Below are 115343 nucleotides of genomic sequence, written 5' to 3'. Positions count from 1 at the left end.
GACGTTCCTGTCGAACCTCCAGCGGGCCGACGACGCGGGGGCGGGTCTCAGCTACATCTCCGCGGTGGCCGTGGAGGAGAAGTCGGTCTGGGACTACAACCAGGGCAACCCGACCGGCGACCCCAAGACGCTGGGCAAGCACGGCAAGCCCAGGGTGCCGCTGGCGGCGATCTATCCCAAGGAGGGCACCCTCTACTCCGACAACCCTTACGCGGTGCTGACCGCGCCGTGGGTGGATGACGCCAAGCGCCAGGTGGCCGCCGACTTCCTGGCCCACCTGCGGACCACCGAGCAGCAGGAGCGGTTCGCCGAGTTCGCCTTCCGGTCCCACGAGGGGAAGCCGGGCAAGCTGATCACCGAGGCGAACGGGCTGCTGCCCGCCGAGCCGAAGATGACGCTGAACCCGCCCGCGCCGAACGTGCTCGACAAGGTGCTCACCAGCTGGGCCGACCTGCGCAAGCCCGCGAACGTGCTCATGGTGATCGACGTCTCCGGCTCGATGGGCGCCCCCGTGCCCGATACCGGCAAGAACAAACTGGAGCTGGCCAAGCAGGCGGCGATCAACGCGCTGCCCCAGTTCGGCCCGCACGACAAGGTCGGGCTGTGGATGTTCTCCACCAAGCGAGACGGCGACAAGGACTACCTCGAACTGACCCCCATGGCCACCGTGGACGCCGTCCAGCGCAAGAAACTGCAGGCCAGACTCAACGGCCTGACTCCCGACGGCGGCACCGGCCTGTACGACACCACGCTCGCCGCCTTCGAGCACGTGCGCGGCCTGCACAACGGCGACGCGATCAACGCGGTGGTCTTCCTGACCGACGGGAAGAACGAGGACACCGGCAGCATCTCGCTGGAGAACCTGCTGCCGAACCTGCGCACCGAGACCGGCCAGGAGTCGGTGCGGATGTTCACGATCGCCTATGGCCAGGACGCCGACCTCGACGTGCTCGGGAAGATCTCCGAGGCGACCAGCGCGGCCGCGTACGACTCCCGCAAACCTGGAAGTATCGACCAAGTGTTCACCGCGGTGGTATCCAACTTCTGATGTCCCGACTCGTGGAAGAACTCCGAGATCCCTGGGGTCTGCTGCTCGGCGCGACCGCCGGCGGTGCCGCGTGGGCCGTCAGCGTGCACCCGGCCGCCGCCGGGGCCGTCGGAGTCACCGTCTGGCTGGCCAAGGCGGCCATCGCCGCCCTGCAGGGACGAGGCGACAGCCGTACCGCGCCGGTCGTCACCCCGGGCAGCCAGGAGGCCTACTGGCTGGGACGGGCGGGTTCGGCCGCGCACGGCTTCGGCGAGCTGAGCGCCTCGATGGAACGCGGCCCGCTGGCCGAGCGGATCGCGCTGATGCGGCCTCAGGTGGATGACTCGACGGCCACGCTGGAGCGCCTGGCCGAGCAGGCCTCGCTCACCGGCACCGCCCTCGCCAGGTTCGACCTCGACCATCTCGCGCGGGAGCACACGCGGCTGACGCGGGCCCGCGCGGAGGCAAGGAAAGAGCTGGTCCACGACATCGATCGCGCGCTCGCCTCGCTGGCCTCCCAGCAGGCCGTGGTCGACCGTCTCTCCGAGACCCGGGATCAGGTGCTCGCCCGGCTGGAATCGAGCACGATCAGCATCGAGGCGCTCGTCGCCCGGGTGGTGGAGCTGTCGGCGATGTCGGCGACCGGATCCCTGGAGTCGACCCGGGCGCTCGACGAGCTCGCCGACAACCTCGAAGGGGTCCGCCAGGGCCTGCACGAAACCGAACAGATCACCCGCGACGCGCTGGATCGGTAAGACGCGCCGGATCGATAAGGAGCCCCCCATGTTCAAGGTCATCCGTCGGGCCTGGCGTTATATGGTCTTCGCCCTGTCCGGCCGGCTGAACGAGCTGTCCGACCCCCGCATCCAGATCGAGCAGGCCATCCAGGAGGCCAAGGAGCAGCACCAGCGGCTGACCCAGCAGGCGGCCGCGGTCATCGGCAACGAACGCGAGCTGGAGATGAAGCTCACCCGCTCGCTGGAGGAGACCGAGAAGCTCCAGGCCAACGCCCGCCAGGCGATCCTGCTGGCCGAGCAGGCGAGGGCCGCGGGCGACGAGCGCAAGGCCCTGTCCTACGAGGACTCCGCCCGCGCCTTCGCCTCCCGGCTGGTGGCGGCGGAAACCGCGATGCAGGACGCCCAGCTCATGCACGAGCGGGCCAAGCAGGCTTCCGCCCAGGCCCGCGCGGCGGTCGAGAACAACGCCATGGCCCTGCAGAAGAAGATCGCCGAGCGGATGCGCCTGCTCTCCCAGCTCGACCAGGCCAAGATGCAGGAGCAGCTCAACAAGGCCATGGGCGACCTGTCAGGCCTCACTCCCGCCGGGGACACCCCGACCATGGAGGAGGTCCGCGAGAAGATCGAGAAGCGTTACGCCCGTGCCCTCGGCGAGGCCGAGCTGACCTCCAACTCCGTCGAGGCGCGGATGATCGAGGTCGAGCGCGCCGCCATCGACGTCGAGGGCGCCGCCCGCCTGGAAGCCATCAAGGAGAGCCTCGGTCTGAACAAGAAGCCCGAGATCGAAGGCTGAGGCGGATCGGCGGGCGCGTCTCAGCGGACGGGCAGGTCGTAGGTGCGGCGGACGCTGCTCTGGGCGACGCTGAGATCCGCGCCGTAGATGTGCAGCGAGATCGCCGTGCTGTCGCCGATGTTGCGGACCCGGTGGATGTCTCCGGGCGGGGCGAAGCCGCTGACCTCACCCACCTGGTTGGCGGTCTTGCCGATCACGGTCAGGTGGTCGCCGTCGAGGCGGTAGAGCGTCTCGTATTCGACGCCCTGCAAAACCCCGAACGCGCACCACGCGATGTGGTCGTGGATCACGGTCTCCTGCCCCGGCCTCCAGACCACGGCCGTTATCGAGAAGGCGGCCTCGGTGTGAAGGGTGTGGCCGACATAGCTGTCCGGGCTCCCGAGGCGTTCCTCCTCGGTGAGGATCTCCGGGGAGGGCAGCTTCTCGCGCAGCAGGTCGGCCACGGCGAAAGCCGTCGCCCGCGGGGTGGCGAACCTGCCGGTCAGCTCTCGGATCCCCGTGACCAGCTCCGCCAGGCCGGGACGGGCAAGTGTCATGATTCCCATGTCTCAAGAGTGCGCCCGCCAATACATAACGTCTAATGCCTATCTTTCTGCTTATTAATAGATAACTTTGATACATGCTCGATGTCGTACGGCTCCGCGTGCTCGCCGCCGTGGCCAGGCACGGCTCGGTCACCGCCGCGGCCAGGGAACTGCACTACTCCCAGCCCTCGGTCAGCCACCATCTGGCCAAGCTCGAAGCCGAGACCGGGGCCAAGCTGATCCAGCGGGTCGGCCGGGGCATCCGGCTCACCGAGGCGGGCCGCCTGCTGGCGGAGCGGGCCATAGAGATCATCGGCCGCATCGACTCCGCGTCCGCCGAGCTGTCGGCGCACGTGGGCCTGCGCGCGGGCCGGGTCAGGCTGGCCGCCTTCCCCTCGGCCCTGGGCACGTTCGTTCCGGAGGCCGCCGCCCTGCTCGCCAGGGACCACCCCGGCCTGGAGCTGCGCCTGACCGAGACCGAGCCGCCCGAAGCCCTGCGCATGCTCCGCGCGGGTTACGTGGACGTGGCGGTCATCTTCCGCTACGACGACACCGCCCCGGAGGCCGACGGCATCCGGCTGGCCCATCTGCTGGACGACCCCAGCTACCTGATCACCCCCGGCCGGACCGGCGACCTGTTCTCCCATCGCGACAGCCGCTGGATCGGAGGCTGCGACCGGTGCCGGAGCCATCTGCTCGACCTGTGCGACAGGGCGGGCTTCGAGCCGGAGATCGCCTTCACCACCGACGACATCGTCGCCGTCCAGGCCCTGGTCGCCGCAGGGATGGGGGTGACGGTCCTGCCCGGCCTCGCCCTGCAGGCGCACCGGCATCCGAAGGTCAACGCGATAGAGCTGCCCGGCTCGACCCGGCATGTCTACGCCGCCACCTACGGTGAGCCGCCCCACTCCCCGGCCACCGCCGCACTCCTGGCGACGCTCAGGACCGCCATATGAAACACAGAGGCGATCATGGGTACAGCGGCCCTACGATCGACATATGCCAGATTTGACGACGCTTGCTCTTTTCGCCGCCGCGACCCTCGCCCTGCTGCTCGTGCCGGGCCCCGCGGTGCTCTACATCGTCACCCGAAGCGTCGCCCAAGGCCGCAGCGCCGGGCTGATCTCGGTGCTGGGCATTCACCTCGGCTCCGTGGTTCACGTGGCCGCCGCCGCCCTGGGCATCAGCGCCCTGCTGGCCGCCTCGGCGACCGCGTTCGCCCTGGTCAAATACCTGGGCGCGGCTTACCTGGTCTGGCTGGGCATCCGCAAGCTGATGTCCCGCACGGACGGCGCGGAGACCGCCGAAGCGCCGGTCGTGACCAGGACCCGGATGTTCTGGGAGGGCTTCGTGGTCAACGTGCTCAACCCGAAGACCGCGATCTTCTTCCTGGCCTTCCTCCCGCAGTTCACCGATCCCTCGCGAGGCCCGATCGCCCCGCAGATCATGCTGCTCGGCCTGATCTGGATCGCCCTCGGCATGACCAGCGACGGCGCCTTCGCCCTGCTCTCCTCGGCCATGGCCGGTCGCCTGCGCCGTTCCGCCCGCGCCCGCCGCCGCCTGGACGTCACGAGCGGCATGGTCTATCTCGGCCTGGGCGCCGTCGCCGCGTTCACCGGCGAGAGCGCGGCGGCCAAGGCCTAGTGGTGCTTTGTCAGGTCAGCGCGATGTGATCGTGGCCGTGGTGGGGTGAGACGTCACGCCAGTCGATGCCGGCCCTGCGGGCTCGGTTCAGCGCGTCCGCGGTGCTGCCCGGCCATGGCCGTCCATGGCCGGGCAGCACCGTTTGCGGGCGGTGGAGGCCATGGAGGAGGACACACACGACAGGCCGGGCACGCTTAGGAGCATCTGCCGGCCATCTGCAACGCCGGAGGACGGAGGGGATCTCTCCGGGGCTGGTCACTCAGGCGCTGTGGCGTCGGTTCTTCCTCGCGGCGCGGCCGGAGTTCTTCTGGTCTTTCGCCACCTCGGCGACCGCCGCCGCGATCGCTGCGGCGATCTTCTCCTTCGAACGACCCCGTATGGAATTCCGAGTGTCTCTCAGGAGGGATTTGACCTCTTCTTGATCTTTAAGCAGTTCATTGTCAGGCAAGACGGACGATCGCACGTATTCGATGGGTTCTACCACGTAGACGCCATCTGGAGGATCATTCCTCAAGGCCGCTCCCGCCTCTCTATGTAACTGCATCGTCATTGAAGACGGTCTCCTTCCGCAAGAGCCTTCGGTAGGCGCTTGACCGGACGATCAGCTGGATCATGACATAGACGAGGTTGGCGCCAGACAAATAGATGAGTACGGACCACCACCATCCCACTTCGATACCCATGACGACGGTCGAATCACGAACCTGATACGCGGCATCCGCGGAGACGATGAAAAGGGCAGAGGCCGCCAGAGAAGCCAAACCGCCCAATATGAGCGAGCAGCGGGCGGCGAGCGATGCCCGGAGCACCGCTTCGCTGTCGGAGGAGAAGCCGAACCACGAGGCCGCGACCGCCGGAAGCACCAGGAGAATCGCCGGGATGTCGCTGTCGCGGGTCAGCCCCGTCGTCTCGGCGACGCCGACCGCGGTGATCAGCAGGAACGAGGTCACCGCCGTGATGGCGGCACTGGCCAGCGTGCCCGGCGGCACCTCCCCGAAAGAGGCGGCGAGCTTGATGTTGCGCTCCTGCAGGCCGGCGAACCCGCGCATGTAGAGGTGGGCGTAGTGCTGCCCCCTCTTGCGCAGGAGCTGGAAGTAAGGCTCGCTGTCGCCCGACGGCCGGACATGGCTGCACCCTCCGCGGCTGTCGGCCTCGAACTCCGAGGTGCTGAGCTTCCGTCCGCACTCCGCACAGCGCAGGGTCTGTTCCATCAAATACTGGGAGTCCGGAGCCTTCACCTGCAGGTGGTAGGACCTCGAGTTGTGCGCCATGCCGGGAGACAGGTAAACGGTCACCGGCCGGAGTCCCAGCATCAGCCGCAGCCAGTGACGAAGCTGCCTGGATTTGTTCGGCGGTATGGTCGTCCGGCAGTACGAGATCTGCAGGCGCCGCGAGGCATGCATTTCCGGCACGACCACGACGATGGGAAAGGCGTTCGCGAGCGTTCTCACGAACTCGCGCAGCCAGGTGACGCTCTGGGGCTCCAGGTCACTTTTCCTTCCGATGCCAAGGTGAAGGAGCCCGGCCTGGATGGTCTTCTCCGTCGTCCTGGGCGAAGCGGTGGCGTTTCCGCATATCAGCATGAGAAAAAGGGCCTCGGCCGTGTCGATCCCCTCCCCGTCGGCCTTCGCGTCACAGTTGATCTGCCGCAGCACCGCGTGGATCAGGAAGTGCAGCGAGGAGGAGATGAGCTGGAGCGTCTCCTCGTAGCAGAGGATGTCGAGGGCCTTTCCCTCGCGATCCTGAACGTGGAAGTTGTCGATCATCTCCTTCTTCGGGCAGTTCAATATGGGCACGTAGATCTCCGAGCCGGTTCCGGCCCCGTCACCGCCGCACCGGTTTCCCGCTCCGCCTCCGGGGCTCTCCTCCTCCCACGAGGCGTCCAGGAGCGCGTCCGACAGCGACATCTCGACCCTGACGTCCTGAACGATCACACGGCCTTCGAGGGAGACGGTCTCCACTGTTCGCATCCGCGATTTCTCCGGCTGGAGGATCAGGGAGACGAACATCGGCAGGGCGGCCATCTTCCTGGACAGGGCCGCCTCGGCGCGGAGGTCGAACACCCGCTCCAGGTCCGGGATGCTCACATCCAGAACCGACGTGTCGTCGTCTTCGGCCGCCGAAGCCGAGGAGGGCATCGCCCGCCTCTTGTATCGGTAGTTGATCGTGACGACGATCAGAATCGTCAGCAGCATCCACCCGGCGGCCACCCACGGTCGCAGCTGGAAGAGCGGTCGCACTTGATCCGAAGAAGTATCCGAATGCCGCCACGGCAATGGCATGAAGGCCAGCCATCCCAATACCCCGATCATGAACGTTGCGGCGGCGGAATGAATTTTGGACCAGCTCATCACGTGCTTGCGCAGCCTCTCTGACCTCACACGAACGGTTTCGCCTCATACGACATGGAGGAAATCGCTTCGATTGAGCACCAGGTTTACATGGTGAGAGAAAGAGAGCGCTTTCTTAATCAAACCGAAACCAGCAAGACAATAAACCCTAAACACCATTCCATAAAAATCTACACAAACCCGACAAAATGATCTTTACCCATTCTTGTCAAGTCTAATCACCTGCGTCTTGACAAAGATGGATTCACTCCGTCAAGACGCGTCTCCAGGGCCCAATTCGCCAATGCTCCAGCCCCGACTCCGATCCCGACTCCGATCCTGACTCCGGTTCCGGCCGAACGCGCGATCAGCATGTGCGGTCAGCCGTCGATCGTCTGGTAGGCCGTGGTCCAGAAGTCCCGGTGGAGGCGGAGCGTGTCCGGGGAGTCCATCGCCGCCTGGGTCAGCAGGATTCCGGTGAGCCCTTCGACCGGGTCGGCGTACGCCGTCGTGCCCAGGCCGCCGTCCCAGCCGAACTGGCCCACGGACGCCAGGTCGCGGCGGTGGGTGCGGACCGCCATCCCGAAGCCGAAGCCGCCATGCCTGCCGAAGTGGTCGCCGAAGACGTCCTTCTCGGCCTTCTGCTCCGGCGTCAGGCGGTCCGTCGTCATCAGCTCGACCGAGGCCCGGGACAGAATGCGTTCCCCGCCGTGTGTCCCCTTGTTCAGCAGCATCCGGTAAAAGGCGTGGTAGTCGTCGGCGGTCGAGACCAGCCCGTCGCCGCCGGCCTCGAACACCGGCGGTCGGCTGTACTTTCCGCCAGAGGCCTCGTCCCACACGATCAGCCCGCCGGTCTCCGGGTCGTGGGCGTAGCTGGTCGGCAGCCGGTGGATCTTGTCCGCGGGCACGTGGAAGCCGGTGTCCTTCATCCCGAGCGGGCCGAAGAGCCGCTCCCGCAGGAACGTCCCGAACGGCTGGCCGGCGACCCTCGCGACGAGCACGCCGAGCACGTCGGAGCCGGTGTGGTACTGCCACAGCGCTCCCGGCTGGTGCATCAGCGGAAGCTCTCCCAGCCGGCGGATCCACTCTTCCGGCCCGAATTCCGGCGACGTGGTGTCGAGGCCCAGCTCCCGTATCGCGACCTGGATCGGGTAGGTGTCCGGCGGCGCCAGCACCACCCCGAACCCGAAGGTGAAGGTCAGCAGGTCCCGCACGGTGATCGGCCGCAGCGCCGGGACCGTCTCCTCCAGCGGGGCGTCGATCCGCTTCAGCACCTGCCGGTTCGCGAGTTCGGGCAGCCACGTCTCGACCGGGTCGTCCAGCCGCAGCCGGCACTCCTCGACGAGGAGCATCACCGCCGTGGCCGTGATCGGCTTGCTCAGCGACGCCATCCGGAAGATCGTGTCGCGGCGCATCAGCGCGTCACCGCCCACGTGCATCGTCCCTATCGCCTCGACGTGCGTCTCGTCCCCCCGGCCGATCAGGGCGACCAGGCCGGGAACCGCCCCGGACTCCACATGCCCGGCCAGCACGTCGCACATCCGGCGCAGCCCCGCCTCCGACAGAGCCCCGCTCCGTCCGTCCTTCTCCTCCCAGCGCCCCTTCGACTCCCAGTTACCGTTCATGTCCCAAGTGCCTTTCATGTTCCAGCTTGCGTTCTTCGGCATGACTTCTCCTTCGATGTGCGTACGGCGTTCTCGTTATGCGAACACTGTACTCATGAGGAACGGCGTGCGCAAATGAGAACTATGTACGCAAGCCAAGCATTCCTCTTCCGATCGCACATGAGCCGGGTTCAGCGCCGCAAACCTCACGCTGTACGCGTGATGCGCACGCTGTACGCTGACGTCCACCGGAAAGAAGAGGAGACCCACATGCCCGCCGACAAGCAGCCCATTCCCTCGGTGTGGGCCCGCCGGCGCCGATCGCGGGAGCAACCGGCGCTGAGCCAGGACCGGATCGTCTCCGAGGCCGTCCGGCTGCTGGACGAGGAGGGCATCGAGGCCCTGAGCATGCGCAGCCTCGGCACCCGGCTGGGCGCCGGGGCCACTTCGCTCTACCGGCACGTCGCCAACAAGGACGAGCTAATCGAACTGGTCGTGGATGAGGTCTACGGCGAGATACACGTGCCCGACGCCGACGACCCGGCCGCCTGGCGGGCGGCCGTCGCCCACTGCGCCCGCAGCCTGCGCTCGATGGTCCTGCGTCACCCCTGGGTCGCCTCAGTGCTCGGCCAGGTCGGGCTCATCCAGCTCGGGCCGAACGTGATGCGGCAGTCGGAGCGCATGCTCGCCCTGTTCCAGGCGGCGGGCTTCGCGCCCAGGGAGGCCGAACAAGCCATGAAGGCCCTCATCGCCTACGTCGTCGGGATGACCACCAGCGAGGCGGCATACCTGTCGCTGCTCGCCCGCAGCGGCCAGACCGAACAGGAATGGGCGGAGAGCCTGCGCACGACCGCCGAACAGGCCCTGCGGGACCACCCGCGGATGCAGGACGGGTACGCCGCACGGGGAGACGACGACCCGGGGAAGATCCGCGAGGAGGACTTCTCCTACGGCCTCGAGCGCGTCCTGGACGGCCTGGAGACCAGGAGCGGCTCCGCAGGGTGAGACGCGGGGCGCCGCCGGATCGTCACATGACGGTGCTGGAGTAGCTCAGCGCCTCGGCTTCCACGGAGGGGCGCTCACCGGCACCGGGGGCGGGCACCAGGAAGCGCGACACGCTGCGCAGCTTCTCGCAGGTCTCCTCCAGCTCGCGGTCGGGTGTGGAGTGTTCCACGATGCCCGCCCCCGCGCGCAGCCACGTACGGCCCGCCCGCCGGAACACGCTGCGCAGCACGAGGGCGGCGTCGACGGTGCCGTCGGCGTCGGCGGTCAGCACCGCCCCGCTGTAGAGCCCTCGCTCCTCCGGCTCACTCCGGTGGATCAGCTCACAGGCGGCGGCCTTCGGGATCCCGGAGGCCGTCACGGCCGGAAACAGCGCCGCCAGCGCGTCCCAGCCGCTGCGGCCGGGGGCCAGCCGTCCCGACACCTGTGAAGCCAGGTGCTGGACGCTCCCGCGCTCCTTGACGGACATGAAGTCGTCCACGCGGACGGTTCCGGGCTCGCACGTCCCGGCGAGTTCCTCACCGGCCAGCCGTACGGAGATCGCGTGCTCGAACACCTCCTTGGCGTCGCGGTAAAGCTCCTCCCGGCGCTTGCGGTCGGTGTCCGGGTCGCCGTCGAAGGCGCGCGTCCCGGCCAGCGGCTGGGTGAGCACCAGGCCGTCCGCGCTCACCCGAGTGATGATCTCGGGGCTGAATCCGGCGGCCTGCCAGCCGCCGAGCCGGAGCAGGAAGGAACGGGCCGGGGCGTTGGCACGGCGCCCGGCCAGGTAGGTGGCGGGCAGGTCGATCTCGAAGGGGACCGGCACCACCCGGGAGAGGATGACCTTGTCGAGACGGCCGGCGCCGATCTCGGTCACGGCGTCGGCCACGGCCCGGCGGTAGGAGTCTCGGCCATACGTCTCCACCTCGGCCGACACCTGCTCTCGCGCGGGCTCCCGGCCGGCCGCAGCGAGGCGGCGCTCAAGCGAGTCGAGGTCGCCGGGATCGAGAGCCCGCAGCAGCGCGGTGCCGCCGCTCAGCCGGATCTCCCTCCGCGGTATCACCAGGTGGGCCAGGGGGGTCGGAGGAAGAAGCCGGTCAAGTCCGTGAAGGGCGTAGCTCAGCTCGAACGTGGCCCAGCCGTAAGCGCGCCAGCCTCGCGGCCTGAGCCGGCCGAGCGCCCGCGCCACCGCGTCCAGCGGAGCGCCGTCGGCGGGAAAGTACTGATCGTTGCCAGGCTCGGTCAAGGTCACGCCGTCCGCCCGGACGCTCAGCGTGGCGTGCTCGCCTTCGGCCCAGGACACCTCGTCCCGGTTCTCGTACAGGACGTGGTCTTCCTCCGACGCCGCTGCCAGCGCGGCGGCCGTCGCGAGGGGATCAGTGCTCAGCACTACGCGGCGTTCGTGGTAGCCGATACCGGTCATGGCATTCCTCCTTGGTCAAGGATCATCCTAGATTAGGATTGCCTAACCTAAAATATTTTAGGTTAGGCAATCCTAATTAACTGGTCGAAGGGATCCGCTCATGACGAACGCCACGTGGAAGGCGGAGCAATACGTCACCGAGAACTCCGGGCAGTACCAGTCGGCGATGGAGGCGCTCGCACTCGCCGAAGCGCACCTGCACTCGGGAGGCCGGTTCGCCGACGTGGGATGCGGAGCCGGCGAGATCGCCGCGGCCATGGCCGAACGGCACTTCGAGGTCTGGGCCAGCGACGCCTCCGCCTCGATGGTCGAGGCCACGCGCAGGCGCTGCGCCGGTCTCACCGTGGAGGCGGAGATCCAGGACGCCCACGAACTGCGCCTTCCGGAAGCCTGGTTCGAGGTGGTGCACTCCTCCTGGATGCTCCACTGGCTCAGCGACGCGCGCCACGCCGTACGGACCATGGCCCGGGCGGCACGCCCAGGCGGGCAGGTCGTGCTGCAGTGGAGCTTCGGACAGCCGCAGGCCGCCGGGTTCCTCATGCGCACCATAATCCAGAAGGTGATGGACCGGCCCGCGTGGCGTGAGCGCCTGGCCGCCGTGCCGCTGGCGATGTTCCACCACCCGGTCGAGGTGGTCTGCGAGATCCTCAGGGAGGAGGGCCTGGAGATCGTCGTCGTGGAGAACGACGTGGACGTGCCCGGCCCCAAGGACCCCGAGTCGCTGCGGCGGGTGACGCGCACGACGGCGTTCTCCGCCCAGGCCGACGCGCTGGGCGACGACGCGGACGCGTTCATCGACGAAGCGCTGCTGGCCCTCTTCAAGACGGGCCAGACGAACGTCCACAACACGCGCGTCATCGCGCGCCGCCCGAACGAGGACGCCACCCCGGTCCGGGCCCGGGCGTTCCCGCTGTCGGTCGGCGTGCTGGAGGTCGTCTCCGCCGAACCGCTCTCCCCTCTCATGCGACGGCTCACCTTCCGCGGCGACGGACTCGACGCCCTGCCCGTCGAGGAGCCCGGCGAGATCATCACGCTGATCTGGCCGGTCCCGGGCACGACCGAGGTCGTCCTGCCCGAGGTGGGCCGGTGGCGTTTCCCCGAGCACGCGGGCCGGCAGCACACCCGCAACTTCACGGTGCGCTCCTACGACCGCGAGTCGGGCCTGCTCACCATCGACTTCTTCCTCCACGGTGATCACGGCCCGGCCGCACGCTGGGCGCGTACGGCCACGCCCGGCGACCGGGTGGGCTACGGCGGCACCCGGGTGCACTGGATCGGCGACCCGGCGGCCGACTGGACCCTGCTGGCCGGTGACGAGACCGCACTGCCCGCGATCGGCGCGATCGCCGAGTCCCTGCCGGACGGGCACCACGTCATCGCCGTCATCGAGGTGCGCGACGCCGAGGAGGAGGCCGCGCTGGCCGCTCCGGGCGTGCGGGTCCACTGGATCCACCGCGGGCAGGCCGAACCCGGGCGCGGCGAAGCCCTGGAGACGGCCGTGCGGGGCCTCACCTTCCCGCCCGGCCGGCCTCAGGTCTGGGCGGCCGGGGAGTCCCTGGTGATCCAGAGCCTGCGGCGGCACCTGCTGGAGGAGCGGAACCTGGGCCGCGACCAGGTCAGCGCGCTGGGGTACTGGAACCGTCCCCGCGATTCCCGTACCGCGCACTGACGCGTCTGGCCGGTCTCGCCCGGCGAGCGACACCGGGCGAGAGCGGTCAGGGCGCGGCACCGGACGTGACCGGATGTGGAGGGCCGGGGCGTGCCACCGGGAGAGACCGGTCAGGAGGCGCGTCCGCCCCGGCGCACCAGCGAGGCGAGATAGATCCCGCCGAGCGCGCCGGTGACCACGCCGACGGGAAGCTTCGCGCCGGGAAAGAGCTGCTGGGTCAGCGCGTCACCACCCAGCAGCAGAACCGCCCCGCAGAGCGCGGCCGGCCACAGCGCGGTGGGCGAGCCCCGGGTGATCCGGGCGGCGAGCTGCGGCGCCGCCAGCGCGATGAAGGGAATCGGCCCGGCCGCCGCGACCGCACCGGAGGCCAGGCCGACGCCGACCAGCAGGGCGGCCAGCCTGGCCCGCTCGACGTCGACACCGAGCGAACGGGCGCTGTCGTCGCCGAGCTCCAGCGCGCGCAGGCGGGGCATGAGCACGGCCAGCGCCGGCAGCGACAGGGCGACCATGACGGCCAGCGGAACGGCGTGCTCCCAGGTCCGGCCGTTCAGGGAGCCGGTGAGCCACTCGGCGGCGACGCGCACCTCGGTCCTGTCCGCCCGGGCCAGCAGGTAGTACGTGCAGGCCAGCAGCATCGCCGCCAGGCCGACCCCGACGACGACCAGCCGCTGGCCGTGCAGACCTGTCCGGTGGGCGAGCAGGTAGACGGCCAGCCCGGTCAGCAGGCCGCCCGCCACCGCCCCGGCGGCCACCGCCGCCGCCCCGGCGTCGAAGACGAGGATCTGCAGCACCGCTCCGGCCGACGCCCCGGCGGTGAAACCGATCATGTCCGGGCTGGCCAGCGGGTTGCGGCCGATGTTCTGGAACAGCATGCCGGACGCGCCGAGCGCCAGACCGGCCAGCACGGCCACCCCCACGCGCGGCAACCGTACCGACTGCACGACGTAGGTCGTGGCCATGTCGCCCTGGCCGGCCAGCGCCGCCGGCACGTCGGACAGGGCGACCCCCGGCCCGCCGACCAGGATCCCGGCCACCACCAGCAAGAACACCAGGGCCGCGAGCACGGTGACGGCGACGGCCGCCCGCGGCCTGGCCCGCACCGACCACCCCGCGACCTCCAGCCGCACCGCCCGGCCCAGCCCCGTCGGCGGGCGGGAGAGCCCTTCCCCGCCGGCGGTCACAGCGCGGCCGTCCTCGGACGGCGGGCGACGGCGATGAGGACCGGCGCGCCGACGAACGCGCACACCACGCCCACCTGGATCTCGGCGGGCCGATCGATCACCCGGCCCAGGACGTCGGAGCAGAGCAGCAGGATCGGGGCGAGGACCATCGAGTACGGCAGCACCCACCGCTGGTCCGGACCGACGATCGCCCTGGCCAGATGCGGTACGGCCAGCCCCACGAAACCGATCGGCCCGGCCGCCGCCGTCGCCGCCCCGCACAGCACCGTGATCGCCGTGATCGCGATCAGCCGCGTGCTCGCCAGGCTCACCCCCAGGGAGGTCCCGGCGCCTTCGCCGAGCACGATCGCGTTGAGCGGGCGGCCCAGCGGCAGCGCCAGCAGCAACCCGGCCAGTATCGGGACGGCGACGGCGGCGACGACACCGGACTCGCGCCCGGCCAGCGCCCCGACCGCCCAGAACCGGAACCGGTCCAGCGCGGCCGGGTCGAGCAGGATCACCCCCTGCACCGTCGCCAGCAGGCACGCCGACACCGCCGCCCCGGCCAGCACCGTCCGCACCGGCGCCGGTCCGCCGCGGCGGCGGCCGGAGCCGATGAGATGGACCGCGACGGCGGCCGTCGCCGCCCCGGCGAACGCGAACCACATCTGGCCCAGCACGGTGTCGGTGCCGAGCGCGACGAAGCCGACCACCATGGCCAGCGACGCCCCGGCGTTCACACCGAGCAGGCCGGGGTCGGCCAGCGGGTTGCGGGTGATCGCCTGCATCAGGGCGCCGGCGACCCCGAGCGCCGCCCCGGCCAGGATCCCCAGCACGGTGCGCGGCAGCCGCAGGTCGTGGATGACCGCGGCGGCGTCGGAGCCGTCGGGGCGCAGCAACAGCGTCCACACGTCGGTGAGGGCGATCGCCCGGGTGCCGACGCTGATGCTCAGCGACGCCACGAGCAGCAGGACCGCGCCCGCGACGATGATCAGGAAAACCCTCACGACACCGGTGACCGCGACCAGGCCTCGGCCCGCCGCGCCGTCAGGAAGTCGACGACGTGGGAGACGACCTCCTCCTCCTGATCCAGGAGATAGAAGTGCTCGCCGGGGAAGGTGCGGATCCCGGCGAACCTCCGCGCGACCTCCCGCCACCGATCGGCGTCGGCGACGGGAACGCCGGGATCCCGGTCGCCGAGCACCACCGACAGCGGCGTGTCGATCATCGGTTCGAGCTCGGGCAGGTAGCGGCCGACGAGGCGGAAGTCGGTGCGGAAGGCCGGCAGGACGAGCTCGCGGAAGTCGGGGTCCTCCAGCATCTCGGGCGGGGTGCCGCCCAGCTCGCGCAGGTGCTCGATGATGCGCCGGTCGTCGTAGTCCGCGGCGTCGCTGGGCCGCTCGCGCTGGAGAGCGGGACTCTGGCGCCCCGAAAGGACCAGCCCGACCGGCCGACCCGACCCGCCCGCCTCCAGGCGCCGGGTCACCTCGAAGGCGACCGAGGCGCCCATGCTGTGACCGAACAGGACCGTCGGGATCCGCAGCCGGGAAGCCAGGACGTCCGCGACGGCACCGGCCAGGGTCTCCATCTCCTCGATCGCGGGCTCCTCGAAGCGGCGCTCGCGGCCCGGGTAGGCCACGGACAGCACCTCGACGTCGGCGGAGACCCGGACGGCCCAGCCGCGGAACAGGTTGGCCGAGGCACCGGCGGGCCCGAAGCAGATGATCCGCGCGCCGGCGCCGGGGCTGGGCCGGTGGCGGCGGAGCCAGGGGGTGTCGAGGTCAGCCACGGCCGACCCCCGTCTCCCCGGCGAACCGGGCCTCCAGCTCCTCTTCCGTCATGAGCTCCACCTCCAGGAACACCTCGGCCACCAGCGTGAGGCGGTCGTCGGCCAGCCCCTCGGCCAGGCGGGCGACGGTCAGGGACTGCAGGACGTCGTGAACCGAGATCGCATCGGTGTCCAGGGCTTCGCGCAGCCGCCCGACGATCACCGTCGCCAGCACCGAGTCGCCGCCCAGCAGGAAGTAGTCGTCGTTCAGGCCGACCCGGTCGACCTCCAGCGCCTGGGCCCAGACGTGGGCGATCACCTTCTGCACCGGGGTGACCGGCTCGACATGCTCGGGGGCCTCGGCCCGCGCCGCGACCAGCGCGGTCAGCGCGCGACGGTCGACCTTGCCGTTCGCGGTGAGCGGCAGCTCGCCGACGACCACGATGCGGTCGGGCACCATGTGGGCGGGCAGGCGCTCGGCGGCGTGCGCCTTCAGCCCGTCCTCGCCGGCCTCCGGTCCGGCCACCGCGACCGCGCACAGGCGCGGCACGGTGCCCGCCGTGGCGACGAGCGCGGTCACGTGCCGCACCGCCGGGTGATCGGCCAGCGCGGCCTCGACCTCTCCCAGCTCGATCCGGAACCCGCGGATCTTGACCTGGTGGTCGGCCCGGCCCAGGAACTCGATCGTGCCGTCGGCCCGGTAGCGCGCCCGGTCTCCGGTCCGGTACCACCGCAGGCCGTCCGCCTCGACGAACCGGTCCGCCGTACGCTCGGGGTCGCCCCGGTAGCCGTCGGCCACCCCCGCACCGCCGATCCACAGCTCTCCGGCCACCCAGTCGGGGCAGTCACGGCCCTGGACGTCGACCACGCGGCAGCGGACGTTCCGCAGCGGCGTGCCGTACGGGATGCTCGTCCAGCCCGCCGGGACCCGGCCGTCCCGCACCTCGCACACCGTGGAGTGGATGGCGGTCTCGGTGGTCCCGCCCAGGCCGGCGAAGCGGCAGCCGGGCACCTGGGCGGCCAGGCGGACCGGCAGGTCCACGCCGACCCAGTCTCCGCCCAGCAGCACCACCCTCAGGGTCGAGCCCAAGCGGTCACGTTCGGCCGCGACGAGGAGCATGTCGAGCAGGCTTGGCACGCAGTTCAGGACGGTGACGGCGTGCTCGCGCACCTCGCCGACCCACGCGGCCGCGTCGCGGCGGCCGGCCTCGTCCACGGTCACCACCGCGCCACCGGACGACAGCGGCGCGAAGACGTCGAAGACCGACAGGTCGAAGTCGAGCGCGGACAGCGCCAGCGTGCGGTCGTCCGGGCCGAGCCCGAAGCGTTCGACGAGGTCGGCGACGGTGTTCGCCGCCGCGCGGTGGGAGACCTCCACGCCCTTGGGCTCGCCGGTGGAGCCGGAGGTGAACAGGACGTAGGCGACCGCGTCGGGGGCGGTGTCCTCGGGAACGGCGAGCGGCCGTTCCCAGGTCACCGCCTCCACGTAGGGAAGGTCGTCGCCGAGGACCACCCGCGTCCCGGCGCGCTCGCGAATGCGGGCGGCGCGCGCGGGCGGCTGCTCGACGCCGATCGGCACGTAGTGCCCCCCGGCCGCGAGCACGCCGAGCACCGCGACCACCTGCTCGGGGCCCTTGGGCAGCCGGATCCCGACGGGGTCGCCGGGGACGACGCCGCGTGCGCGCAGCGCGCCGGCGACGCTCAGCGCCCGCCGGGCCAGTTCCTCGTAGGTCAGCGGCGGCTGCCCCGCGCCCAGGACGGCGGGTGCCTGCGGGGTGCTCGCGGCCTGCGCGAAGAAGGACCGGTGCAGCGCCCGCTCGGGCAGCGGCCCGTCGGTGGCGTTGGCGCGCTCGCGGACGGCGAGCTGCCCGGCGGGCAACAGCGGCCCGACCTCGGCGTCCCAGGCGGCCCCGTCGGCGAGCCGGTCGATCAGCGAGCCGAACGCGGCGAACATGGCGTCGGCGACCCCGTCGGGGAAGGCGTCGGCGCGCACGTCCCAGTTGGTCAGCAACCCGTCGTGCAGCTCGGTCACCTGGGCGTCGAGGATCACCTGGGGTCCCTGGGAGACGATCCAGACGGGCTCGCCGAGGCAGTTCTCCACGTTCGCGCCGAACAGCTCGCCGAGGTCGAGGGCGCTGGTGAACACCACCGGCGCCAGCACCTGCGCGCCCTGGTCACGCGAGAGGTCGCGCAGCACCTCCAGCCCGGAGTAGGAGGAGTGGGCCGCGGCCTCGTGCATGCGCCGCTGAACCTCGGCCGCGCGCTCGGCGAACGTGAGCCGCTCGCTCAGGTCCACGTCCAGCATGATCGAACCGGTGAAGTCGCCGACGACGCCGTCGACGTCGGGGTGGAGCGGGCGGCGGTCGAACAGCGGCACGTTGAGCAGGAAGCGCGGCTGCCCGCTCCACGCGCCGATGACCTCCGCGAAGGCCGTGGCGACGGCGACGGCCGGGGTGACCGCGTGCGCGCGGGCCCGCGCCGTCAGCCGGGCTCGCCGTTCGGGCGAGAGCCAGCCGTGCAGGCGGGTGACGCGGTTGGGGTCGCCGCGCTCGGCCTCGGGCCGGACCGGGAGAGCGGGCGCGCCGGGCAGCTCGGCCAGGCGCTCGCGCCACCAGCGCACATCGGACTCCGCCGGCGGCTGAAGGCGGCGTTCGGCCAGGTAGCTCGCGTAGTCGTAGCCCAGGTCGGGCAGCGGCTCGGCCGGGCGCTCGTACAGGTGCACGAGGTCGGCCAGGAGGATCCGGTAGCTGCGGGCGTCGGCCGCGAGCATGTCCACGTCCACGTGCACCCGGGTCCGGCCTTCGGGCAGCAGGGTCACCCGCACGTCGAACATCTGCCCGGCCTCGACGTCGAGCAGCCGGTGGGAGAGCCGGTCCCGCAGCGCGGTGAGTCGTCCCTCGATCTCCTCTGCCGGGGTGTCCCGCAGGTCGAGGACCTCGAGGTCGGTGCCGCGCGTCCACGGTTCGATCACCTGGCGGCCGTCGTCGAGGATCCGTGCGCGGAGCATCGGGTGGCGCTCGGCCAGCGCGGCGACCGCGACGCCCAGCCGCCCGGGGTCGACGCCGTGTCCGTCGAACTCGGTGTAGAGGTGCGCGGCGACCGCGCCGAGGGTCTGTCCTCCACCCCGTCCGACCCAGTAGGCATGCTGCATCAGGGCGAGGGGGAAGGGCTCGCCCTGTGCAGGTACGGCGGCCGCGGTGCCGGAGCGGTCCGTCCCGACCGGCGCGGAGGCGGCTTGTTCGGACACGGCATGCTCGGAGGTCCCGGCGAGACCGGCGATCAGCTCGGCCCACTGGGCCAGCGTGGGCCGGCGCGCCAGGTCGGCGAAGCCGACGTCCAGGCCCGCCCGGCGGCAGCGGTCGGCGATCCGCATGAACCGGATGGAGTCCAGCCCCAGAGTGATCAGGTCGTCGTGGTCACCCGGCGGCGTCGCCCCGGGCCCGAGCAGGTCGGTGGCCACACGCCGGAGGTCGTCGATCGTGATCATGGAATGCGTTGTCCTTCGCTTCGGAGGTCGTCGGCTTGGGCTGTGTCCCTGGCTGTGTCCCCTGGATCTCCTGCCTGCCGCGGTCGCTCGGGGCCTGTCGTGCCCCGGGCGCCGGTCAGGGCGGCCAGGGCCGCCGGGGTCGTGTGCGCGAACAGGTCGCGGACGCCGAACTCGATGCCCGCCTCGCGGGCGCCGCGCATCAGCCGCACCGCGGCCAGGCTGTCACCGCCCAGCTCGAAGAAGTCGTCCTCGGCGCCGATGCCGGTGATCCCGAGCACCTCGCCGAAGACCGCGCACAGACGCTTCTCGGCGTCGGTTCGGGGCGGGCGCCCGCCCGGCCCGGCGGTGTGGACCGGGGCCGGCAGGGCACGGCGGTCCAGCTTGCCGTTGGGCATCAGGGGCAGCGCGCCGATCACGACCACCGCGCCGGGCACCATGTGGTCGGGAAGCTCCTCGGCGACCCGGCGGCGGAGCCCGGCCGGATCGACCTCGTCCGGCGCCGCCACCACGTAGCCGACCAGCCGCCGGTCCCCCGGGCGGTCCTCGCGCACGGTGACCGCGACCTGGCGGTCACCGGCCGCGCGGCGCAGCGCCGCCTCGACCTCTCCGGGTTCGATCCGGAACCCGCGGATCTTGACCTGGTCGTCGGCCCGGCCCAGGAACTCCAGCGCCCCGTCGGCCCGCCAGCGCACCAGGTCTCCGGTCCGGTAGGTGCGCGAGCCGGGCGGGCCGAAGGGGTCGGGCACGAATCGTTCGGCGGTCAGCCCCGGGCGCCCGAGATAGCCTCGGGCCAGGCCCTCCCCCGCGACGTAGAGCTCGCCGGGAACCCCGGGAGGGACCGGCCGGAGCGCCGCGTCGAGCACTGCGACCCGGGCCCCGGCGACCGGATGCCCCACCGCGGGCCCCTCCCCCGGCCGCACCCGGGCGACGAGGGAGTCGACCGTCGCCTCGGTCGGGCCGTACAGGTTGAAGGCGGCCACCCCCGCAAGGCCGGCCAGCCGCTCCCACAGCGCCGGCGAGACCGCCTCGCCGCCGAAGCCCAGCACCGCGGGCAGCGGCCCGCCGTCGGCCTCCAGCCAGCGCAGCGTCTCCTCCAGGAGGGAGGGGGTGAGTTCGATGAAGTCCAGCCCCCGCTCGCGGATCGCCGCCGCCAGGGTGCGGGGATCGGCATAGGTCTCGTACGGCAGGACGTGCAGGGCGTGCCCGTCCAGCAGCCACAGCTGCGGCTGCCAGGACGCGTCGAAGGAGAACGACCAGGCATGGCCCACCCGCAGCCGCTCGCGCCCGGTGCGTTCGCGCGCGAGGCGGTGAAGCTCCTCCCGGTGGCTGTGGAAGAGGTTCACCAGCCCCGTGTGCGGCACCACGACGCCCTTGGGCCGCCCGGTGGAGCCGGAGGTGTAGATGACGAACGCCGGGTGGTGCGGGCTCAGCGGCGCGGTCCGCTCGGCGTCGGTGAGATCGTGACCGGGCAGGCCGTTCAGGCGCGCCCGCACCGCGGGGTCGTCGAGTTCGATCCCGGACCTCGGCAGCTCGACCCCGGCGCGGGTCAGCAGCACCGCGGGCCGGGCGTCGTCCAGGACGTGCGCGAGATGTTCCAGCGGATAGTCGGGGTCGAGCGGGACGTAGGCGCCACCGGCCTTGAGCACCGCGAGAATCGCCACCATGACGTCGAGCGAGCGGGGCAGCGCGATGCCGACCGGCGTCTCGGGCCCGACGCCCTCGGCCACCAGCAGCCGGGCCAGCCGATTGGCGCGGGCGTTCAGCTCGGCGAAGGTGAGCTCCTCCCCCTCGAAGACCAGGGCCGGGCTGTCCCCCGACCGCGCCGCCTGCTCCTCGAAGAGCGCCGTGACCGTGGACGGCGCGACCGGGCGGCTCCGGTCGGCCCACGCGCCGAGCACCAGCGGGCGTTCCTCGTCCAGCAGGATGTCCAGCTCGGGCAACCGCGCCTCGGGGTTGTCCACCACCTGGGCGAAGAGGTGCTCCAGCCGCCGCATGAGCCGTACCACCGTCTCCTCGCGGAACAGGGAGGTGCGGTAGGTGGCCTCGATGCTGAGCCCGGACTCCAGCAGGAACGCCTCGAAGGACAGGTCCAGCTGGGCGGTGCCGTTGTGGAAGGTCTCCCATGTCACCTCCAGCCCTGGCAGGTCGGGTCCGTCCATGCCCTGGGTGAGGAAGACGATCGTGACGTCGAACAGCGGGCTGCGGTCCAGCCTGCGCTCCACCCCCAGCTCGTCCAGCAGCAGGTCGAACGGGACGTCCTGGTTGGCGTAGGCCTCGCCGCAGACCGCCCGGACCCGGCCCAGGAGCTCGCGGAAGGAGGGCCGGCGGCTCAGGTCGACCCGGAGCGCGAGGGTGTTGCCGAGGTTGCCGATCAGCCGTGTGAGGTCGGCGTGGTCGCGGTTGAGCGTCGGCGTGCCGATCGCGACCTCCTGCGACTGGGTGTAGCGGCCGAGCAGCGCGGCCAGGCCCGCGACCAGCGCCATGAACGGCGTCGCGTGCTCCCGGGCGGCGAGGGCGGTGAGCCGCCGGGTGAGCTCGGGATCCACGTGGTGGGTGTGCCGGCCCCCTTCGCCGCTCGCGACGGCGGTCCGCTCGAAGTCGGTCGGCAGGTCGATGCGGGCCGGCGGCGGGGTCAGCCGCGTCCGCCAGTGTTCCAGCTGGGTCCGGTCGGGGGTGTTCTCCCAGCGGGCGCGGTGCCAGGCGGCGAAGTCGGCGTACTGCACGGCCAGGGCGGGCAGCGAGTCGTCCCGCCCGGCCAGGACGTCGCGGTAGGCGGCGTCGAGTTCCCTGGACAGGACGCCGAAGGTCATCCCGTCCCAGGCGATGTGCTGGACGACCATGACCAGGACGTGCCGGTCCGCCGCGAGCCGTACGAGCACCAGGCGCAGGGGGCTGTCGGCGGTCAGGTCGAAGGGGTCGCGCCCCGCCTGCCGGGCCAGCCGCGCGAGGGCCGCCTCCCGCTCCTCCTCGGCCAGGCCGCTCAGGTCGGCCTCCGACCACGACGGCGGCAGGTGCTCCAGCACGTTCTGGTACGGCGCGCCGGTGCCGTCGACCAGGTAGACCGTGCGCAGCGCCTCCTGCCGCCCGGCCACCCGTTCGAAGGCGCGCCGCAGCACGGCGGGGTCGAGCGCGCCGGTCAGCCGCAGCATGATGCAGACGTTGAACGCCGCACCCTTGGGGTCCACCTGGTGGATGAACCACATGCGCTGCTGGGCGTAGGACAACGGCACGGCCGTCCCGCCGGGCCGGGCCGGGATGCCCTCGCGGCCTCCCTGCCGCGCGGCGATGCCGCGCTCGTCGAGCAGGCGGCGCAGCAGCGCGCGCCGCCGTTCGTCCCGGCTCGCCGTACCGCCCGGGGTCATGCCAGGGCCTTGTCGAGCTTGGGGAGGAACTGGTCGACGGCCCAGGAGACGTTGAGCACGCCGGGCGCGATGAGCGCGAAGGCCAGGGAGGTGTCCACGGTGACGTAGCGCCCCTCCCTGACCGCCGGGATCTTGGAGAAGACGGCGTTGGACTCGAAGGTCTTCTGCGCCTCGGGCGAGGGGAAGAACATCACGACCAGGTCGGCGTCGATCAGGTCCAGGCGTTCGGCGCTGACCTCGCGCTTGGCGCCGAGCGCCTGGACCTTCGGCGACAGCTTCAGGCCGAAGGAGGAGAACATCCGCGCCGAAGACTCGTTGGGGTCGGTGACGGTCGGGATCTGCGCCAGGGTGGCGCCCTGGGTGAAGGTGAAGGTCCTGCCCTGCCACGCCGGGTGGTCGGCGCGGATCTTCGCGAACCGGTCCTCGACCTCCTTGATCGCGGCCGCGGCCCTGTCCTCGGCGCCCAGCGCCTTGCCGATCAGCGTGGTCTGCTGCTGCCAGGTGTCCTGGAAGGGGGCGGCGCCCTCGTAGGTGACGACCGGTGCGACCTTGGAGAGCTTCTCGAAGTCGTCGCCGATGGCGCGGTGCATGCCGGCGAGGATCAGGTCGGGTTTGAGGGCGAGGATCTGCTCGACGTCCACGACGTTGGGCTCGATCAGCGTGGGGGTGCGGCCCTGGAGTTTCGCGGCGACCCAGGGCTCGACCCCGCCCGGCCGGCCCGGCGACTTGGGCATGCCGACCGGTACCACGCCGCAGGCCAGGGCGGCGTCGGCGGTTCCGGTCGGGAAACCGACGGTGACCACGCGCTCGGGACGCCTGGGGATGGTGATCGCGCCCAGCTTGGTGGTGACGGTCCTGGGGAAGCCGGAGGAGGCCGCGCCCGCGCCCGCCGCCGTGACCGGGGCCCCTGCGGCGCTTCCGCCGCATCCGGCGAGGACGAAACCCGCTCCGAGGGCCGCCCCTCCCAGCAGGAATCTCCGCCGGTCGAGTGGGGGAACGGAGAGCGGGGACCTGGGCATGTGAAACCTCCGGCGAAACGGGGGACACGGAAAGTTTGGCAAGGCTTGCCTAATTAAATGTTGGTTAGGCTAACCTAATCAATATCATTTCGGTGCGCCACTCCGGGCATCACCATCTCTCGCCTTCCGCCCCCTCCTCTCGCCTTCCGCCCCCACGACTGGAGTCGCGATGACGTCAGCCGCCCCTGAACCGCTGCCCTCGGGGCTCACCCCATGGCCCGCCGAGACCGCCGCCCGCTACCGGGCGAAGGGCCATTGGGACGGCCGGACGCTCGGCGCCCTGCTCCGCGGGTGGGCCGCCGAGCACGGCGACCGCCTCGCGCTCGTCTCCGGCGCCGAGAGGCTGTCCTACCGCGAACTCGACCGCGCGGCCGACCGGATGGCCGCCGGCCTGCGCGATCTGGGAATCGGCGCGGGTGACCGCGTCCTGGTGCAGCTGCCGAACGTCGGCGCGTTCGTCGTCCTGCTCTTCGCCCTGGCCCGCGCCGGGGCGGTCCCCGTGCTCACCCTGCCGGCGCACCGGATCACCGAGATCGGACACCTGGCCCGCCTGTCGGAGGCCGTCGCCTACGTCATCCCCGACGAGCACGCCGGCTTCGACTACCGGGACCTGGCCACCACGCTGCTGGACCAGGCGCCTTCCCTCCGCCACGTCCTGGTGGCCGGAGAGCCGGGGCCGTTCACCCGCCTCGCCGACATCGACGCCGAGCCGCGCCCGCTGCCCGAGCCGGACGCCGCCGACGTCGCGCTCCTGCTGGTGTCGGGCGGCACCACCGGGGTGCCCAAGCTGATCCCCCGCACCCATCAGGACTACGGCTACAACGCCCGCGCCAGCGCCGAGGTGTGCGATCTGTCGGCCGGCTCGGTGTATCTCGCCTGCCTCCCGGTCGCGCACAACTTCACCCTGGCCTGCCCGGGGGTGCTGGGCACCCTCGGCGCCGGCGGCACCGTGGTGCTGTCGCCCTCCCCCGCCTCCAGCGACGCCTTCCCGCTCATCGAGGCCGAGCGCGTCACGGTCACCGCGCTCGTGCCGCCGCTCGTCCCGCTGTGGATCGAGGCGGCGGAGTGGGATCCGGCCGACCTGTCCAGCCTCCGGCTGCTCCAGGCCGGCGGCTCCAAGCTCTCCGCCGACCTCGCCCGCGCCGTCCCCGGCGCTCTGGGCTGCGCGGTCCAGCAGGTGTTCGGCATGGCCGAGGGCCTGCTGAACTACACCCGGTCCGACGACGACCCCGAGACCGTCGCCGTCACGCAGGGACGCCCGCTGTCGGAGGACGACGAACTGCGGATCGTGGACGGCGACGGCCGCGACGTCGCCCCGGGCGAAGTCGGCGAACTGCTGGTGCGCGGCCCCTACACCCTGCGCGGCTACTACCGCGCCGCCGAGCACAACGCCACCGCGTTCACCCCCGACGGCTACTACTGCTCGGGCGACCTGGTCCGCGCGCTCCCGTCGGGACATCTGATCGTGGAGGGCCGCGTCAAGGACACCATCGACCGGGGCGGGGAGAGCATCTCGGCCGAGGAGGTCGAGTCCCACCTGCTCGCCCACCCCGCCGTCCGGCGCGGCGCGGCCGTCGGCCTGCCCGACACCGGCCACGGCGAGCAGCTGTGCGCGGTCGTCGTTCCCGGCGGGACGCCGCCCACGCTCCAGGAGCTGCGGGCCTTCATGATGGCCCGCGGCCTGGCCGCCTTCAAGCTGCCCGACCGCGTCGAGACGGTCGAGGACCTCCCCGTCACCGCCGTCGGAAAGATCGACAAACGCGCGCTCGTGCGACTGGTCATCGACCGCTCCCCGGCATGACCGGGCAGCGGCACTCAATCGTCATCGAGGAAGGGAACGGTGTGGCAGCCCCGGACAGCGAGATCCTGGATCTGATCGGAGTCGGTTTCGGCCCCTCCAACCTCGCGTTGGCGATCGCCCTGGACGATCACAACAGGAGTGCGGCACGCGGGACCGCACTCGACGCGCGGTTCGCCGAGAGCCAGGCGCGCTTCGGCTGGCACCGCGGCATGCTCATCGAAGGCGCCACCATGCAGGTCTCCTTCCTGAAGGACCTGGCGACGATGCGCAATCCGGCCAGCGAGTACGGCTTCCTGTCCTACCTGCACGCCCGGGACCGGCTGGCCGACTTCATCAACCACAAGACGATGTTCCCGACCAGGATCGAGTTCCACGACTACCTGGAGTGGGCCGCGGACCAGTTCGCCCACCAGGTCTCCTACGGCACGCACGTGCGCACCCTGCGGCCGGTCAGGCGGCCCGGGCGCGACGGCGACATCGTCGCGGTGGACGTGGTCGCCTCCGACGGGCGTCTCGCCGGGCGCGCCCGCAACGTGGTGCTGGGCCTGGGTCTGCAACCGCATCTGCCCGAAGGGGTGCACGTCTCCGAGCGTGTCTGGCACAACCGGGACCTGCTGACCCGCCTGCCGACCCTGCCCGAGCTGAAACACCGCAGGTTCGTGGTGGTCGGCGCGGGCCAGAGCGCGGCCGAGGTCGCCGAGCACCTGCACAGCAGATACCCGCGGGCCGAGGTCTGCGCGGTCTTCGGCCGGTACGGCTACAGCCCCGCCGACGACAGCTCCTTCGCCAACCGGATCTTCGACCCCTCGGCCGTCGACGACTTCTACGACTCCCCGGAGCCGGTGAAGGAGGCACTGCTCACCTACCACGGCAACACCAACTACGCGGTGGTCGACACCGACCTGATCGACGAGCTCTACCGGCGCTCCTACCAGGAGAAGGTCCGCGGCGAGGAGCGGCTGCGGATCCTGAACACCTCCCGGGTGACCGCGCTCGACCGGATCCGCGACGGCGTGCGGGTCCGGGTCGAACACCTGACCTCGGGCCGGGAGACCTCGATGGAGTGCGACGCGCTGATCTTCGCGACCGGTTACCGCCCCGCCGACCCGCGGCCGATGCTCGGCGAGCTGGCCGACCTGTGTCTCACCGACGAGCGGGGAAGGGCGGTGGTGGGCCGCGACTACCGGCTGGTCACCGCGCCCGCCGTACGCTGCGGGATCTACCTGCAGGGCGGGACCGAGCACACCCACGGGCTGTCGTCCTCGCTGCTGTCCAACGCGGCCGTCCGCGCGGGCGAGATCGTACGGTCCGTACTGGGTCACCGCCCCTCCGCGACCCACCTCAACGGCCGACAGGAGGCCGCCACCTCGTCACGCTGACAGCGCGGGAACGGCCCGCCGTACGGCCCGCGCCCGCTCCGGCGTGGGGTCGTGCGGCCGCATCTGGCCCTGCGAGCGACTCTGAGGGACATTAGGCACATTCCCGCGCAAGGAGTTGAGAATGATGGCCACCCCTGCGCAAGTCGGAATCGTAAGCACGGGGGCTGCCTGATCGGGGTCAGCGAAGTGCCTGAGCGACGCGCTGCCGCAGGGCTTGATCGTTGATGCTGTCGGCGTCGCGCCAGGCGGCGTCAGTGACCTCTTCGGTCTGGAGTTGGCCGACATCGGTGGCGGCGCGGAAGAGGAACCGGAAGTCGAAGTGCTGGTGGTCCGGCTCGCCTTTGGCGTCGTTAGCAGGAATGAGGTGGACGTCGATGTGGATGGGATGGTCGCCGACTGGGGTCCCGACACTCAGGCCATCTTGGACACCGCGCTGGCCCGCGCAGACGCCGCAGTACATCTGCGGTTCGAGACGAACCTGTCGGAGTCCGGACGCCCCGCGACCGGTCCGGGCCGACGGGTGACGGTCGTCGGCCCCCGTGCCTGGGAGTATGAGTCGTGGACCGACGACCTGGACCGGGTCGTCGTGGCGCTGTCGCGCCAGAACTTCGTCTTCGCCGGCACCCTGCTGAACCAGTGGCTGGCCCGCTTCAAGCCGCTGGAGTTGGACGACAAGGGCCTGTATCTGTTCGCCCGCTCCACCGCCCTGCTCGGCGACCTTCAACGCGACCAAGGCTCCGTAATCGGGCCGTTGTCCGCCCAGCATTCCTATGCCAGTGCCCGCTCAGTATTCACCCAGCTCGACATCCCCCGCCGCATCGCCCAGCTAGACCTGTCCCTCGCGGTGGTGGCCGAGATGTCCGGCAAGCTGGAGATCGCCGCGCGCCAATATGAGGCTCTGGCCATCGATGACCGGCTTTCTTGCCGCGACCGCGCCAGAGCCCGCCTGTGGGTGGGAACCGCGCTGAGCAAGGACGGCAACCACGACTATGCCGCCCGCGTCATGCTCCTTGCGACCCGTGACTTCGAGGAACTGGCCGAACCTGACGACTGGTCGGTCGCCCAGCAAAAACTCGCCCTCGCCCACCGTGGCGCCGGTGACCTGAGCAAGGCCCTGCACTTCATCGATATCGCCCGCAGCACTGCGGTGACCGACTCGCCGATGCAGCGCGTGCGTCTGGACACCGCCCATGGCCACATCCTGCTGTCCGACCGAGCCACCGTGGATGATGGGCTGAGTGTCCTCGACCACGCCGCGAAGATGGCCGCCAAATATGGCCTGAGTCACCAACTGCGCAGCATCGAGAGCATCAAAGCCATGAGCGAGGGGGCACCCGGCCCTCGGCGACGGTGACCAGGGAGACAAGCACGTGATGAACAACCAGCAGGTCATCACCGAAGATCAACGGCAGCAAGCTGAGCTGATCTGGGACTACCACCAGATGCACCATGATGTGCGACCGGTCGACGTCGCGATCGGACTCGGCAGTCACGATCTCGGGGTCGCCGCTTTTTCCGCCGAGTTGTATCGCGCCGGACTTTTTCCCGTCTTGGTGTTCACCGGGGGCAACAGTCCCACCACCGCTGCCCGCTTCCCGCGCGGCGAAGCCGTGCACTTTCGCGAGCATGCTCTCGAACTCGGCGTCCCGGACTCGGCGATCCTGCTGGAGCCCAACGCGGGCAACACCGGCCAGAACATCACCTTCTCCCGCGAGGTCCTGGCCTCGGCCGGGATCGCTCCCACCACGGTGATGCTGATCTCCAAACCGTATATGGAGCGACGCTCGTTTGCCACCGCCCGCAAACTGTGGCCCGAGGTCGAGGTGATTTGCGCGTCAGAACCGCTGGGGTTCGACGACTACCTCAAGAGCATCGGCGACGACAGGCTCGTTCTCGACATGCTCGTCGGAGACCTGCAGCGGGTGATCGATTATCCCAAGCTTGGATTCGCCGTCGCTCAGGATGTCCCGAAGGACGTGCATGCCGCCTATGAATCTCTCCTCGCCGCCGGATTCACCAGCCGTCTGCTCAAGCCCTGATCTGCCCCGCCTCGTCACGCTGACAGGACGGAAATGATCGCGCCGTACGGCCTGCGCCCGTGAGCCGGTTCGCGCGGGCCGTACGCGATCGCACGACAAGACTGTTTCCTCTTTGTTCCGGCGCAGGCCTTCGGGCGCCGCCGCCCCGAACCGGGTCAGCCCCCGGCGGCCTCGGCGGTCTCCCTGGCCCAGCGGTAGTCGGCCTTGCCCGCCGGGGAGCGGACCATCTCCTCGACGAAGGCGAACGTCCGGGGCACCTTGTAGCCGGAGAGCTTCTCCCGGCAGTGGGCGTCGAGCTCCTCCACCGACGGCGTCATCCCCGGGCGGGGTTCGATCACCGCGGCGACCCGGCTGCCCCACCGTTCGTCGGGGATGCCGGTGACGACCGCGTCGAAGACCCCGGGGTGGCCCTTGAGGACCGCCTCGACCTCCTCGGGGAAGACCTTCTCGCCGCCGGTGTTGATGCAGACCGAGCCACGCCCGAAGATCGTGATGGTGCCGTCCGCCTCGACCTTGGCCATGTCGCCGGTGAGCAGCCAGCGCGTGCCCGCCTTGTCGGTCACGAAGGTGCGGCTGGTCTTGTCCTCGTCCTTGTAGTAGCCGAAGGCGATCCGGCCGCTCTTGGCGACCGTGCCGATCTCGTCCGAGCCGGGCTTGACCGGCTCCAGGGCCTCGTCGAGCACGGTCAGGTTGGAGGCGGCGTTGGCCTGGTACCGCTGGCCCGACTCGGGCGAGGAGCCGGGGACGGCCGAGGCGGTGTAACCGGACTCGGAGGAGCCGAAGTTGTCCAGGATCATCCTGCCGGGCAGCAGCTCCTGGAGACGGTCCCGGACGGAACCGGTCAGGATGGCACCGGTGGAGCTGAGCACCAGCAGCGACGACAGGTCGTAGGCGCCCGTGGCGATCTCGTCGGCCAGCGGGCGGGCCATGGCGTCGCCGGTGACGTTGATGGTCAGGACCTTCTCCCGTTCGATCGCCCGCAGCACCTCGGCCGCGTCGAACTTGCGGACGTAGACCATGGTCCCGCCCATCCACCAGGTGATGAAGGTGGCCATCTGCGCCGCGCCGTGCATCAGCGGCGCCGCCGCCATCATGGTCATCGGCCCGGCGGCCACGGCCGCCTCGATCACCTCCTCCGGCGTGGCGCGCGGCTCCCCGTAGGGGTTGCCGCCCCCGAAGCCGAAGAACAGGTCCTCGCACCGCCACATCACGCCCTTGGGCATGCCGGTCGTGCCGCCCGTGTAGATGACGTAGACGTCGTCGCCCGACCGTTCGGGGAACCCCCTCGTCTCCGGCCGGCCCTCCAGCGCCCGCTCGTACGGCACCGCCCCCTCGACCTTGGACGGGCCGCCCACCGCGATCAGGTGTCTCAGCTCGGGAGCCTGCGGGGCCACGGCCGCCACCCGATCGTCGAACTCCACGTCGAACAGCAGGGCCACGATGTCGGAGTCCTGATAGAGGTAGAGCAGTTCGGCCTCGACGTAGCGGTAGTTCACGTTCACCGGAACGGCCCGGAGCTTGAGCGCGGCCAGCATGCCCGCGACGTATTCGATGCCGTTGTAGAGATGGATGCCGACGTGCTGCCCGGCCCGCACGCCCTTGTCCGCCAGATAGTGCGCGAGCCGGTTGGCGTGCGCGTCCAGCTCGGCGTACGTCAGACGGCTGTCGCCGCAGATGACGGCGGCGCGGTCCCCGATCGCGTCCGCGAGCCCTTCGAACAGATCTGCGTGGTTGAACTCCATCGGGCCCCTCCTGGGGGGAGATCAGGGTTTGTCGCTGCCGACCATCCACATCGCGAAGAACTGGGCGCCGCCCCCGTAGGCGTGGCCCAGCGCCCGTCTGGCGCCGTCGACCTGGTGCTCCCCCGCCATCCCTCTGACCTGGAGCGCCGCCTCGGCGAACCGGATCAGCCCGGACGCGCCGATCGGATTGCTCGACAGGACCCCGCCCGAGGCGTTCCACGGGATGTCGCCGTCCAGGGCGGTGGCGCCGGACTCGGTGAGCTTCCAGCCCTCCCCCTCGGCGGCGAAGCCGAGGTTCTCCAACCACATCGGCTCGTACCAGGAGAAGGGCACGTACACCTCGGCCACGTCGATCTCCCGGCGCGGGTCGGTGATCCCGGCCTGCCGGTACACATCGGCCGCGCAGTCCTTGCCGCCCTGCGGGTTCACGGTGTCCCGCCCGGCCCGGAAGATCGGTTCCGAGCGCATCGCCGTACCCAGGACCCAGGCGGGGTTGCGGCCGGTGACCTTGTCCTCGGCGGCCAGGACCATCGCGCACGCGCCGTCCGACGACGGGCAGGTCTCCAGGTAGCGGATCGGCTCCCAGAGCATCGGGGTCGACTCGACCATCTTCTGGTCGATCCCGGGGATCCTCAGGTGGGCGTACGGGTTCTTCAGGGCGTTGAGCCGGTCTTTGACCGCCACCAGCGTGCCGATGTGGTCGGGAGCGCCGGAGCGGCGCATGTATTCGCGGATGTGCGGGGCGAAGTAACCGCCCGCGCCGACCACCAGCGAGGCGCTGAACGGCAGGTGCGTCGACAGGGCCCAGGTCGCGTTGGACTCCGACTGCTTCTCGAAGGCCACCACCAGCACCCGGTCGTGCACCCCGCCCTGGATCAGCGAGGCGCCCACCAGCGCGGTGGACCCGCCGACCGACCCGGCCGTGTGCACGCGCATCATCGGTTTGCCCGCGGCGCCGAGCGCGTCGGCCAGGTAGGCCTCCGGCATCATCACGCCCTCGAACAGGTCGGGCGCCTTGCCGATGACGACGGCGTCGATGTCCTTCCAGGTCAGGCCCGCGTCCTCCAGCGCGCGCAGGGCCGCCTCGCGGACCAGCCCGGCGATGGAGACGTCCCCTCGCTTGGTGGTGTAGCGGGTCTGCCCGACCCCGATGACCGCGCAGGGGTTACCCACGACTAGGCCTCCATCACGGTGACGAGGTTGTGCTGCAGGCAGGGGCCGCTGGAGGCGTGTCCGACGGTGCGGCTCGCCGCGCCGTCCAGGATGCGCTGGGCGGCCTCGCCGATCCTGATGAGCCCGGTGGCCATGACCGGGTTCGCCGCGAGCGGCCCGCCGCTCGGGTTGACGATCGTGGCCTCGGGCAGCTCCAGTGCCTGGCGGAGGATGAGCTCCTCGTGGCTGAACTGGGCGTGGAGCTCGGCCACGTCGACGTGACCCTTGCCGACCCCCGCCGCTCGTGCGGCTTCGGCGGCGGAGGCCGACCGGGCGAAGTCTCTCATGCCCAGGTAATGCGGTTCTATGCGGTGGGCGATGCCCGTGATCCACGCCGGGTTCGCGCACAGCTCCCTGGCCAGGTCCCCGGCCGCGAGCACCACCGCGGCGGCGCCGTCGGTGATCGGGGCGATGTCGTACGGCCGCAGCGGCTCGACCTCGGCGTCGCCCCCGGAGGGGTCCGGCAGGTCGAGGGCACAGGGGTTGGCTCGCCCGTCGGCGCGGCTGCGCCGTACGATCTCGTCCAGTTCGGCGCGGTCCGCCCCGGCGGCCGAAGCCTGGAGCGCGGCGAAGGAGACCTGGTCGAGGCCGAGCGGAGCCAGGTAGTAAGGGTCGAGCTGAAGCGTCATGATCTCCCGCAGGTCCCCCTGGGAGGACTTGCCGAAGCCGTAGACCAGCGCCGAGTCGACGTCGCCGTGCTGGAGCCTGACCCAGGCCTCGTACAGCGCCCACGCGGCGTCCATCTCCACGTGGCTCTCGGAGATCGGCGGCCAGGCGCCGAGCGCGTCGAGCGCGGAGACGAAGGAGAACGGCGCGCCCGCCAGGTAGTCGCACGACCCCGAGCAGGTGAAGCCGAACTTCCGCAGACCCGTCTTCCGCCTGACCTCCTCCAGCAGGGGAAGGATCAGCTCCGGCTCGCTGAGCCCCTCGTCGACCGCGCTGTGCCGGGTCTGCGCGAACGCGACGACCGCTACCTCACGCATCACAGCTCCGCGTCCGGCTCGCCCGTGGGGGCGAACCACTTGATGTTGGCCATGGACGTCGTCCACTCCTCTTCGGGCACCCACGCGGCCCGCACCCGCATGCCCTGCCGTACCTCGTGGGCCGCGACCCCGCCGACCAGGGCGATCATGGGGATGTCCGAGCCGTCGAGCAGGATGTAGGCCGAGACGAACGGCACCTCGGGGGCACGGGGGTCGGGCAGGTTGTTGATCGCGAAGGTGGTGATGGTGCCGGTGTCCGGCAGCTCGACCTCCTCGGTGATCACGACGCCGCACTCCGGGCAGGACATCCGGTAGGGCACGTAGACCTTGTGGCAGGAGCCGCACCGGCAGCCGATGAAGGTTCCCCGCGCGATGCCCTCCAGGAAGCGGGCGAGCGCCAGCCCCGGCTTCACGACGTACTCGGCGCGAACCGGGGACACGATCCTGGTGACCTCGGGGACGAAGCTCTCGATGTCGGTGATGTGCCCGGTGCGCTCGGCCCGCCAGCGTGGGCGGACCCGCAGGCCGGGGCGCATGGCCTTGGCGTCGCCCGCGTCGACCGCGTGGACCAGCGCGGTGTCGGCTCCGTCCAGCCGGATCAGGGCCCAGGCGAACGGCCGGTCCAGCGGGTGGCCCTTGCGCGGGGTCCGCACCCACGACCAGCTCTCGACCGTTCCCGCCGGGCCGACCTCGACGAACTCTCCGGTGACGGCGTCGCCGGTGTCCGGGTCGTACTCCAGCGGTGGCACCAGCGTCCTTCCCGCGGCCGTGCGGACCCCGACGACGCGCCCGTCTCGCAGCTCGGTGAGGAACCGCCCGATCACCGGCCCCGTCGTGCGCGTGTAGCCTCCGGGGAACTCCAGCACGTGCCGCGCTTCCAAACTCATCCGCTCTTCCCCTCCTCCGCCGGGCACCGGTGTTTCGCGGATGCGGGACCCTCGTGATCGGCGCGCTTGTCGGAGCCTGGTCGCGAGCCCTCTTGCGGGCTCTCAGATCGCACGGTCCCGCCCTTCCCAGTACGGGTCGCGCAGCTTGCGTTTGAGGAGCTTGCCGTTGGGCTCGCGCGGCATCTCCTCGATGAAGTCGATGGACTTGGGCCACTTCATCTTCGCCAGGCGGCCCCTGAGCGATTCGAGGAGCTCGGCGGCGAGTTCGGGCGAGGGTGCGACGCCGGGCGTGGGCTCGACCACGGCCTTGATCTGCTCGCCCCACTCCTCGTCGGGGATGCCGAACACGGCCACGTCGGCGACCTTCGGGTGGACCATCAGCTCGTTCTCGATCTCGGCCGGGTAGATGTTGGCCCCACCCGAGATGATCAGGTCGGCCTTGCGGTCGCAGAGGAACAGGAAGCCTTCCTCGTCGAGATAGCCGATGTCGCCGACGGTGAAGTACTCCTTGAGGCGGTTCGCCTCGGTCTTCTCCTTGTCGCCCTTGTATTCGAAGCCGGAGCCCATCATCTTCATGTAGATCGTGCCCGGGGTGCCGGTCGGGACCGGCTCCAGGTTCTCGTCCACGATGAGCAGCTCGCTGATCGGCCAGGCGGTGCCGACGGTGCCGGGGTGCTTCTTCCAGCCCTCGGGGGTGGCGATCGTGCCGCCGCCCTCGGTCGCGGCGTAGTACTCGTAGATGCAGTCGCCCCACCACTCGAACATCGCCCACTTGACCGGGACCGGACAGGGCGCGGCGGCGTGGATCATCCATTTGAGCGAGGAGAGGTCGTACCTGTTCCTGACCTCGTCGGGGAGCGCGAGCAGGCGCTTGAAATGGGTGGGAACCATGTGCGAGTTGGTGACGCGGTATCTCTCGCAGAGCCGGAGCGTCTCCTCGGCCTCCCACTTGTCCATGTAGACGAGCGTGTGCCCCATGTGCAAGGCCGTACCGCCGAACTGGGTGACCGCGGTGTGGTAGTTCGGCGAGGTGATCAGGTGGGCGTTCTCCTTGCCCGGGGTCATGCCGAACAGACCGAGCAGGAACGTCATCATCTCGGCCGCGTCGTCCGGGTCCAGCCCGCTGAGCGCGCGCCGCACGCCCTTGGGCTTGCCGGTGGTGCCGGAGGTGTAGTGCATGGTGGCACCGGCCGTACGGTCCGCCGGAGCGGTGACGGGCCGGCCCTCGGTCAGGTCCGAAGCGGGCCGCACCCCTTCGACCTGCCCGAACGCGAAGACGCGATCCTGGGCGAGGCCCGACTCCGCGACGCCCCGCAGCCCCTCCTCCGCGTGGCGCTCGTCGATGAAGAAGGCCTGGGCCTCGCTGTCGGCGACGATGTAGCCGATCTCCGGGCCGGTGAGGTGCCAGTTGATCGGCGTGTAGTACCACCCGGCCTGCAGGGCGGCCAGGTAGAGCACCAGTCCGTCGGCGCCGTTCGGAACCAGGCCGCAGAGTCCGTCACCCGGCTTCAGACCCAGCTCCCGCAGGCCGTGCACGAACTGGTTGGCGCGGGCGAGCAGGTCACCGGCTCGATGTTCGGTGCCGTCCGGGTCCACGGCGGCGATCCAGTCGGGATCCGCCTGCGCCAGCCGCCAGAAGCCGAGCGTTCCCATCGGGAATCCTCTCTGATCGAAAGGCCTCCCGGATCGCCGAAGTGAATCATGTTCTCGAAATCACAAAGAACCCTGGCAGCACGGGAGGGATGGAACAAGAATCTGTTCTCGTACGCAGGGGCAGACTAACCCGCTTGAGACACACCGAGCAAGCGCTTGATTTAGACCGCGAACACGGATGCGGCCCGGCCCTCCCTGTCTCACCACCCTGAATCAGCGAGAGCCATCAGACAAGGACGACTTCCCTTCCCCCCTTCCCCCGATTCCCTTTTCCCCGGCTCCCCCGGCTTCCCTTCCCCCGGCGCCTCCTTCCCTGACGCCCCCTCTCCTCCAGCGCTCCTCCTCATCCCGACCCCCTCTCACCCCCCGGCGGCGCCGATCACCCGGCCTCCCAGCACCACCAGCCAGCGGCCGCACTCGCACCGCGAATAACGCACGGTCCCCTCGAAGCTGTCATGGGCGGACGCCGTGCCGGCCGCCAGGCGCCCGCACTCCGGACAGGAAGGAAGCTGCTTCACCGGGATGTTCGCAATCATGCGCCCAGGATGATGTAAGGGTTTAATACGTTTCAACCCTTACAGAGGAATGGCGGCCGAGCTCACCACGGCCCGGGCGGCGCCAGTCTGGCGGCGCGAGCCGTACGGGATCTAGGATTCCCTAGCAAGCGCTTGCTAACACGATGGAGGCCGTCCGTGGAACTTCTGCCGATCAGCACCCCCCACTGCCTCGTCGAGCGCGACGACCACATCGTCGTGGTGACCATGAACAGGCCCGAGGCGAAGAACGCCCTCTCCTCCGACATGCTGGTCGGCCTGGCCGACGCGTGGGCCTACGTCTCCGACGAGCCCGAGGTCCGGGTCGCCGTGCTGACCGGCGCGGGCGGAACCTTCTGCGCGGGCGCCGACCTGAAGGCCATGGGCACCCCGTCGAGCGACCCCCGGGTGCAGAAGCGGGCCGCGGAGATCCCCGACTTCCATTGGAAGGGCCTGCTCCGCGACTCCGGCGCGCTGCCCACCAAGCCGATCGTCTGCGCGGTCGAGGGCTACGCCGTGGCTGGGGGCACCGAGTTGCTCGTCGGCACCGACCTGCGCGTGGTCGCCGAGTCGGCCACCCTCGGCCTGTTCGAGGCCCGCCGCGCGCTGTTCCCCATGGGCGGCTCGGCGGTACGGCTTCCCCGCCAGATTCCCTACGCCTTCGCCATGGACATCCTGCTGACCGGGCGGGCCATCACCGCCCAGGAGGCCCTGAACATGGGCCTGGTCAACCAGGTGGTCCCGGACGGCCAGGCGCTCACGGCCGCCCTGGAGATCGCCGGGCAGATCGCCGAGTGCGGGCCGCTCGCCGTGCAGGCCATCCTGCGCACCTATCGCGAGACCCTGGGCATGCCCGAGGCCGAGGCCCTGAAGATCTCCGACGCCATCGGCTGGCCGGTGATCGGCTCCGAGGACGCCAAGGAGGGCTCCCGGGCCTTCAAGGAGAAGCGCCCGGCGGTCTACCGCGGCAAGTGACCCGCCGGTTTCGCGAACCGGACCGCCGGGCCGGTCACGGCACGAGAACCACGTGCCGCCCGGCCCGGCGGATACGAGATGTGACACGGGAGCCGTCCGTTCGCGGAACGGCACCCGGGCAGAGCACTACTCCTGGGTCAGGCGGCCCAGGCGTTCGGTGGCCTCGATGTATTTCTCCACCATTCCGAAGACCACGTCCTTGGCCGACCTCACCTGGTTCATGGTCCCGATGATCTGGCCGGCCGGGAAGGTCGCCAGCTCGGCGGCGTCGGAGCGGCCGATCCTCCGCAGGGCGTCGGAGACCAGCATGAACTGCAACGGCATCGGGAGAGTTCCCGGAGACTCCTCGGACTCCCAGGCGTCGGTCCAGTCGTTCTTCAGCAGACGCGCGGGCTTGCCCGTCCACGAGCGCGAGCGCACGGTGTCGCGGGAGGTCGCCTCCAGGATGCGCCGCTTGGCCATCTCGGGGGTGTCGGCCTCCTCGACGGTCAGCCAGATGGATCCGGTCCACACGCCCTCGGCGCCGAGTGCCAGGCCCGCCGCCATCTGGCGCCCGTCGCCGATGCCACCGGCGGCCAGCACGGGCACGTCCACCGCGTCCACGACCTGCGGGATGAGCACCATCGTGGAGATCTCACCGGTGTGCCCTCCCGCCTCGGTGCCCTGGGCGACGACGATGTCCACGCCGACCTCGACCTGCTTGACCGCGTGCCGGGGGGTCGAGGCCAGCGCCGCCACCTTCACGCCCTTGGCGTGGGCCAGCTCGACCACGTCGGCGGGCGGCGGGCCGAGGGCGTTGGCGAGCAGCGCGATGGGGTGCTTCAGCGCCACCTCGACCTGCGGCCGGGCGGTGGCGTCGGTCCAGCCGAGCAGGACCTTCCCCGCGTCGGAGCCGGACAGCTCCGGGACGTTGTGCGCGGCCAGCAGGTCGTCGACGAACTTGCGGTGCCCGTCGGGGATCATCCCCTGGAGCCGTCCCACCAGGTCCTCGGGAGAGTCGACGCCCAGGTCGGCTCCCGCGTAGGAGGCGGGCATGACCACGTCGACGCCGTACGGCCTGCCGTCGACATGGTCGTCGATCCACTTGAGCTCCATCTCGAGCTCTTCCGGAGTGAAGTAGAGGGCGCCGAGCACGCCCATCCCGCCGGCGCGGCTGACCGCGGCGACGACATCCCGGCAGTGGCTGAACGCGAAGATCGGAAGCTCGATGCCGAGCATGTCCGTGACACGTGTCCGCATGCGCCCACGGTACGATCCAAACCCAGCAAACTGCAACGCGTTCTAATATAGAATCTTTCGTCGATACTGACGATTAATCATAAAACGGGCACCTCTAAAGAGAACACGTTTCAGCGAGGCATCCTGCGCCAGATCGCGCGGGGCAGCACGCGCATCACCGCGAAGACCGCGCGCAGCCTGCCGGGAACCCACACGACCTCGGCGTTGGAACGCAGCCCCGCGATCACCGCGTCGGCGACCTCTCCCGGCGTGGACGACATCGGCGCGGGAGACATGCCCTCGGTCATCCTGCCGATGACGAACCCCGGCCGCACGACCATCACCCGGGCGCCCGAGCCGTACAGCGCGTCGCCCAGCCCCTGCGCGAAGCCGTCCAGCCCGGCCTTGGCCGAGCCGTACACGAAGTTGGCCCGCCGCACCCGCACCCCCGCCACCGAGGACAGGACCACCAGCGTGCCGTGACCCTGCCGGCGCAGCCGCCGGGCGGCGAACAGCCCGGCGGACACGTGGCCTCCGTAGTTGACCGCGACCGCCTCGGCGGCGGCCACCGGGTCGGCGTCGTAGGCGGCCTGGCTGCCCAGGACGCCGAAGGCGGGGATCACCACGTCGAGGTCGCCGACCAGCTTCGCGGCGCTCTCGATCACCTCACCGTGCGTCTCCGGCCGGGAGGCGTCGAACTCCAGCAGGTGCACCTCGGCGCTCCCGATCACCGGGGGCGTGTCACCGGGGTTCCTGGCGGCGAGCACGACCCGGCGGGCGCCGTCGCGGACCAGCCGCTCGACGATCGCCAGCCCGATCTCGCTGCGCCCGCCCAGCAGCAGCACGGTGTCCACCGAGCCCAGGGCGTTCTTCACGGGCAGTCCTCCTCGAGAAACCTCACAGGTCCAGTCTCCTCGCCAGGTCGGAGCGGAACACCCCTTCGGGGTCCGCCTCGTCGCGGACCTTACGCCACTCGCCCAGCCGCGGATACATCGCGGCCATCGTCCCGGCCGACATCCGCGAGTCCTTGGCCAGGTAGACCCGCCCGCCCGCCTCCGCCACCCAGCCGTCGAACTCCCGCAGCAGCCCGGCCAGGCCTCGCCTGCCCGCGGGGATGTCCAGGGCGAGCGTCCAGCCCGGGATCGGGAACGACAGCATCCCGGGAGTGCCGGGGCCGAACCGTTTGAGCACGGCGAGGAAGGAGACCACGCCCTCGGCCGACAACCGGGAGACGATCCGCCGCAGCGTCGCCTCCTCGCCGAACGGGACCACGAACTGGTACTGGACGAAGCCGTGCGAGCCGTACGCCCGGTTCCAGCCGTCCACGAAGTCCAGCGGGTGGAAGAACGGCGCGAGGTCCTGGACGAGACCGGTCCGGGGACGCGCCCTGCGATACCAGGCCTCGTTGAAGGCCCGCACGGTCACCGGGTTGAGCAGGCCGTTCGGCACCCAGGGCGGGGCCTTCAGCACCGAACCGGGGGCGAACGCCAGCGGGTCGGCGCCGCGCGGCAGCTCGTCGCGGCCCGCGTGGTCGCCCCGGGTGAGCACGCTGCGGCCCATCCGGCCGCCGCGGGCGAGCAGGTCGATCCAGGCGACGGTGTAGCGGTAGCGGCCGTCGGTGGCGGTCATCGTCTCAAGGGTGTGCTCCAGGTCGCGGGTGCGCTCGACGTCCACCCGCATGCGCGAGGTCTCGATCGGGACGCACCGGAACACCGCCTCGGTGATCACACCCGTGAGCCCCATCCCGCCGACCGTGGCCCAGAACAGGTCGCTTTCCGGCGTGAGCGTACGGCTGACGCCGTCGGCCGTGACCAGGGTGAGAGAGCGCAGATGGGCGCCGAGGGAGGAGTCGGCGTGGTGGTTCTTGCCGTGCACGTCGGCCGCCACGGCCCCGCCGACGGTCACGTGCCGGGTGCCCGGGGTGACCGGGACGAACCAGCCCCGGGGCACGAGGGCGGCCATCAGGTCGTGCAGGCTCAGTCCCCCGGCGGCGGTGACCAGGCCGGTGGCCTCGTCCAGGGACCAGGAGGTCAGCGCGGTGCAGTCGAGCACCAGCCCTCCGGCGTTCTGCGCGGCGTCTCCGTAGGAGCGGCCGAGCCCCCGTGCGGCGATGCCGCGGCCGGGCGCCCGCCGTACCAGCTCCGCGACCTCCTCGGCCGAACGGGGCCGGGCCAGGCGCGCCGGGGTCGGCGCGGTACGGCCCCAGCCGGTCAGGAAGGTCATCGAAACTCCTCAAGCGTGGAGACCGCGGGCTTCCGCCGGGGAAGGAGGTCAGGTCAGGTATATCGCGACGGCGAGCGAGACGAGCAGGAGCGCGATGAACACCTGGAGATGCCGATCGCGCAGGGCGAGCTCCTCGGGCTCCTCTCCCACGCCCCGGTCCACCAGCAGATTATGCCGCAGGACGATGAGCACGAAGGGGATGATACTGATCGCGTGGAACGGCCCGGGGTGGTCGTTCAGCGCCCACAGGCAGTAGGTCACGATCATGGCGCCGGAGGACATCGCCCGCACCCCCGCGAGGTAGGTGGGCGTGTAGGCGGACAGGATGGCCCGCGTGGCGTTGCCGTCGGAGGCGCGCAGCTCCGCCTCGCGCTTGCCCGCCACGAGCTGGAGCGAGCCGAGCGAGACCACCACGAGGAACCAGTTCGTCACCGGCACGTCCACGGCCACCGCTCCCGCGAAGGCGCGGATGACGTGGCAGCCCGCGACCGCGACCAGGTCCACCACCTCCTGGTGCTTGAGCCAGTAGGTGTAGGAGAAGGTCAGCGCCAGATATCCGGCGACGACGGCCGGCAGCCGCCAGCCGCCGGACAGCGCGGCGAGCGCCGGGGCCAGCGCGACGAGCAGGCCCCCGGCGACCCACGCGAGCCGCACCGGGACCAGGCCCGCCGCGATCGGGCGATGGCGCTTGCGCGGGTGACGGCGATCGGCCTCGACGTCGGCGGCGTCGTTGAGCAGGTAGGCGCCGCTCGCCGCCGCGCAGAACGCCACGAAGGCGATCAGCGCGTCCAGCAGTCCCTGGACGGTCACCAGCACGCCCGCCGCCGCCGGCGCCGCGAAGACCAGGGCGTTCTTCAGCCACTGGCGCGGGCGGCAGGCCCGGACGAGGGCGGCGGGTGAGAATCCCCGGGCAGCGCGCGCGGCCGCCGGCGGATCCGCCGGCGGCCGTGCGACAGTCTTTTCCTCGCTCACCGAATCCTGTTCGTCAGGCCTTCTTGCCGCCGCGGATCGCGATGACGCCGACGACCAGCAGGACGAGGCCCACCAGGAGAAGGACCATCGGGATCGTCACTTTGAGCAGGGTGATCTGGCTCTTGCTGCTGGTGGCGTCCTCCACCAGTTCGCTGACCGTCTGGGGGGTCATCTTGGCCGTCGCGACGAGGGCGATGACGCTGTGGATGCCGTCCTGGGTCTTGAGGACCTCGTGGCGCTGCTGCTCCTGCTTGACCGGCGAGCCGGTCGTGGGCTCGATCCAGAACGTGTTCTTGCCGTCGTAGAACCGGTCGACCTGGACGTCGCCCGTCGTGTCCGTCACGCCCATGATCGAGGCGGGAACACTACGGGTCTCGGTCTTCGTGGTCGGGACGTCCTGCTCGAACCGGTAGACCGGCAGCCCGTTGACGTTCTCCTCGGCGACGAACTTGGCGTCGAACGCCATGCCGGTGGTGGAGTTGAACACCTTGTAGGTCTTCTTCTCCACGTCGAACGGGAACTTGTAGATCTGGCCCTCAAGCTTGCTGGGCTTCTTGTCGATGTTCACCGAACAGCAGTTGATGCCCTCGCCGGTGAACTTGTTGAAGGCACTGCGCCGCTCGACGAACGTGATCATCCGGTTGTTGTTGGTCACGTCGTTCGCCACGGTGGCCTCGTCCCAGACGACCCGGTCGCCCTCGGCCTGGGACACGTCTCCGCGGGTGGTCACGATGATGTCGAGCTTGCCGGTCATCACCTTGAGGTCCTTGGCGCTGAAGTACTGCGCCCCCTCGGCTTCCAGCCTGGAGATCCCGTACTGCGCGGCCGGAGCCGCGATCAGACTGCCTCCGATCACGATCCGCACAAGCGGCGCCAGCACGATAAGGAACGCCCCGATAGCTAAAAGGACTACTCCGACAACCCGGCGCATCTACCCTCCTGGGGGATTCCAACTCTGGGGGGTTTAAGGGGGGATAGGTGGATTAACGATGCTACTCGCCGGTATGTTAGTTGCCGAGAGTGACCGACGTCACGAGGGATGCGGAAAAGTGACCGAAACAGGTTCTAGATCGGAATCCCTCTCCCGGCCGGGCTCTCCCGGCCCACGGCCGGATCTCGCCAGACCCCCGCAGGATCTCTCCAGGGCCGGCGGTCACCTGGACACCCTCGACGGCGTGCGCGCCATCGCCTCGTTCGCGGTGCTCGTCTTCCACGTGGCGACCGAGACCGGGGCCGCGCTGGAGGAGGGCTTCACCGGCGCGCTGCTCGCCCGCGGCGACGTCGCCGTGCCGATCTTCTTCGCGCTCTCCGGACTGCTGCTCTACCGTCCCTTCGCGGCGTCGCTGCTGCACGGGCACCCCGCCGTCCGCACCCGGTCCTACCTGTGGAAGCGGGCCGTGCGCATCCTCCCCGCCTACTGGCTGGTCGTCGTCACGGCCATGCTCCTGTGGTCCCGTGATCACCTGTCCGACGGCTGGACCTGGTTCAAGCTCCTCACCCTCAGCCAGAACTACGACACCACCCCCTGGTGGTTCGGCCTGGGCCCCAAGGGCCTCGCCCAGATGTGGAGCCTGTCGGTGGAGGCGGCCTTCTACATCGTGCTTCCCCTGCTCGCGGTGGGGCTGACGGCCTTCGCGCGGCGTGGCGGCGAAAGCGTGCCGGCCCGGGCCAGGCGGCTGCTGATCGGCCTGGGCGCGCTGGGGGCGCTGTCCTTCGCCTGGACGCTGGCGACCTACTACCCGGAATACCGGCCCTACCTGAACTCCTGGCCACCCCGGTCGGCGATCTTCTTCGCCGCGGGGATGGCCCTGGCCGTGGTCCTGGCCTGGGCGCGGGCCGACCTGGACGAGAACTCCCCGGCACGGCGCTTCGAGCACGCGGTGGCGGCCTCCCCCGGCTCGTGGTGGCTGGTCGCGGCCCTGACGTACGCGCTCGCCGCCTCCCCGGTGACCGGGACCCGGTTCCTCGGCATCGACGGCGTCTGGTCCGGCCTGTTCGAGCTGACCCTCTACACGGTCGTCGCCGTGTGCCTGCTCATCCCCGCCGTGTTCCCGCCGGAGGGGGACTCTCTCGTCAGCCGCCTGCTCGGCAACCGGGTGATGGCCTATCTCGGCCGGATCTCCTACGGCGTGTTCCTCTGGCAGTTCGTGGCGATCTACCTCTGGTACGGCTTCACCGCGCAGCGGCCCTTCACCGGCGGCTTCCTGGCCAACCTGGCGCCCATCACCGCCCTGACGCTGGCGATGGCCGCCCTGACCTACCGGTTCGTGGAACGGCCGCTCCGCCGCCTCAACCGCGTCGTCTCCTGACCGTCCGTCCCGGCCCGGACCGTGCCGCCGGGCCTGCGCTTGGCCATATTCCTGGCCGTACGCTAGGAGGGCTGCTCGCCCTCGGCGTACGGCGCGCCCAGGGCCACACCGGTCACGCAGACCGGCGCCGTCGGGTCGTCCATGACGACCCGGATCCCCCTGCCCACACCCTTCACCGGGAAATGGATCAGCCCTCCGGAGGTCTCCTTGAGGCTGAGCACGATCCGCTCCTCGCCGACCTCGACCGTCACCGAGACCGGCCGGCCCGCCGTGTAGGCCAGCGCGCCCGCGGTGGCCAGGCCGCCGAAGGAGACAGCGTCGGGGAAGAAGGCGGCGCCGTTCACCACGGGGATGCAGCGCTCGTTCTTCCCGCGGGCGGCGAAGAAGCCGAAGACGCTCATTCGCGCCAGCCTGCCGTTCCGGTCGAAGACCCGCGCCTCGTGGGAGGGCTCGGGGTGAGCCATCCTGGCCTGGAGGGCCGGGCGGGCCAGCGGGGCGAGCAGGCGGGTGCTGAGCCGCCGTTCACCGTTCACCGGCAGCACGATGTCCGCGGGGACCGGCGACGGATAGATCACCGCGTTGTCCGGCGCGGCGGCGAGCTGCGCGGCGGCGGTCTCCAGGTAGGCCCGGACACGATCGCCGTGGAGGGTCTCCCGGTAGGTCTCGATCGAGATCACCGACAGCACCAGGTAGGCCCCCGCGGTCAGCCCCGCCGCGAGGACGAGCGGGGACGGGGCCGGAAGCGGGCGGCGGTAGGCGTCCGTCTCTCCCGTGACCGGCAGCAGCGCGAGCCCCAGGCAGAGCGCGAGGACCACGACGGCGTCGGCGACGTAGCGGGTCTCCGCGCCCACCAGCGCCACGAAGCCGCCCCGGGCGATCACCGTCGGGACGGCGTCCGCGAAGACCAGGTAGCCGCCCAGGATGATCCACGCCCGCAGCGCCCGGCGCCGGTGGAAGACGGTGATCGCCACCAGGGCCGCCAGCACCGCCCAGGAAACGGCGACGACGAAGTCGGAAGGACCGGCCAGGCCACCCGTCGGGGTCGGGGGCGCCCACGTGAGCGGGCCGCCGATCGCCCCGCTCGGGAACGTACGGCCCAGCATGATCGACACCAGCTCCAGGGCCACATCCGGCTTGGGCACCGACGCGCCCTCCCCCGGGGCGGTGCCCATCCTGGCGAGATAGGCGATCGTGTAGACGGCGAGCGCCATCACGTGCGTCGACCAGAGCCGCCAGTGCCGCCGTGCCTCGCGGAACATCGACCGGACCCATCCGGCCCGCCGATCCCCGAGGAAGGCCGTGGTCAGGGCGAACAGCAGGAATGTGACGAAGACGCCCTTGGTGTTGAAGGCCATACCGGCCACGCACCACGCCAGCGCGCGCCAGCCGTACCGGGCGCCCTCGCCACGGGCGAAGCGGACCTGTTCGGTCACCGCGAGCACCAGGACGAGCTGGAGCGGGACCGCGTTGATGGCGGCCGACCACCAGCCGAACGCCGGGATCGTCAGCGGGGAGAAAAGGATCGGCATCAGCGGCAGCAGGATCGCCGGGCGGGTGCCGAACAGGATTCTGAGCAGCCGGAGCGCGAGCACGCCGAGCAGCACCTGCACGGCGAACGTGACGGCGGCCACCAGCAGCCAGTTGTAGGGGGCGATGCGGGAGAGCACCCAGGTCAGCGCGATCGCGCCGGGCATGAAATGCCCCTTGTGCTCCCGGGTCACGTAGTCGAGGGTGAGGTCGTTCTCGTAGGCGTTGCCCACGAACAGCAGGTCGTCCTCGACGAAGTATGAGTCGCGCAGGACCATCACGCGCAGCGCGAGCGACACCGCGATGAGGAGCGCCGCACCGAGCAGCACGGGGTTGCGCAGGCCGGCCAGCCAGCCGGGCAGTGCGATCCGCGTGGTCGGTGAATCCGGTTGCGCGGTCTCCGTGACCTCCACCAGCTGTCCCCTTCTGATCCCCGTGTCCCGGCTTCTGATCCCCGTATCCCGGCGGAACACCCTACGAGCCAGTAAAGACGAAGAGCAATGCGGTGTTATGCTCCGGCAAACCTGATTTGTTCCACCGCCGTGAGGAGCAGCGTTGGAGACTCCACAGGCGCCGTTCCGTGCCACCCTGGGCCGGTCGATCGAGCTGCTCAGCGCCTTCCGCAAGGAACAGAGCGACCCGGACTTCTTCTACGGCCTGCTGGCCCGCGACACGGTCGCCCAACTCGCCTCCTACACCGAGCTGAACGGCGCGCTCGTCGCCGACATCGGCGGCGGCCCCGGATACTTCACCGACGTGCTCCGGGCCGTGGGCGCCCGTCCGGTCTGCGTGGACTGCGACGCCGGGGAGATGATGGCCCGCCAGGGCGCCGCCCCCGAAGGGGCGGTGCTGGGCAGCGCGCTCGACCTGCCGCTGGCCACCGGCTCGGTGGACGTCTGCTTCTCCTCCAACGTGCTGGAGCACGTGCCCGACCCGTGGCGGATGGCCGGGGAGATGGTCCGGGTGACCAGGCCGGGCGGCGTGGTCTACCTGTCCTTCACCAACTGGCTGTCCCCCTGGGGCGGCCACGAGACCTCTCCCTGGCACTACCTCGGCGGCCACCGCGCCGCCGCCCGTTACACCCGCAAGCACGGCAAGTCCCCCAAGAACGTCTACGGCACGAGCCTCTACCCCGTCTCGGTCGGCGCCGCGCTGCGCTGGGCCAGGCGGCGGGCCGACGTCACGGTCCTGGACGCCCTTCCCCGTTACCATCCCCGCTGGGCGACCCCGGTGATCCACATTCCGGGACTGCGCGAGATCGTGAGCTGGAACCTGCTGCTCATCCTGCGTCGCCACTGACCGTCCTTTCCGGTACGGCCACGCCTGCCTCCTCCCCTCCCGTTCCGTCCGGTCCGGGAGTCCGAGGCACCCTGCGGAAAAGAGTGGCCAGGAGGATCAGCACGAGTCCGAGGGCGAGGAGAACGCCGGGCAGCAGATCCCGGACGACGAAAACCCAGCGGGTGAAGGCCCGCGCGTCGGCGACCCTGGCCCGGACGTCCTCGGGGGACATCGCGAGGTCCGCCCGGAGGCTCACCCTGCGCTCGATGCCGTCGGGGGTCCGCAGGCCCTGACGGTGACGCTCCCGCATCTTGACCATCAGGCCGCTCTCCGGCTCCACCCAGATCGTGCGGGTCACCTGGGCGTAGCGGGAGACGCCGATGGCACGCCACTCGGGCAGCCCCAGCACCCGGCCGGGGAACTGCCCGGGAATGTCCTCGATCTTGATCGGACCCGCCGTGTAGGTGTAGCGGTAGGTCCGCACGCCCTCGACCTGCTCCTGCTGCTCGTAGCGGAGCGGGACCGCGACCCGCAGCACCGTGTCGTACATCGGGTACGAGCGCGGCTCTGCGCGGAAGGGCAGGCGGAAGGCGAGGCCCGTCTGCCGGGCCTTGGAATCCTCGTCGACGTACTCCCCGCAGCAGCTGACCGTCATGCCCGTCCTGCGGTCGAAGGCGGTCCTGCGCTCGTGGTAGTCGATCCGTTCGCCGGAGGCGGTGGTGAGCGAGGTGAACTCCACCCACACCGCCGTACCGGCGCTTCCTGCGCCGGCGTCACCGAGCACCGCCGTGGTGGACACCAGCGGAACACGGGTGTGGGACATGAGAGTGGCCGTGTCGAAGTAGTCGGCGTCCAGCGCGACCATCCGGTAGGCCCTGTTCTGCTCCAGCGGCAGCACCAGGGCGCTGTCGTAGACGTAGAAGCGCAGCAGCGCCGCGAGCGTGACGAGGAAGGCACCCGTGCCCGCGAGCGCCACCCGGGGAATCCTGGAACGGATCACGATCTCACCACCACCGGTTCGGGCCGCCGGGCCACGACGTCGCGCGACGGCACCGGCGCCGCGGGGGTCTGCTCGGGGATCGACGCCATCAGCCACGCGAGCGCCAGCAGGCAGAGCACCTGCGGCACGACGCCGCTCAGCGGCTCGGCGAGCGCCGCGGTCGCGTCGGCCCTGCCGTACACGGTGCCGGCGGCGAGCGCGAGACCGGCCAGGCCCGGCGGCACCGCGAGCACCCAGGGCGTGACCGCCACACCCGCGAGGCCGGGGAGCGAGGTGAGGCGGGCGTGCCTGGCCTGGGCCACGGTTCTCAGCCAGAGGGACAGCGCCAGCGCCCCCGTGACGATCACGGCCCCCGCGAAGCCTCCGGTCCACAGGCCGGAGAGCGGGGCGAGCGTCCAGATCCAGGCCATGCGGATCTCGGCGGGCGCCACACCAGGTGATCGGGCACCCCTGGTGGCGGGGATGAGCACGAGCGCCACCACCACGAGTACCAGGACTCCGCCGCCGAGCAGCGCCGCGCGGTAGGTGGAGTCGGGCTCGTAGCGCATGGTCACGACGCCCTGCCCGGCGGGCAGCTCCCATGCCTGCCGCCAGCCGTCCAGCCGGACCGGCACCAGCCGCCTGCCGCCGAGGTAGGCCTGCCACCCGGCGTTGTGGTTCTCGTTGACCACCAGGTAGGAAGGGACCGAGGTCGAGACCCGCACCCGGCGTTCTTCCTGGCCCCATGCCTCCGCGACGACGGACTTGGCCCTGACCGCGCGTCCGGCGGCGGCGCCGGACGCGCGCACGACCACCGACTCGATCCTGAACGCGTCACTGGAGGCGGCCGCGATCCGGGCCGTGCCCGTGCCGAGCTCGACCGGCTCGCAGGCGCGGTAGCCGAGCGGGCGGCCGTTGACCACGTCGTCCAGAGTGCCGTCCACGATCTCGGTGGGCAACGGGTTGCCGTTCACGGTGAGCGTGGGACCGTAGCCGCAGGGCAGCCTCAGCGGGAACGGCGCCAGCGAGCCGAGCGGCTTCACGCCCGGGATCGTCACCTCCGCCACCTCGATCGCCCGGGACGCCGGAGCGGTGAAAACGATCTCCAGGCGATCCGTGCGGATCGGCGAGAAGGCCACCCTTCCGTCGGCCCTGACCCAGCCCTGCATCGTACGGCCCCCGCCGCGCACGCTCACCTTGACCGGCGGCTGCCCCAGGAACGAGTCGGGGAAGAGGACCATGATCTGCGAGATCGTGATCTTCTTTCGCAGCCTGACGGTCAGGGTCGGGTGGCGGTCGAAGGGCTTGGCGTACCAGAGCGTGTTCAGGTCGCCGTCCATGGCCGAGCGGCCGAGCACGGCCGGGTGGTCGGTCACCGTGGAAGAGGCGTTGACCTGGGGAAAGACGCCGGGAATCGTGGTGAGCAGCTGGGCGGAGACGGGATCGGTGAGCACGGCCCTGCCGGTCACGGTGCGCTCGCCGCCGTTGCGGACGGCGAAGGTGCGGTCGAAGCCGAAGCCGTCCTCTCCCACGACCTCCAGGGACGGCGAGCAGGCCCATGTCGAGGACCCGTGCATGCAGGCGGGCGCGGCACCCTGGCGGGTCAGCAGCACCGTGCCGGGATCCTGCCCGCCGTCCGGGGGGACGGCGATGCTGCGCCGGGCCCTGACGCCCGGGATCGCGACCTCGGTGATGCCGACGCGGGTGCCGACCCGGATCCTGGGCTCGGAGACGAGCCTGGTCACCCTGATCCGCAGCCAGGAGGTCGGGCCGACCGGCGGGCGCAGGAGCTGGGGGTCGGTCGACTGCTGGACCGGTACCAGGCGCCTGCCGGCCTCGGTCTCCAGGGCGACCTCCGCCACGGGAGGCCCCAGTGCCGTCTCGAACGCGACGGTGATCTGCGGCATGTCGACGCTCCCGACGAAGCGCACCTCCAGCCACTCCCCGACCGCCCCGTTCCAGCCGTCGGAGCGCCACCCGGTGCGCGGGTCACCGTCGATCGCCGCGTACGGCTGGCGCCCCGGGTCGCGCCGGTCACCGGCCCCGACGCCCGACTCGGCGGAGGAGGCACCCACGTCGTCGATGCCGGAGTAGCGGGCCGTCGCGGTGGCGGCGGCCCAGGCCGGGTCGGTGAGGTCCGTTTCCCTGCCGCGCTTCAGCGGCTGGTCCTCGGTGAGCGTGGAGGTGCCGATCCGGCGCAGGTCGCCGAAGACGATCTCACGGCGGCGCAGCGTGTCGGTCATCACCCGGTGGCTCGGGGACGAGGTGGCCGCCCCCGGCTCGTCGCCCACCGTCATGGCCCGGTCGTCGTCGAGCAGCCCCTCCTCGGCCAGGGCCAACGCCGCCTCGGGCGCCCCGGTGACCCGGAGCGTCCCGTCGCGGGGCACGGTGGCGGCGAGCGGCGCGGGGCCGGGAACCGCGTAGACCTCCAACGCCGGGTAGGGCTGGTCGAACCAGCCCGAGGCCGTCGAACTGGACCTGGTCCCGACCTCCGGCCCGAAGGCGGCGACGCGTTGCAGGCCCGTGGATTCCGCGAGGGTCTCGTGGACCCGCGCGGGCCAGGCCGTACCGAGGCTCTCTCTTGCGAGATCGTTGCGGACGAGCAGGTAGGTGACCCCCATGCGGCGGAGCGCGGAGGTGAGGCCCGGCGATCCGCGGCCCGTGGCGAAGCGCTCGTCCACCGCCTGCACCAGCCGGGCCAGCCCCGGCGATCCCCAGGGGACGTTGGTGTGCGTGGCCCAGCGCACGGTCAGCAACGACTGCATGGGCTCGTCCATGGGGCGGCCCCACACGTATTCGCCCCGGCGCGACCCCGGCGCGGCGAGGACCATGCCGTCCCCCGTGTGCCGGTTCAGCCAGTTCGCGGCGTCCCTCCAGTAGGAGGGCATCTCGGCGAACGCGCCCGCGGGGGTCACCCCGGCGGAGGCGACGGGCAGCGCGGTGAGGGCGACGAGGACGGCGGACACGGCGATGACGGGTTTGCGCAGCCGTACGGCGACGGCCAGGGGCAGGGCGGCGAGGCCCAGGGCGATCGGGAGCCGGATGAGCGCGTCGAACTTGTGCAGGTTGCGGAAGGGGGCGAGGGGGCCGTCCAGCAGCGCCTTCACCTGCCCGGTCCACGGGTGGGCGAGCGCGTCGGCGTGACCCGCGGAGACGATCACGACTCCGACCAGCAGGCTGAGCGCGAGGAAGGCCCGCTCGGGGGTGGCGCGGGCGGCGAGCCCGGCGAGGCCGAACCCGGCGGCCAGCGCGGTCAGGACCATGAGCACGGGCATGGTCGCCTGCTCGAAGGCGGCGGGCAGCCACGCCTGCCCGCCCACCGGCAGGAACGCGATCCAGCTCGACGTGCCGCGCAGCGTGTTGATGAGAGAGGTGACCTGGGTGGTGGCGTCGGCGGTCTCGATGAACGGCAGGAAGGAGAAGATGTAGCGGCCCATCACGAGCAGGGGCAACAGCCACCACATCGACACCGCGCTCACGCAGCCCAGCCACCAGGCCAGCAGGCGTCGGCTGCGGGGCCCGCGGCCCCGGGTGAGCAGATACAGCAGCGGCACGACGAGCACGGCCAGCTCGGCGACGGCGTTGACCCCGCCGGCGAACAGGAACGCCAGCGCCGACAGGGCGGCGGCCCTGCGCGGGCTCGTCTGCGCTCGCGCGCCGTGTACGAGCGGCAGCAGGACCCACGGCAGGACGGCACTCGGCTGGAACTCCGAGGAGTTGAACCCGATCAGCGCGACGGCGTGCGGAGCCAGGGCGTAGGCGAGGCCGGCCAGGACGCGGGTGCCGGGGGTGCCGATGCCCATCGCGCGGGCCACCCGTTCGACGCCGACGAACGCGGCGCACAGGACCAGGGTCATCCACAGGCGCTGGATGTTCCACGCGGGCATGTCCAGCGCGTGGAAGAGCGCGTAGAACGGCCCCATCGGGAACAGGTATCCGTGGGCCTGGTTCTGCAGGTGACCGAAGAACGCGCCGTCCCACAGGTGGATCGCCCGGGACAGGAAGCCGACGGGGTTGAGCGCCATGTCGAGCTTGGTCTCGGAGATCACCTGACCGGGTGAGGTGTTGAACGCGATGGCTCCGAGCAGGAGGCAGCCCGCCAGGAGGTGCAGCCGGTGCCGCAGCCGCGCGGGCGCGGTCTCCGTACTGTCAGGAGTCAATGCTGCGCTCAAGTGGGGTCGGTCTCACCTACGGCAAGACGGAGGTCGGGGGTCCGGGTCAACGAACCCGCGAGGCGCGCGGGCCTGCGTCGGGGGCCGACTGCGGAGAGTTCTGTAGCGACAAGTCTGGTTATAGTAGCGCCGGTCCTTCCCCAGGTGAACTCGCCCGCCCAGGACCGGCAGGCCTGCTGGATCTCCGCGCGCCGTACCGGGTCGGCCAGCTCCTTGATCGCCCGGTCCACCACGTCGGCGAGCGTCTCGCCGTCGCGGACCAGCCAGCCGGTCACGCCGTCCCTGACCGAGTCGCGCAGCCCGGCGACGTCGTAGGCGACCGTGGGCACGCCGAAGGCGGCCGCCTCGATCACCGTGAGGCCCCAGCCCTCGAACTCCGAAGCGGTCACGTTCAGCAGGGCCGAGCCGAGCACGGCGTTCTTCGCGGGCTCGGAGAGGAATCCGTGCAGGTGCACGCGGTCGGCGACGCCCAGCCCGTCCGCCCTGGCCGCGAGGGCCTCGGTCTCCGGGCCGCGGCCCACGACGTGGACGTGCAGGCCGGGATGGCTCTCACCCAGCTCGGCCGCCAGGTCGACGACACGCTCGATCCGTTTGTGCCCGACCAACCTGCCCAGGTAGACCACGGCGGGATCACCGGGCAGGGCCTGCCGCGCGATCGAACGGACCGCGGGACTGCCGTTGGGGACGATCTCGATCGGGGCCAGCCAGCGAAGCCGAGTGCGCAGATCCTCCATGGACGACTCCGAGACCGTGATCGTCATACGGCGGCGGTACAGCAGCCGCGCCACCGGTCCCTCGATGAAGCAGCCGATCCTGGCGAGCCATGAGGGGAAGAACGCATGGAACTGCCGGTCGTGCACGTGGTGCACCAGGCAGATCACCGAGGTACGGCGCCGCACCACGAGCGGGGAGAAGAACGGGATGCCGTTCATCGAGTCGACGACCACGTCGAACCGGCGGCGGCGCAGCAGCAACCAGAGCGGCACGAGCAGGTAGACCAGGTAGCGGTTGCCCATCCTGCGCAGTTCGATGCCGTCACATCGCTCGGATCGGGCCTGGCCGGGCTCGCGGCTGGTCAGGAAGTGAACCGAGGCTCCCTGAGCGACCAGGTAGCGGCTGACCTGCCAGGCGTATTCCTCGGCGCCACCCGCCACCGACTGCTGCGGCTCGCGGAAGTTCAGCACCGCCACCCGGGCTCCGCGCAGCGACACCTCGGGCGCTTCCGTGGCCTCCACGCTCAGGCCGGGCCTCGGCGGGGTCAGTGGGGGCAGCGGACGCGGTCCGGCGCTGGTGCGCCCACCGGAAAGGGCCACGGTGTCTCCTCGGTCTCCTACGGCGGCGCGCGCCCGAATCAGGGCATGGCGAAGCAAGACCCCGTTCTGATGACTGATGTCAGCCCCGGTGGGCTGGGAAAACGGCGTCCGAGGGGCCGTTACCGGCCCCCCGGATTACCTGTCGCCGTAGTTGTACAGCGGCCGGTTGGGCGGTTCCGGCGTGGGCGCGGCCACGTTGACCACTGCCACGGAGGCACCGACAGCCAGAACCGCCCCAACGGCCAGGGCCGCGAGCACTCGTATCACTGAGCTCTCCCTGCAAAAGTCGGACAGTGTGCCGAGAGTAGAACGTGATCCAGGTCATAAGCCATAGGCTTAGTGAAACCGTGATAAAACAAGTTACCCTCTGGTACTCCCAGGAGCTGCGGATATGCGCAGCTCAAGAAGGCTGATCAAGGCGCAGGAGGCGGAGCTCCCGACCTTCGAAAACGATCACCCCATCATGGAACGTGTTATCGCCCACCTGGCTGAGAACGTAACGGACCCCGAGCCCGGCCAGCGCCGCCGCCCGCTCGCCCGGTACGGCGCGCAGCGCCGCCTCCGCCGCCGTGACCGCCGGATCCTCCGCGGCGACCCGCAGCCGTCCTCCTCCGGGCAGGCCCACCAGCAGCGCGTCGTTCCACAGCACCCGGCGCCGGAACATCTTGATCGCCGGGTCGAGCACCACCCGGTGGCCGTTCCACGCGAACGCCCGATGCGCGCCCCACGGCAACGACAACAGCGCCCCGGGCGACGGATCGGCGTTCACGATCGCCTGCACCCGGCGCCACTCGTCCGGATAGTCGACCGCGGCCAGCCTGCCGAACGCGCCCAGCGCGAAGGTCGGCAGCACCAGCACGGGAACGGCCACCGCGACCGACGCGACGACGCGCGAGTCCCAGCGCGCGACCACGGCGGCCAGGCCCACCGCCTGGAGCAGGACGAGCGGCGCCAGGTAGAGCTGCCCGTCCCGGAACGGCCCGAACCCGGGCCACCAGGAGATCAGATTCTTCAGCAGACCAGGGGCGAAGGCACCCGTCAAGGCGATCGCCAGCCCGGTCCCCGCCGCGACCGCCACCCCGGTCAGGTACGGCGGAGCCCCCCGGCCCCGTAACCGCGCGAACCCTCCTGGCCTCGACGGACGTGATCCGGCACCGGACTCCCGGCCCCATAACCACGCGAACCCCCAGACGGCGACCGCCGCGAGCGCCAGCCGTACGCCCGCCGACCACCAGGACCCCTGCCCCGGCACGACGGCGTTGGCGTTCCAGATCCCCCCGAGCGACAGCAGGCTCCCGACCGTTCCCAGCGGCCCGTCGGCCCGGGCCGCGAACGCCTCGACCCCGGCGGGGTCGGTCACAGCCCGGCTGAGCAGGGCGGGCACCAGCCACGGCAGGCTCAGGCCGCCCAGGATCAGCGCGGCCTCAGCCGTCCGCCGGGCCCTGCCACCCCAGTCCGAGGCTGACACGGCCTCGGCCGTCCGCCGGGCCCTGCCGGGGGTCGATCGATCAGGAGCCGTGTCCCCCGGCCCCCGGCCGGAACCCGCCCGGCCCGGAGCCGTGCCCTCTGGCCCCTGACCGGAACCCGCACGGCCCGGAGCCGCTCCCGCGTCCGGTGCTCCGGGCGCGCGACCAAGGGGAATCGGTGCGGTCGCCGCCGTGGGAAGCACCACCAACGCCGAGACCAGCATCGCCTGGAAGCCGCCCACCGCCGCCGGAAGCAGCGCGGTCATCAGCCGCAGTCGTCCGCCGAGCGCCACGGCACGCACCGCCCAGGGCAGCCCGGCGACCCCGAGCAGCAGCGCCCACTGGCCGAGCAGGAGCCGCTGGGCGAGATAGGCGTTCCAGGCGTAGAAGGCGGCCGCCGCCAGGCGTGGCCCAAGGCTGCCCGAGGACGCGGCCGCCGCCTGGCGTGACCCGAGGCGACCCGAGGACGTGGCCACCGCCTGACGTGGCCCGAGGCTGCCCGAGGACGCCGAGTCGAGGCCGCCCGAGGAGACCAGGGCCGCCGCGCCCGACGCGGCCAGCACGAAGATCCCGAGCAGGAGGGCCTTCTGGACGGCCTGCGCGGGCACGACCTGGGAGAGCAGCGCGACCACCAGGTCGCTGGGCACGGCCCGGGGGAACCCCTCCCCCGGCAGGATCAGCGGCGGGTCGGGCACGAACACCATGTCGTATCTGAGCGCGAACCCCGGTCCCAGCGCGGGCCCGAGGGCGAGCAGCCCGAACAGCAGCCCGAGCAGAGCGGGCGCGAAACGCGACCCGAGCAGAGCAGGCGCGAAACGCGACCCGAGCAGGGCGGGCGCGAACCGCGGCGCGAAACGCCTCGCCGCCTCAGCTCGCCCGCCGCTCATAAAGTACGACTTTAAGGGGTGGCTGCGGATATATCCGCAGCCACCGCCTCACCCCGCTACCTGCCCGGCTCGGGATCGCGAGGCAGGCCGAGCATGCGCTCACCGATGATGTTGAGCTGCACCTCGGTGGTGCCCCCGTAGATCGTCATGGCGCGGGTGGCGAGCACGGCGCGGTTCCAGTACCCGGCGTCGCCGAGCTTCATGTCGGCGGCGATCACGGCGGAGGCACCGAGCAGCCCGACCGCGCACTCCGAGACGTGCTGGGCGTGCGAGGTGGACAGGAGCTTGCGGACCGAGGCGTCGGCGCTCGGCTCGGCACCGGTCAGCTGCCTCAGCGTCACCCGCAGGCCGAGAGCGTTGATCGAGTGGCCCTCGCAGACCACCCGGGCGAGTTCCTGGCGCTCGGCGGGAGTCAGCTCCCGCCCTATCCGGCCGGCCAGCCCGAGCAGGTCGGGGACCGAGGAGCCGGTTCCGCCGGTGCCCGAGGAGAGCGAGACCCGTTCGTTGGACAGGGTGTTGCGGGCGACCTTCCAGCCCTGGCCGACCTCGCCGACGACCAGGTCGTCCGGGACGAACACGTCGTCGAGGAAGACCTCGTTGAACAGGTTCTCGCCGGTCATCTCGGTCAGCGGCCGGACCGTGACGCCCTGGCTCTTCATGTCCACCAGGAAGTAGGTGATGCCCTCGTGCTTGGAACCCTCGGAGGAGTTGCGCGCGATGCATATGCCCCACTCGGCGACATGGGCCACCGAGGTCCAGATCTTCTGGCCGTTGAGCTTCCAGCCGCCCTCGACCTTCTCCGCCTTCATCTGCAACGAGGCGAGGTCCGAGCCGGCGCCCGGCTCGGAGAAGAGCTGGCACCACATCATCTCGCCGCTCAGCGTGGCGGGCAGGAAGCGTTCCTGCTGCTCGGGCGTGCCGTACGTGGCGATCGACGGCACCACCCAGGCGCCGATGATCATCTGAGGCGGCTTGACTCGGGCGGCCTTGAGCTCCTGGAAGATGAGCACCTGCTCCAGCGGCCTGGCGTCGCGGCCCCACGGCCGGGCCAGGTGCGGCATGACGTAGCCGGCCTTGGCCAGCGCCCGCTTCTGCTCCCTGCCCTCCAGCTTCGCGATCTCCGCGATCTCCGCCCGGATCTCCTCCCGCAGCGCGGCGGCGTCGTCCGGCAGCTCTATCTCCATCTCCCGGCTGACACCGTTCAGCGCCATCGAGGCGACGGTCTCGGCCCAGTCGGCGGAGGCGCCGAGCAGCGCGCGCAGGGTCAGCGCGCGACGGTAGTAAAGGTGGGCGTCGTGCTCGTAGGTGTAGCCGATGCCACCGAAGATCTGTATGGCGTCCTTGGCGCACTGCACGGCGGCGTCGGGGGCGACCACGCCCGCGATGGCGGCGGCATAGGCCGCCTCGTCGCCCGCGCCCTCACCTGCGGCACGGGCGGCGTCCCACACCGTGGCGCGGGCCTGCTCCAGCGCGACGAGCATGCGGGCGGCCTTGTGCTTGACGCCCTGGAACTGGCCGATCGGGCGGCCGAATTGCACGCGCACCTTGGCGTACTCCGACGCGGCGGTCACGCACCAGGACGCGACGCCCGCGGCCTCGGCCCCGAACAGGATGGCGGCCAGATTGAGCACCTCCGGGCCTTCCAGCCCGTCCAGCACCCGCCCGGCCGGAACGGCCACCGCGTCCACCTCGATCCTGGCCACACCACGGGTGATGTCCAGCGAATCGACCGGGGTCACGGCCACCGCGGAGGCGTCCACCGCGACCCACTCCTCGCCCCGGTCGGTGGTCACCGGAAGCACCAGGACGTCGGCCGGCACACCGCCCAGGACCGGCTCGGCGGCGCCGCTGATCGTCAGCGTGCCGTCCTCGCTCCGGGTGCCGGTGATCGAGGAGGCCAGTGCGACCGCGCCGGTCAGCGTGCCGTCGGCGAGGCCGGGAAGGAGTTCGGCGTGAGCCTTGCCGTCGGAGGCCAGGATCGCGGCGCCGGCGAACACCGTCGGGACGTAGGGACCGGGGGCGACCCGCTCACCGAGGGCCTCGATGGCGACGGCGGTCTCCAGCAGGCCGTACCCGCTGCCGCCGTGCTCCTCCGGAAGATGCAGGCCGAGCAGCCCCTGGGCGGCCAGACCGGGCCAGAAGGCAGGGCGATCCCCGTTGCCGGCCGCGACGGCGGCGCGTACGACGTCGGATGGAATGTTCCGCTCCGCCCAACCGGTCACCGAATCGCGAAGCGCCTTGTGCTCCTCGCTCAACCCGATCGCCATGACAGCCTCCAGACATGGTTCCGTGGCAGAACCATATTCTAGAAGGTACTTCCGTCACAACGCCCGGGCGCTCTCCACCAGAGGCGCGATGTCAGCCCAGAGTTCCTTGCGCGTGTCCGGAACGGTCATGAAGAGCATGGCGGGCTTGCGGCGGCCGACGTCCAGCAGCGCGAGCGCCGCCTGAGAACTGCGGCGCTCCCCTCTCACCTGGTAGGTCACCTGGTAGCCGAGCGCCCACCCCTTGCCCGCGACCGGCTTCTGCGAAGCGGTCCAGGCGACCTTGCTCCCCACCGGATAGTGGTTGATGATCGTCCACTTCACCGCGCCCAGCGCCGCCTTACGGAAGTCGGCGTCGGTCTTCAGGGTGGAAACCGGGGTGGCTCCGGGAAGCAGGCCGGAGGCGACCATCGTGCGCGGCAGCCGCACCGTGCCCACCCGCTGGCCGACGGAGAACGGTGGAATCGCCCCGGTCATCCATGGTTTGCCCAGCTTGGAGTAGGTGATCGCGGCCTTGGCGTCGGTCACGGAGCCCAGCACCGGACTCGGCGTGCCGGGCAGCGTCTTGAAGACCTTCAACCTGGGCCGGCCGGGCAACGTGATCGTGGGTGCGGCCCGCGGGCCGATCGCGCCGAGGGTGACGTCCGCCTGGCGAACCCGCGCCGGATCGTCAGGCTCGTCGCTGGAGAAGAACACGAAGATCAGGACGACCGCGACGGCGGTGATCAGGGCGGCGGCGACGCTGTAAGCCGCACGGACCGACCGTCTCTCGATCAGCGGAACGGACCGCCCGGTCTCGCCGCCGCCGACGTCACCGGCCTTGCCCGGCGCAGAGGCCACGCGGACACCCGGGAGCGGTCCAGCGGAGCCGGGCCTGGGGACCAGCACCGTCTCCTCGCCGTCCCCGACGGGGAACCGGCGGGGCACACGGGTGCCGATCATCGTGCCGTCTTCGGCAGGAACGGCAGGCATGGGCGCGGTGGGCGCGTCATAAGACGGGATGTATCTCTCGTGAGAATCCCCAGAGGAATTGCCGCCAACGTCCGCCATGGGCGTCAGGCTACGTCACCTCCAATGATCGATGAACCCCGCTCCAATTAAACTTTGGCCACGAGGTGCCCACCCACCCAGTCAGCGGCGTATCCTTGCCCCCCTCACCTTTCCGCCCCTCCACGAACAGAATCTCATTCTGGGAAATCGCGCCCGAGAAAGGGCCGCCCACCGGCCCGTCCGGCGCCCCTTGGCCAAACGTATCTTCCCTATTGAACTGGGAAGATATCCCCGCATGGGGGGATCGACTTCACGTATCGCACTATTTGCCGCCGTCGTCATATCGCTCGCCGGCTGCAGCCAGGCCGCGAGATCACAGCCGACGGATGCGACCACCGGCTCACCCGACGCCACAGCCACGGCCACGGCCGGCCCGAGAGCGCTGGAGTCCGAATTCGAGCAGGTCATCAGAACGGTACTGCCGTCCATCGTCCAGATCACCACAGAGAACGGCCTCGGCTCGGGCATCGTCTACGACAACGCCGGTCACATCGTCACCAATGCTCACCTGGTCGGCCAGGCCAAGCAGTTCCAGGTGACCCTCGCCACCGGCGGCGCCGCCCGGACGGCCAAGCTCGTCGGCTCCTTCTCCATCGGCGACCTGGCCGTGATCAAGGTGGATGATCCGGCCGGGCTCAACCCCGCCACGTTCGGCGACTCCAGCAAGCTACGGGTCGGCCAGATCGTGATGGCCATGGGCAACCCCCTGGGGCTGTCCGGCAGCGTCACCGAGGGCATCGTCTCCGCGCTGGGCCGTACGGTCGAGGAGCCCTCGGCGGACGAGTCGGCCTCCGCGACGATCACCGGCGCCATCCAGACCTCGGCCGCCATCAACCCGGGAAACAGCGGCGGCGCCCTGGTCAACCTCTCGGGCGAGGTCATCGGCATCCCGACCCTGACCGCCGTCAACCCCGAACTGGGCGGGGGTGCGGCGCCGGGCATCGGGTTCGCGATCCCCTCCAACACCGCCACCGACATCGCCGCGCAGATCATCAAGTACGGCAAAGTCGTCAACACCCGCCGGGCCGCCCTCGGCGTCACCGTGCAGACGGTGATCAGCACCGACGGCCGGCCCGTGGGCGCCGGCGTCGCACGGGTGACGCCGGGCGGCGGCGCCGACCAGGCGGGCGTCAAGGCCGGTGACGTGATCCTCTCGGTCAACGGCACCCCGACCCCGACGACGCAGGATCTGTCGGAGGTTCTGGGCACCCTCAAACCCGGAGACCAGGCCAAGGTCGAAGTCCTGCACCCCGGCGGCTCCACCGAGACCCTCGCCGTGCGGCTGGGGGAGCTTCCCACCGGCTGACCGGCGCGATCAACCAGGGTCTGTTCGGTGAAGATCCACAAACCAGACCCTAGTCGCGACCGAGGATCGACCGGCGCTCGGACGCGAAGGGCACCCTCGTGGCCAGGGCCCGCCAGCCGATGACGATCACCTCACCGATCAGGCTGATCCCGATGGACAGCTGGATGGGCTGACCCTCCCGGTGCGCTCCGAGGAAACCGGCGAGGAGGCCGATCCCGGCGTTCGCCGCGACCGAGACGATCCAGACGAGGAAGGTCCATCCGGTGTAGCGCTGCCAGAGCACACCCTCTCGGACGAACAGCCGCACGGTCGTTCCCCGGAGCGCGCCGAAGGCCAGCCCCACGGCACCCCCGACAACAGTCCAGAGAATTTCGACGTGCTCGGCCTTGGTCAGGCCGTAGATCCCGATCCCCAGCAGCACGACGGGCGGCACGAACAGATCACGCGCGTTCAGCGGCTCTCCGATCAGCCGCTTGATGATCACACCGACGACCAGCACGGCGACGATCACGATCAGCATCCAGGAGCTCATGACACCTCGTTTTGTAGCACGATCATGCCAAATCAATTTAGCACGAGCATGCTACAAATGAGCCATGCCGAAGATTGTGGATCCGGAAACCCGACGGCAGGAGGTGGCCGAGGCGGTGTTCCGCGTCATCAGCCGGGAGGGGGTCGAGCAGGCGTCACTGGCGAACGTCGCCGCCGAGGCAGGCCTGGCCATCGGCTCGATCCGGCACTACTTCGCCAGCCACGGCGACCTGATGACCTTCGCCATGCGGGCCATGGCGGATCGGCTGTTCCAGCGGATCCTCGGCCACGTCGACAGGCTGGCCGCCGAGACGGACCGGCGCGCGGTGGCGGAGGACCTCCTGGCCGAGTTCCTCCCCCTCGACGAGGCTCGCCGCCAGGAAAGCACGGTCTGGCTCGCCTTCACCACCTCCGCCCGCACCCGCCCGGAGCTGCGCCCCTACGCGCGCGAGCTGTATGACGGCATGCGGAAGATCGTCCTACGCGTCCTGACCAGGGCCCGGGACATGGGGCGTCTCGCCGAAGGGCTCGACCTCGACCTGGAGACCGAACGGCTGTGCGCGCTGATCGACGGCCTGACCGTGAACGCCATACTGACGCCCGAGCGGACGGATCCCGCCACCATGCTCCGGGTGCTCCGGTGCCATCTCGACGGCATCAGCCTCGCGGCAGGGCGTTGACCTGGTGGACACGGCCGCGTCATCCGCTGCTTCAGACGTGGCCGACGGATCACCTGGCGGTGAAGACGATCTCGACGCGCCGGTTCCTGGCCCGGTTCTCCTCGACCGGCCTGCCGTCGATGACGTTGGGCACCCTCGGCCGCCTCTCACCGAGGCCGGTGGCCTGGAAGGTCACGTTCCGCCCGGCCAGCGCCCTCTCCAGCGCCTTCTGTACGGCCTGCGCCCGCCGCAGGGAGAGCCTGTCGTTGTAGGCGTCGGCCCCCTGGTCGTCGGTGTGTCCCACGATCTTGACCAGGCCCCCGGCCGACTCGGCCATGACCTTGCCGGCGACCTTCCGCAGCCGCGTCGTCGCCCTGGCGGCGAGCGTGGCGCTGTCGAGGGCGAACAGCACGTCGCTGGTGAGCGCCACGGTGACCGTCTCCCCCTGCTTCGACTCGCTCTCGCTGCCGTCCAGGGACTCGACCTCGGCCAGGATGTCCTCGACCGGGAGGATCAGGTCCTCCACCGCGCCGATGGCGTCGCCCGGAGGATCCGGCTCCGCCCAGGCCACCGGCCCGGCCCCCGCGACAAGGCCGGTGACCAGCGCCACGGCGACCAGGCCGCGGCGCGTCCGTTCAGGAGATCGGAACATCGGTGAACACCCCGAGAACCGGCATCTCGACGTTGATCCTCCGCACGTCCGGCGGCGGTGCCGCGTAGGTCGCGTACAGCGGGAGGACCTCTCCGGGCTCGGTTCTGACGTCGTACTCCGAGCACACGCACCTGACCCTGGAGAGGCCCTCGCCGGTGCGGGCGACCCGGTAGCGCTTGGCGTTCACGGGGTCGACGAGGCTCACCCCGCCCACCGTCAGGCCGATGCCGGCGGGCGTGTCGCCCATGTTGCTGCTCATGTCCCAGGCGGTGTCGCCCTTGTTGGTGACGGTCCAGCTGAGCGTGATCAGCCGTCCCTGCCGCCGCAGACCGGTGATGTCCACGGTCAGGTCGGCCCCACCGGCCTTGACGTCGCGGGTCGCGATCACCTTTCCCTGCTGCGGCGGCGCGCTCGCGTCCGGCCCCGTCCCCGGTCCCGGCTCCGGCCCGGCCTCTGTTTCCGGTCCCGGCTCCGTCTCCGTTTTGTTCGAAGATTTGTCCGAGGACGGGGCGGAGTCAGCCTGCCGCGCCACCTGCTGGGACTGGCGTTCCTGCCCGCCGCCGCCCTGCAACTGGCCGGGCAGCACACCGCATCCCGTCAGCACGACCGCCAGTCCGGGCGCGGCCACGGCCAGTGCGATCTTCCTTCGCATCCTGTGTCACCTCTGCATGTCGGGGGTCCAGAGCCAGGCATGAATCTAGAGAGGCGACCTTCACAATCCCTATAGTCCGCTATAACCGCAGGCCACGGCGGCGACGAGCCTCTTGGGCGAGCTGCTCCGCCTCGGCCAGGCCACGCCGGTCGCCGAGAGCGTCGAACTCTGCCAGAACATCATCGACAGCGACAATCGCCTCATCGATCTCATCGAGGTCGAGGCTCGCACCGGCCATGACCGTCAACGCGCGGGCGACCCCGCGGCGGTCGCCATACTCCTCGCAGATCGACAGTGCCTGCGCCCCCGCCGCCCGCGCGGCCTCCGGCACGCCCTCGGCCCGCGCCACCGCGGCCAGGAGCAGCAGGCTTGAGGCCTCGGGCAGCCGGTCACCCAGCCGCCGGTCGATGCGGAGCCCGCGTTCGGCGCAGTCACGGGCCTCGGCCGGGCGCCTCCGGGCCAGGTGAATCCGAGCCAGCTCGCGCAGGGCCGCCGCCTCCCCCCGGGGATCACCCAGCTCCCGGTAGACGTCGAAGCTGGTCACCAGTAGGTTCTCGGCCTGCCGTACCGAGCCCAGCGCGCGCAGCACGTCCGCCCGGCCCCGCGCGTCACCGGCCGACTCGAACGCGGCCAGGCATTCGGACAGGCACCGCTCCGCCTCGGCGAAGCGCTCCTGGTCGAGAAGGACCAGCCCGAGCCGATGGCGCGCACGCGCCTCCTCGGGCCCGTCGCCCAGATCCCGGAAGTGCGACAGGGCCGCCTGGAGCACGCGTGCGGCGTCGTCCAGGCGGCCTTCGATCCGGTGCAGGTCGGCCAGCGCCCGCAGCAGCAGCGCCTCGCCGTGGCGATGGCCGGCCAGCCGTGCGGCCTCCAGCCCGATCCGGTTCGTCGCGTGCCAGTCCTCGTGGTGCGCGCGCAGCTCGAAGAACGGCGTCAGGTAGAACGCCAGCCGCCAGGCAGCCTCGGCCAGCCCGGCGCGGTGGAAGTCCGTGACGGCGGCGACCAGGAACCCTCTTTCCGCGGCGAGCCATCGGGCCGACTCGCGCAGGTGGGTCGTCTCCATGGCCAGGCTCCGCTCCGCCGTGCGGGCGAGGGTGCGACCCGTCCCGGGCTCGGCCGGCAGCAGCAGGGCGCGGGCTCGCCGGACCCGTTCCAGGACCTCGCGCGCGACGACGGCGAGCACCCGCGCCGCCGTGCCCTCCTCTTCGACGAGGCGCTCGGCGGCGTACAGCCGGGTCAGATCGTGCCAGCCGTAGCGCTCCTGACCCGCGTCGTCCAGCCCGCGCGCCTGCAGCAGACCTGCCCCGGTCAGCTCCTCCAGGGATCGCTCCACCCGCAGGCCCCCGAACACCGCGGCCGCGGCCCACGGCGCGACGTCCGGCGCGGAGAACGCACCGAGACGGCGCAGCATCCGCTGCTCCTCCTCGGCCAGGCCGCGATAGCCGAGGCCGAGGCTGCCTCGCACGGCCAGGTCCCCCGCGGCCAGTTCGTCTAGCCGCCCGCGTTCGTCGCCCAGCCGTCCGGCCAGGTGTTCCAGCGTCCAGCCGGGCCTGCGCGCCAGGCGGGACCCCACGATCCGCAGTGCCAGCGGGAGGCCGCCGCACAGCGCGGCGATCCGCAGCGCGGCCTGCGGCTCGGCGCGCACGCGCCGCTCCCCCGCCACCTTCGCCAGCATCTCCACCGACTCGGCGGTGTCGAGCACGCCGAGCTCGAAGGCGCGGGCGGCCTCCAGCCCGTACAGCGGGGACCTGCTGGTCACCAACGTCAAGGATCCCGGGCCCGTCGGCAGCAGCGGCCGTACCTGGGATTCGTCGACGGCGTCGTCCAGCACCACCAGCAGCCGCCGGGTGGCCGCCATGCTGCGGTAGAGCCGCACCCTGTCCTCGAAACCGGCGGGCACGGCCCCTTCGGGACAGCCGAGCGAGCGCAGCAGATCCTCCAGCACCGCGCCCGCGCCGACCGGGCGGTCTCCCGCGCGCAGTGCGGCGTAGAGGCGGCCGTCGGGAAACCCCGGGCCCAGCCGCGTGGCGGAGTGCACGGCCACGGCGGTCTTCCCCGAGCCGGCCGGGCCGTGCAGCACCAGATGCACGGGGGCGCCGTCCGCGGCGGGCGCCTCCCGCGCGATCCGCTCCAGCAGTCGCGTGCGGCCGGTGAAGTCGGCGATGTCGGGCGGCGTCTCGTGCGGGACCGCGCCGCTTTCACGCCACTGCCCGTTCAGCACCTTGTCATGGGCCTGCCGCAGTTCGGGACCGGGCTCCAGGCCCAGCTCGTCCACCAGCGTGCGGCGGGCGTCCTGGTAGGCCGCCAGCGCCTCGGACCGCCTGCCCGCCCGGTGCAGGGCGAGCATCAATCGCCCCCAGGCGCGTTCCCTGAGAGGGTAGGCGGCGACGAGCGCGCGAAGCTCTCCGATGACCTCGCCGTGTCGTCCGAGTTCCAGGTCGAGGTCGATCCGCTCCTCGGTCACGCTCAGCCGCATCTCCTCCAGGCGTACGGCCTGCGTCCGCCGCAGTTCCCCGGATTCGACGTCGGCCAGCGCCGGTCCGCGCCACAGCCCCAGCGCGCCGCGCAGGTCGTCCGCGGCCTCGGCCGTCCTCCCCGCGTCACGGGCCCGGCGGGCACGTTCCACCATGCGCTCGAACCGGTGCGCGTCCACCTGGCCGGGTTCGATCGCGATCAGGTAGCCGCCGGGAGCCGTGCGAATGGTCTCGGCTCCGACCACGCGGCGCAGCGCGCTCACATAGACCCTCAGCACCGGCTCGGCGGAGGGCGGCGGATCCTCACCCCACACCACCGCGATCAACCGGTCGAGCGTCACGACGTGGCCCGCGTGCATCAGCAGGGCGGCCAGGAGAGCACGGTGTTTGGCCGGGCCCGGCACCAGAAGCCGTTCGCCGTCACGGATCTGGAGCGTCCCCAGCACCCCGAACCACACGGGGCCTACCCTTCCACCGGGCGCACGTCGAACGAGCCGAACCGGACCTGGACCGCCACGCCGGTATCCGGCGCCGCGTGCACACCGGTCTGCCCGGGGTCGTAGGGGTCGCCATCGGTGGCCTCACCGGCGAAGCTCTCGTTGACCCACATCCGCAGAGCGACCCCCCGCCCGTCGGGGCGGCATTCGGCGACGATCCTGTTATTCGCAGATTTTTTGATATTTGCGTTTTTAGTGGGTCCGTACAGCGCGGCGGCCTTCTGCCCGGACCGCCGTTTGGTGATGGAGACCGTCCCTACGCCACTGACCACGAACTCGTAGCGGTCACCGCTGCCCGAGTCGCCCCGGCACCACACGCCGAACTCCCCCGATCCGGCGGTCAGGCGCGCCGAACTGCTGATGACCACCCCGTTCTCCGGCTCTCCCGGGGCGGGCGCCGACTTCCACAGGCGCCAGCCCGGGTTCACGGTCAGGCGGTAGGACCCACCGGAGACCTCCGCGCTTCCGGCCTCGGTGGAGTCCACCGACCAATGGTGATCCGGACCGCTGAAGTCGGCGTGGAAGGGCCACCCCCCGGTGGGTCGTGCCGCGGCCCACCACGTCACCGCCCCTGCCGCCACCACCGTGACGGTCAGCCCGGCGAGCAGCGCCGTACGCCACCCGCGCCGTACGCCCTGTCCGCCCAGTCCGCGCCGTCCGCCCCTGGCGCCTGGGCTCCGGACGGGCACGGCCGCGTCCGGGCCGCTCTGGGCTTGTTCGCCCGGAGACCCACCGCTCCGGGCCCGCTCGCCCGTGTCCGCGGATCCACCGACCTGGGAGGCCTCCGGGAGCCGGTCGGTCCAGGTCTTCTCGACCACCTGGGTGGCCGTCGCCGGTGTCATGTCCTGGCCGCCGAAAAGCTCACCGAGCAGTTCCGGGGCGCTCGGGCGCCTGGCCGGGTCCTTGGCCATGGCCCGCTCGATGAGGCCGCGCATGCGCTCGTCCAGGCCGTGAAGGTTCGGCCCCTCATTGACGATCCGGTAGAGGACCTCCGCGGGCGCCCCGCCGCCGAACGGCAGCCGCCCGGTCCCCGCGAACGCGATCACTCCACCCCAGGCGTAGATGTCGGCCGCCGGTGTCAGGGGCTCTCCGCGGATCTGCTCGGGCGCCATGAACGCGGGCGTTCCCAGGATCGCCTGGCTCACCAGGCTGTCCCCGTCGACCGGCTGCGCGATCCCGAAGTCGATCACGCGCGGACCGAGCGACGAGAGCAGGACGTTCGACGGCTTGAGATCCCGGTGGATCACTCCGGCTCCGTGGATCGCGTTCAGCGCGACCGCGATCCCGACCGCCAGGGCCTCCAGGTTGGACCCGGTCATCGGCCCCTGTTCCCGTACGGCATGCGCCAGGTCGGGCCCCTTGACGAACTCGGTGACGAGGTAGGGCACGTCCCCGTCGATGCCGGCGTCCAGCACGGGGGCCGTACAGAATCCGGCCACTCGGCGGGCCGCGGCGACCTCCCGATCGAATCGCCGCCGAAAGGCCGGGTCGCGCGCCAGCTCGGGATTGATCACCTTCACCGCGGCCAGGCCACCGGCCGGAGTGGTGGCGAGATGCACGGTCCCCATGCCACCCCGCCCGAGCACGCGCCGGAGCAGATAGCCGCCGATCATCTGCGACTCGCCTGCCACGACCCCTTCTGAAGGATTCATCGGGGTTAGCGTAGCTTCGCGGCGTAAGTGACGCAGTGAGGGTTTCTCGCCCACGACAAGGGCCGGTCCCTCCGTGAGCCGGTCACCTGGGTTCCCTCTGGAAGCGGATCGGGCGGGGCGGCCGGTCACCGGCCCGGGCAGATGTCGCGGTACGGCGTACCCGGCAGGTATGCGTTCCAGTCCTTCTCCGGCAGGGTCTCGCCGACGCGGGCGCAGACGGCGGCGACCGCCTGGCCGGGGTCGATCACATGCTCGGCGAGCGCGCCGGTCTCGTCGACGGTGAACAGCCGCGAACCGTCGGCGTCGAAGGCCAGCGACGCGATGCGAGCGGGATGGGCGACGATCGGCTGCCCCAGGCGCAGCCCCGAGCGCGCGTCCCAGAGCATCACCTTCTGGTTGTCCATGACGGCGGCGACCACATCGCCGCGCGGCGAGTAGGCCACCTTGAAGACCCCGGTCGTGCCCGCGCGGAGCTGCGCCCCCTGCCTGCGCCGCGTGGCCGTGTTCCAGATCGAGAGCCGTCCCGCGTAGATGTCGCTGCCGGGGCCGATGGCGGCGCCGACGGCGATGCGGGAGCCGTCCTTGCTGAACGCCAGGCCGGCCACCCGGACGTTCAGCGTCGGCGCGCCGTAGGGATCGCCGACGGCCTTGCCCGTGGCGACGTCCACCAGCCTGTTCGCACCGCCGGCGACCGCGAGGAACTTCCCGTCGGGGCTGAAGGCGAGGTCGCTCACGCCGCCCTGGCCGAGCTCCCAGCGCTTCCTGCCGCCCGGCAGTTCCCACAACTGGATGGCGCCGTCCGGGTTCCCGCCGACAGGGTCGTTCAGGGCGACGGCGAGCGTCCCGCCGCCCGGGCCGAACGCCATCGCCTGCATCTCGCGCTGTCCCTTGTGCGAGACGGCGGCGACCCGCTTGAGGGACGAGGTGTCCCAGATCCCGATCTTGACGCCGTTCGGGGTGTTGGTCTCGGTGCTGACGGCGAGCCTCCGGCCGTCGGGGGTGAAGGCCAGGTGGACGAAGGCGACGTCCCTGCCGATGTCCAGGGCGCCGGCCGGCCGGCGGCGCCGTACGTCCCAGAGCGTGACCTGGCGGGCCTCCTCGGGGCGGCTGGCGAGCAGGCGGCCGTCGGGGCTGAGCGCCACCTCGCCGCCCACCCCCTTCAGCCGGGCGGGCTCGAGCAGGGCGCCGAGATCGAGGGTGACGACCGTGCCCTCGTCGAGATAGCGGACCACGCGCCCGTCCGGGTCGAACGCGAGCGACGGCGTCACCGTGTCGATCTTGTGGACCAGGACGGGGACAAGGTCGCAGTCCGACCAGATCTTGATGGTGCCGCGGCTGTAGGACGCCAGGTGCCGCCCGTCAGGGCTGAAGAGCAGGCTGCCCTGACTGCCGTCGGTGAGCTCGTCACAGACGTCCTCACCGGTACGGGCATCCTTGATCATGATGCTCGCGCCCCGGGCGACCGCGACGAGCTTGCCGTCGGGGCTGTAGGCGAGGTCGTTGAAGGAAGTGAACAGGCCCTTGCCGAAGGAGGCCTCCTTCCGGCCGGCGAGGTCCCAGGACTGGATGTCCTGGGCCGGGCTGTAGCCGACCACGCGCCGCCCGTCCGGTGAGGTGTCGAACGCGGCGACGGGCGACCGCTTCTTCTCACCGGTCGTGAGGTTCCAGATCACCCGCTTCTCGCCGTCGTCCGTGAGACCCATGCCGCCCAGGACGAGCACGTCCTCGGCCTGCCCGAACGCCACGGCGGGAGTCACCCGCCCGTATTCCGGGGAGCGCAGGTTCAGGCTCGCCCCCTTCTTGCCGGTCTTCACATCCCAGATCCCCACCTCCCAGCCGCTGATCACGGCCAGGGTCCGCCCGCTGGGGCTGAGCGCGGCGCCGCGCACGTCCTTGCCGATCCCGGTGAAGCCGCCGATCCTCCTGCCGGTCCGCACGTTCCAGACCCGCACGGCGTTCTCCCCGATGCTGACCAGCGTGCGGCTGTCGCGGCTGAGCACCCTGACCGTCTGCTCGGCCGTCGCCGGATCATGGAAGACCGCTGCCTCCCGCTGGGCCACCGAGCCGCTCAGCGCCGCCTTGGCCTCCGGAACCTCCGCGATCCGCCAGGACGCCACGCTGAGCAGCATCGCCTTCACCGGATCGGTGACCCGCAGGGAGTCGGCGAGTGCCGCGACACGCTGGGCCTCCGCCCTGTTGCTCTGGTCCTTGATCGTCGCGCTGCGCTCGTCGGCGATCCAGCTCTGCCGTACGGCGAGCGCCCCCGCGGCCAGGGCGACCACCAGCAGCCCGGCCAGCGCGACGACCAGCGTGCGGCTCCGCCGGGCCCGGCGGCGGGTGAGGGCCGCCCCCTCGTCGAGGAAGTCGCGTTCGGCCGGGCTGAGCGTGATGTTGCGCCGCTCCGTGGCGGCCCAGCGCAGGGCGGCCTCCAGGGTGCTTCCGTGGAACAGGTCCGCGTCCCTGCGCCCTCGGGTCTCCCAGCGCCGCGCGGCGGTCCAGATCTCCCGGTGCGCGGCCAGGCCCTCCCGGTTGGCCCCCACCCAGGAGCGCAGCCGGGGCCAGGCGTGCGGCAGCGCGGCCCTGGTCAGCCAGACTTCCCGGTCGTCTCCCGAGACCAGATAGGAGAAAACCTCCAGCACCCGCCGAGCCGCCTGCGGGAGCTCCGCCCGCTGTGCCCGCCGTACCCGCAGCTCCCCGTCCTCGTCGACGGTGACCAGCCGCAGGAAAACCTCCGGGACCAGCTCCCGTTCGGCCGGGTCGAGCATCGCGTAGGCCTCCTCGGCGAGCGTGCCCAGCGCCGGATCGTCGGAGCTCACCTGGATCCGGCCGGCCTCCCGGCTGCCCTCGGCGAGCAGCTTGACCGTGTCCAGCCGGCCGTCACCGCTGACCAGGGCGAGCAGCAGCTGTCTCGCGGTCGGCCTGTCCTGCGGCTCCTTGGCCAGCGCGGCGGCCACCAGAGCATGCATCGAGGCGGGCAGCCGGGTCAGGTCGGGCTCCGCCGACAGCACCCGGTGCATCACCCCGCCCAGGCTCTCCGCCTTGAAGGGGTCCTCCCCCGTCGCGGCGAACAGCATGATGCCGCCCCAGGCGAACACATCCGCCGGCGTTCCGGCCCGCTGCCCGGTGAACACCTCCGGCGCCATGTATGTCGGTGTTCCCGTCACCAGCCCGGTCGCGGTCAGCGACATGTCCAACGTGCGGGCCACCCCGAAGTCGATCACCCGGGGACCGTCCGGGCCGATCAGCACGTTGTCCGGTTTCATGTCCCGGTGGATCACCCCGGCGTCGTGGATCGCGGTCAGCGCCGTGGCGATCGCCGTACCCAGCCGGTGCAGGTCGTTGCCGGTGAACCTGCGGCCGTCCATGACGGCCTTGCGCAGGCTCACCCCCTCGACGTATTCGCTGACGATGTACGGCCGGTCCCCCTCCAGCTCGGCGGTGATCACGCTCGCGGTGCAGAACGACGCCACCCGCTGCGCCGCCGTCGCCTCCCGGCCGAACCGCTCCCGCAGCTCCGGGTCGCTCGCCGTGTCGCCGTGCAGCACCTTGATCGCCACCCGGCGGCCGTCTTCCCCGTAGGCCTCGTAGACGACCCCTTGGCCGCCCGCGCCCAGCCTGCCCGCCAGCCAGTAGCTCCCCAGCCGTTGCGGATCCCCGTCGATCAGCCCTGTCGCCATCCCGCCGCCCCGTCTTGCGTGATCTTCTCCCTACGTTGGATGCGCGATCCGGCGGCAAAGTTGTGACTTACAAAGACATCCAGGCCATACGGCACGCCGCCCAGGACCGGCATGCCCGGCCTCGATCGCCTGCGTCGCCATGGCGAACCGGCTACCGCTTTACACCTGCGATCCTGCGGACTTCAAAGGCCTGGATCATCTCCTCACCGTGGTCCCGGTGACCCGCCCCAGGATCGGGCCTTCCTCGTGAACCACCTGCCCGCACCGGCGCTCACGGCCTGAACCTCCGACGGAGGCGCGGGAAAAGCCCACAATGCCGTCACCTGCTCGACACCTGGCGATAAAGGTATGGTTCCCATCCATTGATTTCCTTCCTGGGTTCCCTCTGGAAGGAAAGACCCCATGTCCCAAGGACACTCCCGCCGCCGGTTCCTCACGGTCGGCGCCGGCGTACTGGCGGGCTCGTTGCTGCCGCCCTCCGTACACCGCGCGCTGGCGATGCCGGCGCCCTCCGGCGGCCTGTCCGCGATCAAGCACGTCGTGTTCCTGATGCAGGAAAACCGCTCGTTCGACCACTACTTCGGGACACTGCGCGGCGTACGGGGGTACGGCGACCGCAACGCGATCAAGCTTCCGGACGGCAAACCGGTCTTCGAACAGCCCTCGGCCTCCGGGCGGGTGCTCCCCTTCTCCGTGCGTGAGGCCGCGGGGCTGGTCGGCAAGGATCTGCAGTGGATCTCGGCGCTGGCACACGGCTGGAACGACGGCCAGGCCGCGGCGGCCAAGGGCTGGCACAACGGGTGGATTCCAGCCAAGTCGCCGGCCACGATGACGTACTACGAGCGCCAGGACATCCCGCTCCAGTACGAGCTGGCCGACACCTTCACGCTCTGCGACCACTACTTCTGCTCGGTGCTCTCCTCCACCAGCCCCAACCGCAACTACCACGTCAGCGGGCACACCGGCTTCGAACCGGGGACGACCAAGCGGGCCATCGACAACTCCGCCTACAGCGAGAACACCCACGCGGGCTACACCTGGTCCAACGCCGGAGAGATCCTGGAGGCCGCCGGGCACTCGTGGCAGGTCTACCACGAGTGGGACAACTACCAGGACAACAACCTGGAGTTCTTCGCCCGGTTCCGGCAGATCGCCCGCAAGGCGCTGCTCGGCGACTACAAGAGCATGGATTCCTTCTACAGCGCGGTCACGTCGGCGGACCCGGCTCAGCGCGAGCGGCTGCTGGCGCGCCTGGAGGAGGGCGTCGCGCGATTGACCCCGCAGGAGCGCTCGCTGTTCGACCGTGCGCTGCGCCGGGTACCGTCCACGACCCTGGCCCAGGCCTTCAGGGCCGACGTCGAGGCCGGGAAGCTGCCCAAGGTGAGCTACATCGTGCCGTCGTCGGTCGACTCCGAACACCCCTCGGACTCATCCCCGATCCAGAGCGCGCGGATCACCTACGACATCCTCGACGCCATCGCGTCCACTCCGGAGGTGTGGCAGTCGACCGCGCTGTTCATCACCTACGACGAGAACGACGGCTTCTTCGACCACATGCCGCCGCCGCGGCCTCCCGCCGAGATGACCGAGGAGTTCTACAACGGCAACCCGATCGGCCTGGGCGTCCGGGTCCCGATGACGATCGTCTCGCCGTGGACCGCCGGCGGCTACAGCTGCTCCCAGATCTTCGACCACTCCTCGACCGTACGGTTCCTGGAGACGTGGCTGGGCGTGCGCTTCCCCGACGTCTCCCGTTGGAGGCGCACGGTCTCCGGCGACCTGACCTCGGCCTTCGGCTTCACCTCCGACGGCCCCCGCCCGGCTCCCACCCAGCCCGCCCAGGTCCCGTCCTTCACCGGCCGCTGGCATCCGGCGCCGCCGGCCGAACAGCGCATGCCCGCGCAGGAGCCCGGGAGCCGTCCCGCGCGGCCGCTGCCGTACCAGCCGAACGCCTGGGCCCGGCTCCTTGAGAACGCTCTGGAACTGACCCTTGCCAACACCGGCCGCGACAGCGCGCACCTGACGCTCTACCCCTACGCGGGAGAGTTCGAGCACCCGCTCCATCTCGACGTGCTCGGTGTCACCACCCGGACGATCACCCTGAAGGATCGCTACGACCTGATCCTGACCGGCCCGAACGGTTTCCGTCGCGAGTTCTCCGGCGACCTGGGAGGCCAGGCCGCGCGAGTGCAGGTCCAGCAAGTGATCGACGTCGATCCGCGCAAGGTCCGCATCGAGATCACCAACCTCGGCGACCACCGCCTGAGGCTCAAGGTCCGGGCGAACGCCTACGGCACCAAGGAGCAGGAGGTGCCGCTCCGGCCGGGTCAGTACCGCCAGGTCGTCTGGCCCGTCGAGGAGTCCCAGGGCTGGTATGACGTGCAGATCACCTGCGAGGAGGACCCCTCCTACACGCGTCGCCTGATGGGTCATATCGAGAACGGCCGTCCCAGCGTCACCGGCTGACCCTGAGGGAGTCGGGAGGCAAAAGAAAGAGCCCCGCCCGCCGGGGCTCTTTCGAGGATGGAGGTGCCGGGAATCGACGGCGGCAGCGCGCGCGTGGCCGCCTAGCGAGCGACCTCTTGCTGGGGGCGCTCCGCGGGTGAGGTGACTTCGGCCGTGGCCCGCCGTACCGTCAAGGTCCGCGTGAGACGGGTCACCACCTCGGCGGCGAGCAGTCCCACCACCGCCCAGGCCGGGATGACCGGGAAGAGCGCGAGCGTGCCCACCGCGACCACCAGGCCGAGAGCGGTCCAGCCGGCCACCGGGCCAGCGGGCTGCCCGAGCAGCAGAGCGAGCACGAGGAAGGTCAGCCGGTAGAGCGCCAGGCCACCGCAGAGCGCCAGCGCCGCGCCGTACGGGAGGTGGCCGGGCTCGGCCACCGCCGTGCCCAGCCCCGCGGCCATCGAGGTGAGCGCGGCGACGACGGGGAAGTGCCCGATGCCCATGACGTCCCGCACCCGGGAGTTCTTGGCCGGAAGCAGCTCGCGCGCCGCGACCGCCGAGGTGAAGTCGAAGTAGCTCCACCACAGCGCCGCGAAGAGCACGAAACCGAGGCCGAGCACCACCCATCCGGCAGCCGACCAGTGCTGGTCCAGCGCGCCCAGGGCCGCGGCGACCGACTCGCCCAGCACGATGATGACGAACAGCCCGACCCGCTCGACGATGTGCGGCACCTGGTAGGACGGCTCGTGCTTGCGCGGCTGGATGACGATCAGCGTGACGACCTCGCAGGCGACGCCTGCGAGCCAGAGCAACGCCCGGTACGGCGGAGGCACGAAGATCGAGATCGCCCAGAGGGCGGAGCTGAACCCGTTGAAGGCGAGGACGACCTTCAGCGGCGCGACCGCCCACCACATCGCGAACGACACCACGCGCGAGGCGATGAAGCCCAGCGCGTAGACGGTGGCCCGCTCGCCAGTCGCCTCCGGAATCGCGACGGCCATCACGCCCATCGCCGCCATCGACGCGAGCAGCGCCAGCCGCGAGCGGGTGCTGTCGGAGCCGGTGACGTTCACGAAGACGGTGACGGTCAGCCATACCCACCAGGGGGCCACGAAGAGCAGGACGAACGTGCCGAACTGCGCCGGCCCCGGATCACCTTCGAGCAGATGGGCAAGCCTGGCGACGGCGACGACGAACACGAGGTCGAAGAAGAGCTCGGCCCACCCTGCCCGCTGCTCTTCCCCTTGACTGAGGGTCATGGCGGACAATTGTGACAGGAAGGTACAGGGGAGGCGTATTTCGTCCGTCAGCCACAGGCGAACGTGCCGCACCGCCCTCCGAAGCGCCCCAGAAGATCTTTGCGTCCTCGTAGTCGCCGTAGGCGCCGTCCCGACCTCTGCCTACGCTCGGCCGCACGCGCTGGGCGGTGATCCCGCCGCTGCGTTCCCAAACACGAAACCGCCCCTGACCTTGAGCCGTTTCGGCAGGTCAGAGGCGGTCTAATCTGGTGGAGGTGGCGGGAATCGAACCCGCGTCCTTCAACTCCAAGACAGGGCTTCTCCGGGTGCAGCCTGTTTCGCTTTTCTCAGCCCCGGCGTTCACACAGGCAAGACGCCGACGGGCTCAGCCACTGTTAGGTTTCCCGATCTCCCCCGTGGCCGGGTCGATCGGTTGAGCCTCCTAGCGATGCCGGATCCGGGCCGGAGGCGCTCCCGGGCCAGCAGAAGTCACTCGCTGCTTAGGCGGCGAGGGCCAGGCGAGCCTGGCTGACTTCGGAGTGCGTCTTATTGGCACTTGTTGTTTGCGGTCACAGTGTTAACGAGGTTATGTCCGCAGTCCTCGACCCGCTTCACCTGACTTGCAAAGCCAAAGTCGAAACCAGTCACCCCCTGTTGAGTTGTCAACTCGTCCCCGTGAGGCCGAGCGATCCGAAGATACCCCTTACAACACCGGTAACGCCAACTAAATTCCCGTGGAGGGGCTTCGCGGGGCCGGAAAACGCCGAAACCCCGGGAACACGGCGCTGTCGCACACGTTCCCGGGGTCGACCGGCAGGGTCGAGCCGGTCCAGATGGCAGGGCTCCCCCCGAGACGAAGCCCTATCTCATCGCGGCGACCGAGTCCGCAACCCCCCAAGCGGTGCTCAGTCACTTTGAAGGACGCAAACGAGATATCCGATGGTTGCTCAGAGTGATGAGAATATTTCTCGCAGTAATCGCCCGGCGTGCGGGCGCCGGGTCAGATCTCGGCCCGGCGCCCAGGCCCTGAGTCACGCTGGCCCGGCGCCCAGGCCCCGGGTCACGCTGGCCCGGCGCCCAGGCCCCGGGGCACAATCCGGTTCGATGCTCGACCTCTGGGTCACAGCCCGGCATGCAGCGTCTGGAAGAACCGCCCGGCGACGGCCGCTCCCGCGGTGGGGTCGGAGCTCTCCGTCAGCACCGCCACCGCCAGGTCCCCCTGCCAGCCGACGAACCAGGCCATCGGCTTGCGCCCCTGCGTCGCGGCGGCGGTGATGCCGTGAACCGGATCGCCCGCAGACGCGGCCGATTGGGCCGAGCCCGCGGTCACGCCCATGCGCATGAGCGACTGGAGGGTGCTGATCGTCTTCTTGTCGATCTCGATCGGGGCGGGTGCCTTCGGCGGCTCGGCCTCGGCTGACGGGTCCGGCGACTTCGGATCGGTGACCAGGACGGGTGGGTGCCAGGTGCCCGAGGAGATCGCTCCGGCGACCAGGGCCATGGAGAGCGGGCTGACCAGGACGTTCTGGCCGGCGATGGCCTTGGCGATGGCCGCGTCGCTGGCCAGCGGCCTCATCCTGCCGCTGAAGGTCTTCAACGGCAGGGTCCACTTCGCGTCGATGCCGAACCTCGCGGCGCTGTTCGTCAGCTCGGCACCGTCGACCTTGCGGGCCAGGGAGGCCAGCGCGGTCACACAGCCGGTGGCGAAGTTGGCCTGGATGCTCGGGGCGCTTCCGGCGGGCGATGTGGCCTGATGGAACGGGACTCCGGCCACGCTCCGGTCGGCGGGGCAGGCGAGCTTCTGCTTGAGGTTCGTCCGGGTCTTGAGCAGCGCCTCGACGGACATGATCGAGAAGATGGTCCCGGGGTGGAACCTCCCGGCGAGCGCGTGCCTCTCCTGGTGGTATTCCTTGGTGCTGCCGATGGCCCGAACCTCACCGGTCGACGCCTGGACCGCGACCAGCATGCCGGGCGTGCCGGCGAGCAGTGCGGCGTTGGCCGCCTTCTGGGTGGGAAGGTCGAGCGTGGTGTGCACCGACGAGGTGGACCGGGCGGGCCGCCATTTGCGGAGCTCCGCGACCTCCCGCTTCGTCTTGACGTCCAGGGTGATCACCCTGGTCTGTGTCGCACCGGTCAGGTATTCCTGATAGACCTTCTGCAACCCGCTCCGGCCGACCGTGTCTCCGGCCCGTTGCGGCCCGCCGAGCTGCAGCTCGGTCTCCGGCGTGACCGCGGTGACGGTGCCGACGATCTGGGCTGGCGCGTTCAGGTCGGGCGCGAGCCGCTGCCGCTCCTCGGAGATCTCGATGCCCTCGATGGCCTTGAGCTGGTCGAGGAGCTTCTCGTATGTCCTGCGGCCGAAGGTGACCAGCGGCACCGGGTTGTTGGGCGGGGCGGAGCGGATCCGGCTCAGCAGGCGGTCCTGCGGGAAGCCGGTGACTTTGGAAAGCTGCTCGCAGACCGCGACCGGGTCTTTCAGCGTGGCCGGCCTGACCGTCGCCACGAACAGGGTGGCCTCCTGCTGGAGCGCGCCACCGGTGCGGTCCAGGATCTGCTGGCGCTGCTCGGGGACCACGTCCACGGCGAACCGCTGGCCCTCGTGCAACTGGGGGTGGAGCACACTCGGGGACCAGCGCACCTTCCAGGTGCCGTCCACCAGGTGGAGCGGAAGCTTGCCGGTGTATTCCCACAGGGGGTTGTTCTCCCCCAGGTCGACCTCGGCCTCGAAGTCGGCCTCGACCTCGTCCGCCGCGCGACGGAGCCCCTTGACCTTGAAGCGGAACGAGGCCGCGTCAAGCTGGATCTTGACGTTCTCCAGGGCCGTGCGGACCGTCTTCTCGTCGCCGTCGGTGCGCCGAGCCGCCGTGGCGTAGTCGCCCGTCTGCCAGCCCACCAGAAAGTCACGCACCGCCTCGTGGGCCGACGGCTCCTCGAAACACGCGGACAGCATGGGGACCGTCGCCGCCAGCGCGAGCACCGCGGCGACGGTCCGCCGAGCCTTCCCCGTCACGATTACCTGTTCCTGTGCCGAATCTCGCGGGCCATCTCACGCTTGGCCTGCTTCTCGGCCAGCGTCTGCCGCTTGTCCCAGTCTTTCTTTCCCTTTGCGAGGCCGATCTCGACCTTGGCCTTGCCGTCCTTGAAGTAGATCGAAAGCGGCACCAGGGTCAGGCCGCCCTCCTTGGTCCTGGAGAGCAGCTTGTCGATCTCCTTACGGTGAAGCAGCAGCTTGCGAGTCCGGCGCGCCGCGTGATTCGTCCACGTCCCCATCGTGTACTCGGGGATGTGAGCGTTGATCAACCAGGCCTCGCCGTCCTTGACGACGGCGTATCCGTCGATGAGGGAGGCGCGGCCAAGGCGCAACGACTTGACCTCTGTGCCCTGCAGCACGAGACCAGCCTCATAGGTGGCCTCAATGTGATAGTCGTGCCAGGCACGCTTGTTCTGGGCGATGACCTTCCGCCCGGTCTCACGTGGCATGCCTTCGAGCCTACCGGGGACCGGGGGAACGAGCCGCGCCCGCGGACGCGTCACACACGCAGATAACGGCGGAGCGTGATGAACGAGGCGAACACACAGATGAGCACACCGAAGATCATAGTGAGGGTGATCACCGTGGCCACGGTCTCCCACGTGAGCTGGGTGTTGGCGAGATAGACCTGCACCTTGTCGAAGAGGAACACCTTGCTGACGATCAGCATCACCGCGGCCAGCACACCGCCGATCAGGCCGGCGATGACGCCCTCCATGACGAACGGGAGCTGGATGTAGATGTTGGACGCGCCGACCAGCCGCATGATGCCGGTCTCACGCCTGCGGTTGTAGGCCGACAGCCGGACCGTGTTGCCGATCAGCAGCGTAGCCGCGAAGACCAGGATGATGGCGATCACGAGAGCCGCCCAGCGAAGGCTCTCCAGCAGCCCGAAGAACTTCTCCAGGAGTTGCTGCTGGTTGACCACGTTGGAGACCCCGGGGGCACCCTTGAGGGTGTCGACCACCGCCTGGTAGTTGTTGGGGTCCTTGAGCTTCACCCGGAACGACTCCGGCATGTCCTCGGGGCGTACGGCCGCGAGCGTCACGGAGTCGGACCTGAACTGGTTCTTGAAGTTCTCGTAGGCCTTGGCCGAGTCCTCGAACTCGACCCTCTCGACGTCGGGCAGCCCCTGGATCTTCGCCTGGAGCTCGTTCTTCTGCTGTTCGTTGACGCCGCGGCTGCCCTTGCAGCTCGGGAACGGGCTGTTCTTGCTACACAGATAGACCGAGATCTCGACCCTGTCCGCCCAGTAGTCCTTCATGCCGGAGATCTGGGAGTTGATCATCAGGCCGACGCCCAGCAGCGCCATACCGACGGCCACGGTCACGACCACCGCGATGGTCATCGTGAGGTTACGGCGGAGGCCGATCCAGACTTCCGAGAAGATGAAGTTTGCCCGCATGCTCTTCCTGTCGCTTCGCTTCTGCCGGTCCTGGTCTCAGTACGCCTGGCCGTACACGCCACGCGACTGGTCTCGGACGATCTTTCCGTCCTCCAGTTCCACTACGCGCTTGCGCATGGAGTCGACGATGGCCGCATCATGCGTGGCCATGACAACAGTAGTGCCGGTCCGGTTGATCCGGTCGAGCACCTTCATGATGCCGATGCTCGTCGCGGGGTCGATGTTTCCGGTCGGCTCGTCGGCCAGCAGGATCATCGGCCGGTTGACGAACGCGCGGGCCATGGCGACCCGCTGCTGCTCGCCACCCGACAGCTCGTCGGGCATCCGGTGGGCCTTGCCCTCCAGGCCGACCAGCTCGACGACCTCGGGCACGACCTTACGGATGAACCGCCGGGGCTTGCCGATGACCTCCAGGGCGAACGCGACGTTCTCGTACACGTTCTTGTTCGGCAGGAGCCGGAAGTCCTGGAACACGCAGCCGATCCGGCGGCGCAGGTGGGGGACCTTGAAGTTGGACAGTCGAGCGAGGTCCTTGCCCGCTACGTGAACCGCACCCGAGTCGGGGCGCTCCTCTTTCAAGATCAGGCGAAGGAAGGTCGACTTCCCGGACCCCGAGGGGCCGACGAGAAACACGAACTCGCCCTTGTCGACATCGACGCTGACGTGGTCCAACGCGGGCCGGTTCTGGTTCGCGTAGACCTTGGTGACATTATCAAAATGGATCACGGGCGCATCACGGCATGCCAGTCTAGGGGGTAGGACGGTCGCGGTAGTGGCAGAGGTCCAACTTCCGCCTCTCGCCGGTCGGGGGGCGCCGGTCTTTGCTCTCGATCGACGTTCCGGTTGGCCGGAGCCCAGTCTAGGGGGAAGACTGGCATGGAAAGTCCATAACGGAAACAAAACGATTCGGCGCCCGGTAACGACCGCATAAAGTGGTTCTGAGTTCACAGAGGGAAGGCATCATGAGCTGGAGAGGGAGGGCATCATGAGCTGTGAAGACCTCGTCTGCGCACGCTGTGCGCACCCTGTCGCGGAAGGCAGGTGCCCCCAGTGCCGTGCCAGCCGCGAGCGGATGCACCATCACGGTCTGGACGGAATGGCCCCTGCGCTGGTCCTGCTGGCGCTGATGGCGTTGCTCTTCCTCACCCTCGCCCTGAAGCACCTCACGGGCGCTTGAGCGCCTCCTGAGCGCTTCAGGAAACCGGGCAAAGGGCACTTCAGGGCATCTTCTCAGATCCCGGTCGTGCCCTGGGGGCCGGATGCCTAGGCTTCGACGCCCGACTCCTGACGGCGGGTCCACCGGATCTCCGCCTCGATGAAACCGTCGAGGTCGCCGTCGAGCACCGCGCTCGGGTTGCCCGCCTCCATGCCCGTCCGCAGGTCCTTGACGATCTGGTACGGGTGCAGCACGTAGTTACGGATCTGGGTGCCCCATGAGGTCGTGGACTCGCCCCGGATCTCGTTCAGCGCCGCGGCCTCCTCCTGCCGCTTGCGCTCCAGCAGCTTCGACTGCAGAACCGCCATCGCCGTCGCCTTGTTCTGCAGCTGGGAACGCTCGTTCTGGCAGGAGACCACGATGCCGGTGGGCAGGTGGGTCAGGCGAACCGCGGAGTCGGTGGTGTTGACGCCCTGGCCGCCGGGACCGGAGGAACGGTAGACGTCGACTCGCAGGTCGTCCTCGTTGATGTCGATGTGGTCGGTCGTCTCGACGACCGGCACCACGTCCACGCCCGCGAAGGAGGTCTGGCGGCGTCCCTGGTTGTCGAAGGGGCTGATCCGGACCAGACGGTGCGTGCCGTGCTCTCCGCGAAGGGTGCCGTAGGCGTAGGGCGCCTTGACGGTGAAGGTCGCCGACTTGATCCCGGCCTCCTCGGCGTAGGAGGTCTCGTAGACCTCCGTCGGGTAGCCCTTGCGCTCGGCCCACCGTATGTACATGCGCATGAGCATCTGCGCCCAGTCGGCGGCGTCCACACCACCGGCCTGGGAGTTGATCGTGACGACCGCCTCGCGCGCGTCGTATTCGCCCGAGAGCAGGGTGCGGACCTCCAGAGCGCCGATCTCGCTCCGCAGGCCCTCCAGCTCGCGGCCGGCCTCCTCACGGGTGTCCTCGTCGTCCTCGGCATCGGCGAGCTCGTAAAGGACCGTCAGGTCGTCCAGCCGCTGCCCCAGGGTCTCGATCCTGTTGACCTCGCCCTGCAGGTAGGAGAGCTTGCTGGTGACCTTTTGAGCCCGCTCCTGGTCGTTCCACAGGTCGGGCGCGGCGGCCTGCTCCTCCAGCTCCTCGATCTGCTTGCGTATCGCGTCGAGGTCGAGCACGTCCTTGATGCTGTTCAGCGTGCCGCTAAGCTCGTTGATCTCTTCTGCCGGATCCATGAGTGCCACGTCTGTAAAGGGTACGCGACTACCGAACCCCGTTGTGTACGGCTCGCATCCCACGATGGCTAGCATGGGCCCGCGAGGGGCACCACAAGGAGGCGGACGTGCGGGAACAGCGGCGACGTGGCCTGCTCGCGCTCGCCATCGCACTTGTCATGGGGGTCACAGGGGTCGCGGCATGCTCGGCCTCCGACGACACCACCCCGAAACTGAGCGCCTCGGCCCCCGGCTCCGCCACTCCTTCCGCCCTGGCCGCCCCTCCGGTGACGCTGGCTGAGGCCGAGAAGGCGCTGACGGGCATCCTCGCCGTCCAGGAGGTCCTGGCCCAGGCGACGCCGCGCCTGGACGCCGACTACAAGAACATCCGGAAACAGACCCGCGACGCGCAGGAGGCCCTCATCACGGCCGCCTTCAAAGCCTCCGAGAACGTGTCTCCGCACTATGTCTGGGGTAAGCCGCAGCTGCTGGTTCCCCGGACGCAGCAGAGCCCTCCTTACTGGTTCGCCGCGATCGTGAACCGCGAGGACACGGCGGGCACGGTGCGCACCGCCGTACTGACGCTGACGAAGCGCGACGAGAAATGGTTCATCAGCTCCGTCGCGCTGCTGGAGCCGGGCGTGCGGGCGCCGGAGATCGCCAAGGACGCGGAGGGTTACGCGACCGCCTTGGACGAGGAGGATCCGACCGTCGAGATCAGCCCGCGGCTCATGGCGCCGCTCCACGCGACCTCGGCCGAGGAGGGCACCGCGGGACTCGCCACCAAGCTGATCGAGCAGGGTCCGCACACCACCGACTACGCCACGGAGATCGCGACCAACCGGCTCACCTACAAGGCGGAGAAGTGCCTGGGCTATGACTCGATCTTCGGCGCGGGCGACCAGCCGGTGCGCGCCCTGCGCACCGCCGACGGCGGGGCCATGGTCACATACTCGCTGACCAGGACCACCACCCTGACGTCCAAGGTCGAGCCCTGCTCGCTGGGCGAGGGGTATCTCGAGGGGTATCTTCACGCGCTGCCGAACGCCGAGAAGCTGGCCTCGGATCCCCGCGCGGCGAAAGAGGTGCGTACCCAGGAGACGCAGCTGTACGTGAGCACCGTCCCGGCCAAGGGCAGCGGCAAGCTGGCCAAGGTCATCGGCTATCTGGGCGGCACCACCAGGGTGTTCGCCAACTGACCGCCCGGGCCGGCCGAGGCGACCGAGACGATCCGGCCGGAGGGTGATCGGGTGATCCGGGCTCCGCGATCGGGAGCCCGGATCGCGTGGGTCACCCTTCGCTGTGCGGGAGGTTGGTGGTGGCCACCAGCGTGCGGATCGCGCGCAGCGCCACCGACAGCGTCGCGAGGTCGAAGGTGTCGCTCTCCCAGATCTCCGACAGGGTCTGCCGGGCCCGGGCCACCGCCGCCGAGTTCGCCTCGGTCCAGCTCGCCAGGCGCTCCTCGGGCGTCAGCCCCGGCTTGCTGTGCACCAGGACGTCACGGGTGAGCGAGGCGTGCGCGGCGTAGAGGTCGTCTCGCAGCGCGGCCCGTGCCATGGAGTTCCACCGGCTGTCCCTGGGCAGCGCGATGACGCGCTCGCGCAGTCTGGACAGCTGGAGCCGGTCGGCCAGGTCGAAGTAGACCTCGGCCACCTCGTTCACCGGGCGGTCGGTGTACGAGGCCACTTCCACCAGGTCGAACGTGGAGTAGGCCGGGACCATCGCGGCGACCCGCTCGGCCAGCTCGGCGGGCACGCCCCGGGCGACGAACCCGTCGCGGCGCTCTTCGAACGCCGCCAGGTCGGACCCGGTCAGCAGCTTGGGCAGGTGCGGCAGCAGGCCGTTCATGCCCTTGGTGAAGAAGGTCACCGTGGAGGCGAGGTCCAGCGGCGCCCGGCGGTTGCCGAGCATCCAGCGGGTGCCGCGCTCGGCGAGCTTGCGCGCCTCCAGCTCCATGGCGATCTGGGTGGAGGTGTCCACCTTGTTGTCCAGCTCCTCCAGCTGCCGCCAGAAGCTCTGCAGGTCGAAGACCTCGCGCGTGACCAGGTAGGCGCGGGCGATGTCGGAGGAAGACGCGCCGCTCTCCTCGCCGAGGCGGAACAGGAAGGTGGTGCCGCTGGAGTTGATCATGTCGTTCACCACACCGGTGGTGATGATCTCCCGGCGGAGCGGGTGGGAGTCCATGTAGGAGCGCTGGCGCTCACGCAGCGCCGACGGGAAGTAGGACACCAGCCAGGACGCCAGGTAGGGGTCGTCGGGCAGGTCGGAGGCGAGGATCTCGGCGTCCGCCACCAGCTTGGTGTAGGCCAGCAGCACCGAGAACTCCGGCGCGGTCAGTCCGAGCCCGGCCTGGCGCCGCTCGGCGAGCGTCTTGTCCGACGGCAGGAACTCCAGCTCCCGGTTGACCAGCCCGTCCCGCTCCATCCTGCGCAGCTGGCGCGCGTGGATGTGCAGCATCTCGGCCGCCTGCTCGCGGGCGGCGGCCAGCACCACGTTCTGGTCGTAGTTGTCCCGCAGGACCAGCTCGGCCACCTCGTCGGTCATGTCGAGGAAGAGCTGGTTGCGCTGCTTGTCGGTGAGCTCGCCGTCGCGGACCGCCCGGTCCAGCAGGATCTTGATGTTCACCTCGTGGTCGGAGGTGTCCACCCCGGCGGAGTTGTCGATGAAGTCGGTGTTGACGAGGCCGCCGTTGAGGGCGAACTCGATCCGGGCGAGCTGGGTGAAGCCCAGGTTGCCGCCCTCGCCGATCACCTTGCAGCGCAGCTCGGAGGCGTTGACCCGCAGGCCGTCGTTGGCCTTGTCGCCGACGTCTGCGTGCGACTCGCTGGAGGCCTTGGCGTAGGTGCCGATGCCGCCGTTCCACAGCAGGTCCACCGGGGCCCGGAGGATGGCGCTGATCAGGTCGTTGGGCGGCAGGGAGGTCACCTCGTCGGCGATGCCGAGCGCGGTGCGCATCTGCGGGGAGAGCGGGATCGACTTGGCCGTGCGCGGCCAGACGCCGCCGCCCTGCGAGATGAGCGAGGGGTCGTAGTCCTCCCACGAGCTGCGCGGCAGCGCGAACAGCCGGGCCCGCTCGGCGTAGCTGCGCGCGGAGTCCGGGTCGGGGTCGACGAAGACGTGCCGGTGGTCGAAGGCGGCGATCAGCCGGATGTGCTGGGAGAGCAGCATGCCGTTGCCGAACACGTCACCGGACATGTCGCCGACACCGGCCACGGTGAAGTCGGTGGTCTGGGTGTCCACGCCCATCGCGCGGAAGTGGTATTTGACCGACTCCCAGGCACCGCGGGCGGTGATGCCCATGGCCTTGTGGTCGTAGCCGATCGAACCGCCGGAGGCGAAGGCGTCGCCCAGCCAGAAGCCGTACTCCTTGGCCACCTCGTTGGCGATGTCGGAGAACGTCGCGGTGCCCTTGTCGGCGGCGACCACCAGGTAGGTGTCGTCCTCGTCGTTCCTGACCACGTCGGGCGCCGGGACGACCTGGCCGTCGATGAGGTTGTCGGTGACATCCAGCAGGCCGGAGATGAACATCCGGTAGCAGGCGATGCCCTCGGCCAGCACGTCTTCCCGAGCCCCCGACTTCGGCGGATTTTTCACCACAAAGCCGCCCTTGGAGCCGGTGGGGACGATGACGGTGTTCTTCACCATCTGCGCCTTCACCAGCCCGAGAACCTCCGTGCGGAAGTCCTCCATCCGGTCCGACCAGCGCAACCCGCCTCGCGCGACCTTGCCGAAGCGCAGGTGAACGCCCTCGACCCGGGGCGAGTAGACGAAGATCTCGAACTTCGGCCGGGGCAGCGGCAGCACGCTGATCGACGGTGAGTCGAACTTCAGGCTGATGTACGGCTTGCGCTCGCCGTTCACCGTCTGGAAGTAGTTCGTCCGCAACGTGGCCTTGATCATCTCCAGGTAGGCCCGCAGAATGCGGTCCTCGTCCAGGGAGGCCACGTCGTCCAGGGCGCCGAGGATCTCCTCCTGCAGCGCCTCGGCCAGCTCCGTGCGGACCTCCTCCGCACGCCGGGGGTCGAGCCTGGCCTCGAACAGCCGCACCAGCAGGCGCGCCAGCCGTACGTTGCCCAGCAGCACCCGTTCGATGTAGTCCTGGCTGAACGTGGTCCCGGCCTGGCGCAGGTATTTGGCGTAGACCCGCAGGATCTCGGCCTGCTCCCAGGTCAGCCCGGCGGCCAGGACGAGCCCGTTGAACCCGTCGCTCTCCACCCGGCCCCGCCACAGCGCGCCGAAGGCGTCCTGGAACAGCCGCTTGAACTCGTCCCTGTCCACCTCCGAGGAGGGGGTGTAGCGCAGGCCGAAGTCGTAGATCCAGGCGTCCGTGGTCTCCGGGGTGTTGTCGCGGTCGATCTCGTACGGCCGCTCGTCGACCACCTCGACGCCCATCCGCTGGAGCAGCGGCAGCACGTGCGACAGGGAGATGGGCGCGCCGATCCGGTAGAGCTTGAACCGGCGCTCGCCCTCCGCGGCGTCGTACGGCTCGTAGAGGTTCATCCCGATCTCGTCGGGCGACGTGGCGAGCGCCTCCAGGCGGCGCAGGTCGGCGACCGCCATCCGGGCCGGGAAGTCGGCCTTGTAGCCCTCGGGGAACGCCGAGGCGTAGCGGCGGATGAGCCTGGGCGCCTCCTCCTCCGAGCTCAGCTCGGAGATGGCGGTGGTCAGGTCGTCCTCCCAGGAGCGGGTGGCGGCGGCCAGCTTGCTCTCGAGCTCCTCCACGTCGACCGCGTCGACGCTCAGCGGCTTGCCTCTCTCGCCGCGCACGACCACGTGCAACCGGGCGAGAACCGACTCACCGATCATCGCGCTGTAGTCGAAGGAGGTCCCGCCGGCCGCCTTGAGCAGGATCTCCTGCATCTTGATGCGGATCTTGGTGGTGTAACGGTCACGCGGGAGGTAGACCAGGAACGAGATGTAGCGGCCGAAGTCGTCCGGGCGGATGAAGACCTTGACCTGCTTGCGCTCGCGCAGCCTGAGCACGCCGAGCGCGATCGGCAGCAACTGCTCCACCGAGGTCTGGAAGAGCTCGTCCCGGGGGAAGGTCTCCAGGATCTCGATGAGGTCCTTGCCGTCGTGGCTGTCGGCGGCCAGCCCGGCCAGGTCGAGGACCTCGGCCAGCTTGCGCCGGAGCACCGGGATCCGGGAGATCGACTCGTTGTAGGCCACGTGGGTGAACAGGCCGAGGAAACGCCGCTCGCCGACGACCTCCCCCTCGGCGTCGAAGAGCTTCACGCCCACGTAGTCCAGGTAGGCCGGGCGGTGCACGGTGGCGCGGGTGTTGGCCTTGGTGATGATCAGCATCTGCTGCTTCTCGCGGGCCTTGGCGCGCAGCTCGGGAGTGAGCGCCGCGAAGCTCTCCGACCCCGCCTTGTCATGGCGGAGGATGCCCAGCCCGGTCCCGGGCACCGGGCGTAGCGCGTCGCCCTCCTCGCCCTCCTCCAGGCGGTATTCGCGGTAGCCCAGGAAGGTGAAGTGGCCGTCGGCCAGCCAGCGCATCAGCTCCAGGCTGTCCTCGACCCCCGCCAGGTCCAGCAGCGGCGGGTTGATCGAGACGTCCTCCGCGGTCTGTACGGCGAGGGCCCGCATCTTGGCGAAGTCCTCGACGGCGTAGCGCACGTCGGACAGGACCCGCTGCAGGTCGGTCTCAAGCTGCTTGAGCACGCCCGGGTCGGCCTGCCGGTCGATCTCGAAGTGCATCCAGGACTCGACGAGCACCTGCCCGGTGACGTCTTCCTGGTCCTGGCCGAGCAGCTTGCCGGTCATGTCCCGGCGCACCCGCATCTGCGGGTGGACGATGAGCTGGACGCCGATCCCGTGCCGGCCGAGCTCCATGGTCACCGAGTCGACCAGGAAGGGCATGTCGTCGGTGACCACCTCGACGACCGAGCACCCGGGGTCCCAGCCGTGCTCCTCCAGGCTCGGCGTGTAGGCCCGCACCAGGGCACGGCCCTGGGGGCGCTTCTCGGCGAGCTGCCGCTGGGCCATCGCCGGGCCGTACACATCGACCGGATTGCGGCTCAGCAGGTCTTCTGGAGCGACATGCCGGTAGTAGAGCTTCAGATAGGCCAGCGCCTCCTCAACACTCACGTGGTCACTGCCCGGTGTGTGCGCGCACGTCTCGGCGGCACTCCTCAGCAGCTCGTCCTTCGCCTCGTTGAGCGGCATGTCGCTCTCACTCCTTTGTGAGGGGTTTTTCCATATTTGGTAGGGAGTCACGGTTAAGTCCGTACTGCCCGCGGCGGGGGAGGTAATGCGGGCGCGGGCGCCCTCCGACCGGTGTATGACGGTTCCGCCGAACCGCTCGCACCTGATTCCGCTCGGATCCGCCACTCGGCCGTCACCACGTGACATGACCGCCACGGGACGGCCCTGCCTCGGATGGATCGCCTTTTGGCCAGTCGCCCCGGGTCGTCATGTGACCCGCGGTCTCTCATCGCCTGCAGCGGAAGGCCGGAGGTCTCGTGGTCGGAGACGGCAGGCCTTCGCCGGGAAAGGGCGGTGATACAAGCATTCCACACGGTGGGCTCAGCGAGGTGACGCCACCGCGCCCCCTTCTCACCCGTACTCCGCCCACCGGGCACTGCCCGCGGCACAACACCTCCAGCGGCCACCTACTTCGATCCCCGTTGACCGAAACGCGCCGCCGCTCCTGATATCACCCGAAAAGCTGTAAAACGTCAACGTGACGTCCGGCCATCCCCGCAGGCATTGGAGCGGTCCCGCCGTACGGCGTCGAGCAGTCCGGGAACCTCACTCAGCTCCCGGAGCTCGGCCTGACACTCCTCACATGCCATGAGGTGGCGTTCGAACACCTCGTGGTCCTCTTCGTCGAGCACCCCGAGGGCGTATGCCACCACGTCATGGTGTGGGGAGGGGGACATCAGCTCGCGACACCTCTCTCCTTCAGGATCTTCCGAAGGGCTCGGATCCCGTAGTAGAGCCGAGACTTGACCGTGCCCGGCGGGATCCCGAGGATCTCCGCCGCCTCGTTAATCGTACGGTCCCGTAGGTAGGTGTGCTCGATGACTTCGCGGTGTTCTTCGGACAGATCCTGCAGCGCGTCGGCGACGATCATCGCCTCAAGCGTCTGGTCGGCTCCGTCGGGGACAGGGACGGCGTCCGCGTCGGCGGGTTCGACCTCCTGAGGTCTCGCCCCCCGCCTGCGGCGGCCGTCGATGACGATACGGCGGGCGACGGTGAGGAGCCAGGCCCACAGAAGGCCCGGCTCCCGGTGCAACCTGCTCGCGTTACGCCAGGCCCGCAGGATCGTCTCCTGGACGACATCCTCGGCCCACTGCAGATCGTTTCCGGTGGACTTGCGCACATGCCGGAGCAGGGGAACGCCGAACTCCCGGTAAAGCGCTTCTACCAGGACATTCTCATCATCGGAGTCCACTGCTTCGAGCCGGCTGTCGAGTTGACGACGCACGGGCACATCTTTACACCTTCGTTATCAGTCCCGTCTGCAACTCTGGCAACTCAGTTATTTCTGACTATCTCGCCACAAGACATGAACTCTCTCCGGAAGGGCCGCGTACCTCCCACCAAGCGCGCCCGCACTCGCGGGCCCTCGGGGAAAGGAAGCGACCATGGCAGTACGGCGCATCCCGTGGCCGGTCGGAACCGTCCTCGGTCACGGTCGCGGCGGCACGTGGTTCGCGAGCACACCGGATGACAAAAAGGCGATAGCCGCGGGCGGTTACTGAGCCGGACCGAACCATGCTGAGGCCGCTCCTCCTCCTTCTTCGCCGCTTCGGGACCGGAGAACTGCTGCTGTTCGGGATCTTCCTCGCGATCGCCACCGTGGCGATCATCATGATCACCCCGCCCGGCGGGTTCACGGCTTCCCCCGCGGTCCCCCAGGGCTCGGCCCTGACCCAGTTCGGGCCGCTGAGCCCGGCCGACCGCGATCTGCTCGTCAAGGTCCGCCAGGCCGGTCTCTGGGAGATCCCCACCGGACAGCAGGCCCAGCAACGGGCCGGCAGCAAACGGGTCAAGGAAGTCGGCATGCACCTGATGACCGACCATCTCAAGCTCGACGTCCAGGTCCGCGGGGTCGCGGCCCAACTGAACGTGGTGCTCCCCAGCCAGCCCAACCCCGACCAGCAGGGCTGGATGGCCCAGTTGTCGAGCAAAACCGGCCCCGACTACGACCGCACCTTCGCCAACCTGCTGCGGCAGGCCCACGGAAAGGTCTTCACGGTGGTCGCCGCGGTCCGCGCCGGCACCCGCAACGACCTGATCCGATCCTTCGCCCAGCAAGCGGTGGACGTGGTCATGAAGCACATGACCCTGCTGGAGAGCACGGGCCTGGTCGACTACACGGCTCTGCCCGAGCCTCCTACCCCGTCGCCCCCGCCCCCTGCGGCCGCCCTCGACACCCCCGTGAGGAAAGAAAACTGATGAAACGCATGTTCGTCACCATGTCGGCGCTGGCGCTCGCCGCCGGGGCGCTAACCGCCGCTCCCCTGAGTACGGCTCCCGCCTTCGCCGACCACTGCGACCCCGCCGAACAGGGCCAGAACGCGCAGGGCCAGAACGGACAGAACCAGAGCGGGCAGAACCAGTCCCAGCAGGGCTCCGCTACTTCACGGCAGAACCCGACGGCTTCCCCCACCCAGTCCCCACCGCCCGGCGACGGCGGGCAGGAGGAGGAGTGCGCCGACCTCGGGCCGTTCCTGCAGGACTTCGTCGACATCAGGCAGGTCCCGCCGAACGTCCGGGTGCCCCGGCCCCAGCGCGGCGGCTCCGTCGGCAGTTTCCTCTCCCGGTGCGGCAGGAACGAGAACGGCCACCGTAACTCCGACAACTTCATCGTGACCCCGGGTGTCCGGAACGGCGCCCACCATGTGCACGACTACGTCGGCAACCTCTCCACTGACGGCCTGTCCACCGACACCACCCTGGCCGCGGCGGGCACCACATGCGCGTTCGGAGACCGCTCGGCTTACTTCTGGCCGGTCTTACGTGACCGCACGAGCGACGCCAACAGCCAGGACCCCGACCGCAACGTGGGCCGCATCCTGACTCCCCGCGTGGTGAACCTGCAGTTCCGGGGGAACCCGGTGGCCAAGGTCACCGCGATGCCCCGGTTCATTCGGATGATCACCGGTGACGCGAAGGCGGCCACCAACGGCGGCGCGAACGCCCGGGCACAGTGGACCTGCAGCGGGTTCGCCAACCGGGTGACCACCAAGTATCCGCTCTGTCCCCGGGGCAGCCTGGTCGTGCGGATCCTGGACTTCCCGAGCTGCTGGGACGGGCAGAACACCGACAGCGCCAACCACCGGACCCACGTCCTGTTCCCTGACGGGAACGGTGTCTGCCCCGGCGGCACCAGGCCCATCCCCCAGCTCCGGATGATCCTGGCCTACTCCACCCCGCGCACCCCGTCCTTCGCCTTGGACGCCTTCCCCGAGCAGCTCCACAACCCGGTCACCGACCACGCCGACTTCGCGAACGTGATGCCCGACCGGCTGATGAGATTCGCGGTGGACTGCATCAACCGAGGGCGCCGCTGCTAGGGCGTGTCCCGCAGGACCGCCGCTCCCCTCCCCATGCCCACAACCCCGACGAGGGGCGGGGAGCGGCACCCCCCGAGTCCCTCACCCCAACGCACTCGCCATCAAGCCACTCCGCCGACAGGAGACACAGGTGCGCAGTCCACGGACTCCACGTCACACCCGGGCAGAGGCCGGGACGGGCCTTGAACGGAGGTCCACCCGAATCGGTCTCGGCGCCGGGATCACAGCCACGACGGTCGGGCTCCTGGCGCTGGGGCGCACCTCGTCAGGGATGGAACTGGCCGCGACGGCCCGAGGATTCCTCTCGTTCTTCTCCGGCGTTTTCGCACTCGTCTCGCTGACCCTCACCGTGGCGCTCGGGCTGCTCTCCGCCGACCGGGTCGTCCTTCCCGTTCAGGGCAGAATCCGGGCCCAGCTTGTGCATCGGGCCGCCGCATTGATCGGCATGACGTTCCTGGCCACACACGTGCTCATAAAGATCACGGAGGGCAAGGCTCCGGTGGCCGCGGCCGTGGTCCCGCTGGCGGCCAACGGCGTCGGCCTCTACGTCGGTCTCGGCGCGATCGCCTCCGACGTGATGGTGCTGGTCTTCGCGACCGGGATCATCCGCGCGGGCTTCGCGGACGCCCGCCGGCCGTGGCTCTGGCGAATCCTGCATGGCTCCGTCTACCTGGCGTGGCCGACGGCGATCCTGCACGGGCTGACCGCGGGCCGCCAGCCCGCCGGGTGGGTCACCTGGAGTTACGTGAGCTGCCTGGTGGCGGTGGGCGCCGCCCTGCTGATCAGGGTGATCTCCGCGTTCCGGCCCAAGCGCGTCCCGGTGCTCGCAGAGACCCCGGTGGAGCAGCCGCGCGCCACGGAGATGGCACCGCCCACGAGCATCGTCGGCCGCCGCCCCCGCCGGGCGCGCGAGGCCCCGGCCCAGATCCGCCGAATCGGAGGCGTTGGGTGATCCCCTATCGGGTTCCCCAGATCAAAAGACTCGGTCCAGCCCGGCTCACCGCCGGGCTGGACGATCGTCGCAGGATGGACCTGCCGGCCCATCGCGCCATGCACGGCACGGCGCCGAAGATGGGCTCGGAGGAGCTGGCCGACCTCGCCGACGAAGTGGACCTGCGGGGCCGGGGCGGAGCGGCGTTCCCCTTCTCCCGCAAGATCCGTGCGGTGATCACCAAGCGGTCGGAGACGGTCGTGCTGGTCAACGCGGCCGAGGGCGAACCGGCGAGCAGCAAGGACATGATGCTGCTCACCCGGACTCCCCACCTGGTCATCGAGGGTGCGCTGCTCGCGGCGGGCGCGATCGGCGCCAAACAGGTCGTGATCGCCACCGCCGCCGGCGGAATGGGTCAGGCCTCGGTCGCCGCCGCCGTCGAGGAACGAGGCGCGGGCGACCGGGTTCGCGTGGTCGGCATCCGCGAACGGTTCATCTCCGGCGAGGGCGGCGCACTGGTCCGGGCGGTGAACGGGCAGGTGGGCGAGCCGCCGGGGCGCAAGGTCAGGGCCAGCGAGAGCGGGGTGGGCGGCCTGCCCACGCTGCTGTCGAACGCCGAGACGTTCGCTCAACTCGCGGTGCTCACCATCCTGGGTCCCGAGCGCTACGCCGACGTGGGGACCGCACGCGAGCCGGGAACCGTCCTGCTCACCGTGGGCGGCTCGGCGGGCGCCCCGGCCGTGGTCGAGGTGGCCACGGGAACTCCCCTGTATGCCGTACTGGACATGTGCCGGGCGTCGCCGGGCGAGGGCGTGCTGGTCGGCGGGTACCACGGTGCGTGGATCCACCCGGCCGCCGCGGAGGTGGCGACCGTCTCACGGCAGGGCATCGCCGACGCGGGCGGGCAGCTCGGCGCCGGAATCATCCTGCCGCTCGGGGGCGAGACCTGCCCCCTGGGCGAGACGGTCAGGGTGGCGAGATATCTGGCCGCGCAGTCCTCAGGGCAGTGCGGGCCGTGCCGTCTCGGCCTTCCGGACGTCGCGCGGTCGATGGCCGCTCTCATCACAGGCTCGGCCACCGCCCTGGACGAGCTGCGCCGCAGGGCGGCAGGGGTGCGGGGGCGCGGAGCCTGCTTCCACCCGGACGGAACCGCCAGGTTCGTGCTGTCGGCCCTGGAGGCGTTCCCCGACGACATCGAGGAACATCTGCTCCGCGGGTCCTGCGGCCGACCGGTCCACGGTGTGCTCCCCCTGCCCGAGGAGGCGACGGAGCCCGAGGTACGGCTGGCCGTCGACTGGACCCGATGCCAGGGCCACGGCCTGTGCGCCAAGCTCGCGCCCGACCTCGTCCAGCTCGACGAGCACGGCTATCCGATCTTCATCGGCGAGACCGTACCCCCTCAGCTGCAGCGGCTCGCCCGCCGAGCCGTCGAGATGTGTCCGGCGCTGGCACTCAGGTTGAACTAGGCGGCCCGCTCCTCACGATCCACACGCCAGGCGCACCCCGATCCGGGGCCGCGTTCCTCCGCTCTGTGCCCCGGACTCGTACTCCCCCTCGTACTCCCCCTCGTACTCCCCCTCGTACTCCCCTGCGCTCCCCGAAGTGATGTGAATGTGACCAACCAGGCAAGCCGGGCGGCCGTCTCAACGATCAGATGAACGAAAACCCCCAGGAGACGATCATGCAGCCCGCTCCGGACAGGCGGACATTTCTCAGGATCGGTGGCATGGCCGCCCTGGCCGTGGGCGCTGGATCGCCCACCTCGGCCGTCCCCGGCCGGGCGGATTGGAACGCTCTAGGGCGCGGGCTGGACGGCAGGCTCATCAGGCCCGGCGACGCCTCCTACGACGCGGCCCGCCGCCTGTTCAACCCCGCGTTCGACGCGGTACGGCCGACCGGCGTGGCCTACTGCGCCAACCCCTCGGACGTGTCCGAGTGCGTGGCCTTCGCCCGCCGGATGAACCTGCCGCTGGCCGTACGGTCGGGCGGGCACTCCTACGCGGGCTGGTCCACCGGGACCGGCCTGGTCATCGACGTCTCCCCGATGAACAAGGTCAGCTACTCCTCCGGGCGGGCGACCGTCGGAGCGGGCGCCAAGCTCGTCGACGTCTACGACAAGCTGGCGGCGAGCGGCGTCAGCATCCCGGCAGGGTCCTGTCCCACGGTGGGGGTGAGCGGGCTGACGCTGGGCGGCGGGATCGGCGTGGTGTCCAGGAAGTACGGTCTCACGTGCGACGTGATGGAGTCGGTCCAGATCGTCACCGCCGACGGCCGGCTGCTGACCTGCGACGCCAACCACGACCCCGACCTCTACTGGGCCTCGCGTGGCGGAGGCGGCGGAAACCTCGGCGTGGCGGTCTCCTTCGGCTTCCGGACCCATCCCGCGCGCGAGGTGACGGTGTTCTTCCTGCACTGGCCGTGGGCGAAGGCCGTCAAGGCGATCCAGGCGTGGCAGGCGTGGATGCCCACCGCGCCGGACGAGATGTGGTCCACGATGCACCTGAGCCGCGACGGCGGGATGGACCTGCAGATCGGCGGGCTCTACCTGGGCGGCAGGGCGGAGTGTGAGCGGCTGATCGACCGGCTGGCGGGCAGGATCGGCGCGGTCTCCTCCTCCTTCGTCCGGCAGACCTCCTACCGCCACGCCATGATGATCATGGCCGGTTGCTCCACGCGGTCGGTCTCCCAGTGCCACCAGGGCGGCTCCCTGCCCGGCCAGACCCGCGACGGCGGGCTGTCCCGAGACCGCTTCACGGCCAAGTCGCACATGGCCTACCGCCCGCTCTCCGAGGCCGGTGCCAGAACGCTGGTCGCCGAGGTCGCCAGACCGGGCAACCACACTGTGCTCCTGGACGCCCTCGGCGGCGCCGTCGGCCGGGTCCGCCCGGACGCCACCGCCTTCCCGCATCGGGCGGCCCTCTACAGCGTGCAGTACTACGCCCACCAGGCCGCGGCCGCGACCTGGGCGCGGAACGCGCACGCCGCCATGCGGCCCCACTTCGGTGACCACGCCTACGTGAACTACATCGACGCGGAGCTGCGCGGCTGGCGCACGGCCTACTACGGGGCGAACGCCGACCGGCTCGCCCGGACCAAGGCCACCTACGACCCCGGCCGCCTGTTCCGCCTCCCCCAGGGCATCTGATCCATGTCCCTACGTCTCCGAGGCCATGCCGGGAACGGGTAGTTCGTTCCGCGAATTTGTTACTCTGGGCCGGTGAGTAAGCATGTTGACGGCCAGATCGGAACGGTGGCCGCACTGGTGCGGTCCACGTTCCTGGTGAATGCCGTGTACGCAGATTCCGCCCGCGAGTACGGCCTCACCCAGCAGCAGGGCCAGCTGCTGTGCGTCTTGATGGCGCAGCCGTACGGCATGAGCGAGCTGGGCGCGGTGCTCGGCCTGGCCAAGTCGAGCCTGACCGGCCTGGTCGATCGCAGCGAGCGCAACGGCCTGGTCCAGCGCAACCCCGACCCCCACGACTCCCGTGCGGTGAGGGTGGCGCTCACCAGGCAGGGCGCCAAGCTGGCCGATGAGTTCTACATCGAGACGTGCCGCCGCATCGAGGAGCTGACCTCGGGGTTGGCCCCGGCGGAGCGCGACACGCTCGCCGCCCTGCTCGGCCGCGTCGTGGCGGACAACAAGGTTCCCGCCGTCTTCGTGGAACCGGATCACACGCGCTGAGCGAGAGAGGGAGTTGCAGTTCGTGCCACGAACTAATATTGTTCGTGACACGAACTCAACCCCTTTTTCGTGTTGGAGTGTGAATCATGAGTCGGACAGTCGTGATCATCGGCGGAGGTTACGGTGGTTCCGCGCTCGCCAAGGCGCTGGACGCGGAGGCCGACGTCGTCCTCATCGATCCCCGGGACGCGTTCATCAACTCGGCCGGCTCGCTGCGGGCGCTGACCCAGCCCGACTGGGCGCACAACATGTTCTTCCCCTACGACCAGTGGCTCAGGCACGGCACGGTGGTCCGCGACCGCGCGGCCTCGGTGGACCCCGGCGGTGTCACCCTGGCCTCAGGCCGGCGGATTGAGGCCGACTATCTGGTCCTGGCCACCGGCTCCAGCTACACCTATCCGGCCAAGCCCAACGCCGACTCCACCGACGAGGTCCTGGACGACCTGCTCCGGACCCACAAGGAACTGGCGGATTCCAAGCGGGTGCTGATCCTCGGCGCCGGGCCGGTCGGCCTGGAACTGGCCGGGGAGATCAAAGAGGTCTGGCCGCACAAGCACGTGACCATCCTCGACCCGGCCGAGCAGCTGCTGCCCGCCTTCCCTGCGGAGATGCGCGCGGAGCTGCGCCGCCAGCTCGACGAACTGGCGGTCCACCTGCGGCTGGGCACCGGCCTGACCGCGCCTCCGGCGACCGAGCCCGGCCAGGCGGCGACGTTCACCGTCACCACGACCGGCGGGGAGGAGATCACCGCCGACATCTGGTTCCGCGCGCACGGCACGCGCGTCAACAGCGACTACCTCGCCGACGGCGAGCTGACGACACGTTCGCCGCAGGGCCAGGTCTCGGTCACCGAGACCCTCAACGTCCGCGGATACGACCACGTCTACGCGATCGGCGACATCACCGACGTCGCCGAGGCCAAGATGGCCGGATACGCGATGCAGCACGCCGAGGTGGTGGCCCAGAACATCATCGCCCAGCTGCGCGGCGAGCAGCCGACAGCCACCTACCGGCCGCTGCCCCACCCCATGATCCTGCTGCCCCTCGGCCCGCGCCAGGGTGTCGGCCAGTTGCCCACCCCTGACGGGCCGGTCGTCGTCCCGGCCGAGACCGTCTCGGCGTACAAGGGGGCCGACCTGTTCACCGGCCGCTTCACCGAGCAGTTCGGCGCCGCCTGACCCGGAAGCGTACGCCTGGTAAACATCTCCATTTGCACGGAAAGGCAGAACTTTGTCCGCACATAACGTCGTCTTCGGCTTTGGCACACATCCGAGCATCGACGACATACCCGAGCTGCTGCGCATGGCCCAGCAGGCCGACCGGGACGGGCTCGACATCTTCACCCTGTCGGACCACCCCTACATCGGCGGGCGCCTGGACGCTTACGCCGCGCTCGGCTTCATCCTCGGGCGTACGCAGCACATCGCCGGCTTCGCCAACGTCACCAATCTGCCGACCCGGCCTCCTGCCATGCTGGCCAGGACGGTGACGTCGCTGTCGGCACTGTCCGATGGCCGAATCGTGCTCGGCATGGGCGCCGGCGGGCTGTGGGATCGCATCGCCGACATGGGAGTGCCACGGCTGACGGCCGGCGACGCCGTGGACGCCTTCGAGGAGGCGATCGTCCTGGTCAAGCTGCTGTCGGGCGGCGGCCCTCCGGTCACCTACCAGGGTAATCACTACCAGGTGAACCAGATCGAGCCCGCTCCCGTCGCCGCGCCTCCCGTGTGGACCGGATCGGTCGGCCCGAAATCCCTGGCCGCTACCGGCCGCGTGGCCGACGGCTGGATCCCCGGCCACGCGGCCGACTGGCTCAGCGAACGCTACCGGGCCTCCCGACCGATCATTGACGAGGCGGCGGCGTCCGCCGGCCGCGATCCGAGCGAGATCCGCACGGTCTTCAACTTCCCCGGACGCATCACCGACCGGCCGCTGCCCGCCACCCGCGACCGCGACGGCCGCTGGATCGGCGGCTCCGTCGCCCAGTGGGTCGAGGAACTGACCGGAGCCGTGCTGGAGCACGACGCGTCGGGCTTCACGCTCTTCGCCGCCGGCCACGGCGCCCCGGACCCCACCCAGCTGGCCCGCTGGGCCCAGGAGATCGCCCCATCCGTACGCGAGGCGATCGCGAAGTAGGGCGACATCGGCCGCATGCTGGGGCGGCAGGGCGTTGCTGGTCCGCGTCGGGCCGACGGCGATGTCCGTGTGGTTCGAACGCCAGTACATCGACGAGGAGTTCGGCTCGGCTTGGCGGTGGGAGGCCCGGTTCGAGGGTAGGGCCCGCGAAAGCGCCGGTCCGGGGTCCGAGACCGTGGTCTCGAACCCCGTCTCCCGCTCTTCCGCGCCACCTCCCGGAGGAGGACGTCACCTCTCGGAGCCTCTCGTCGAGCCTCTCGCGGGCCTCTCGTCGGAGCCTTGCGGAGGAGAGAGTCAGCTCTCCGGAGAGAAGTAGGCGAGGACCTCGGGATTGGCCATGGAGTCGAGGTTGGCGGCCTTCTCGGGGGGAACGCCGAGGAGGATCTTGCGGACGGGCACCTCCAGTTTCTTGCCGCTGAGGGTGCGGGGAATGCCGGGAACCTCGATGATCTCGTTCGGCACGTGCCGGGGGGACAGCACCTCCCGCAGGGCCGTACGCAGGCGTGTGACCAGGTCGGCTGATAGGGTCGCCCCTTCCGCCATGGTGACGTAGAGCAGCAGGCGGCCCTCCTGTCCGAGCTGACCGGTGTCGATCACCAGGCTGTCGGCGATCTCCTCGAAGCGCTCCACCACGCGGTAGAACTCGCTGGTGCCCATCCGGACGCCGCCCCGGTTGAGGGTGGAGTCGGAACGCCCGTAGATCACGCAGCCGCCGTCGGGAAGGATCTTGATCCAGTCGCCGTGCCGCCAGACGCCGGGGTAGTCGGCGAAATAGCTCTCCCGGTATCTCGTGCCGTCGGAGTCGTTCCAGAACATGACCGGCATCGACGGCATCGGCGCGGTCAGCACCAGCTCGCCGACCTCACCGATCACCGGCGCGCCCGACGGGTCGAAGGACTCGACCTTGGCTCCCAGACAGCGGCATGGGATGACCCCCGCGCGGACCGGCAGCAGCGGGACCGCGCCGACGAAGCCGGTGCAGACGTCGGTGCCACCGGAGAACGAGCCGAGCTGGACCTCCGGCAGTGTGTCGTGCACCCAGGCGAATCCCTCCGGCGGCAGCGGCGAGCCGGTGGAGCCCAGCCCGCGCAGCGCCGTGAGCCCCGAAGGCCGCAGGCCCGCCTTCATGGAAGCGATCAGGTACGGCGCGCCGGTGCCGAAGTAGGTGACCCCTTCCTCACCGGCCAGGCGCCACAGCGCGCCGGTCTCCGGATAGGTGGCCGACCCGTCGTAGAGCACCACCGTCGAGCCGACCAGCAGACCGCCGACGAGGTAGTTCCACATCATCCAGCCGGTCGTGGTGTACCAGAAGAAGACGTCGTCCTCGCCCAGGTCCTGGTGGAAGGAGAGCGCCTTGAGGTGCTCCAGCACCACGCCCCCGTGGCCGTGCACGATCGGCTTGGGCAGCCCGGTGGTGCCGGAGGAGTAGACGATCCAGAGCGGATGGCCGAACGGCACCGGCTCGAAGTCCAGCGGCCCGGCCGAAGCCCGCAGGTCCGTCCAGCTCAGGATGCGGTCGCCCGAGGACGGCGAGCCGTCACCGCCCGGCGTCTCCCCCGCCGGCGTGCCGGCGGCGTCCCGCGTGTCAGCGACGTCCGAGGCGGATATCCGCACCTGCGCGACCAGGGTCGGCAGCTTGGCGGCGATGTCGCGGACCACCTCCGCGCGGTCGAACCGTTTGCCGTTGTAGTCATAGCCGTCCACCGCGATGAGCACCTTCGGCTCGATCTGGGTGAAGCGGTCGATCACGCTGGGCGCGCCGAAGTCCGGGGAGCAGGAGGACCAGATGGCGCCCAGGGAGGCGGTGGCGAGGAAGGCGATCAGCGCCTCGGGCACGTTCGGCGCGTACGCGGCGACCCGGTCTCCCCTGCCGACGCCCAGCCCGGCCAGGCCCGCGCGGACCCGCGCGACCTCCCCGGCCAGCTCTCCGAAGGTGAGCGTCCGCCGCCCGCCGGCCTCGTCGCGGGAGACCACCGCGAGCCGGTCGGGGTCGGAGGCGGCCCGGCGCAGCGCGTTGGCCGCGTAATTCAGCGTCGATCCGGTGAACCATTCGACGCCGGGCATCGTCCCAGATATGACGGGCCCGTCACCACGCTCACCCACGACGCCGAAGTAGTCCCAGAGCGATGTCCAGAACTCGGCCGGGGCATCCACCGACCACTGCCACAGAGCCTGATAGTCACCGGACCTGCCGAGCCACTCCGTGTAACGCGTGACCTTGGCGTTCCTCACGATCTCCGGGGTGGGTTCCCAGAGCAGCGCACCTTCCTCAACCATGGCCCCATCCTCTCGGCGACCCGCCGGAATGTCATCCCCGGGGGGCACACAGCCTTGGCTCACACGGTGTGGTTCAGCCACGTAGCTGCTCGATGGCCGCCCGAGCCGAGGTGCCGATCACCGCGTCGGCGCGGGGCTGGTTCTGTGCCGTGCCGTACGACCGGGTGAAGACGGCGACCGCGTAGCGACCGCCGTCGGGATACTCCACCACGCCGACCTCGTTGCGCACCGTGGGGGGCAGCGTGCCGGTCTTGCCGCTGACCGCGATGTCGTCGTAGGGGAATCCGGAGGAGAGCCTGTGCGGCCAGACCTGGAGACCGAGCAACCTGCGCATCACGGCGCACGACTCCGCCGAGGCCGCCTCGTCGCGCCAGATCCCGCTGAGCAGCCTGGTCATGTCGCGCGGGGTGCTCCGGTTGGTGCGAGCCGGGTCGAACGCCCGGAGCCGGTCGATCATGGCGGGTTCGGTCGGCAGGTCCTTCTGCTCCGTGTCTTCGACGATGCTCAGGTACAGGTCGCGGCAGTCGTGCTCGACCCATGTGCCGTTCAGGCCGAACGAGACGAGCATGGTGTTGATCGCCGACAGCCCGACCCTGCCGATCAGGGTGTCGGCGGCGGTGTTGTCGCTCACCGCCATCATCAGATAGGCCAGGTCGCGCAGGGAGATCGTCACGTCGTCGGTCATCGCCGACACTCCGGTGGGCCCGGGAGTGTGGCGGTCCGCCATGACCGTGACCCGCTCGGCCAGGTCCAGCCGGCCCTCGTCCGCCTGCCGGAAGAGCTCCACCAGCAGCGCCACTTTGAAGACCGAGGCGGTGACCACCGGCTCGTCGGCGCCGTGGACGACCTCGGCCCCGGTGTCGATGTCCACCGCGTGCAGGAACCCGATCACCCCGGCCGCGCGGAACAGGCCTCCGAGGTCGGTCATGCGAGGAATCCAGAGGCGGGTCTGGCCCGAACCTGCCGTGGCGGCACCGCGCCGTCGTCCGTCATCCCGGCGTTCTCCTTCAGCACTTGTACGGCCACCGCTCCGAAGGCTACGGCAGCCTCTCCGGCCTCCCCCCGCCAGACGGTGGAGATCCGCCAGGCCAGCGGGTTCCCCAGAAGCGGTCTCCACCGCAGCCCGGGCAGCCTCACCTGGGGCCCGAAGGCGACGGCCGCACCGGCCAGGACCAGCCCGAGGGTCTGCGCCTCGTGCACCTCCTCCGGGACGAACCCGTAGCGGCGGCACTCGGTGAGCGTCTCCTCGTGCAGGCCGGGCTCCCGGGGGAAGAGCACGAGCTGCCGCCCGGCCAGGTCTGCCAGGTGCACCGTCGACAGCTCCGCGAGCGGGTCGGTCTCGGCCAGCACCACGCCGGGACGCTGGACGAGCATCGGGCCGAAGCTCAGCCCGGGGGCGATCACCGGGTGACGGACCAGGCCGACGTCCAGGGCGCCGTCGGTGAGCGCGGCGACCTGGTCGGCGCTCCACATCTCGGCGGGTGCCGGCCGTACCTCGGGCATGTGCTCCCGGAAACCGGCGATCAGCGCCGCGATCACCGAGGATCCCAGGTCGGGTGGGACGCCCACGCGCAGCACCGCGTTCTCCCCGCGCCCGGCCAGGTCGCGCAGCCGGTCCACGCGGGCGACGATCTCGCGGGCCTCGGCCAGCAGCAGCCGTCCCGGCTCGGTCAGCCGGACCTGACGGCTGGAGCGGTCGAACAGCCGTACGCCGAGCTCCTCCTCCAGCCGCCGGATGCGCTGGCTGAGCGGGGGCTGGGCCATGCCGAGCCGGATCGCCGCGTTGCCGAAATGCAGCTCTTCGGCGACGACCGTGAAATAGCGCAGGTGTCGCACGAGGTCCATAACCAGCAACTATATCGATTTTCGTATCGTACTGGTTTGTATATCAATATTGGACATAAAGAACACGCCTCTGGTCTCCTCTCTCCCCTGAAGCAAGGGGGATTGGTTCATGAGGGTGAAGTACCTGGCGGCCGTGCTCGTGCCGGTCGCCGTGATCGGCGGGGGCGTCTGGATGCTGCGCACCCAGGGGTCGCCCGAGGAGACCGCCAGGGAGTTCCTGGCCGCCTGGGCCAGGCAGGACTACCCGGCGATGCGGGCGCTCACGGTCGAGCCTCCGGACGACTTCGACGGCTGGTACAAGCGGTTCCGGGCCGATCTGAAACTGTCCGGAGCCCGTTTCGAGGTCACCGGGAGCAAGGAGCCGGAGTCCGAGGTCGGCTTCCACGCCACCCTGGACGGGCCGGTGAACTGGGCCTACAACGGATCGCTGGAACTGGTCGAGCACGAGCGCGCCTGGCGGGTGAAGTGGAGCCCGGCGGCCATCCACCCCCAGCTCAAATCGGGCCTGCGGGTCAAGGCCGTGCTGGTCCCGGCCGAACAGGCGCCGATCCTCGCCGCCGACGGCACCCGGATCGACACCGGCTCCGCGCCCGGCTCGGTGCAGCAACTCGTCGAAGGCCTCAAGGAGAAGTACGGCTCCCGCCTCACCGGAACCTCCTCGGCGCGGGTGGACCTGGTCAAGGGACAGGACAAGCTCGCCACCCTCGCCACCGCCGGCGCGAGGCGGGGCCGGGAACTGCGCACGACGATCGACCTGCGCGTTCACCGCGCCGCGGCCTCGGCCCTGGAGACGGTGGACAAACCCGCCTCGCTGGTCGCGCTCCGGCCCTCGACCGGCGAGATCCTGGCCGTGGTCAACAAGCCCGGCGGGTTCAACCGGGCGCTGCTCGGCCACTATCCTCCCGGCTCCACCTTCAAGGTGGTCACCGCGTCGGCCCTGGTCGCCGACGGCATGACCGCCGGTGAACGCGTCACCTGCCCGGCCGAGCAGAACATCGGCGGTTTCCCGTTCCACAACGCCGGGTTCAAGGACTACGGCGCGATCCCGCTCCGCGAGGCCTTCGCGCACTCGTGCAACACCACGTTCGGGCAGCTCAGCGTGGGCCGGCTGGGCGGAAAGCGGCTGGCCTCGGTGGCCGCGAGCTTCGGGTTCGAGGGACCGGTGGAGCCCGGCGTGCCCGCCGTACGGGCACGGTTCCCCACCCCGAAGGACGACACCGACCTGGCGTCGGCCTCGATCGGGCAGGGCCGCGTCCTGACGAGCCCGCTGAACATGGCCACCGTCGCCGCGGCGATCGCCGACGGCTCCTGGCGCCCGCCCCGGCTGGTGGACGCGAGCCTGCTGCCGGCGGCGCAACCGAGGAAGCTGGAGCCCGCGGTGGTGAGCGCGCTGCGCACGCTGATGCCCGCGGTGGTGGTGGAGGGCACGGCGAGCGCCGTCTCCTTCCCCTCCGGTACGGCGGGCAAGACCGGAACCGCCGAGTTCGGCTCGGGCAAGGAACCCCCCTCGCACTCCTGGTTCATCGGCTACCGGGGTGACCTGGCGTTCTCGGTGATCGTGGAGGGCGGCGGGGCGGGCTCCACGGTGGCCGCACCCGTCGCCGGCCGGTTCCTCGCGAACCTCGAGAGGTCCTGAGGCGGGGGTTTCCCGGCCTCAGGAGGGCCCGGAAACGTGGCGAGCCGGGGAGGTGAGCCCGGTCACGGCGGCGACGACCTCCGACGGGTCGGACAGGTCGGGAAGGACCACGTCGGCGCCCGCCTCGTGAAGCTCGGCCGGGAGAGAGCGCCCGGTGGCGACCGCGATCATCGCGACCCCGGCGATCTTGGCGGCCTGGACGTCTCTGGCCGAGTCACCGATCAGCACGGTGTTGCCCCCGTCGAAGGTCGCGCCGTACTTCTGCCTGGCCCTGCCCTGTGCGACCTGGAGCAGGGTCGCCTTGGGGTAGACCTCCTCGCCGTATCCGCCGACCTCGAAGTCCACGTGGCGGTCCAGGCCGAAGGCCGTCAGCTTGTGCACGGCGTTGCTCTTGATCGTGCCGGTGAGCACCGACTGGACCACGCCGTCCAGCTTCGCCACGGCCTTCAGCGTGTCCTTCGCCCCGGCCATCATCCGGCCCTCCTTCGCCAGGCGCCTGCGCCGGGCGTGGAAGGCCTCGGCCAGCGCGTCCAGGAACTTCGGGAGGTGGGCGTCTTCGGCGACGATCCCGTTGATGGCGAGCATCTCGAAGACGATCTCCGAGTCCGGGCGGCCGTTGGGCTGGGTCAGCTTGACCAAGGGCCGCCCGGTGACCTGCCGAAAAGCTTCGGCGTACGCGTCACGGGCGACGATGGACACGTCGACGAGCGTGAGGTCGACGTTCCAGAGAACGAGACGGCTAATCGTGGCCTCCCGAAATGGGTACGGATGCCCAGAGTACGGCTACCGCCGTACCCGGACCGCCGCCAATGCCGAACCGTTTCAGGCGTAATCGATGGCGTTCGCGAGAGTGTCCACAACCGGGACGCCCAACGCCTCCAGATCCACCCGGCTGGTCACGCCACCGGTGTAGAGCACGGCCCGTGCGCCCACATGCTGGGCGGCGTGCGCGTCGTCGACACTGTCACCGATCACGAGCACGTCGGCCGGGTCCACCCCGAGCGCCGCGAGATGCGTCACCATCGAGTCGGCCTTGTGCCCGCCGGAGCCGCCGCGGAGCCCGTCCACCCGGGTGAAGTAGCGGTCGATGCCGAACTCGGCGACCGTGGGCACCAGCCGCTCGTGCGTCCACATGGACAGCAGCGACTGCCTGCCGCCTGCCGCCTGCCAGCTCTCCAGAGTGGAGACCGCGTCCTGCGTGAGGCCGCACTCCAGCATCAGCCGGTGATAGTTCTCGTGGAAGCCGAGGTCCAGTTTCTCCCACTCGCCCTCGAAGAGGGAACGGCCGAGCATGCGCTCGTAGGCCGCCCAGATCGGGCGCGTGTAGACCGCCCGGAAGCCGTCGACGTCATAGGAGCCCAGCCCGTAGGGCTCGAACACCACGTTCGTCGCCGCGACCACGGCGTCGATGTCATGGAAGAGCGTGCCGTTCCAGTCCCAAACAATGTGTCTCATATCGCCTCCCAGGGTAGCCAGGCCCGCGCCGGCGCGAACACCGCGGCCAGGCGAGGCACGAGCACCGCGACGGGGCGAGCGGGCACCGTGACATGGCGAACGGCGGGGCGAACGGCGGGGACCGGCACGGCGAACGGCGGGGACCGGCCGAGGCCGTTCCCCGGTCATCCCCTACGCGTTCCCATGTGCCGGGGCCTTTCCCGGAGTGCTCAGCCGACCAGGTCGGGTATCTCCTGTGTGGCGTACCACAGAAGCTCGTTGGCCTCGGCTCCGTCCACGACGAACTGGGCGTCGTCGTCACCGCGGTCGGCCGCGGGCAGCGCGGCGATCGCGGCCTCGACGTCCTCCATCGCGGACGGGTCGTCCACGTGAACCGCGGCGATCTTCGCCAGCGGAACCGCCGCGGCGAGCCGTACCCGCGCACGCTCCTCCAGCTTCGCGCCCATGCTCACGCTGTCGTCCGGCACCTCGGCGGCGATCACCACCCGGCGCGCGGGCACCTTCACTCCGTCGGCGCGGTCGGCGGTCAGCATTCGCAGTGACGCCCTGGCCGCCTCGGTCAGGGCGACGTATTCCAGTTCCTCGGTGTCACCCGAGACATACCACTCGATCAACGCGGGGGTGACCGCGTAGCCGGTCAGCGGGGCCGGGCCGAGCTCCTTCGCGGCGGCCACACGAGCCAGCCCCGGGAGCGTGCACGGCAGGTAGACGCGCATCCATGCCTCGATCTATTGCTCCGACACCGGCGCCGGTTCGACGCCGATCATCCATCGAGTGTGCCAGTCCCGGCGACCGGGTCGCGAGATCCGGCGCACCGGGCGTGCGTTCGGGCGCGGAGGGACACGGGAGGTCGGACGACTCCGGCGAGCACGGCCTCAGCGCAGTGGCACGTTGAAGAGCACCTCCAGCTCGATGATGGTCAGCTCGGGCTCCCGATGGTGAAGGCCGACGATGCCGAGCGCGCGGGCGGCCGTGATGTTGGCCTCGATGTCGTCGACGAAGACGCACTCCTGCCCGGTCAGGCCGACCTTGCCGAGCGCGTGCTCGAAAATCCTCGGCTCGGGTTTGCGCATGCCGACCTCCCCCGAGATGACGATCTCGTCGAAGACCTCCTCCCAGCCCTCGCGGGGATAGTCGTTGGCCCACGAGTTGGAGAGCAGGCAGGTCCGCAACCCGGCGGCGCGGGCTTGGCGAAGCATGTCGTACATCGGCTCGACCCGCCGGAAACCGGCGAACATCCTGGCGAGCAGTCCTTCGGCGAGTGGCGGCACACCGTCCGTCGTGATCAGCCTGGCGGCCAGGTCCCGCTCGAAGTCCAGCCCCGAGATCTCACCCCGCTCCAGTGCGTGGATGGTGTTCTCACCGCTCTCCGAGCCCTCGTAGGCGTGCAGAATCAGCTCACGCATGACGTCCCGGTAGTGGTCGGCGTCGATCCGGTCGGCGACGATCCACTCCGCGATCGCCTCGGACAGGTTGGTGGTGAGCACGCCGCCCCAGTCGATCAGCACGCCCTTGAGCATCTCGCCTCCTTGTTGGAACCCGCTCCAGGAGCTCCAGGTTAGGCATAGCCGATGGGCGACCCGGCAGAGGTGGTGCCGAACCGGCGACGGAATCGGGTCGTGGGTGAGCCCCGCCCAATCGAAGGATTCTGCCTGAATGTCCGATTCTAGGGTTAAGTCGAGTTTCGCGGCTTTGGTTCGAGGAACGTTATGAGAATGGCCCCATGGCCACAAAACCGCACGTAGGAGGCATCGTCCACCTCTTGTGGATCTCCAATTGAACCGATTCCTCGACTCTTGTGAGGAGGGGCCATGACGACTGTAAGTGAAATGGTTCCCCGGCCGCGTGCCCATACGCCGTCGCGGTCCACCGCGACCACCGCACGCAAGCCCGCGGCACGGAGTTCAGCGAAGCCGAAGCCCGCCAAGCAGGAGCCAACAGGGCAGAAGCGCGGCGGCCGTTCCCTCACGCTGAACCTGCCGATGATGACGCTGAAGCTCAAGCCTCCGCGTGTCCCGCGCGTTCGCCTGCCGCGCGTCAGCCGGCAGGAAGCGGGCCAGGCCGTCGACGTCGCCCGGTCGTTCCTGCCGGCGCCGGAGCGCCTGGTCTACTACGGAGGGCTTGGCGCCCTCGCGGCGATAGGGCTGATCGAATGGCCTGTCGCCGCGGCCATCGGAGTCGGAACGGTGATCGCCCAGCGTGCTCGTGGGGAAAGCCGGCGCATGATGCCCGCTCTCCGGGCGGGGAGCACTTCTCCTCCAGCCCGCACCACCAGCGGCCGAACCCCAAGAACCACCACCACCCCGCCCCGGGCCAGCACGGCCCGGACACGCAACACCGCAACCCGAACAGGCACCACCACAACACCGACCCGCACCACCACCGCCCGGACACGCAACACCGCAACCCGGGCACGCAGCACCGCAACACCGACCCGCACCACCGCCACCCGGACACGCAGCACCGCAACACCGACCCGCACCACCGCCACCCGGGCACGCAGCACCACTGCCAAGACGGGAACCACCACCGCTCGGACAGGAACCACCGCAACACGGTCAAGAAGCACCACTTCCCGGGCGGGAACCACCACCGCCACACGGGCAGGAACCACCCGGGCACGCAGCACCGCCACCCGAGCAGGAACCGCCGCCACCCGAGCACGCACCACCAAGGCGGGAACCGCCATCGCCCGGACAGGAACCACCGCAACCCCGACCCGAAGCACCACCACCCGGGCACGCACCACCAAGGCGGGAACCGCCACCGCTCGGACAGGAACCACCGCAACCCCGACCCGAAGCACCACCACCCGGGCACGCAGCACCGCCACCCGGACAGGGAGCACCGCCGCCCGGACAGGGAGCACCGCCACCCGGACACGCAGCACCACCTCCCGGGCGGGAAGTTCCTCGACCCGCAAGACCGCGTCCGCGAGCGCTTCCAAGTGAGCGCAGCGGCGCAATGATGCGGCCGATCAGGCCATGTGTCACCACGGCCTGGTCGGCCTGAGTGTTTTCTTCGCTGGAGAACCGAATGTTCCTGTCTCGTGTGCTCACGCTTTCCACCGAGGCGCTGTGGGGCGTCATGCCCGACGCGATCCGAAGCACCTTGCCGCGTCCTCGCGGGAGACGGGCCTGTCCCGGTGGATTCCATATCGAGTTGCGCAGGATCGGCGGTCCGGGCACCAAACGGCTGGCGCAGCGGCTCGAAGTGCTGTTGCTCGCGTTGGAAGGCGTTGAGCGGGCGGAGGTCAACGGCGCCCTCGGCTCCATCTTCGTGGGCGGCGACGTCGACTCGGTCGACGTGGAACTGCTGATGTCGATTGTCGACGAACTCGACGCCGAGCCGGACACCGAACAGGAGCAGCCCACGGGGTCGACGGTGTCCACCTTGCTGGAGCAGCACACGCGTGCCGGCATCCGGCTCGGCGCGAGCCTGGTCGGGGCCGGTCTGGCGCTCGCCGGGCGTGTGGTCCACGCGCCGCCGCTCTCCCCCGCCCTCCCCACCTTGCTGCATCTGGCCGAGGCCACTCCGGAAATCCGCACCGGGCTGGAACGACGCCTTGGCCAGTCCGCCACCGGCGGCCTGTTCACAACGGCGAACATCATCGCCCACACGCTCGCGCTGCGCCCGCTCGGGCTGCTCGTCCAGTCGGCCTCCGCCGCAGGCCGCTACGTGGAGGCGCGTAACGCGCAGCAGGCCTGGAAGGCGCACGAGCATGAGCTGGCGTCCAGGGCAGGGGCCTACCGGCACGTCCGGATGGCGAAGAGACCACGTCCGACTCCCCTGGCGCACAGTCCCGTGGAACGATTCGAGCGGATCGTGGGCCCGGTGGCGGTGGGTGCCTCCGGGCTGACACGCGTCGTGAGCAACAGCCCGGAGCGGGGGCTCGCCATGCTGGTCGCGACGACGCCCAAGGCGGCGAAGGTGGGTCGCGAAGCCTTCGCCAGTTCGGTCGGGCGCGCCCTGGCAAAACGCGGCACGATCGTTCTCAACGGCAACGCCCTGCGCCGCATGGACGGCATCGACAGGGTCGTTCTCGACGCCGCGCTGCTCACTACAGGTTCCTGGGCGATCGACCGCGTCGTCCCCCTTGCCGACGGCGTGGACACCGGCGAGCTGCACGCGCGGCTCTACACCTTGCTCGACTTCACCGACCCGGCCTCCCGGCGGGAACGCGACACGTGGGCGGCCGAACCGCTGGCGGACCCGGCCGGGCTCGTCCCGGCGGATGCGCCGGAGTGGACCGCCCGGGGACTTCGGGCCGTCGTCGTGACGAGGGACGGCGACCCCGTCGCCCTGGTCGGCCTGGCACCGGAGGTCCATCCTCTGGCGGATGCCCTTGTCGCCGCGGCCGGGGGTGGATGCACCGTGGTGCTGGCGGGAGGTGACCGGGGGCTGGGCCGGCGGCTCGGCATCGACGAGACCGTGCCAGGCGGTTCCCGGCTGACCGCGTCGGTCCGCGCGCTCCAGGCCGACGGTCACGGCGTCGCCGTGGTGTCCAGGCGCTCCATGGCCGCGCTCGCCCAGGCCGATCTGGGCATCGGCGTGTTGAACCGGTCAGGCCGCCTGCCCTGGGACGCGGACGTGCTCAGCGAGCTCGACGGGGTCCACCTGCTTCTGAGCTGCCTGGGACCGGCGAGGAGAACGAGCGAGCAGTGCGTATGGCTCAGCGCGGCGGGGGCGGCCGTCGGAGCCACGCTGATGGCCGTCGGCGCGCGGAAGACGTCGGTGCACAGAGCCGGCCTGGTGAGTGACGGTACGGCGCTGGCCGCGATCGCCGTCGGCGAGTGGGCGGCGCGAAACGTCGGGCGCGAAGCGGGCCCGATCCGGACCGACCGCACCCCCTGGCACGCCATGTCGGCCAAGGACGTCCTGTCGCGCCTGCATTCCTCACCCAGCGGCATCACCGAGGCGGAAGCCGTACGGCGGAGAGCCTCGTCGAGAGCCGGGGTCCCCGACGGCCCTGATTCGCTGCTGCGTACGTCCGTCGAGGAACTGGCCAATCCGCTCACCCCGGTACTCGCGACCGGGGCAGGCGTATCCGCCGTGGTCGGTTCGATCTCCGACTCGGTGCTGATAGCCACCGTCGTGATCGTCAACACGCTGATCGGAGGGGGACAGCGGTTCGCGGCCGACCGGGCGCTGCACCGCCTGACCGAGACGGTCGCGGTTCGCGCGCGGCTGTGTCGTCCCCAGGCGAGCGAGGAGACGACCGCCGACAGCCTCGTCCCGGGCGATGTCGTCGAACTGCGCGCGGGCGACGCCGTACCGGCCGACTGCCGGGTGCTCACGGCCATCGGCCTGGAGATCGACGAGGCCGGCCTGACCGGCGAATCCCTGCTCGTCGCCAAGTCACCGGCCCCCACCAGCGCCCCCGCCGTCGCCGACCGGAGCTCGATGGTCTACCAGGGCACGACGGTGGCGGCCGGTCATGGGCTCGCCGTGGTCGTCGCCGCCGGTGAGGAGACCGAATCGGCGCGGACCGCCAGGCTCAGCGTGGAGCGGCATCCACCGACCGGCGTGCAGTTGCGGCTGCGGGCGCTGACCCGGCGCGTTCTTCCGGTCGCGATCGGCTCCGGTCTCGTCCTGATGGCCGTCGATCTGCTCCGCGGCAGGTCGCTGCCGGAGGCGCTCGCCCCCGCGGTGAGCCTCGCCGTCGCCGCCGTGCCCGAAGGACTGCCTTTCATCGCCTCGGTCGCGGAGCTCGCCGCCGCGCGGCGGCTGTCGGCTCACAGCACCCTGGTGCCCAACCCCTCCACGATCGAGGCCCTCGGCCGGGTCAACGTGCTCTGCTTCGACAAGACGGGAACGCTGACCGAGGGTCGCATCAGCCTGAGATGCGTTTCGGACGGGCGCGCCGAATCGCCTGTCGAGGAGTTGACGCCCGAGCTGAGGCGGATCGTAGCCGCCGCACTGCGCGCCAGCCCGCGGCACGACGACGGGCAGCCCGCCCCTCATCCCACCGACCGCGCCGTGATGAACGGAGCCCGACGGCTGCGCGTGACGCCCGAGGAGGGGCGGGAAGTCTGGCAGCGGATCGACGAGCTTCCCTTCGAGCCGGGGCGCGGCTACCACGCCGTGCTCGGCCAGGACGGCTCGGGGCACCTGCTGAGCGTCAAGGGCGCCCCGGAGGTCGTGTTCTCCCGTTGCGCGAACCTGCTCCGCGACCACCAGGTCGTCCCTCTTGACGACGCCTTCAAGGCGGAGCTCGAAAAGGAGGTCGACAGGCTCGCCCTGCAGGGTTACCGGGTGCTCGCGGTGGCCGAACGTCCCGCCTCCGACCGTCGTGACCTCGACGAGTCCCGCATCGGAGGACTGACCTTCCTGGGCTTCCTCTGCCTGGCCGACCCCGTCCGGCCCACGGCGGCCGAGAGCGTCGGGCGCCTGATGCGGTCGGGCGTCCGGATCGTCATGATCACGGGTGATCACCCGAGCACCGCCGAGGCGATCGCCGCCGAGCTCAACGCGCTGAACGGCGCGCGGATCATGACCGGTCCGGAACTCGACGAACTCGACGACGACACCCTGATCGAGGCGCTCCCCGACGTGGCGGTCTTCGCCCGGACCACTCCGGCGCACAAAGTCCGGATCGTCAGCTGCCTGCGCCGGTCCGGCAAGGTCGTGGCGGTCACCGGTGACGGCGCCAACGACGCCCCCGCGATCCGCACCGCCGACGTGGGAATCGCCCTCGGATCCCGGGCCACCGCGGCGGCCCGGACCGCCGCCGACGTCGTGGTGACCGACGATCGCATCGAGACGATCGTCGATGCGATCATCGAGGGCAGGGCGATGTGGAGCTCGGTCCGCGACGCCCTGAGCATTCTGCTCGGCGGCAACATCGGCGAGATCGTCTTCGCGATCGGGTCCAGCCTGGTCACCGGCAGGAACGTGCTGAACGCCCGCCAGCTGCTGCTGGTCAACCTGCTCACCGACATGCTGCCGGCGATGGCGGTGGCCGTCCGGCCCCCGGCGGCGTCCAGCCCGGAGAAACTGCTCGCCGAGGGCCCGGAGGCCTCGCTGGGAGCCTCCCTGACCCGCGACATCTACCTGCGCGCCGTCACCACGGCGACCGCGGCCGGCGTGGCCTGGTCCATCGGGCGGATGACCGGAACCCGGGGACGGGCGGACACGATCGGGCTGGTCGCGCTGGTGTCGGCGCAGCTGTGCCAGACTCTGGCCCTGGGCAGCCGGGATCGTGTGGTCGTGCTGGCCTCGCTCGCGTCTCTCGCCGCTCTGGGCCTGGCCGTCTCGCTCCCGGGCCTGTCCCGGTTCTTCGGCTGCCGCCCGCTCGGGCCCGTGGGATGGAGCATCGCCCTCGGAAGCGCCGTCGTCACCACGCTTCTCGGAGCGGCGGTCCAGGCGTCGATGCGCGAGATGTCATCGAGTGTTCACTGAACGGCAATCTTCAAGGTCCGTTTTGTGTAACTTCATCCTGGAATATCCTATAGAAAGGTATTTTTTCCTATGTGAGGTTGCTATGTCCGGTTTCCTGGCCTCGGTCCTCGCCAAGGCGCTCATCTTTCTGATCGAGGCGCTCGTCATGCGCATCGTCGAATCCCTCATCCTCGCGATGACCCGGCGCGGCGGCCTCCAGCCCGCCTAGGGTCAGCGAGCCCGGTCGGCGATGAGCTTGGCGACCTGGCGGTGCTCGGCCGAGCGCAGCACCCGCTCGGCCTCGGCCGGATCGGCGACCGGAACCTTCTCCAGCAGCCCCCGGGCGGCCTTCAGCTTCAGCAGCCGCCGGACGGACTGGTCGAGCCGCTCGGCGGAGATCTTCCCGGTCTTCACCGCGTCCAGCACCGCCTGGTGGGCCTTGCGATAGTCCGGCGGCATCAGCAGCAGGTCCGCCCCGGCCTGGACGGCCCGCACGGCCACCTGCCCGTCGCCGTATTTCTCACGCACCCCCGCCATGTTCAGCGCGTCGGTCGAGACGACCCCGTCGAAACCGAGCTTCTCGCGGAGGAGCCCGGTCAGGATCGGCTTGGAGAGCGTCGCCGGATCACCGGACGGATCCAGCTTGGGCATGACCACGTGAGCGCTCATGATCGCGTCGACGTTCTTGTCTATGGCGGCGGCGAAGGGCGGCGCGTCGAGCTTGTACCACTGTGACAGGGAGTGCTGGATCACCGGCAGCCCGGTGTGGCTGTCCACGCTGGTGTCGCCGTGGCCGGGGAAGTGCTTGGCCGTGGCGGCGATCCCGGCGTCGTGGAAGCCGCGGACCGCGGCGGCGACCATCGGCGCGACCTTCTTCGGGTCCGAGCCGTAGGCGCGGGGGCCGATCACCGGGTTGCGGGGGTTGATGTTCACGTCGGCGACCGGGGCGAAGTCGAGGTTGACGCCCAGGGCGCGCAGCTCGGTGCCCGTCACCTCGGCCGACCTGCGCGCCAGCGAGGGATCGCCGGTCGAGCCGATGACCGAGGCTCCGGGCATCTCGGTGACCAGCGGGGCGAGGCGGGAGATCCTGCCGTTCTCCTGGTCGGCGCCGATCAGCAGCGGGATCTTCGGCGACGCCTTCTGCAACCCGTTGGTCAGCGCCACGACCTGCCGGACGTTCTTGATGTTGCCCGCCCAGGGAAACAGGATCACCCCGCCCGGCCGGTATCTCTCGATTATCTTCGCCGGGGCGCCCACGCCGAATCGCGCCTGGTTCTCCCCGGAGACCGTGTTCGCCGCCGAGCCGTACAGCACCGGCATGAACAGCTGCCCGACCTTCTCCTCCACGCTCATCCGCGCGAGCGCGGCCTCCACCGCGGAAGACTTCGACGTCTGCGGCGGCGCGGGCGTCGAAGGTGCCGCGGGCGCCGCCGGGGCGGCACTCACGGAGGTGTCGTTCGCCCGGCTCGCGGCGGGCTTGACGGGCTCGGCCGCCCCCGGGGCGGCGCACCCGGCCACCACGGTCGCGATCACTGCAAAACCAGTCGTACGAATGGACCCAAGCATGGGCTCCACGCTATCCGCGCGAGCGACCGGGCGCGCCCAACCTGACCACTTGCGCCGGTTGCCGGATTTCTCCGCTATGAGACCGAACCGGGGACGGCGTGCGGGAAAGCACCTCGGCCGAGGACCTGGTGACGGGTACGGCCCGCGTGACGCGAGCCGTACGGTCCCGTCAGAGAGCCAGCTGGGCCAGCCCCGGCAGATACGAACGGGCCGCGGAGCGCGCCTCCTGAGGGGACGTGGCGGCCCGGGCGGCCTGCGCGGCGAGCAGGCACTGCTCCAGGGTGTGACGTGCCAGCGCCGCCCGTACGGCCGGCAGCGCGGGGGCGGCCATCGACAACGAGCTGACACCGAGCCCGACCAGCACGCATGCGAGGACCGGGTCCCCCGCGGCCTCCCCGCAGACCCCGCACGCCTTGCCGCGCTCGACGGCCCCGTTCACGGCCATGATGATCAGATCGAGCAGTGCGGGCTGCCAGGCGTCCTGCAACGCGGTCAGCGTGCCCACCTGGCGGTCGGCGGCGAAGGTGTACTGGGCCAGGTCGTTGGTGCCGATCGAGAAGAAGTCCGCCTCCTCGGCGAGGTCGGAGGCGCGCACGGCCGCCGACGGGACTTCGATCATCACGCCTCCGGACGGCAGCCCCGCGTCCTTGCAGGCGGCCGCGAACCAGGCGGCCTCCTCCGCGGTGGCCACCATCGGGGCCATCACCTGGAGCTTGGCCGATGATCGGGCCGCGGCCCGCGCCAGGGCACCGAGCTGCGCGTTCATGATCTCCGGGTGTGTCCTGAAGAGCCGGAGCCCGCGCTCTCCCAGGGCCGGGTTCGGCTCGTTCCCCTGAGGGGGCAGGAACGCCAGCGGCTTGTCCGCCCCGGCGTCGAGTGTCCGAACGACCACCCGGCCGCCGGGGAAGGCGTTCAGCACCTCCAGGTAGGCGGCCTCCTGCTCCTGCTCGTCGGGCGCCGTCGTCCGTCCCAGGAAGAGGAACTCGGTCCGGTAGAGCCCGACGCCCTCCGCTCCGTACTCCAGCGCGGTGTCCACGTCACGCGGCCCGCCGATGTTGGCCAGCAGCGGCACGGCGTGCCCGTCGGCGGTCATCCCGGGCCCGGTGGCGGCCGCGAGCACGGCCGCCCTGGCCGCGGCGGCGTTCCTCGCCGTCGTGACCTCCGCGTCCGACGGCGCGAGCCGTACGAGACCGGAGGCCCCGTCCACCAGCACCGGCGTGCCCGGGGCGATCGAGATCGCCCCGGGACAGGCCACGACGGCCGGGACGCCCATCGCCCGGGCCAGGATCGCGGTGTGGCTGGTCGGCCCGCCCTGCTCGGTGACGAAGGCGGCCACCACGTCCTTGGACAGCAGCGCGGTGTCGGCGGGCGCCAGGTCACGGGCGATGAGCACGTACGGCTGCGCCGCGCGGGACGGCAGGCCCGGCATCGGCACGCCTTCGAGCACGGCGACGGCCCGGTCCCTGACGTCGTCCAGGTCGGCGGCGCGCTCGCCCAGATATCCTCCGGCCTCGACGAGCATCTCGCGATATCCGCCGAACGCCTCGTAGACCGCGCGGGCGGCGGTCTTCCCCGCGTCGATCAGCTCGGCCACCCCGACGGCCAGGCCGGGGTCACGCGCCATCAACGCCTGGGCGTTCAGGATCGCCTGGGCCTCGCCGCCCGCCAGCGTCCCCCGCTCCTCCAGGTCGGCGGCGACCTGCTCCAGCGCCCGGTCGGCCCTGGCCCGCTCCGCCGCGGCGTCGTCCCGGCGGGTGACGTCCGCGGGCATCGGGACCTCGTGCGTGAGAACGTAGCCGGGCCCGAAGCCGATGCCCGGGCTCACGCCCACCCCCGTGAGCGCGCTCATGGCGCCGACGCGATTTGGGCGAGTTGATCCACGAGCTCGTCGGCGCCCTCGCCCTCGGCCGCGATGACCACGATGTCCCCCTGACGGACGTCGAGCGA

The 115343-nt window shown here is 70.5% G+C and carries 86 protein-coding genes and 1 other RNA gene (2 of these 87 cut by a window edge); 30 read left to right on the top strand and 57 right to left on the bottom strand.

The genetic code is table 11. The features are described from left to right. The 3 genes in view from ACFY2X_RS25930 to ACFY2X_RS25920 are tightly spaced (at most 28 nt apart) and all read left to right on the top strand, a layout consistent with a single transcriptional unit that may run on beyond the window. On the top strand, positions 1-1048 hold the 3' portion of the coding sequence (locus ACFY2X_RS25930; protein WP_389942220.1) for an extracellular solute-binding protein. Its footprint begins 779 nt before the window's first position; the window shows 1048 of its 1827 coding nt (coding positions 780-1827); the start codon falls outside the window, past its left edge; its stop codon occupies positions 1046-1048. Continuing rightward, entirely contained in the window at positions 1048-1782 is a 735-nt protein-coding gene (locus tag ACFY2X_RS25925) for a hypothetical protein (RefSeq protein WP_389942217.1), read from the top strand. Before ACFY2X_RS25930 ends, ACFY2X_RS25925 begins: the two co-directional genes overlap by 1 nt. A gap of 28 nt (positions 1783-1810) precedes the next feature. After that, positions 1811-2557: a PspA/IM30 family protein gene (locus ACFY2X_RS25920; RefSeq protein WP_389942214.1), complete on the top strand. Its 747-nt coding sequence runs from the start codon at positions 1811-1813 to the stop codon at positions 2555-2557. Between the two features lie 20 nt (positions 2558-2577). Here ACFY2X_RS25920 and ACFY2X_RS25915 read toward each other — a convergent pair whose 3' ends face one another. Next, positions 2578-3102 (bottom strand): cysteine dioxygenase, encoded by a 525-nt coding sequence (locus tag ACFY2X_RS25915; protein WP_389942211.1) that lies wholly within the window; start codon positions 3100-3102, stop codon positions 2578-2580. A 74-nt stretch (positions 3103-3176) separates the two neighbouring features. On the opposite strand from ACFY2X_RS25915, the gene ACFY2X_RS25910 reads away from it, so the two are divergent. Next, on the top strand, positions 3177-4037 hold the full coding sequence (locus ACFY2X_RS25910) for a LysR family transcriptional regulator (RefSeq protein ID WP_389942208.1): 861 nt from the start codon (positions 3177-3179) through the stop codon (positions 4035-4037). Positions 4038-4080: 43 nt separating this feature from the next. Further along, the gene (locus tag ACFY2X_RS25905) at positions 4081-4725 is read left to right on the top strand and encodes a LysE family translocator (protein ID WP_389942205.1); all 645 of its coding nucleotides are present in this window, start codon (positions 4081-4083) and stop codon (positions 4723-4725) included. 259 nt (positions 4726-4984) lie between these two features. Here ACFY2X_RS25905 and ACFY2X_RS25900 read toward each other — a convergent pair whose 3' ends face one another. From ACFY2X_RS25900 to ACFY2X_RS25890, 3 genes are all read right to left on the bottom strand, one after another. Continuing rightward, positions 4985-5275 (bottom strand): hypothetical protein, encoded by a 291-nt coding sequence (locus ACFY2X_RS25900; RefSeq protein WP_389942202.1) that lies wholly within the window; start codon positions 5273-5275, stop codon positions 4985-4987. Further along, positions 5256-6920, bottom strand: a complete 1665-nt coding sequence (locus tag ACFY2X_RS25895; protein WP_389942199.1) for a hypothetical protein — start codon at positions 6918-6920, stop codon at positions 5256-5258. The genes ACFY2X_RS25900 and ACFY2X_RS25895 overlap by 20 nt, the downstream gene beginning before the upstream one ends. 515 nt (positions 6921-7435) lie before the next feature. Next, positions 7436-8722, bottom strand: a complete 1287-nt coding sequence (locus tag ACFY2X_RS25890) for a serine hydrolase domain-containing protein (protein WP_389942196.1) — start codon at positions 8720-8722, stop codon at positions 7436-7438. Between the two features lie 159 nt (positions 8723-8881). On the opposite strand from ACFY2X_RS25890, the gene ACFY2X_RS25885 reads away from it, so the two are divergent. Beyond that, complete coding sequence (locus ACFY2X_RS25885; RefSeq protein WP_389942400.1) at positions 8882-9664, top strand: TetR/AcrR family transcriptional regulator; 783 nt, start codon at positions 8882-8884, stop codon at positions 9662-9664. A 22-nt stretch (positions 9665-9686) separates the two neighbouring features. Here ACFY2X_RS25885 and ACFY2X_RS25880 read toward each other — a convergent pair whose 3' ends face one another. Then, entirely contained in the window at positions 9687-11063 is a 1377-nt protein-coding gene (locus tag ACFY2X_RS25880) for a salicylate synthase (protein ID WP_389942193.1), read from the bottom strand. Between the two features lie 100 nt (positions 11064-11163). Between ACFY2X_RS25880 and ACFY2X_RS25875 the strand changes: the two genes are divergently transcribed. After that, positions 11164-12732 (top strand): SIP domain-containing protein, encoded by a 1569-nt coding sequence (locus ACFY2X_RS25875; protein WP_389942190.1) that lies wholly within the window; start codon positions 11164-11166, stop codon positions 12730-12732. 110 nt (positions 12733-12842) lie between these two features. Here the strand turns inward: ACFY2X_RS25875 and ACFY2X_RS25870 are convergent, their stop codons facing one another. From ACFY2X_RS25870 to ACFY2X_RS25845, 6 genes are read right to left on the bottom strand one after another with little or no spacing between them, the layout of a single operon-like run. After that, complete coding sequence (locus tag ACFY2X_RS25870; protein WP_389942187.1) at positions 12843-13913, bottom strand: FecCD family ABC transporter permease; 1071 nt, start codon at positions 13911-13913, stop codon at positions 12843-12845. Beyond that, positions 13910-14899, bottom strand: a complete 990-nt coding sequence (locus ACFY2X_RS25865; RefSeq protein WP_389942184.1) for a FecCD family ABC transporter permease — start codon at positions 14897-14899, stop codon at positions 13910-13912. Before ACFY2X_RS25865 ends, ACFY2X_RS25870 begins: the two co-directional genes overlap by 4 nt. After that, a complete protein-coding gene (locus tag ACFY2X_RS25860; RefSeq protein ID WP_389942181.1) occupies positions 14896-15681 on the bottom strand; it encodes a thioesterase II family protein in 786 nt (261 codons plus the stop codon). The genes ACFY2X_RS25865 and ACFY2X_RS25860 overlap by 4 nt, the downstream gene beginning before the upstream one ends. Further along, positions 15674-19147, bottom strand: a complete 3474-nt coding sequence (locus ACFY2X_RS25855; protein ID WP_389942178.1) for an amino acid adenylation domain-containing protein — start codon at positions 19145-19147, stop codon at positions 15674-15676. The genes ACFY2X_RS25860 and ACFY2X_RS25855 overlap by 8 nt, the downstream gene beginning before the upstream one ends. Then, entirely contained in the window at positions 19144-22509 is a 3366-nt protein-coding gene (locus ACFY2X_RS25850; RefSeq protein WP_389942175.1) for an amino acid adenylation domain-containing protein, read from the bottom strand. Before ACFY2X_RS25850 ends, ACFY2X_RS25855 begins: the two co-directional genes overlap by 4 nt. Continuing rightward, positions 22506-23528 (bottom strand): iron-siderophore ABC transporter substrate-binding protein, encoded by a 1023-nt coding sequence (locus ACFY2X_RS25845; protein ID WP_389942172.1) that lies wholly within the window; start codon positions 23526-23528, stop codon positions 22506-22508. Before ACFY2X_RS25845 ends, ACFY2X_RS25850 begins: the two co-directional genes overlap by 4 nt. Positions 23529-23697: 169 nt before the next feature. On the opposite strand from ACFY2X_RS25845, the gene ACFY2X_RS25840 reads away from it, so the two are divergent. The 4 genes from ACFY2X_RS25840 to ACFY2X_RS25825 all read left to right on the top strand — a co-directional run bounded on the left by ACFY2X_RS25840 (position 23698) and on the right by ACFY2X_RS25825 (position 28747). Further along, a complete protein-coding gene (locus ACFY2X_RS25840; RefSeq protein ID WP_389942169.1) occupies positions 23698-25329 on the top strand; it encodes a (2,3-dihydroxybenzoyl)adenylate synthase in 1632 nt (543 codons plus the stop codon). Between the two features lie 41 nt (positions 25330-25370). Next, positions 25371-26708: a lysine N(6)-hydroxylase/L-ornithine N(5)-oxygenase family protein gene (locus ACFY2X_RS25835; protein ID WP_389942166.1), complete on the top strand. Its 1338-nt coding sequence runs from the start codon at positions 25371-25373 to the stop codon at positions 26706-26708. A 274-nt stretch (positions 26709-26982) separates the two neighbouring features. Then, positions 26983-28062: a hypothetical protein gene (locus ACFY2X_RS25830; protein ID WP_389942163.1), complete on the top strand. Its 1080-nt coding sequence runs from the start codon at positions 26983-26985 to the stop codon at positions 28060-28062. A 19-nt stretch (positions 28063-28081) separates the two neighbouring features. Continuing rightward, entirely contained in the window at positions 28082-28747 is a 666-nt protein-coding gene (locus ACFY2X_RS25825; protein ID WP_389942160.1) for a YdcF family protein, read from the top strand. A 155-nt stretch (positions 28748-28902) separates the two neighbouring features. Here ACFY2X_RS25825 and ACFY2X_RS25820 read toward each other — a convergent pair whose 3' ends face one another. The 6 genes from ACFY2X_RS25820 to ACFY2X_RS25795 all read right to left on the bottom strand — a co-directional run bounded on the left by ACFY2X_RS25820 (position 28903) and on the right by ACFY2X_RS25795 (position 35760). Then, positions 28903-30489 (bottom strand): acyl-CoA synthetase, encoded by a 1587-nt coding sequence (locus ACFY2X_RS25820; protein WP_389942157.1) that lies wholly within the window; start codon positions 30487-30489, stop codon positions 28903-28905. Positions 30490-30510: 21 nt separating this feature from the next. After that, positions 30511-31662 (bottom strand): thiolase domain-containing protein, encoded by a 1152-nt coding sequence (locus ACFY2X_RS25815; protein WP_389942154.1) that lies wholly within the window; start codon positions 31660-31662, stop codon positions 30511-30513. Between the two features lie 2 nt (positions 31663-31664). Continuing rightward, on the bottom strand, positions 31665-32684 hold the full coding sequence (locus ACFY2X_RS25810; protein ID WP_389942152.1) for a thiolase domain-containing protein: 1020 nt from the start codon (positions 32682-32684) through the stop codon (positions 31665-31667). Beyond that, positions 32684-33571, bottom strand: a complete 888-nt coding sequence (locus ACFY2X_RS25805; RefSeq protein WP_389942149.1) for a Zn-ribbon domain-containing OB-fold protein — start codon at positions 33569-33571, stop codon at positions 32684-32686. Before ACFY2X_RS25805 ends, ACFY2X_RS25810 begins: the two co-directional genes overlap by 1 nt. Before the next feature lie 102 nt (positions 33572-33673). Next, positions 33674-35224: an acyl-CoA synthetase gene (locus ACFY2X_RS25800; protein WP_389942146.1), complete on the bottom strand. Its 1551-nt coding sequence runs from the start codon at positions 35222-35224 to the stop codon at positions 33674-33676. A gap of 359 nt (positions 35225-35583) precedes the next feature. Then, positions 35584-35760 carry a hypothetical protein gene (locus ACFY2X_RS25795; RefSeq protein ID WP_389942143.1) on the bottom strand — a complete coding sequence of 59 codons (177 nt, stop codon included), beginning with the start codon at positions 35758-35760 and terminating at the stop codon, positions 35584-35586. A gap of 156 nt (positions 35761-35916) precedes the next feature. Between ACFY2X_RS25795 and ACFY2X_RS25790 the strand changes: the two genes are divergently transcribed. Next, a complete protein-coding gene (locus tag ACFY2X_RS25790; protein ID WP_389942140.1) occupies positions 35917-36732 on the top strand; it encodes a crotonase/enoyl-CoA hydratase family protein in 816 nt (271 codons plus the stop codon). A 126-nt stretch (positions 36733-36858) separates the two neighbouring features. On the opposite strand, the gene ACFY2X_RS25785 is transcribed toward ACFY2X_RS25790, so the two are convergent. From ACFY2X_RS25785 to ACFY2X_RS25765, 5 genes are all read right to left on the bottom strand, one after another. Continuing rightward, positions 36859-37971 (bottom strand): NAD(P)H-dependent flavin oxidoreductase, encoded by a 1113-nt coding sequence (locus ACFY2X_RS25785; RefSeq protein ID WP_389942137.1) that lies wholly within the window; start codon positions 37969-37971, stop codon positions 36859-36861. A 110-nt stretch (positions 37972-38081) separates the two neighbouring features. After that, positions 38082-38825 (bottom strand): SDR family NAD(P)-dependent oxidoreductase, encoded by a 744-nt coding sequence (locus ACFY2X_RS25780; RefSeq protein ID WP_389942134.1) that lies wholly within the window; start codon positions 38823-38825, stop codon positions 38082-38084. Between the two features lie 22 nt (positions 38826-38847). Next, entirely contained in the window at positions 38848-40173 is a 1326-nt protein-coding gene (locus ACFY2X_RS25775; protein ID WP_389942131.1) for an FAD-binding protein, read from the bottom strand. Positions 40174-40221: 48 nt separating this feature from the next. Further along, positions 40222-41145 (bottom strand): decaprenyl-phosphate phosphoribosyltransferase, encoded by a 924-nt coding sequence (locus tag ACFY2X_RS25770; RefSeq protein WP_389942127.1) that lies wholly within the window; start codon positions 41143-41145, stop codon positions 40222-40224. A 13-nt stretch (positions 41146-41158) separates the two neighbouring features. Next, the gene (locus ACFY2X_RS25765) at positions 41159-42076 is read right to left on the bottom strand and encodes a DUF3068 domain-containing protein (protein ID WP_389942124.1); all 918 of its coding nucleotides are present in this window, start codon (positions 42074-42076) and stop codon (positions 41159-41161) included. 244 nt (positions 42077-42320) lie between these two features. On the opposite strand from ACFY2X_RS25765, the gene ACFY2X_RS25760 reads away from it, so the two are divergent. Continuing rightward, positions 42321-43454, top strand: coding sequence for an acyltransferase family protein (locus ACFY2X_RS25760; RefSeq protein ID WP_389942121.1), 1134 nt, complete (start codon positions 42321-42323; stop codon positions 43452-43454). Positions 43455-43516: 62 nt separating this feature from the next. Here ACFY2X_RS25760 and ACFY2X_RS25755 read toward each other — a convergent pair whose 3' ends face one another. Continuing rightward, entirely contained in the window at positions 43517-45394 is a 1878-nt protein-coding gene (locus ACFY2X_RS25755) for a hypothetical protein (RefSeq protein ID WP_389942118.1), read from the bottom strand. A 142-nt stretch (positions 45395-45536) separates the two neighbouring features. Here ACFY2X_RS25755 and ACFY2X_RS25750 point away from each other — a divergent pair, with 142 nt between their 5' ends. Next, positions 45537-46280: a class I SAM-dependent methyltransferase gene (locus tag ACFY2X_RS25750; protein WP_389942115.1), complete on the top strand. Its 744-nt coding sequence runs from the start codon at positions 45537-45539 to the stop codon at positions 46278-46280. Here the strand turns inward: ACFY2X_RS25750 and ACFY2X_RS25745 are convergent. From ACFY2X_RS25745 to ACFY2X_RS25715, 7 genes are all read right to left on the bottom strand, one after another. Continuing rightward, positions 46261-47259 (bottom strand): DUF3068 domain-containing protein, encoded by a 999-nt coding sequence (locus tag ACFY2X_RS25745; RefSeq protein ID WP_389942112.1) that lies wholly within the window; start codon positions 47257-47259, stop codon positions 46261-46263. The two genes, ACFY2X_RS25750 and ACFY2X_RS25745, sit on opposite strands and share 20 nt — an antisense overlap. Beyond that, the gene (locus tag ACFY2X_RS25740; protein ID WP_389942109.1) at positions 47256-51410 is read right to left on the bottom strand and encodes an alpha-(1->3)-arabinofuranosyltransferase family protein; all 4155 of its coding nucleotides are present in this window, start codon (positions 51408-51410) and stop codon (positions 47256-47258) included. The genes ACFY2X_RS25745 and ACFY2X_RS25740 overlap by 4 nt, the downstream gene beginning before the upstream one ends. Further along, complete coding sequence (locus ACFY2X_RS25735) at positions 51407-52723, bottom strand: glycosyltransferase family 4 protein (protein WP_389942106.1); 1317 nt, start codon at positions 52721-52723, stop codon at positions 51407-51409. Before ACFY2X_RS25735 ends, ACFY2X_RS25740 begins: the two co-directional genes overlap by 4 nt. Positions 52724-52858: 135 nt before the next feature. Next, positions 52859-52990 carry a hypothetical protein gene (locus tag ACFY2X_RS25730; RefSeq protein WP_389942103.1) on the bottom strand — a complete coding sequence of 44 codons (132 nt, stop codon included), beginning with the start codon at positions 52988-52990 and terminating at the stop codon, positions 52859-52861. Positions 52991-53123: 133 nt separating this feature from the next. Continuing rightward, positions 53124-55076, bottom strand: coding sequence for a hypothetical protein (locus tag ACFY2X_RS25725; RefSeq protein WP_389942100.1), 1953 nt, complete (start codon positions 55074-55076; stop codon positions 53124-53126). Between the two features lie 56 nt (positions 55077-55132). Next, positions 55133-57343 carry an acyl-CoA dehydrogenase gene (locus ACFY2X_RS25720; protein WP_389942097.1) on the bottom strand — a complete coding sequence of 737 codons (2211 nt, stop codon included), beginning with the start codon at positions 57341-57343 and terminating at the stop codon, positions 55133-55135. A 54-nt stretch (positions 57344-57397) separates the two neighbouring features. After that, positions 57398-58312: a hypothetical protein gene (locus ACFY2X_RS25715; protein ID WP_389942094.1), complete on the bottom strand. Its 915-nt coding sequence runs from the start codon at positions 58310-58312 to the stop codon at positions 57398-57400. 313 nt (positions 58313-58625) lie between these two features. Here ACFY2X_RS25715 and ACFY2X_RS25710 point away from each other — a divergent pair, with 313 nt between their 5' ends. Then, on the top strand, positions 58626-59696 hold the full coding sequence (locus ACFY2X_RS25710; protein WP_389942091.1) for a S1C family serine protease: 1071 nt from the start codon (positions 58626-58628) through the stop codon (positions 59694-59696). Between the two features lie 49 nt (positions 59697-59745). On the opposite strand, the gene ACFY2X_RS25705 is transcribed toward ACFY2X_RS25710, so the two are convergent. Next, positions 59746-60228: a hypothetical protein gene (locus tag ACFY2X_RS25705; protein WP_389942088.1), complete on the bottom strand. Its 483-nt coding sequence runs from the start codon at positions 60226-60228 to the stop codon at positions 59746-59748. 64 nt (positions 60229-60292) lie between these two features. Here ACFY2X_RS25705 and ACFY2X_RS25700 point away from each other — a divergent pair, with 64 nt between their 5' ends. After that, on the top strand, positions 60293-60907 hold the full coding sequence (locus ACFY2X_RS25700; RefSeq protein ID WP_389942085.1) for a TetR/AcrR family transcriptional regulator: 615 nt from the start codon (positions 60293-60295) through the stop codon (positions 60905-60907). 49 nt (positions 60908-60956) lie between these two features. Here ACFY2X_RS25700 and ACFY2X_RS25695 read toward each other — a convergent pair whose 3' ends face one another. The 5 genes from ACFY2X_RS25695 to ACFY2X_RS25675 form a co-directional block, all read right to left on the bottom strand. Beyond that, positions 60957-61538 carry an OmpA family protein gene (locus ACFY2X_RS25695; protein ID WP_389942082.1) on the bottom strand — a complete coding sequence of 194 codons (582 nt, stop codon included), beginning with the start codon at positions 61536-61538 and terminating at the stop codon, positions 60957-60959. Beyond that, a complete protein-coding gene (locus ACFY2X_RS25690) occupies positions 61522-62190 on the bottom strand; it encodes a hypothetical protein (protein WP_389942079.1) in 669 nt (222 codons plus the stop codon). Before ACFY2X_RS25690 ends, ACFY2X_RS25695 begins: the two co-directional genes overlap by 17 nt. A gap of 79 nt (positions 62191-62269) precedes the next feature. Further along, the gene (locus tag ACFY2X_RS25685; protein WP_389942076.1) at positions 62270-65122 is read right to left on the bottom strand and encodes a BTAD domain-containing putative transcriptional regulator; all 2853 of its coding nucleotides are present in this window, start codon (positions 65120-65122) and stop codon (positions 62270-62272) included. A 5-nt stretch (positions 65123-65127) separates the two neighbouring features. Further along, entirely contained in the window at positions 65128-66813 is a 1686-nt protein-coding gene (locus ACFY2X_RS25680) for a serine/threonine-protein kinase (protein WP_389942073.1), read from the bottom strand. A 125-nt stretch (positions 66814-66938) separates the two neighbouring features. Then, a complete protein-coding gene (locus ACFY2X_RS25675) occupies positions 66939-70490 on the bottom strand; it encodes a protein kinase (RefSeq protein WP_389942070.1) in 3552 nt (1183 codons plus the stop codon). A gap of 402 nt (positions 70491-70892) precedes the next feature. Here ACFY2X_RS25675 and ACFY2X_RS25670 point away from each other — a divergent pair, with 402 nt between their 5' ends. Beyond that, complete coding sequence (locus ACFY2X_RS25670; protein ID WP_389942067.1) at positions 70893-72956, top strand: phosphocholine-specific phospholipase C; 2064 nt, start codon at positions 70893-70895, stop codon at positions 72954-72956. Positions 72957-73057: 101 nt separating this feature from the next. Here ACFY2X_RS25670 and ACFY2X_RS25665 read toward each other — a convergent pair whose 3' ends face one another. From ACFY2X_RS25665 to ftsE, 6 genes are all read right to left on the bottom strand, one after another. After that, a complete protein-coding gene (locus tag ACFY2X_RS25665) occupies positions 73058-74194 on the bottom strand; it encodes a low temperature requirement protein A (protein ID WP_389942064.1) in 1137 nt (378 codons plus the stop codon). A 246-nt stretch (positions 74195-74440) separates the two neighbouring features. After that, positions 74441-74825: a transfer-messenger RNA gene (ssrA, locus tag ACFY2X_RS25660) on the bottom strand. Positions 74826-75293: 468 nt separating this feature from the next. Further along, the gene (locus ACFY2X_RS25655) at positions 75294-77183 is read right to left on the bottom strand and encodes a penicillin-binding transpeptidase domain-containing protein (protein WP_389942062.1); all 1890 of its coding nucleotides are present in this window, start codon (positions 77181-77183) and stop codon (positions 75294-75296) included. Between the two features lie 2 nt (positions 77184-77185). Continuing rightward, positions 77186-77653 carry an SsrA-binding protein SmpB gene (gene smpB, locus ACFY2X_RS25650; RefSeq protein WP_389942059.1) on the bottom strand — a complete coding sequence of 156 codons (468 nt, stop codon included), beginning with the start codon at positions 77651-77653 and terminating at the stop codon, positions 77186-77188. 50 nt (positions 77654-77703) lie between these two features. After that, a complete protein-coding gene (gene ftsX, locus ACFY2X_RS25645) occupies positions 77704-78609 on the bottom strand; it encodes a permease-like cell division protein FtsX (RefSeq protein WP_389942056.1) in 906 nt (301 codons plus the stop codon). Positions 78610-78645: 36 nt separating this feature from the next. After that, entirely contained in the window at positions 78646-79335 is a 690-nt protein-coding gene (gene ftsE, locus ACFY2X_RS25640; RefSeq protein ID WP_389942054.1) for a cell division ATP-binding protein FtsE, read from the bottom strand. A 259-nt stretch (positions 79336-79594) separates the two neighbouring features. On the opposite strand from ftsE, the gene ACFY2X_RS25635 reads away from it, so the two are divergent. Continuing rightward, the gene (locus ACFY2X_RS25635) at positions 79595-79786 is read left to right on the top strand and encodes a hypothetical protein (protein WP_389942051.1); all 192 of its coding nucleotides are present in this window, start codon (positions 79595-79597) and stop codon (positions 79784-79786) included. An 86-nt stretch (positions 79787-79872) separates the two neighbouring features. Here the strand turns inward: ACFY2X_RS25635 and prfB are convergent, their stop codons facing one another. Continuing rightward, complete coding sequence (gene prfB / locus ACFY2X_RS25630) at positions 79873-80991, bottom strand: peptide chain release factor 2 (protein ID WP_389942048.1); 1119 nt, start codon at positions 80989-80991, stop codon at positions 79873-79875. A 98-nt stretch (positions 80992-81089) separates the two neighbouring features. On the opposite strand from prfB, the gene ACFY2X_RS25625 reads away from it, so the two are divergent. Beyond that, complete coding sequence (locus ACFY2X_RS25625; RefSeq protein WP_389942045.1) at positions 81090-82160, top strand: hypothetical protein; 1071 nt, start codon at positions 81090-81092, stop codon at positions 82158-82160. A gap of 91 nt (positions 82161-82251) precedes the next feature. On the opposite strand, the gene ACFY2X_RS25620 is transcribed toward ACFY2X_RS25625, so the two are convergent. The 3 genes from ACFY2X_RS25620 to ACFY2X_RS25610 form a co-directional block, all read right to left on the bottom strand. Continuing rightward, positions 82252-87129, bottom strand: a complete 4878-nt coding sequence (locus ACFY2X_RS25620) for an NAD-glutamate dehydrogenase (RefSeq protein WP_389942043.1) — start codon at positions 87127-87129, stop codon at positions 82252-82254. A 512-nt stretch (positions 87130-87641) separates the two neighbouring features. Next, positions 87642-87845 carry a zf-HC2 domain-containing protein gene (locus ACFY2X_RS25615; RefSeq protein ID WP_389942040.1) on the bottom strand — a complete coding sequence of 68 codons (204 nt, stop codon included), beginning with the start codon at positions 87843-87845 and terminating at the stop codon, positions 87642-87644. Continuing rightward, the gene (locus ACFY2X_RS25610; protein WP_389942397.1) at positions 87845-88393 is read right to left on the bottom strand and encodes a sigma-70 family RNA polymerase sigma factor; all 549 of its coding nucleotides are present in this window, start codon (positions 88391-88393) and stop codon (positions 87845-87847) included. The genes ACFY2X_RS25615 and ACFY2X_RS25610 overlap by 1 nt, the downstream gene beginning before the upstream one ends. Before the next feature lie 290 nt (positions 88394-88683). On the opposite strand from ACFY2X_RS25610, the gene ACFY2X_RS25605 reads away from it, so the two are divergent. From ACFY2X_RS25605 to ACFY2X_RS25570, 8 genes are all read left to right on the top strand, one after another. Beyond that, positions 88684-89367, top strand: coding sequence for a DUF4142 domain-containing protein (locus ACFY2X_RS25605; protein ID WP_389942037.1), 684 nt, complete (start codon positions 88684-88686; stop codon positions 89365-89367). After that, positions 89367-90488: a DUF1996 domain-containing protein gene (locus ACFY2X_RS25600; RefSeq protein WP_389942034.1), complete on the top strand. Its 1122-nt coding sequence runs from the start codon at positions 89367-89369 to the stop codon at positions 90486-90488. Before ACFY2X_RS25605 ends, ACFY2X_RS25600 begins: the two co-directional genes overlap by 1 nt. A 130-nt stretch (positions 90489-90618) precedes the next feature. Beyond that, the gene (locus ACFY2X_RS25595) at positions 90619-91440 is read left to right on the top strand and encodes a hypothetical protein (protein ID WP_389942032.1); all 822 of its coding nucleotides are present in this window, start codon (positions 90619-90621) and stop codon (positions 91438-91440) included. Further along, positions 91437-92885, top strand: coding sequence for an NADH-ubiquinone oxidoreductase-F iron-sulfur binding region domain-containing protein (locus ACFY2X_RS25590; RefSeq protein WP_389942029.1), 1449 nt, complete (start codon positions 91437-91439; stop codon positions 92883-92885). The genes ACFY2X_RS25595 and ACFY2X_RS25590 overlap by 4 nt, the downstream gene beginning before the upstream one ends. A gap of 188 nt (positions 92886-93073) precedes the next feature. Next, positions 93074-94564: an FAD-binding oxidoreductase gene (locus tag ACFY2X_RS25585; protein WP_389942026.1), complete on the top strand. Its 1491-nt coding sequence runs from the start codon at positions 93074-93076 to the stop codon at positions 94562-94564. A 72-nt stretch (positions 94565-94636) separates the two neighbouring features. Then, a complete protein-coding gene (locus ACFY2X_RS25580; RefSeq protein WP_389942024.1) occupies positions 94637-95101 on the top strand; it encodes a MarR family winged helix-turn-helix transcriptional regulator in 465 nt (154 codons plus the stop codon). Between the two features lie 86 nt (positions 95102-95187). Continuing rightward, positions 95188-96279 (top strand): NAD(P)/FAD-dependent oxidoreductase, encoded by a 1092-nt coding sequence (locus tag ACFY2X_RS25575; RefSeq protein ID WP_389942021.1) that lies wholly within the window; start codon positions 95188-95190, stop codon positions 96277-96279. A gap of 52 nt (positions 96280-96331) precedes the next feature. Continuing rightward, complete coding sequence (locus ACFY2X_RS25570; protein WP_389942018.1) at positions 96332-97237, top strand: LLM class flavin-dependent oxidoreductase; 906 nt, start codon at positions 96332-96334, stop codon at positions 97235-97237. A gap of 294 nt (positions 97238-97531) precedes the next feature. Here the strand turns inward: ACFY2X_RS25570 and ACFY2X_RS25565 are convergent, their stop codons facing one another. From ACFY2X_RS25565 to ACFY2X_RS25555, 3 genes are all read right to left on the bottom strand, one after another. Beyond that, positions 97532-99514, bottom strand: coding sequence for an acetoacetate--CoA ligase (locus tag ACFY2X_RS25565; protein ID WP_389942016.1), 1983 nt, complete (start codon positions 99512-99514; stop codon positions 97532-97534). A gap of 73 nt (positions 99515-99587) precedes the next feature. Further along, complete coding sequence (locus tag ACFY2X_RS25560; protein ID WP_389942014.1) at positions 99588-100442, bottom strand: serine hydrolase; 855 nt, start codon at positions 100440-100442, stop codon at positions 99588-99590. After that, positions 100439-101359 (bottom strand): LysR family transcriptional regulator, encoded by a 921-nt coding sequence (locus tag ACFY2X_RS25555; protein ID WP_389942012.1) that lies wholly within the window; start codon positions 101357-101359, stop codon positions 100439-100441. The genes ACFY2X_RS25560 and ACFY2X_RS25555 overlap by 4 nt, the downstream gene beginning before the upstream one ends. 109 nt (positions 101360-101468) lie before the next feature. Between ACFY2X_RS25555 and ACFY2X_RS25550 the strand changes: the two genes are divergently transcribed. Next, complete coding sequence (locus ACFY2X_RS25550; protein WP_389942010.1) at positions 101469-102995, top strand: penicillin-binding transpeptidase domain-containing protein; 1527 nt, start codon at positions 101469-101471, stop codon at positions 102993-102995. Between the two features lie 18 nt (positions 102996-103013). On the opposite strand, the gene ACFY2X_RS25545 is transcribed toward ACFY2X_RS25550, so the two are convergent. From ACFY2X_RS25545 to ACFY2X_RS25525, 5 genes are all read right to left on the bottom strand, one after another. Continuing rightward, positions 103014-103739 carry an HAD family hydrolase gene (locus ACFY2X_RS25545; RefSeq protein WP_389942394.1) on the bottom strand — a complete coding sequence of 242 codons (726 nt, stop codon included), beginning with the start codon at positions 103737-103739 and terminating at the stop codon, positions 103014-103016. A 78-nt stretch (positions 103740-103817) separates the two neighbouring features. Then, positions 103818-104450: an HAD family hydrolase gene (locus ACFY2X_RS25540; RefSeq protein WP_389942007.1), complete on the bottom strand. Its 633-nt coding sequence runs from the start codon at positions 104448-104450 to the stop codon at positions 103818-103820. A gap of 209 nt (positions 104451-104659) precedes the next feature. Then, on the bottom strand, positions 104660-105166 hold the full coding sequence (locus ACFY2X_RS25535; RefSeq protein ID WP_389942004.1) for a DUF6912 family protein: 507 nt from the start codon (positions 105164-105166) through the stop codon (positions 104660-104662). 159 nt (positions 105167-105325) lie between these two features. Continuing rightward, positions 105326-105970, bottom strand: a complete 645-nt coding sequence (locus tag ACFY2X_RS25530; RefSeq protein WP_389942001.1) for an HAD family hydrolase — start codon at positions 105968-105970, stop codon at positions 105326-105328. A gap of 590 nt (positions 105971-106560) precedes the next feature. Next, complete coding sequence (locus ACFY2X_RS25525; RefSeq protein WP_389941998.1) at positions 106561-107397, bottom strand: hypothetical protein; 837 nt, start codon at positions 107395-107397, stop codon at positions 106561-106563. 89 nt (positions 107398-107486) lie between these two features. On the opposite strand from ACFY2X_RS25525, the gene ACFY2X_RS25520 reads away from it, so the two are divergent. Beyond that, positions 107487-111851, top strand: a complete 4365-nt coding sequence (locus ACFY2X_RS25520; RefSeq protein WP_389941995.1) for an HAD-IC family P-type ATPase — start codon at positions 107487-107489, stop codon at positions 111849-111851. Between the two features lie 82 nt (positions 111852-111933). Next, positions 111934-112059, top strand: a complete 126-nt coding sequence (locus ACFY2X_RS25515) for a hypothetical protein (RefSeq protein ID WP_389941992.1) — start codon at positions 111934-111936, stop codon at positions 112057-112059. Between the two features lie 2 nt (positions 112060-112061). Here ACFY2X_RS25515 and nagZ read toward each other — a convergent pair whose 3' ends face one another. From nagZ to ACFY2X_RS25500, 3 genes are all read right to left on the bottom strand, one after another. Further along, on the bottom strand, positions 112062-113396 hold the full coding sequence (gene nagZ, locus ACFY2X_RS25510; protein WP_389941989.1) for a beta-N-acetylhexosaminidase: 1335 nt from the start codon (positions 113394-113396) through the stop codon (positions 112062-112064). Between the two features lie 169 nt (positions 113397-113565). Further along, the gene (gene ptsP / locus ACFY2X_RS25505; protein ID WP_389941986.1) at positions 113566-115245 is read right to left on the bottom strand and encodes a phosphoenolpyruvate--protein phosphotransferase; all 1680 of its coding nucleotides are present in this window, start codon (positions 115243-115245) and stop codon (positions 113566-113568) included. Continuing rightward, on the bottom strand, positions 115242-115343 hold the 3' end of the coding sequence (locus tag ACFY2X_RS25500) for an HPr family phosphocarrier protein (protein WP_389941983.1). Its footprint extends 156 nt past the window's final position; the window shows 102 of its 258 coding nt (coding positions 157-258); its start codon lies off the right edge, out of view; the stop codon is at positions 115242-115244. The genes ptsP and ACFY2X_RS25500 overlap by 4 nt, the downstream gene beginning before the upstream one ends.

Origin of the sequence: Streptosporangium sp. NPDC000396 (assembly GCF_042898655.1) — a bacterium.
In the GTDB taxonomy this organism is placed as follows: Bacteria; Actinomycetota; Actinomycetes; order Streptosporangiales; family Streptosporangiaceae; genus Streptosporangium.
The sequence above is the reverse complement of the archived record's forward strand: the minus strand, read 5'-3'. Positions and strand labels throughout refer to the sequence as shown.

Bases quoted from the DNA above. Each gene is read 5' to 3' on its own strand.
- ACFY2X_RS25675 (WP_389942070.1), bottom strand. From the start codon at position 70,490: ATGGCGACAGGGCTGATCGACGGGGATCCGCAACGGCTGGGGAGCTAC.
- ptsP (WP_389941986.1), bottom strand. From the start codon at position 115,245: ATGAGCGCGCTCACGGGGGTGGGCGTGAGCCCGGGCATCGGCTTCGGG.
- ACFY2X_RS25885 (WP_389942400.1), top strand. From the start codon at position 8,882: ATGCGCACGCTGTACGCTGACGTCCACCGGAAAGAAGAGGAGACCCAC.
- ACFY2X_RS25520 (WP_389941995.1), top strand. From the start codon at position 107,487: ATGTTCCTGTCTCGTGTGCTCACGCTTTCCACCGAGGCGCTGTGGGGC.
- ACFY2X_RS25705 (WP_389942088.1), bottom strand. From the start codon at position 60,228: ATGAGCTCCTGGATGCTGATCGTGATCGTCGCCGTGCTGGTCGTCGGT.
- ACFY2X_RS25680 (WP_389942073.1), bottom strand. From the start codon at position 66,813: ATGAATCCTTCAGAAGGGGTCGTGGCAGGCGAGTCGCAGATGATCGGC.
- ACFY2X_RS25540 (WP_389942007.1), bottom strand. From the start codon at position 104,450: ATGAGACACATTGTTTGGGACTGGAACGGCACGCTCTTCCATGACATC.
- ACFY2X_RS25530 (WP_389942001.1), bottom strand. From the start codon at position 105,970: ATGCTCAAGGGCGTGCTGATCGACTGGGGCGGCGTGCTCACCACCAAC.
- ACFY2X_RS25925 (WP_389942217.1), top strand. From the start codon at position 1,048: ATGTCCCGACTCGTGGAAGAACTCCGAGATCCCTGGGGTCTGCTGCTC.
- ACFY2X_RS25895 (WP_389942199.1), bottom strand. From the start codon at position 6,920: ATGCTGCTGACGATTCTGATCGTCGTCACGATCAACTACCGATACAAG.
- ACFY2X_RS25900 (WP_389942202.1), bottom strand. From the start codon at position 5,275: ATGACGATGCAGTTACATAGAGAGGCGGGAGCGGCCTTGAGGAATGAT.
- ACFY2X_RS25725 (WP_389942100.1), bottom strand. From the start codon at position 55,076: ATGAGCGGCGGGCGAGCTGAGGCGGCGAGGCGTTTCGCGCCGCGGTTC.
- ACFY2X_RS25605 (WP_389942037.1), top strand. From the start codon at position 88,684: ATGCTGAGGCCGCTCCTCCTCCTTCTTCGCCGCTTCGGGACCGGAGAA.
- ACFY2X_RS25810 (WP_389942152.1), bottom strand. From the start codon at position 32,684: ATGCGTGAGGTAGCGGTCGTCGCGTTCGCGCAGACCCGGCACAGCGCG.
- ACFY2X_RS25700 (WP_389942085.1), top strand. From the start codon at position 60,293: ATGCCGAAGATTGTGGATCCGGAAACCCGACGGCAGGAGGTGGCCGAG.
- ACFY2X_RS25715 (WP_389942094.1), bottom strand. From the start codon at position 58,312: ATGCCTGCCGTTCCTGCCGAAGACGGCACGATGATCGGCACCCGTGTG.
- ACFY2X_RS25600 (WP_389942034.1), top strand. From the start codon at position 89,367: ATGAAACGCATGTTCGTCACCATGTCGGCGCTGGCGCTCGCCGCCGGG.
- ACFY2X_RS25920 (WP_389942214.1), top strand. From the start codon at position 1,811: ATGTTCAAGGTCATCCGTCGGGCCTGGCGTTATATGGTCTTCGCCCTG.
- ACFY2X_RS25905 (WP_389942205.1), top strand. From the start codon at position 4,081: ATGCCAGATTTGACGACGCTTGCTCTTTTCGCCGCCGCGACCCTCGCC.
- ACFY2X_RS25555 (WP_389942012.1), bottom strand. From the start codon at position 101,359: ATGGACCTCGTGCGACACCTGCGCTATTTCACGGTCGTCGCCGAAGAG.
- ACFY2X_RS25635 (WP_389942051.1), top strand. From the start codon at position 79,595: ATGAGCTGTGAAGACCTCGTCTGCGCACGCTGTGCGCACCCTGTCGCG.
- ACFY2X_RS25665 (WP_389942064.1), bottom strand. From the start codon at position 74,194: ATGACCCTCAGTCAAGGGGAAGAGCAGCGGGCAGGGTGGGCCGAGCTC.
- ACFY2X_RS25565 (WP_389942016.1), bottom strand. From the start codon at position 99,514: ATGGTTGAGGAAGGTGCGCTGCTCTGGGAACCCACCCCGGAGATCGTG.
- smpB (WP_389942059.1), bottom strand. From the start codon at position 77,653: ATGCCACGTGAGACCGGGCGGAAGGTCATCGCCCAGAACAAGCGTGCC.
- ACFY2X_RS25575 (WP_389942021.1), top strand. From the start codon at position 95,188: ATGAGTCGGACAGTCGTGATCATCGGCGGAGGTTACGGTGGTTCCGCG.
- ACFY2X_RS25855 (WP_389942178.1), bottom strand. From the start codon at position 19,147: ATGATCACGATCGACGACCTCCGGCGTGTGGCCACCGACCTGCTCGGG.
- ACFY2X_RS25775 (WP_389942131.1), bottom strand. From the start codon at position 40,173: ATGACCTTCCTGACCGGCTGGGGCCGTACCGCGCCGACCCCGGCGCGC.
- ACFY2X_RS25890 (WP_389942196.1), bottom strand. From the start codon at position 8,722: ATGCCGAAGAACGCAAGCTGGAACATGAAAGGCACTTGGGACATGAAC.
- ACFY2X_RS25800 (WP_389942146.1), bottom strand. From the start codon at position 35,224: ATGGGAACGCTCGGCTTCTGGCGGCTGGCGCAGGCGGATCCCGACTGG.
- ACFY2X_RS25585 (WP_389942026.1), top strand. From the start codon at position 93,074: ATGAACGAAAACCCCCAGGAGACGATCATGCAGCCCGCTCCGGACAGG.
- ACFY2X_RS25560 (WP_389942014.1), bottom strand. From the start codon at position 100,442: ATGACCGACCTCGGAGGCCTGTTCCGCGCGGCCGGGGTGATCGGGTTC.
- nagZ (WP_389941989.1), bottom strand. From the start codon at position 113,396: ATGCTTGGGTCCATTCGTACGACTGGTTTTGCAGTGATCGCGACCGTG.
- ACFY2X_RS25765 (WP_389942124.1), bottom strand. From the start codon at position 42,076: ATGCGCCGGGTTGTCGGAGTAGTCCTTTTAGCTATCGGGGCGTTCCTT.
- ACFY2X_RS25875 (WP_389942190.1), top strand. From the start codon at position 11,164: ATGACGAACGCCACGTGGAAGGCGGAGCAATACGTCACCGAGAACTCC.
- ACFY2X_RS25880 (WP_389942193.1), bottom strand. From the start codon at position 11,063: ATGACCGGTATCGGCTACCACGAACGCCGCGTAGTGCTGAGCACTGAT.
- ACFY2X_RS25550 (WP_389942010.1), top strand. From the start codon at position 101,469: ATGAGGGTGAAGTACCTGGCGGCCGTGCTCGTGCCGGTCGCCGTGATC.
- ACFY2X_RS25515 (WP_389941992.1), top strand. From the start codon at position 111,934: ATGTCCGGTTTCCTGGCCTCGGTCCTCGCCAAGGCGCTCATCTTTCTG.
- ACFY2X_RS25620 (WP_389942043.1), bottom strand. From the start codon at position 87,129: ATGCCGCTCAACGAGGCGAAGGACGAGCTGCTGAGGAGTGCCGCCGAG.
- ACFY2X_RS25840 (WP_389942169.1), top strand. From the start codon at position 23,698: ATGACGTCAGCCGCCCCTGAACCGCTGCCCTCGGGGCTCACCCCATGG.
- ACFY2X_RS25670 (WP_389942067.1), top strand. From the start codon at position 70,893: ATGTCCCAAGGACACTCCCGCCGCCGGTTCCTCACGGTCGGCGCCGGC.
- ACFY2X_RS25695 (WP_389942082.1), bottom strand. From the start codon at position 61,538: ATGTTCCGATCTCCTGAACGGACGCGCCGCGGCCTGGTCGCCGTGGCG.
- ACFY2X_RS25825 (WP_389942160.1), top strand. From the start codon at position 28,082: ATGAACAACCAGCAGGTCATCACCGAAGATCAACGGCAGCAAGCTGAG.
- ACFY2X_RS25785 (WP_389942137.1), bottom strand. From the start codon at position 37,971: ATGCGGACACGTGTCACGGACATGCTCGGCATCGAGCTTCCGATCTTC.
- ftsX (WP_389942056.1), bottom strand. From the start codon at position 78,609: ATGCGGGCAAACTTCATCTTCTCGGAAGTCTGGATCGGCCTCCGCCGT.
- ACFY2X_RS25535 (WP_389942004.1), bottom strand. From the start codon at position 105,166: ATGCGCGTCTACCTGCCGTGCACGCTCCCGGGGCTGGCTCGTGTGGCC.
- ACFY2X_RS25910 (WP_389942208.1), top strand. From the start codon at position 3,177: ATGCTCGATGTCGTACGGCTCCGCGTGCTCGCCGCCGTGGCCAGGCAC.
- ACFY2X_RS25915 (WP_389942211.1), bottom strand. From the start codon at position 3,102: ATGGGAATCATGACACTTGCCCGTCCCGGCCTGGCGGAGCTGGTCACG.
- ACFY2X_RS25820 (WP_389942157.1), bottom strand. From the start codon at position 30,489: ATGGAGTTCAACCACGCAGATCTGTTCGAAGGGCTCGCGGACGCGATC.
- ACFY2X_RS25845 (WP_389942172.1), bottom strand. From the start codon at position 23,528: ATGCCCAGGTCCCCGCTCTCCGTTCCCCCACTCGACCGGCGGAGATTC.
- ACFY2X_RS25615 (WP_389942040.1), bottom strand. From the start codon at position 87,845: ATGTCCCCCTCCCCACACCATGACGTGGTGGCATACGCCCTCGGGGTG.
- ACFY2X_RS25805 (WP_389942149.1), bottom strand. From the start codon at position 33,571: ATGAGTTTGGAAGCGCGGCACGTGCTGGAGTTCCCCGGAGGCTACACG.
- ACFY2X_RS25690 (WP_389942079.1), bottom strand. From the start codon at position 62,190: ATGCGAAGGAAGATCGCACTGGCCGTGGCCGCGCCCGGACTGGCGGTC.
- ACFY2X_RS25710 (WP_389942091.1), top strand. From the start codon at position 58,626: ATGGGGGGATCGACTTCACGTATCGCACTATTTGCCGCCGTCGTCATA.
- ACFY2X_RS25720 (WP_389942097.1), bottom strand. From the start codon at position 57,343: ATGGCGATCGGGTTGAGCGAGGAGCACAAGGCGCTTCGCGATTCGGTG.
- ACFY2X_RS25795 (WP_389942143.1), bottom strand. From the start codon at position 35,760: ATGATTGCGAACATCCCGGTGAAGCAGCTTCCTTCCTGTCCGGAGTGC.
- ACFY2X_RS25850 (WP_389942175.1), bottom strand. From the start codon at position 22,509: ATGACCCCGGGCGGTACGGCGAGCCGGGACGAACGGCGGCGCGCGCTG.